The organism is Chromobacterium vaccinii (assembly GCF_001855275.1).
Classification (GTDB): Bacteria; Pseudomonadota; Gammaproteobacteria; order Burkholderiales; family Chromobacteriaceae; genus Chromobacterium; species Chromobacterium vaccinii.
On the sequence record NZ_CP017707.1, the window covers coordinates 2,127,454 to 2,242,796 of the forward strand.

General features: G+C 64.3%; 97 protein-coding genes and 2 rRNA genes (2 of these 99 only partly in view). 39 read left to right on the forward strand and 60 right to left on the reverse strand.

Annotation, left to right across the window (positions count from 1 at the left end):
• Window positions 1-1,001, reverse strand: the 5' portion of a protein-coding gene (queG, locus tag BKX93_RS09925) for a tRNA epoxyqueuosine(34) reductase QueG (RefSeq protein ID WP_326980815.1). Its footprint begins 37 nt before the window's first position; 1,001 of the gene's 1,038 nt are visible here — the first part of the coding sequence; it begins with the start codon at window positions 999-1,001; its stop codon lies off the left edge, out of view.
• A gap of 37 nt (window positions 1,002-1,038) precedes the next feature.
• On the opposite strand from queG, the gene tsaE reads away from it, so the two are divergent.
• Together tsaE and BKX93_RS09935 are read left to right on the forward strand one after the other, a co-directional pair.
• On the forward strand, window positions 1,039-1,533 hold the full coding sequence (gene tsaE / locus BKX93_RS09930) for a tRNA (adenosine(37)-N6)-threonylcarbamoyltransferase complex ATPase subunit type 1 TsaE (RefSeq protein WP_046155582.1): 495 nt from the start codon (window positions 1,039-1,041) through the stop codon (window positions 1,531-1,533).
• The gene (locus BKX93_RS09935; RefSeq protein WP_021479157.1) at window positions 1,491-2,732 is read left to right on the forward strand and encodes an N-acetylmuramoyl-L-alanine amidase; all 1,242 of its coding nucleotides are present in this window, start codon (window positions 1,491-1,493) and stop codon (window positions 2,730-2,732) included. The genes tsaE and BKX93_RS09935 overlap by 43 nt, the downstream gene beginning before the upstream one ends.
• Window positions 2,733-2,799: 67 nt before the next feature.
• On the opposite strand, the gene yacG is transcribed toward BKX93_RS09935, so the two are convergent.
• The 9 genes from yacG to BKX93_RS09980 all read right to left on the reverse strand — a co-directional run bounded on the left by yacG (window position 2,800) and on the right by BKX93_RS09980 (window position 11,175).
• Window positions 2,800-2,991: a DNA gyrase inhibitor YacG gene (gene yacG / locus BKX93_RS09940; protein ID WP_046168374.1), complete on the reverse strand. Its 192-nt coding sequence runs from the start codon at window positions 2,989-2,991 to the stop codon at window positions 2,800-2,802.
• A 5-nt stretch (window positions 2,992-2,996) separates the two neighbouring features.
• The gene (gene zapD, locus BKX93_RS09945; protein WP_031297029.1) at window positions 2,997-3,755 is read right to left on the reverse strand and encodes a cell division protein ZapD; all 759 of its coding nucleotides are present in this window, start codon (window positions 3,753-3,755) and stop codon (window positions 2,997-2,999) included.
• A 36-nt stretch (window positions 3,756-3,791) separates the two neighbouring features.
• Complete coding sequence (gene coaE, locus BKX93_RS09950) at window positions 3,792-4,406, reverse strand: dephospho-CoA kinase (RefSeq protein WP_046155583.1); 615 nt, start codon at window positions 4,404-4,406, stop codon at window positions 3,792-3,794.
• Window positions 4,391-5,311, reverse strand: coding sequence for a prepilin peptidase (locus BKX93_RS09955; RefSeq protein ID WP_046168368.1), 921 nt, complete (start codon window positions 5,309-5,311; stop codon window positions 4,391-4,393). The genes coaE and BKX93_RS09955 overlap by 16 nt, the downstream gene beginning before the upstream one ends.
• Window positions 5,311-6,534: a type II secretion system F family protein gene (locus BKX93_RS09960; protein WP_046168367.1), complete on the reverse strand. Its 1,224-nt coding sequence runs from the start codon at window positions 6,532-6,534 to the stop codon at window positions 5,311-5,313. Before BKX93_RS09960 ends, BKX93_RS09955 begins: the two co-directional genes overlap by 1 nt.
• A 37-nt stretch (window positions 6,535-6,571) precedes the next feature.
• Window positions 6,572-8,278 carry a type IV-A pilus assembly ATPase PilB gene (pilB, locus tag BKX93_RS09965; RefSeq protein WP_070979662.1) on the reverse strand — a complete coding sequence of 569 codons (1,707 nt, stop codon included), beginning with the start codon at window positions 8,276-8,278 and terminating at the stop codon, window positions 6,572-6,574.
• A gap of 168 nt (window positions 8,279-8,446) precedes the next feature.
• On the reverse strand, window positions 8,447-9,568 hold the full coding sequence (locus BKX93_RS09970; protein WP_046155587.1) for a porin: 1,122 nt from the start codon (window positions 9,566-9,568) through the stop codon (window positions 8,447-8,449).
• A gap of 398 nt (window positions 9,569-9,966) precedes the next feature.
• Entirely contained in the window at window positions 9,967-10,287 is a 321-nt protein-coding gene (locus BKX93_RS09975; RefSeq protein WP_070979663.1) for a ComEA family DNA-binding protein, read from the reverse strand.
• Between the two features lie 66 nt (window positions 10,288-10,353).
• Window positions 10,354-11,175 carry a cytochrome C assembly family protein gene (locus tag BKX93_RS09980; protein ID WP_046155588.1) on the reverse strand — a complete coding sequence of 274 codons (822 nt, stop codon included), beginning with the start codon at window positions 11,173-11,175 and terminating at the stop codon, window positions 10,354-10,356.
• A gap of 111 nt (window positions 11,176-11,286) precedes the next feature.
• Between BKX93_RS09980 and ffh the strand changes: the two genes are divergently transcribed.
• The 15 genes from ffh (at window position 11,287) to BKX93_RS10055 (ending at window position 33,885) form a co-directional block, all read left to right on the forward strand.
• Window positions 11,287-12,642 (forward strand): signal recognition particle protein, encoded by a 1,356-nt coding sequence (ffh, locus tag BKX93_RS09985; protein WP_046155589.1) that lies wholly within the window; start codon window positions 11,287-11,289, stop codon window positions 12,640-12,642.
• Between the two features lie 47 nt (window positions 12,643-12,689).
• On the forward strand, window positions 12,690-13,598 hold the full coding sequence (locus BKX93_RS09990; protein ID WP_070979665.1) for an ATP-grasp domain-containing protein: 909 nt from the start codon (window positions 12,690-12,692) through the stop codon (window positions 13,596-13,598).
• 59 nt (window positions 13,599-13,657) lie between these two features.
• Complete coding sequence (purB, locus tag BKX93_RS09995) at window positions 13,658-15,028, forward strand: adenylosuccinate lyase (protein ID WP_046155591.1); 1,371 nt, start codon at window positions 13,658-13,660, stop codon at window positions 15,026-15,028.
• Between the two features lie 268 nt (window positions 15,029-15,296).
• On the forward strand, window positions 15,297-17,462 hold the full coding sequence (locus tag BKX93_RS10000) for a hypothetical protein (protein WP_046168360.1): 2,166 nt from the start codon (window positions 15,297-15,299) through the stop codon (window positions 17,460-17,462).
• A gap of 377 nt (window positions 17,463-17,839) precedes the next feature.
• Window positions 17,840-21,022 (forward strand): efflux RND transporter permease subunit, encoded by a 3,183-nt coding sequence (locus BKX93_RS10005; protein WP_070979667.1) that lies wholly within the window; start codon window positions 17,840-17,842, stop codon window positions 21,020-21,022.
• A gap of 1 nt (window position 21,023) precedes the next feature.
• On the forward strand, window positions 21,024-22,184 hold the full coding sequence (locus tag BKX93_RS10010; RefSeq protein WP_046168358.1) for an efflux RND transporter periplasmic adaptor subunit: 1,161 nt from the start codon (window positions 21,024-21,026) through the stop codon (window positions 22,182-22,184).
• 4 nt (window positions 22,185-22,188) lie between these two features.
• Entirely contained in the window at window positions 22,189-23,610 is a 1,422-nt protein-coding gene (locus BKX93_RS10015; RefSeq protein WP_070979669.1) for an efflux transporter outer membrane subunit, read from the forward strand.
• A 288-nt stretch (window positions 23,611-23,898) separates the two neighbouring features.
• Window positions 23,899-26,955 carry a formate dehydrogenase-N subunit alpha gene (gene fdnG / locus BKX93_RS10020; RefSeq protein WP_082107299.1) on the forward strand — a complete coding sequence of 1,019 codons (3,057 nt, stop codon included), beginning with the start codon at window positions 23,899-23,901 and terminating at the stop codon, window positions 26,953-26,955.
• Between the two features lie 12 nt (window positions 26,956-26,967).
• Entirely contained in the window at window positions 26,968-27,855 is an 888-nt protein-coding gene (gene fdxH, locus BKX93_RS10025; RefSeq protein WP_046155596.1) for a formate dehydrogenase subunit beta, read from the forward strand.
• The gene (locus tag BKX93_RS10030; protein WP_070979670.1) at window positions 27,852-28,469 is read left to right on the forward strand and encodes a formate dehydrogenase subunit gamma; all 618 of its coding nucleotides are present in this window, start codon (window positions 27,852-27,854) and stop codon (window positions 28,467-28,469) included. Before fdxH ends, BKX93_RS10030 begins: the two co-directional genes overlap by 4 nt.
• 517 nt (window positions 28,470-28,986) lie before the next feature.
• Window positions 28,987-29,877 (forward strand): formate dehydrogenase accessory protein FdhE domain-containing protein, encoded by an 891-nt coding sequence (fdhE, locus tag BKX93_RS10035; RefSeq protein WP_070979672.1) that lies wholly within the window; start codon window positions 28,987-28,989, stop codon window positions 29,875-29,877.
• Between the two features lie 80 nt (window positions 29,878-29,957).
• A complete protein-coding gene (gene rstA / locus BKX93_RS10040) occupies window positions 29,958-30,671 on the forward strand; it encodes a two-component system response regulator RstA (RefSeq protein ID WP_046155599.1) in 714 nt (237 codons plus the stop codon).
• Window positions 30,672-30,677: 6 nt separating this feature from the next.
• Window positions 30,678-31,952: a two-component system sensor histidine kinase RstB gene (gene rstB / locus BKX93_RS10045; RefSeq protein WP_031295477.1), complete on the forward strand. Its 1,275-nt coding sequence runs from the start codon at window positions 30,678-30,680 to the stop codon at window positions 31,950-31,952.
• Between the two features lie 131 nt (window positions 31,953-32,083).
• Window positions 32,084-32,986, forward strand: coding sequence for a hypothetical protein (locus BKX93_RS10050; protein WP_070979674.1), 903 nt, complete (start codon window positions 32,084-32,086; stop codon window positions 32,984-32,986).
• Between the two features lie 89 nt (window positions 32,987-33,075).
• Entirely contained in the window at window positions 33,076-33,885 is an 810-nt protein-coding gene (locus tag BKX93_RS10055) for a trypsin-like serine peptidase (RefSeq protein ID WP_070979676.1), read from the forward strand.
• Window positions 33,886-33,939: 54 nt separating this feature from the next.
• Here BKX93_RS10055 and rph read toward each other — a convergent pair whose 3' ends face one another.
• Genes rph through BKX93_RS10070 form a run of 3 tightly spaced genes read right to left on the reverse strand, consistent with a single transcriptional unit; the run spans window position 33,940 to window position 36,558 of the window.
• Window positions 33,940-34,656, reverse strand: a complete 717-nt coding sequence (gene rph / locus BKX93_RS10060; RefSeq protein ID WP_046159134.1) for a ribonuclease PH — start codon at window positions 34,654-34,656, stop codon at window positions 33,940-33,942.
• 52 nt (window positions 34,657-34,708) lie between these two features.
• Window positions 34,709-35,587, reverse strand: a complete 879-nt coding sequence (locus BKX93_RS10065; protein WP_070979677.1) for a PP2C family protein-serine/threonine phosphatase — start codon at window positions 35,585-35,587, stop codon at window positions 34,709-34,711.
• Window positions 35,584-36,558, reverse strand: coding sequence for a serine/threonine protein kinase (locus BKX93_RS10070; protein ID WP_046168353.1), 975 nt, complete (start codon window positions 36,556-36,558; stop codon window positions 35,584-35,586). The genes BKX93_RS10065 and BKX93_RS10070 overlap by 4 nt, the downstream gene beginning before the upstream one ends.
• A 95-nt stretch (window positions 36,559-36,653) precedes the next feature.
• Between BKX93_RS10070 and BKX93_RS10075 the strand changes: the two genes are divergently transcribed.
• Window positions 36,654-37,520, forward strand: coding sequence for a YicC/YloC family endoribonuclease (locus tag BKX93_RS10075; RefSeq protein WP_070979679.1), 867 nt, complete (start codon window positions 36,654-36,656; stop codon window positions 37,518-37,520).
• A gap of 451 nt (window positions 37,521-37,971) precedes the next feature.
• On the opposite strand, the gene BKX93_RS10080 is transcribed toward BKX93_RS10075, so the two are convergent.
• Window positions 37,972-39,576 (reverse strand): B12-binding domain-containing radical SAM protein, encoded by a 1,605-nt coding sequence (locus tag BKX93_RS10080; RefSeq protein WP_052717637.1) that lies wholly within the window; start codon window positions 39,574-39,576, stop codon window positions 37,972-37,974.
• Window positions 39,577-40,310: 734 nt separating this feature from the next.
• On the opposite strand from BKX93_RS10080, the gene BKX93_RS10085 reads away from it, so the two are divergent.
• A complete protein-coding gene (locus BKX93_RS10085) occupies window positions 40,311-41,939 on the forward strand; it encodes a methyl-accepting chemotaxis protein (protein WP_046158391.1) in 1,629 nt (542 codons plus the stop codon).
• Window positions 41,940-42,006: 67 nt separating this feature from the next.
• Here BKX93_RS10085 and BKX93_RS10090 read toward each other — a convergent pair whose 3' ends face one another.
• The 3 genes from BKX93_RS10090 to BKX93_RS24635 form a co-directional block, all read right to left on the reverse strand.
• Window positions 42,007-42,456 (reverse strand): hypothetical protein, encoded by a 450-nt coding sequence (locus BKX93_RS10090; protein WP_145929292.1) that lies wholly within the window; start codon window positions 42,454-42,456, stop codon window positions 42,007-42,009.
• A gap of 144 nt (window positions 42,457-42,600) precedes the next feature.
• On the reverse strand, window positions 42,601-42,870 hold the full coding sequence (locus tag BKX93_RS10095) for a DUF3761 domain-containing protein (RefSeq protein ID WP_031295491.1): 270 nt from the start codon (window positions 42,868-42,870) through the stop codon (window positions 42,601-42,603).
• Window positions 42,871-43,104 (reverse strand): hypothetical protein, encoded by a 234-nt coding sequence (locus tag BKX93_RS24635; protein ID WP_145929293.1) that lies wholly within the window; start codon window positions 43,102-43,104, stop codon window positions 42,871-42,873.
• Between BKX93_RS24635 and BKX93_RS10100 the strand changes: the two genes are divergently transcribed.
• A complete protein-coding gene (locus BKX93_RS10100; RefSeq protein WP_021475323.1) occupies window positions 43,103-43,372 on the forward strand; it encodes an HU family DNA-binding protein in 270 nt (89 codons plus the stop codon). The genes BKX93_RS24635 and BKX93_RS10100 overlap by 2 nt on opposite strands.
• 67 nt (window positions 43,373-43,439) lie before the next feature.
• Here BKX93_RS10100 and BKX93_RS10105 read toward each other — a convergent pair whose 3' ends face one another.
• From BKX93_RS10105 to BKX93_RS10220, 24 genes are all read right to left on the reverse strand, one after another.
• Window positions 43,440-44,306 (reverse strand): NAD(P)-dependent oxidoreductase, encoded by an 867-nt coding sequence (locus BKX93_RS10105; RefSeq protein ID WP_070979680.1) that lies wholly within the window; start codon window positions 44,304-44,306, stop codon window positions 43,440-43,442.
• A 69-nt stretch (window positions 44,307-44,375) separates the two neighbouring features.
• Window positions 44,376-44,711 carry an EscU/YscU/HrcU family type III secretion system export apparatus switch protein gene (locus BKX93_RS10110; RefSeq protein ID WP_046168351.1) on the reverse strand — a complete coding sequence of 112 codons (336 nt, stop codon included), beginning with the start codon at window positions 44,709-44,711 and terminating at the stop codon, window positions 44,376-44,378.
• Complete coding sequence (gene fliK, locus BKX93_RS10115; protein WP_052717636.1) at window positions 44,695-45,759, reverse strand: flagellar hook-length control protein FliK; 1,065 nt, start codon at window positions 45,757-45,759, stop codon at window positions 44,695-44,697. Before fliK ends, BKX93_RS10110 begins: the two co-directional genes overlap by 17 nt.
• Window positions 45,756-46,109: a DUF2802 domain-containing protein gene (locus tag BKX93_RS10120; protein WP_046158387.1), complete on the reverse strand. Its 354-nt coding sequence runs from the start codon at window positions 46,107-46,109 to the stop codon at window positions 45,756-45,758. The genes fliK and BKX93_RS10120 overlap by 4 nt, the downstream gene beginning before the upstream one ends.
• A gap of 97 nt (window positions 46,110-46,206) precedes the next feature.
• On the reverse strand, window positions 46,207-46,542 hold the full coding sequence (locus BKX93_RS10125; RefSeq protein ID WP_046168350.1) for a flagellar protein FliT: 336 nt from the start codon (window positions 46,540-46,542) through the stop codon (window positions 46,207-46,209).
• 5 nt (window positions 46,543-46,547) lie between these two features.
• The gene (gene fliS / locus BKX93_RS10130) at window positions 46,548-46,967 is read right to left on the reverse strand and encodes a flagellar export chaperone FliS (protein WP_046158385.1); all 420 of its coding nucleotides are present in this window, start codon (window positions 46,965-46,967) and stop codon (window positions 46,548-46,550) included.
• A 73-nt stretch (window positions 46,968-47,040) separates the two neighbouring features.
• The gene (gene fliD, locus BKX93_RS10135; RefSeq protein ID WP_070979682.1) at window positions 47,041-48,411 is read right to left on the reverse strand and encodes a flagellar filament capping protein FliD; all 1,371 of its coding nucleotides are present in this window, start codon (window positions 48,409-48,411) and stop codon (window positions 47,041-47,043) included.
• A gap of 37 nt (window positions 48,412-48,448) precedes the next feature.
• Window positions 48,449-48,874, reverse strand: coding sequence for a flagellar protein FlaG (locus tag BKX93_RS10140; protein ID WP_031295495.1), 426 nt, complete (start codon window positions 48,872-48,874; stop codon window positions 48,449-48,451).
• A 75-nt stretch (window positions 48,875-48,949) separates the two neighbouring features.
• Window positions 48,950-49,798, reverse strand: a complete 849-nt coding sequence (locus BKX93_RS10145; RefSeq protein ID WP_046158383.1) for a flagellin N-terminal helical domain-containing protein — start codon at window positions 49,796-49,798, stop codon at window positions 48,950-48,952.
• A 198-nt stretch (window positions 49,799-49,996) separates the two neighbouring features.
• Complete coding sequence (locus BKX93_RS10150; protein WP_046158382.1) at window positions 49,997-50,845, reverse strand: flagellin N-terminal helical domain-containing protein; 849 nt, start codon at window positions 50,843-50,845, stop codon at window positions 49,997-49,999.
• A 184-nt stretch (window positions 50,846-51,029) separates the two neighbouring features.
• Window positions 51,030-54,884, reverse strand: coding sequence for a glycosyltransferase (locus BKX93_RS10155; protein ID WP_235429470.1), 3,855 nt, complete (start codon window positions 54,882-54,884; stop codon window positions 51,030-51,032).
• A 208-nt stretch (window positions 54,885-55,092) separates the two neighbouring features.
• On the reverse strand, window positions 55,093-56,847 hold the full coding sequence (locus BKX93_RS10160; protein ID WP_235429329.1) for a B12-binding domain-containing radical SAM protein: 1,755 nt from the start codon (window positions 56,845-56,847) through the stop codon (window positions 55,093-55,095).
• A gap of 190 nt (window positions 56,848-57,037) precedes the next feature.
• Complete coding sequence (locus BKX93_RS10165; protein WP_070979684.1) at window positions 57,038-60,595, reverse strand: glycosyltransferase; 3,558 nt, start codon at window positions 60,593-60,595, stop codon at window positions 57,038-57,040.
• A gap of 93 nt (window positions 60,596-60,688) precedes the next feature.
• Window positions 60,689-61,762 (reverse strand): NAD-dependent epimerase/dehydratase family protein, encoded by a 1,074-nt coding sequence (locus BKX93_RS10170; protein ID WP_070979686.1) that lies wholly within the window; start codon window positions 61,760-61,762, stop codon window positions 60,689-60,691.
• Window positions 61,763-61,771: 9 nt separating this feature from the next.
• The gene (locus BKX93_RS10175; protein WP_083340494.1) at window positions 61,772-62,569 is read right to left on the reverse strand and encodes a hypothetical protein; all 798 of its coding nucleotides are present in this window, start codon (window positions 62,567-62,569) and stop codon (window positions 61,772-61,774) included.
• Between the two features lie 41 nt (window positions 62,570-62,610).
• On the reverse strand, window positions 62,611-63,723 hold the full coding sequence (locus tag BKX93_RS10180; RefSeq protein ID WP_046158378.1) for a radical SAM/SPASM domain-containing protein: 1,113 nt from the start codon (window positions 63,721-63,723) through the stop codon (window positions 62,611-62,613).
• Window positions 63,724-63,817: 94 nt separating this feature from the next.
• Window positions 63,818-64,408, reverse strand: coding sequence for an NUDIX domain-containing protein (locus tag BKX93_RS10185; RefSeq protein WP_235429328.1), 591 nt, complete (start codon window positions 64,406-64,408; stop codon window positions 63,818-63,820).
• Window positions 64,409-64,446: 38 nt separating this feature from the next.
• Complete coding sequence (locus BKX93_RS10190; RefSeq protein WP_070979689.1) at window positions 64,447-65,598, reverse strand: class I SAM-dependent methyltransferase; 1,152 nt, start codon at window positions 65,596-65,598, stop codon at window positions 64,447-64,449.
• 3 nt (window positions 65,599-65,601) lie between these two features.
• On the reverse strand, window positions 65,602-67,431 hold the full coding sequence (locus BKX93_RS10195) for a thiamine pyrophosphate-binding protein (protein WP_070979691.1): 1,830 nt from the start codon (window positions 67,429-67,431) through the stop codon (window positions 65,602-65,604).
• Between the two features lie 2 nt (window positions 67,432-67,433).
• Complete coding sequence (locus tag BKX93_RS10200) at window positions 67,434-68,921, reverse strand: N-acetylneuraminate synthase family protein (protein WP_046158374.1); 1,488 nt, start codon at window positions 68,919-68,921, stop codon at window positions 67,434-67,436.
• A 13-nt stretch (window positions 68,922-68,934) separates the two neighbouring features.
• Complete coding sequence (gene rfbH, locus BKX93_RS10205; RefSeq protein ID WP_070979693.1) at window positions 68,935-70,248, reverse strand: lipopolysaccharide biosynthesis protein RfbH; 1,314 nt, start codon at window positions 70,246-70,248, stop codon at window positions 68,935-68,937.
• A gap of 16 nt (window positions 70,249-70,264) precedes the next feature.
• Window positions 70,265-71,323, reverse strand: a complete 1,059-nt coding sequence (gene rfbG / locus BKX93_RS10210; protein WP_070979695.1) for a CDP-glucose 4,6-dehydratase — start codon at window positions 71,321-71,323, stop codon at window positions 70,265-70,267.
• Window positions 71,308-72,078 carry a glucose-1-phosphate cytidylyltransferase gene (rfbF, locus tag BKX93_RS10215; RefSeq protein WP_070979697.1) on the reverse strand — a complete coding sequence of 257 codons (771 nt, stop codon included), beginning with the start codon at window positions 72,076-72,078 and terminating at the stop codon, window positions 71,308-71,310. The genes rfbG and rfbF overlap by 16 nt, the downstream gene beginning before the upstream one ends.
• A 307-nt stretch (window positions 72,079-72,385) precedes the next feature.
• Window positions 72,386-73,114, reverse strand: a complete 729-nt coding sequence (locus BKX93_RS10220; protein WP_046158370.1) for an S-methyl-5'-thioinosine phosphorylase — start codon at window positions 73,112-73,114, stop codon at window positions 72,386-72,388.
• Between the two features lie 383 nt (window positions 73,115-73,497).
• Here BKX93_RS10220 and hemP point away from each other — a divergent pair, with 383 nt between their 5' ends.
• Genes hemP through BKX93_RS10250 form a run of 6 tightly spaced genes read left to right on the forward strand, consistent with a single transcriptional unit; the run spans window position 73,498 to window position 79,437 of the window.
• Window positions 73,498-73,671: a hemin uptake protein HemP gene (gene hemP / locus BKX93_RS10225; RefSeq protein WP_046158369.1), complete on the forward strand. Its 174-nt coding sequence runs from the start codon at window positions 73,498-73,500 to the stop codon at window positions 73,669-73,671.
• Between the two features lie 58 nt (window positions 73,672-73,729).
• A complete protein-coding gene (locus tag BKX93_RS10230; RefSeq protein ID WP_070979699.1) occupies window positions 73,730-75,859 on the forward strand; it encodes a TonB-dependent hemoglobin/transferrin/lactoferrin family receptor in 2,130 nt (709 codons plus the stop codon).
• Window positions 75,860-75,908: 49 nt separating this feature from the next.
• On the forward strand, window positions 75,909-76,943 hold the full coding sequence (locus BKX93_RS10235; RefSeq protein ID WP_070979700.1) for a hemin-degrading factor: 1,035 nt from the start codon (window positions 75,909-75,911) through the stop codon (window positions 76,941-76,943).
• Window positions 76,933-77,724 (forward strand): heme/hemin ABC transporter substrate-binding protein, encoded by a 792-nt coding sequence (locus tag BKX93_RS10240; protein WP_070979702.1) that lies wholly within the window; start codon window positions 76,933-76,935, stop codon window positions 77,722-77,724. The genes BKX93_RS10235 and BKX93_RS10240 overlap by 11 nt, the downstream gene beginning before the upstream one ends.
• Complete coding sequence (locus BKX93_RS10245; RefSeq protein WP_070979704.1) at window positions 77,721-78,677, forward strand: FecCD family ABC transporter permease; 957 nt, start codon at window positions 77,721-77,723, stop codon at window positions 78,675-78,677. The genes BKX93_RS10240 and BKX93_RS10245 overlap by 4 nt, the downstream gene beginning before the upstream one ends.
• Complete coding sequence (locus BKX93_RS10250) at window positions 78,670-79,437, forward strand: ABC transporter ATP-binding protein (protein ID WP_046158835.1); 768 nt, start codon at window positions 78,670-78,672, stop codon at window positions 79,435-79,437. The genes BKX93_RS10245 and BKX93_RS10250 overlap by 8 nt, the downstream gene beginning before the upstream one ends.
• Before the next feature lie 58 nt (window positions 79,438-79,495).
• On the opposite strand, the gene BKX93_RS10255 is transcribed toward BKX93_RS10250, so the two are convergent.
• The 5 genes from BKX93_RS10255 to BKX93_RS10275 form a co-directional block, all read right to left on the reverse strand.
• Window positions 79,496-80,038 (reverse strand): hypoxanthine-guanine phosphoribosyltransferase, encoded by a 543-nt coding sequence (locus BKX93_RS10255; protein ID WP_046158834.1) that lies wholly within the window; start codon window positions 80,036-80,038, stop codon window positions 79,496-79,498.
• Window positions 80,039-80,097: 59 nt separating this feature from the next.
• Window positions 80,098-80,970 carry a UTP--glucose-1-phosphate uridylyltransferase GalU gene (gene galU / locus BKX93_RS10260; protein WP_046167908.1) on the reverse strand — a complete coding sequence of 291 codons (873 nt, stop codon included), beginning with the start codon at window positions 80,968-80,970 and terminating at the stop codon, window positions 80,098-80,100.
• 69 nt (window positions 80,971-81,039) lie between these two features.
• Window positions 81,040-82,473, reverse strand: coding sequence for a tetratricopeptide repeat protein (locus BKX93_RS10265; protein ID WP_046167909.1), 1,434 nt, complete (start codon window positions 82,471-82,473; stop codon window positions 81,040-81,042).
• An 11-nt stretch (window positions 82,474-82,484) separates the two neighbouring features.
• Window positions 82,485-84,896, reverse strand: coding sequence for an NAD-dependent DNA ligase LigA (gene ligA / locus BKX93_RS10270; RefSeq protein ID WP_070979705.1), 2,412 nt, complete (start codon window positions 84,894-84,896; stop codon window positions 82,485-82,487).
• 61 nt (window positions 84,897-84,957) lie between these two features.
• Window positions 84,958-86,151 carry a cell division protein ZipA C-terminal FtsZ-binding domain-containing protein gene (locus BKX93_RS10275; protein WP_046167911.1) on the reverse strand — a complete coding sequence of 398 codons (1,194 nt, stop codon included), beginning with the start codon at window positions 86,149-86,151 and terminating at the stop codon, window positions 84,958-84,960.
• A gap of 512 nt (window positions 86,152-86,663) precedes the next feature.
• On the opposite strand from BKX93_RS10275, the gene BKX93_RS10280 reads away from it, so the two are divergent.
• Window positions 86,664-87,131 carry a MarR family winged helix-turn-helix transcriptional regulator gene (locus BKX93_RS10280; RefSeq protein WP_021475181.1) on the forward strand — a complete coding sequence of 156 codons (468 nt, stop codon included), beginning with the start codon at window positions 86,664-86,666 and terminating at the stop codon, window positions 87,129-87,131.
• 21 nt (window positions 87,132-87,152) lie between these two features.
• On the opposite strand, the gene BKX93_RS25115 is transcribed toward BKX93_RS10280, so the two are convergent.
• The 3 genes from BKX93_RS25115 to smc form a co-directional block, all read right to left on the reverse strand.
• Window positions 87,153-87,923 (reverse strand): TonB family protein, encoded by a 771-nt coding sequence (locus BKX93_RS25115; protein WP_186009518.1) that lies wholly within the window; start codon window positions 87,921-87,923, stop codon window positions 87,153-87,155.
• Window positions 87,884-89,263 (reverse strand): MFS transporter, encoded by a 1,380-nt coding sequence (locus BKX93_RS10290; RefSeq protein WP_046158837.1) that lies wholly within the window; start codon window positions 89,261-89,263, stop codon window positions 87,884-87,886. The genes BKX93_RS25115 and BKX93_RS10290 overlap by 40 nt, the downstream gene beginning before the upstream one ends.
• 237 nt (window positions 89,264-89,500) lie before the next feature.
• Window positions 89,501-92,989 carry a chromosome segregation protein SMC gene (smc, locus tag BKX93_RS10295; protein WP_070979707.1) on the reverse strand — a complete coding sequence of 1,163 codons (3,489 nt, stop codon included), beginning with the start codon at window positions 92,987-92,989 and terminating at the stop codon, window positions 89,501-89,503.
• Window positions 92,990-93,116: 127 nt separating this feature from the next.
• Here smc and BKX93_RS10300 point away from each other — a divergent pair, with 127 nt between their 5' ends.
• The 4 genes from BKX93_RS10300 (at window position 93,117) to BKX93_RS10315 (ending at window position 95,150) form a co-directional block, all read left to right on the forward strand.
• Window positions 93,117-93,677 (forward strand): YqgE/AlgH family protein, encoded by a 561-nt coding sequence (locus BKX93_RS10300; RefSeq protein WP_021476103.1) that lies wholly within the window; start codon window positions 93,117-93,119, stop codon window positions 93,675-93,677.
• Window positions 93,661-94,101 (forward strand): Holliday junction resolvase RuvX, encoded by a 441-nt coding sequence (gene ruvX, locus BKX93_RS10305; RefSeq protein ID WP_031295998.1) that lies wholly within the window; start codon window positions 93,661-93,663, stop codon window positions 94,099-94,101. Before BKX93_RS10300 ends, ruvX begins: the two co-directional genes overlap by 17 nt.
• On the forward strand, window positions 94,101-94,559 hold the full coding sequence (locus BKX93_RS10310) for a DUF3592 domain-containing protein (RefSeq protein WP_046167913.1): 459 nt from the start codon (window positions 94,101-94,103) through the stop codon (window positions 94,557-94,559). The genes ruvX and BKX93_RS10310 overlap by 1 nt, the downstream gene beginning before the upstream one ends.
• A gap of 150 nt (window positions 94,560-94,709) precedes the next feature.
• Window positions 94,710-95,150, forward strand: coding sequence for a hypothetical protein (locus BKX93_RS10315; protein WP_070979708.1), 441 nt, complete (start codon window positions 94,710-94,712; stop codon window positions 95,148-95,150).
• Between the two features lie 53 nt (window positions 95,151-95,203).
• Here BKX93_RS10315 and ylqF read toward each other — a convergent pair whose 3' ends face one another.
• From ylqF to BKX93_RS10350, 7 genes are all read right to left on the reverse strand, one after another.
• The gene (ylqF, locus tag BKX93_RS10320; RefSeq protein WP_021476099.1) at window positions 95,204-96,145 is read right to left on the reverse strand and encodes a ribosome biogenesis GTPase YlqF; all 942 of its coding nucleotides are present in this window, start codon (window positions 96,143-96,145) and stop codon (window positions 95,204-95,206) included.
• Window positions 96,146-96,148: 3 nt separating this feature from the next.
• A complete protein-coding gene (locus BKX93_RS10325; protein ID WP_070979710.1) occupies window positions 96,149-96,361 on the reverse strand; it encodes a DUF3820 family protein in 213 nt (70 codons plus the stop codon).
• Window positions 96,362-96,563: 202 nt separating this feature from the next.
• Window positions 96,564-96,908 carry a DUF4870 family protein gene (locus BKX93_RS10330; RefSeq protein WP_046158823.1) on the reverse strand — a complete coding sequence of 115 codons (345 nt, stop codon included), beginning with the start codon at window positions 96,906-96,908 and terminating at the stop codon, window positions 96,564-96,566.
• Between the two features lie 14 nt (window positions 96,909-96,922).
• Complete coding sequence (locus tag BKX93_RS10335) at window positions 96,923-97,471, reverse strand: hypothetical protein (protein WP_070979712.1); 549 nt, start codon at window positions 97,469-97,471, stop codon at window positions 96,923-96,925.
• A 335-nt stretch (window positions 97,472-97,806) separates the two neighbouring features.
• Window positions 97,807-99,426, reverse strand: a complete 1,620-nt coding sequence (locus BKX93_RS10340) for an electron transfer flavoprotein-ubiquinone oxidoreductase (RefSeq protein ID WP_070981765.1) — start codon at window positions 99,424-99,426, stop codon at window positions 97,807-97,809.
• A 101-nt stretch (window positions 99,427-99,527) separates the two neighbouring features.
• Entirely contained in the window at window positions 99,528-100,718 is a 1,191-nt protein-coding gene (locus BKX93_RS10345) for a CaiB/BaiF CoA transferase family protein (RefSeq protein WP_046158856.1), read from the reverse strand.
• A gap of 217 nt (window positions 100,719-100,935) precedes the next feature.
• Window positions 100,936-102,123, reverse strand: coding sequence for an acyl-CoA dehydrogenase (locus BKX93_RS10350; RefSeq protein ID WP_046167914.1), 1,188 nt, complete (start codon window positions 102,121-102,123; stop codon window positions 100,936-100,938).
• 132 nt (window positions 102,124-102,255) lie between these two features.
• Between BKX93_RS10350 and BKX93_RS10355 the strand changes: the two genes are divergently transcribed.
• Window positions 102,256-103,026, forward strand: a complete 771-nt coding sequence (locus BKX93_RS10355) for an IclR family transcriptional regulator (protein WP_052717555.1) — start codon at window positions 102,256-102,258, stop codon at window positions 103,024-103,026.
• Between the two features lie 55 nt (window positions 103,027-103,081).
• Here BKX93_RS10355 and BKX93_RS10360 read toward each other — a convergent pair whose 3' ends face one another.
• On the reverse strand, window positions 103,082-103,516 hold the full coding sequence (locus BKX93_RS10360; RefSeq protein WP_046158859.1) for a CBS domain-containing protein: 435 nt from the start codon (window positions 103,514-103,516) through the stop codon (window positions 103,082-103,084).
• A 97-nt stretch (window positions 103,517-103,613) separates the two neighbouring features.
• Window positions 103,614-104,483: an acetylglutamate kinase gene (gene argB / locus BKX93_RS10365; protein WP_021474920.1), complete on the reverse strand. Its 870-nt coding sequence runs from the start codon at window positions 104,481-104,483 to the stop codon at window positions 103,614-103,616.
• Between the two features lie 176 nt (window positions 104,484-104,659).
• Between argB and BKX93_RS10370 the strand changes: the two genes are divergently transcribed.
• From BKX93_RS10370 to BKX93_RS10400, 7 genes are all read left to right on the forward strand, one after another.
• A complete protein-coding gene (locus tag BKX93_RS10370) occupies window positions 104,660-105,325 on the forward strand; it encodes a TetR/AcrR family transcriptional regulator (RefSeq protein ID WP_021474921.1) in 666 nt (221 codons plus the stop codon).
• The gene (locus BKX93_RS10375; protein ID WP_070979714.1) at window positions 105,322-106,389 is read left to right on the forward strand and encodes an efflux RND transporter periplasmic adaptor subunit; all 1,068 of its coding nucleotides are present in this window, start codon (window positions 105,322-105,324) and stop codon (window positions 106,387-106,389) included. The genes BKX93_RS10370 and BKX93_RS10375 overlap by 4 nt, the downstream gene beginning before the upstream one ends.
• Window positions 106,390-106,399: 10 nt before the next feature.
• Window positions 106,400-109,489, forward strand: a complete 3,090-nt coding sequence (locus BKX93_RS10380; RefSeq protein WP_070979715.1) for an efflux RND transporter permease subunit — start codon at window positions 106,400-106,402, stop codon at window positions 109,487-109,489.
• The gene (locus BKX93_RS10385; protein ID WP_070979717.1) at window positions 109,486-110,829 is read left to right on the forward strand and encodes a TolC family outer membrane protein; all 1,344 of its coding nucleotides are present in this window, start codon (window positions 109,486-109,488) and stop codon (window positions 110,827-110,829) included. The genes BKX93_RS10380 and BKX93_RS10385 overlap by 4 nt, the downstream gene beginning before the upstream one ends.
• 181 nt (window positions 110,830-111,010) lie before the next feature.
• A complete protein-coding gene (gabT, locus tag BKX93_RS10390) occupies window positions 111,011-112,276 on the forward strand; it encodes a 4-aminobutyrate--2-oxoglutarate transaminase (protein ID WP_046158863.1) in 1,266 nt (421 codons plus the stop codon).
• A 71-nt stretch (window positions 112,277-112,347) separates the two neighbouring features.
• Window positions 112,348-113,808 (forward strand): NADP-dependent succinate-semialdehyde dehydrogenase, encoded by a 1,461-nt coding sequence (gene gabD, locus BKX93_RS10395; RefSeq protein WP_083340496.1) that lies wholly within the window; start codon window positions 112,348-112,350, stop codon window positions 113,806-113,808.
• Between the two features lie 85 nt (window positions 113,809-113,893).
• On the forward strand, window positions 113,894-114,214 hold the full coding sequence (locus BKX93_RS10400) for a VOC family protein (RefSeq protein ID WP_046167919.1): 321 nt from the start codon (window positions 113,894-113,896) through the stop codon (window positions 114,212-114,214).
• Between the two features lie 95 nt (window positions 114,215-114,309).
• Here BKX93_RS10400 and rrf read toward each other — a convergent pair.
• Both rrf and BKX93_RS10410 read right to left on the reverse strand, forming a co-directional pair.
• A 5S ribosomal RNA gene (gene rrf, locus BKX93_RS10405) occupies window positions 114,310-114,424 on the reverse strand.
• Between the two features lie 123 nt (window positions 114,425-114,547).
• Window positions 114,548-115,343: ribosomal RNA gene (locus BKX93_RS10410) — 23S ribosomal RNA — on the reverse strand; it runs 2,095 nt beyond the window's last position.

Consider the following 115,343-nt stretch of genomic DNA (forward strand, 5'->3'; position numbering starts at 1 on the left):
ACCGGCTCGGCCACCAGCTCGTCGGGAAAGTCCAGCCGCCTGCGCAGCGCGGCCACCACTTCCGGCGTGGTCGGCGCGTTGCCCAGGCCCACCGCCAGATTGGACAGCCACTTGTGATAGCCGATGCGGTAGATCGGGCTGCCCGCCATCCGCTCGCGGAACTCGTCCTCGCTCCAGTCGAACAGTTCTACCAGACTGGCGCCATCCAGACCATGACGCACCGCAAAATCAGCTTCCGCTGTTAAAGCGCCGAAACGGTTCCATGGACAAAACAGCTGGCAATCGTCGCAGCCGTACACCCGGTTGCCGATCAAGGGCCGCAGCGGCTCCGGAATCGCCCCCTTCAATTCGATGGTCAGATAGGAAATGCAGCGGCGCGCGTCCACCGTGTAGGGTTCGATGATGGCGCCGGTGGGACAGACATCCAGACAGCGCGTGCAGCGGCCGCAATGGCCATCTTCGGCCTCGTCCGGCGGCAGCGGCAGGTCGGTCAATATCTCGCCCAGGAAAAACAGCGAGCCCTGGCGCTTGGTCAGCAGCAGCGTGTGCTTGCCGCGCCAGCCCAGGCCGGCCTGGGACGCCAGCGCCACCTCGGCCAGCGGCGCGCTGTCGGTGAACACCCGGTGGCCGAACGATCCGACCGCGCCCTCTATGCGCTCGGCCAGCTTCTGCAGCCGGTTGCGCAGCACCTTGTGATAGTCGCGCCCCAGCGCGTAACGCGACAGGTAGGCGCGCGACGGGTCGGCCAGCACCTGCTCGGCCGGCTCACCCCCCGGCCAGTAGTTCATCCGCAGCGAAATCACCGACAGCGTGCCGGGCACCAGTTCGGCCGGCCGCACGCGCATCGCGCCATGCCGGGCCATATAGTCCATCTCGCCGTGATGCCCGGCCGCCAGCCAGGCTTCCAGCCGTTGTTCCGCCTCCGGCGGCAGCGCCGCGCGCGTGACGCGGGCGTCGGCGAAACCGGCTTCGCGCGCCCAGGCTTTGATTTGGCGCGACAATTCGGGATAATCCGGTTTTTGAGGAGGATTCTCAGTCATGGCGATGGATGATACCAGCGTTCAAAGCGGCGGCCTGCCCGACGAGAGCGCGACCCTGGCGCTGGGCGCAGCCTTCGCCGCCGCCGCGGAACCCGGCCTGACCGTCCACCTGCTGGGCGATCTGGGCGCGGGCAAGACCACGTTCACCCGCGGCCTGCTGGCGGCGCTGGGCCACCGCGGCAAGGTGAAAAGTCCCACCTACACCCTGGTGGAAAGCTACGCCTTACCTGAATATAGTGTCCATCACTTCGACCTGTACCGCTTCGCCGATCCCGAGGAATGGAACGACGCCGGCTTCAGCGAATATTTCGGCCCGGACAGCCTATGCTTGGTGGAGTGGCCGGACAAGGCCCGCGGACTCGCGCCCGCGCCCGACATCGCGCTGGAACTTGCCGTCGACGGAGATGGTCGCACCTATCACTTTCAAGCCCTGAGCCAAACCGGACAGTCATGCCTGATTCGACTTTCGACCCAAAACGCCGCGCGCTGCTAGGCGCAGCGGCCGCCACCTTTCTGATCGCCGTCAGCCGAAAAGGCTGGGCGGCCGGCAGCCAGATCGTCGCCTTGCGCATCTGGCCGTCGTCCACGTACACCCGCATCACGCTGGAGTCCAGCGCCGCGATCCAATACAAGCAGTTCACGCTGGCCAATCCGAACCGGCTGGTGATCGATCTGCAAGGCGTGCAGCTGAACGGCGTGCTGAAGGACATCAGCGGCCAGATCGCCGCCGCGGATCCTTATATCCGCACCGCCCGCGCCGGCCAGTTCGACCCGGACACGGTGCGCCTGGTGCTGGACCTGAAGACCGACGTCAAACCGCAGGCCTTCGCGCTGGCGCCGGTGGCCGAATACCAGCACCGGCTGGTGGTGGACCTGTATCCGGCCAGCGGCCAGCAAGACGATCCGCTGCTCGCGCTGCTGCAGGACTACAACAAGGGCAAGATGGAGCAGCCCCCAGCCCAGATCAAGCCCAAGGCCAAGAACAGCGACCGCCCCATCGTGGTGATGCTGGATCCCGGCCATGGCGGCGAGGACCCGGGCGCCATCGGCCTGCAGGGCAATCGCGAGAAGGACGTGGTGCTGAAGATAGGCCACCAGTTGAAACAGCTGATCGACGCCGAGTCCAATATGCGCGCCTACATGACGCGCAGCGACGACGTGTTCATCCCGCTGGGCGTGCGCGTGGCCAAGGCGCGCAAGCTGAACGCCGACCTGTTCGTCTCCATCCACGCCGACGCCGCGCCCAACCGCGCCGCGCGCGGCTCCTCGGTGTTCGCGCTGTCCGAGAAAGGCGCCACCAGCGCCTTCGCCAAGGCGCTGGCGCAGACCGAGAACAATTCCGACCTGGTCGGCGGCGTCAAGATCGGCAGCAAGGACAAGTATCTGGCGCACACGCTGCTGGATCTGACCCAGACCGCCACCATCAACGACAGCCTGAAGCTGGGCAAGACCGTGCTGGGCCAGCTGGGCGGCTTGAACAAGCTGCACAAGAACGCGGTGGAGCAAGCCGGCTTCGCGGTGCTGAAAGCGCCGGACATCCCATCCATCCTGGTGGAAACCGCCTTCATCTCCAACCCGGAAGAAGAGCAGCGCCTGATCACCGCCGAGTTCCAGCAGCAGATGGCCAACGCCATCTTCAGCGGCGTCAAACGCTATTTCGCCTCCGGCGCCGCGCTGGCCGCGCGCGCCTGAACGGCCAGCCGCCAAAACAAAACCGCCGGGCAGCTTGGCCTGGCGGTTTTTCGTTTGCCTGCGCGCTTCAGTGCGTCGGCGGCGTTTCTCCGGGCGGAGAGTCCTCCTCCGCCGGCACCCGGTAGGTCTCGCTGGCCCACTGCCCCAGATCGATCAGGCGGCAGCGCTCGCTGCAGAACGGACGGTAACGGCTCTGCGGCTCCCAGCGGACTTCGGCTTTGCAGGTGGGACAGGCGACTATGCGTACGGATTCGGACATGATGCTCAAAACTTGCAATTGGTCAGTTGGAACTCCACATCCTGCTCGGTCTGGCGCGGCCGGGTCTCGCCGGTCACCGCGTTGACGAAGCGGATGTTGAGCGCGTACTTGTTGGCGGACAGCTCGGGCAGCAGTTCCAGATTATCGTCGTAGGCGACCTGGATCAACTGCACCACCTTGCCGCCGGACATCTGCTGGAACGCGCCCTTGCGGGCAACGTAATGATAGGTCTTGCCGCTGTCGCGCAGCAGGTGCAGCAGGATTTCGGCGGCGTCGGCGGTAGGCATCAGCGGCGCGGCCCAGCGGCGCAGATCCTGGCGCCGGACCTCGGCGGAGCGCTGCTGCCACAAATGGTAGGACGGCAAGTCGAACTGGCAGGTGCCGCCGGGAATGCCGGCGCGCTGCTTGATCGCCATCAGCCACTCGTTCTCGCGCAGGTTCTGCCCGAACTTGCCGGTCAGCGCCAGCAACTGCGACGACGCGCGTTCGATCTCCTCCAGCACGCCTTCCAGCGTTTCCTCCGCCACATTGGGATTGTCGCGCAAGGCCTCCAACATCTGCTTCTGCCGCTCCAGCTCCTGCAGCAGATCGGCCTTCAGGTCGGCGCGGGACGCCGTCTCCATCAGCTCGAACAGAACCTGCAGCGCGGCGTGATGATCATGCGGGTGATCCTTGCCGATAAAGTAGGCCAACCGCCCGTACAGATACTCCAGACGGAGCAGAATACGGGTGCGCTCGGTGACAGGAAATTCGAAACTGATCACGGCAGATCTGCCCTTCTCCACGGCTTGCAGCAAGCCTTATAACAATGCTTTGACAAGATTTGCCAGATAATAACTGTGTTTGGCATCAACTTGAAGCCTCAATTCTGCCAAGCCGCCGCTATTGTCGATGACATCGTCGGCGCGGCTCAGCCTCTGCTCGCGCGGCAGTTGCGCGGCCATGATCGCACGCACCGCCTCCGCGCTCAATCCGTTGCGCCGCATCACCCGTTCCACCTGGACCTCTTCGCGGCAATCCACCGCCAGCGTCCGCGCCAGCAAGGGCAGATAACGGTTGCTTTCAAACAGCAGCGGCACCACCAGCACCGCGTAATCCCCGGCAGCGGCCTCCAGCCGGCTCAAGCTTTCCGCGTGGATGGCCGGATGCAGGATGGCCTCCAGCCGATGCCGCTCCTCCGGATCCGCGAACACTCTCGCCCGCATCGCCGCGCGGTCCAGCGAACCATCGCCGGCCAGCGCCGACGGGCCGAACGCGCGCTCGATCGCCGCCATCGCGGCGCCGCCCGGCCCGGTCAACAGATGGGCGATGCTGTCGGTGTCCACCACCGGCACGCCCAATTCGGCGAAGCGATCCGCCGCCGCGCTCTTGCCGGAGCCTATGCCCCCGGTCAATCCCACTACCGGGATAGCCATGCCAAATATCCATTCATGATCTGCGGCCCCCACACCAGCGCGATCCAGCCTGCCGTCGCCAGATAGGGGCCAAAGGGAATCTGCTGCCCGCCCCGGACTTTGGAAGCCGCCATCAGCGCGACGCCGAACAACGCGCCCACCAGCGACGACAACAGGATGATCAGCGGCAACATGCTCCAGCCCAGCCACGCGCCCAGCGCCGCCAGCAACTTGAAATCGCCATAGCCGAAACCTTCTTTGCCGGTCAGCAGCCGGAATCCGTGGAACACCAGCCACAGCGACAGATAACCGAACACCGCGCCCCACACCGCGTCGCTCAGCGGCACCAGGCCTGTCTGCAGGTTGAACAGCAGGCCGCCCCACAGCAACGGCAAGGTCAGGCTATCCGGCAACAGCTTGGTGTCGAAGTCGATGAAGGCCAATGCCAGCAGACACGCCGTCAACGCCAAAGCGCCGGCCAGCGGCCAGCCCCAGCCCAGCTTCCAGGCCAAAAAGCCGAACAATGCGCCGCTCAGCAGCTCCACCAGCGGGTAGCGCCAGGCGATGCCAGCGTCGCATTCGCCGCAACGGCCGCGCAACAACAGAAAACTCAGCAGCGGCACATTGTGCCAAGGCCGCACTGGCGCATGGCAAGCCGGGCAATGCGAGGCGGGCCGCCACAAATTGTAGCCCTTCCCGTCGTCAAGCTCATTCCTGGCCTGCTGGGCGGCCAGCCGCAGCGCGGACGATGCGCCGTCTTCTGCAAGGTATTCGACGCTATCCGCCAAAAACTCCCGCTCCAGCATCTTGGGCAGGCGATGGATCACCACATTCAGAAAACTGCCCACCATCAAGCCCAACAGCAGCGCCGCGCCGGTCAACCAGGCAGGATGGGTGGCCAACAGCCATGTCATGTCGTCCAGCATCAACCCACCACCTGGCCCATCTTGAAAATCGGCATGTACATCGCGATCACCAACCCGCCTATCAATATACCCAGTATCACCATGATCGCCGGCTCCAGCAGACTGGACAACGCGGCCACCGCATTATCCACTTCTTCCTCGTAAAAGTCGGCCACCTTGTCCAGCATCTGGTCCAGCGAGCCCGACTCCTCGCCGATCGAGGTCATCTGCAGCACCATATTGGGAAACAGATCGGTGCGCTGCATCGAATAGCTGAGGCTGGAGCCGGTGCTGACGTCGGACTGGATGCGCCGCGTCGCCTCGGCGTAAACCTGGTTGCCCGCGGCGCCGCCGACCGAGTCCAGCGCCTCCACCAGCGGCACCCCGGCGGAGAACAGCGTCGACAACGTGCGCGCCCAGCGCGCGATGGTGGCCTTGCGTATGATGTCGCCGATCACCGGCAGCCGCAGCAGAATGCGGTCCATCTGCTCCTGCATCTTGGGCGTGCGCTTGAACGCGTAGAAAAAGGCGAAAATCGCGCCGAACAGGGTGCCGAAGATCAGCCACCAGAAATGGACGAATTGATCGGACAGCCAGATCACGAACAGCGTCGGCGCCGGCAGGTTGGCGCCGAAGCTGGAAAACAGGTCCTTGAACGCCGGGATCACGTAAATCATGATCACCGCGGTGATGATGAAGGCGGTGCCGACGATGGCCGAAGGATAGATCATCGCCGATTTGATCTTGGACTTGATGGCCATCACCTTTTCCTTGTAGGTGGCCAGTTTGTCCAGCAAGGTGTCCAGCACGCCGCCCGCCTCGCCGGCGGCGATGATGTTGCAGAACAGCTTGTCGAAATACAGCGGACGCTTGCGGAACGACTCCGCCAGCGACAGGCCGGTTTCGACATCCGCCCTCACTTCCAGCAGCATCCGCGTCACCGCCGGATTGCCGTGCCCTTTGGCCGCGATGTCGAAAGCCTGCAGCAGCGGCACGCCAGCCCGCATCATCGTCGACAACTGGCGGGTGAACAGCGTGATGTCCTTCTCGGTGATTCTCTTGCCGAAACCGCTGCGACGGCGACGGATCTTGGCGACATTGATGCCCTGCCGCCGCAGCTGGGTCTTGGCGACAGTCTCGGACTCGGCGCGCAGTTCGCCCCGTATCATCTTGCCGGACTTGTCCTTGCCTTCCCATTCCCAGATGTAGCCTGGATTCGCTTTCTTGGCCGCCGTGGTCGCCATCGCCCCATTTCCTCTAATTAACGCCGTGGGTCGCCGTTCAATCGTTGGTCACCGCCTCGACCTCGGCCAGCGAGGTCATGCCGGCAATCACCTTCAGCAGGCCGGCGCGGCGCAGATCGACCATGCCCTCCTCCCTGGCCAGATCGGAGATGTCCACCGCAGTGCCGTTCTTCATGATCAGCCGCATCATCGCATCGCTGATCGGCATCACTTCGAAAATCCCGACGCGCCCCCTGTAGCCGGTGTTCCGGCACTCCTCGCAGCCGACCGGCCCGTAGGGGTGCCAGCCGCCGGCCAAGTCCTCCTTCAAGAAACCTGCGCGCAGCAGCGCCTCCTCGGGAATCTCCACCGGCTGCTTGCAATGGCTGCATAGTTTGCGCGCCAAGCGCTGCGCCATGATCAGCAACACCGAACTGGCGATGTTGAACGGCGCCACGCCCATGTTCAGCATCCGCGTCAAGGTGGACGGCGCGTCGTTGGTATGCAGCGTCGAGAACACCATGTGGCCGGTCTGCGCGGCCTTGATCGCGATGTCGGCGGTCTCGAAATCGCGAATCTCGCCCACCATGATCACGTCAGGATCTTGCCGCAGAAAAGCCTTCAACGCCGAGGCGAAGGTCAACCCCGCCTTTTCGTTGACGTTGACCTGATTGATGCCGGGCAGGTTGATTTCCACCGGATCCTCCGCAGTGGAGATATTGGTGTCCGGCTTGTTCAAAATGTTCAGACAAGTGTAAAGCGATACGGTCTTGCCGCTGCCGGTAGGGCCGGTCACCAGGACCATGCCGTAGGGCCGGGCTATCGCCCTCAACAGATGCGCTTTTTGCTCCGGCTCGAAGCCCAGCTGCTCGATGTCCAGCGAGGCCGCCGACGAATCCAGGATACGCATCACGATTTTCTCGCCGAACAAGGTGGGCAAGGTACTGACGCGGAAATCTATCGCCCGGGTCTTGGAAATCACCAGCTTCAGCCGGCCATCCTGAGGCAGCCGCTTTTCCGAAATATCCAGCCGGGAAATCACCTTGATGCGGGAAGCGATCTTTTCCTTCAGCAGCAAGGGCGGCTGCGCCACCTCCTTCAATACGCCATCCACCCGGTAGCGGATGCGGTAGTACTTCTCGTATGGCTCGAAGTGGATGTCGGACGCGCCGAGGCCTATCGCATCCAGCAACATCTTGTGGATGAACTTGACCACTGGAGCATCGTCGACCTCGGTCTGCGGGCCGTTGTCCAGCTGCGCCTCGGGATCGGCGAATTCCAGATCGCCGAAATCCTCGCTTTCCAGCTCTTTCAGCGCCGAAGTCGAATTGTCCTGATATCGCCCGATCAGCTTGGACAGCTTGTCTTCTTCCACCACGACCACTTCTACCGTCAGGCCGGTCTTGAAAGTGATCGCATGGTAGGCGGAGGTCTGGGTGGGATCGGAAGTGCCGATGTAAAGCTTGTTGCCGCGCTTGAGCAGCGGCAGCAGCCGGCGGCTGGCGATCACCTCGTCGTCCACCAGCCCCTTGGGTAGTTGGTCGGTATCCAGCGAAGCCAGATCCAGCAGCGGATAGCCGAACACTCTGGATGAAAACATCGCGATGTCGCGCGCGGCCATCTTCTTGCTCTGGATCAGCTGCTCGACAAAGCTGAGATGGGAAGTTATCGCCTGTTTCGAAATGGCGTCCGCATCCTGCTGCAACAGCATATTGTGCTGGACCAGGGCCCTGCCCAGGCCGGAAATCCCTGCCGTAGCTTCCATAAGCGAAATCGATCCGGTTCGGACCTTGCGGTCGTGATCAGGTATAGGCTGTGACGCTATTATATGTGAATCGCACCGGCAAATCCCTGTCGATCAGGCTTTTCAAGCCTAGCGGACAAAAAAAGAGCTGCCGAAGCAGCTCTTTTTCGAAATGAAACGAATCTCGGCTTAGAAGCGGTGAATCAGACCCAGACCGAAGGAGCTTTCGTTATCCGTACCAGGATACTTCCACTTCACGTGGCCATAGGAGGTATACACATCGGTACGCTTCGACAACGCGTAATCCAGGCTCAGCACGAACTGGTCATAACCGGAATCGTTGATGGTGGAGCCGCCCAGAGTCGCGTTATAACCCTTGGCATAGGACAGATAAGGCGTGAACGCACCAAAGGTATAGCCCCCGGTCAATGCCAATTCTTTGGTCTTCAACTTCGAAGTATTGACTGCCAGCTGCGAGGCTGCAGCGCTATTACCCGCGGCAACAAGCCCAGCGACAGCAGCATTATTAGCCAAAGTCCCCAAAGTGCCATTATAGAACGAGCCAAAACCATAACCTTGGATTTGCTGGTAGCCAAACGCCAAATAAATATTATTGGCGTTATAACCCGCCTCCAGACGATGCCAGTCTTTGTTGCTACCCGCGACATTGGACGCATCGCCCCAACTAGCAAAGCTGTATTTGCCGAAGTAGCCCGCGTTTTCATAGCTGAGGCCGATGTTGACGAACTGCTGGTTGGCGCGCGACCCATCCAAGCCCGTTACCCGAGCCTCATCGAAGCCCCACAAAGCCATGTAGCTAAAGCCATACCAGTTCGGGCTGTCATAGCGAATAGCGTTGTTCACGCGGCCATCCAGACGAGTGAACATGCCGAGGCCGCCTACGCTTTGGGTGCTGTAATAGCCGGGATCGACTTGCTCCATATCCAGATTAGGGTAGTTGGACAGCTTGCCCAGACGAATCTGCCCCCATCCGTCACCAGCCAGACCTACGAAGGTATCGCGGGTGCCAAAGCCGGTCGAATTGGTGCCATCCACGCTGATGGCGCTTTCCACCTGCCAGATCGCCTTCAGGCCATTCCCCAGGTCCTCGCCGCCCTTGAAGCCCAGGCGCGAAGTCCAGTCGTTGACCTCGGAGCTGCCTTGCGGCTTGCCGTTGGCATCCTTGCTCAGAGTGGAACTATAGGTTTTGTTGTATTCGTAACCTCCACGGATCTGGCCGTAGAGGGTCACGTCGGCCATGGCCGCCGCAGGCAGGGCAGCCAACGCCAAAGCGATGAGCTTCTTGTTCATTGCAAATCCTTTCAAGTCAGTTGATTTTGTCCTGTGGGCTTCCCGGCGAAACCGTTTGCCTGGACATTTATGTGCCGACGGTATGTTCCGTCGATCGCTGTAGCCAATATAAGACTGGCGTTGCAAAAAAACAAAGACAGCCCCGTCATGACAGGTAAAAATCAGCAAAAAAACAACAGGACAGTGCTATCTACTTGTTTACAAAATACTTGTCACCGCCCGCACAGCGCCAAGAAGACGCGCAAAAACAACAAAACCGTCACATTGTTGCCAATTAGCAACAAAGAACTCCCCGCATCAATCAAATCGGCAAATTAAGAAAATCCGCGAAAATGAAAAACCGCCATCCAGAACGGCATGGCGGTTTAAATGCGGCGCCGGCTCTGGCCGGCAGGCGCTTACTTGGCGGCGGGCTTGGCAGCTACCGGCTTCGCGTTCGCGGCGGCGGGCTTAGCGGCCGGCGCGGCGCCGCCGACGGTGACTTCCTTGCGCAGGCTTTCCAGCGTCTTGTCCCCGATGCCAGAAACCTTCTTCAGATCGTCGACAGTCTTGAACGGGCCGTTTTTGGTCCGGTAATCGACAATGGCCTTGGCTTTGGCCGGGCCAATGCCCTTCAAGGCTTCCAGTTGTTGCGGCGTCGCGGTGTTCAGATTGACGGCGGCCCAGGCGAGATTGCACAGCAACAGCAAACCGGCAAAGACAGCGAACAGCTTCTTCATGGCAAGCTCCTAATGAAAGTGCAGTCGTGAAATGTATTGGTATGCGTCAGCGCGAGGCGAGCGGACTCACCCGCGCTGCAGGATCAATTCTAAGACCACCTTGCTGCCCACGTATGCCAGCATCAATGACAGGAAACCGGCCAGCGCCCAGCGTATCGCCACCTTGCCGCGCCAACCCTTGAGGCGGCGCCCCACCAGGAGGCCGGCGAAAATCAGCCACGAAATCACGCCGAACACCGTCTTGTGGGTCAGCGCGGCGGCCTGGCCGAACACTTCCTCGGAAAACAGCACGCCGGTCAGCAGCGTCAGCGTCAGCAGCAGGAAACCGACGGCGATCACCTGGAACATCATCTTTTCCAGCGTCAAAAGCGGCGGCAGCTGCTTGGCCAGCATCGACACCCGCCGGTGGTGCAGCGCACGCTCCAGGATCAGCATCAGCACCGCGATCAATGCGCCGATCGCGAACAGGCTGTAGGCCAGCATGGACACCAGGATGTGCAGCACGAAGGCGGGATTGGACAGGTCGCTGACCATGTGCCGGCCCGGGAAGGCGATGGCGAAGGCCAGCGCGGCCATGGCCAGCGGCATCATGAACAGCTGCAGGCCTTCAACCTTGTAGAAGAAGCTGCAGGTCCAGTAGATCAGCAGCATGATCCACACCACCACGCTCAGCGCGTGGCCCACGCCCAGCGACAGGCCGCCGCTGGTACTCAGCGGCGCCACGACGACGAAGGCCTGCACCAGCAGCAACAGCCCCAGCAGGCTGTGCTCCAGCCGCGGATTGCGCGGCCAGCGCGCCGCGCCTTTCCAGTTGGCCAGGTAATGCCAGGTGAAGGCCCCGTAGGACAGGATCAGGAGCAGGGACAGAACGAGCAGTAGGCTGGTCATATTAGGTATGTGATCAAATCCGGGCGCGGCCCGGGCGGCTCGTGGTAAAATCGATGGATTTGAAAGTCTACACCAAGCTGCCGTTCGTTGGCAGAGAGTAAGGACAGCACCATGCTAGACAACTTGACCAGCCGCCTGTCCGGCGTGATGAAAACCCTGCGCGGCAACGCGCGGCTGACCGAATCCAACATCCAGGACGCGATGCGCGAAGTGCGCATGGCGCTCTTGGAAGCCGACGTGGCGCTGCCCGTCATCAAGACCTTCATCGCCCAGGTGAAAGAGCGCGCGCTGGGCCAGGACGTGATGGGCAGCCTGACCCCGGGCCAAGCGCTGGTGGGCGTGGTGAACGAAGAGCTCGTCAAGCTGATGGGCGAGAAGAACGACGAGCTCGACCTGGCCGCCGTGCCGCCCGCCATCGTGTTGATGGCCGGCCTGCAGGGCGCCGGCAAGACCACCACCGTCGGCAAGCTGGCCAAAAGGCTGAAGGAAACCCAGAAGAAGAAGGTGCTGGTGGTGTCCGCCGACGTCTACCGTCCGGCCGCCATCGAGCAGCTGAAGCTGCTGGCCTCGCAAGTGGGCGTTGAATGGTTCCCGTCCGAGGCGTCGCAAAAGCCGGTCGACATCGCCCGCGCCGCGATCGACCACGCCCGCCGCCATTTCTTCGACGTGCTGCTGGTGGACACCGCCGGCCGCCTCGCCATCGACGAAGCGATGATGGAGGAGATCAAGGCGCTGCACGCCGCGATCAACCCGGTGGAAACGCTGTTCGTCGTCGACGCGATGCAGGGCCAGGACGCGGTCAACACCGCCAAGGCCTTCAACGAGGCGCTGCCGCTGACCGGCGTGGTGCTGACCAAGATGGACGGCGATTCGCGGGGCGGCGCGGCGCTGTCGGTGCGCCACGTCACCGGCAAGCCGATCAAGTTCATCGGCGTCGGCGAGAAGGTCTCCGGCATCGAGCCATTCCATCCTGACCGCATCGCCAGCCGCATCCTGGGCATGGGCGACGTGCTGTCCCTGATCGAGGAAGTCCAGAAGGGCATCGATCAGAAGGAAGCCGAAGCGATGGCCAAGAAGTTGAAGTCCGGCAAGGGCTTCGACCTCGAGGACTTCAAGGCCCAGATGCAGCAGATGAAGAAGATGGGCGGCATGGCCAACCTGCTGGAAAAAATGCCAGGCCAGCTGGGCGAGATGGCCAAGGGCGTCCAGGGTGCCGAGGCGGAGAAGTCGATGCGCCGCGTCGAGGGCATCATCAACTCGATGACCATGGAAGAGCGCCGCAAGCCGGAACTGCTCAAGGCCAGCCGCAAGCGCCGCATCGCCGCCGGCTCCGGCGTCACGGTGCAGGAGGTGAACCGCCTGCTGAACCAGTTCGAGCAGATGCAGAAGATGATGAAGCAGTTCTCGTCCAAGGGCGGGATGATGAAGATGATGCGAGGCATGAAGGGCATGATGCCCGGCATGTAAGCGGAAACAAACGGGCGCCAGTCGCCCGTTTCTTTTGAGATAAAGACATGTTGTTCGACGTCGCGGTGCTGACAGACAGCCGCCAGCTGGAACATAAGCCTGAGGACTGGTACAGCCGCCAGGTGCATCATGAGGATGGCTTGGTGCTGGACGCGCTGCGCGACGCCGGCCTGACAGTTTGCCGCCTCGCCTGGGACGACGCCGGTTTCGACTGGCGCCAGGCACGCTCGCTGCTGTTCCGCACCACTTGGGACTATTTCGAGCGCTTCGGCGAATTCTCGCCCTGGCTGTCGCGCGCGTCCCGGCAATGCCGGCTGTTCAACGCCGCCGAACTGATCCGCTGGAATCTGGACAAGCGCTACCTCGTCGAACTGCAAAATAAGGGCGTGGCCGTGGTGCCCACCCTCTACATTGAAAAAGGCGAGCGGCGCACCCTGGCGCAACTGGCCGACACCAGCGGCTGGAATGAGCTGATCCTCAAGCCGGCGGTGTCCGGCAATGCCCGCCACACCTACCGTTTCGACGCCGGCGACAGCCAGCGCCTGGAGTGCGCTTTCGGCGATTTGATCGAACGCGAAGCGATGCTGCTGCAGCCCTTCCAGCGCCAGGTGCTGGAACAAGGCGAGCTGTCGCTGATGGTGGTGGACGGCCGCTACAGCCACGCGATACGCAAGACGCCCAAGCCCGGCGACTTCCGCGTGCAGGACGACCACGGCGGCAGCGTGCACCCGCACCAGGCCAGCGCCGAGGAAATCGCCTTCGCCGAAGCCGCCGTGCGCGCGGCGCCGTTCGACGTGCTGTACGCGCGCGTCGATCTGGTCCGCGACGGACAAGGCCGCCTCGCCGTCATGGAGCTGGAAATGATAGAGCCCGAGCTGTTCTTCCGCTTCCGCCCCGAAGCGGCCGGCCTGTTGGCCGCCGGCCTCAGGCGCAGGCTGGCGGACAACGCGGCCTGAAACGAATCTGTACTAGCAACCCGCCGCAGTTTGGCAAACCACGTTTGGAAATACTCAGCATGAATCTGACTACGTTGACCGCCCTCTCCCCGCTGGATGGCCGCTACGCCGCCCAAGTGGAAGGCCTGCGCAACCTGTTCTCCGAATTCGGCTTGATGAAGTGCCGCGTCAAGGTGGAACTGGAATGGCTGAAGATGCTGGCCGCCGAGCCGGGCATCGAAGAGGTCAAGCCGTTCTCCGACGCCACCATCCGCGAGATCGACGACGTGATCGCCAACTTCAGCGTCGAGCACGGCGAAGAGGTGAAGGCGATCGAAGTCCGCACCAACCACGACGTCAAGGCTATCGAATACTGGCTGAAGGAGCGCCTGTCCGGCAATCCGGAAGTGATGGCCGCCAGCGAGTTCATCCACTTCGCCTGCACCTCCGAGGACATCAACAACCTCAGCCACGCGCTGATGCTGAAGACCGCGCGCAACACCGTGCTGCTGCCGATGCTGGACGAGGTGATCCACAAGCTGCAAAAGCTGTCGCATGAACTGGCCGACGTGCCGATGATGTGCCGCACCCACGGCCAGCCGGCCACGCCGTCGACGATGGGCAAGGAACTGGCCAACGCCGTCTACCGCCTGAAGCGCCAGCGCGAGCAGCTGGTGCACCAGGAAATCCTGGGCAAGATCAACGGCGCGGTCGGCAACTACAACGCCCACCTGGCCGCCTATCCGGACATCGACTGGGAAAGCCTGTGCGGCCGCTTCGTCACCGGCCTCGGCATCACCTTCAATCCGTACACCATCCAGATCGAGCCGCACGACTACATGGCCGAGCTGTACCAGGTGGCGATGCGCGTCAACACCATCCTGATCGACCTGAACCGCGACATCTGGGGCTACATCTCGCTTGGCTACTTCAAGCAGAAGGTGAAGAAGGACGAAGTGGGCAGCTCCACCATGCCGCACAAGGTCAACCCGATCGACTTCGAAAACTCCGAAGGCAATCTGGGCATGGCCAACGCCATCATGGGCCACCTGGCGGAGAAGCTGCCGATCTCCCGCTGGCAGCGCGACCTGACCGACTCCACCGTGCTGCGCAATATGGGCGTCGGCTTCGGCTACACCATCCTGGGTCTGAAGTCCTGCCTGAAGGGCCTGAACAAGCTGGAGATCAATCCGGCCCTGATCGCCTCCGAACTGGACGCCGCCTGGGAGCTGCTGGCCGAGCCGGTGCAAACCGTGATGCGCCGCTACGGCATCGCCAATCCGTACGAGCAGCTGAAAGAGCTGACCCGCGGCAAGGGCGGCATCACCCGCGAAACGCTGCACGCCTTCATCCGCAGCCTGGAGCTGCCGGACGCGGTCAAGGCCAGCCTGCTGGAGCTGACCCCGTCCAACTACCTGGGCAAGGCCGAGGAACTGGCGCGCCGCATCTGACCGCCATCCACGCCGCATCCCTCCGCGCCGCCCTCCCGGGCGGCGTTTTTCTTTCCGCCCCCCGTCAACGCCCCGCCATTGCGGCAAGTTAGCCGCACCTTGCCTTTCCCCCACCATCCATTACACAGAATTTAGTGGTCAAAATGCCAATTGGACCTGACAATGGAATGTGAATAACACCAAAACACCATAAGCACGCTGCTGACAGGAACGGCCGGCCGCTCCGGCCCGACCGCCCGTACCAAGGGTAACCTTGAAGAGAGAATGGATGATCATGCAATCTATGTACGACCAGTCCTCGAATCCCCCGACAACCCCCGACGAGCCGGCTCCCGCCACCCCGCAGGCAGCCACCACGCGCCAGTTGCTCAACCTCAACGAACGCGGCCAGAACGGGTTGTATCAATACTTCATCGAGCACGACACCAACCGCATCCTGCAGCATCTGGACACGCTGCGCGGCATGGCCTTCACCCGCGATGCCGAAGACGGCCAGATCGGCCCGCCGGAAAAGCCCTTCCCCTCGGTCTGCCTGATCGGCCTGGGCCGTTGCGGCTCCAATATCGCGCTGGACGTGGCCACCCTGGTGTACAACGCGCGCAAGTTCTACCTGAACGAGTTCAACCAGGACGACAAGAGCGCGCCCGAGCAGGAGCAACGGCCGCGGCGCTGGATACGCCGCAACCTGCTGTCGCAGCACAAGGAGGCCAAGCCGGCCTTCCTGATCGAGCCGATGGTGATGCTGGGCGACCTGGACAAGGACATCAAGGGCCGCATCCGCTTCTCCCGCCGCGGCGAGCAGGGAGACTTCATCAACAACTACAACAAGCTGAAGATCATGGACCTGGCCGAGGTCCACGCCGGCGGCGCCGGCAATGCGCCCATCCTGGGCCAGTACCTGGCCAAGATCATCCTCAACAAGGACACGCTGAGCTTCTCCGACCCGGACTGGACGCTGATCCACTCCTACCTGGTGGACTCCTGCGGCATCAAGGCCAACCAGTCGCGGCTGTATTTCTACATCTTCAGCGCGGGCGGCGGCACCGGCTCGGGCATGGCGTCCGAGTTCGGCCTGGCCCAGCAGTACGCCTACATGAGCAAGACCTTCGAAACCCGCAACGAGGGCAAGGGGGATCAGGGCGACGACTACGGCTTCGTGTTCGAGCCCATCTTCACCAGCGGCATCTGCATCCTGCCCAACATCTCCGGCCAGCACGCCGAGGGCTCGGAAGCGCTGCACATCAACGCCGGCCGGCTGCTGTGCAAATACCTGTCCGAGGAGTGGGACTTCTCCTACAACTTCGACAACGAAGAGGCCGGCGCCGAGAGCGTGATGCGCCGCATCCGGCCGTGGAACGCGATGATGCTGATCTCCAACGACATCATGCGCTACGCCGAGGAGAGCGAAGGCGGCAACATCGAGCATCTCGACGTCAACGCGATGGAGCGCCACGCCAACCAGTACATCTCGCAGCAAATCTTCAACATCCTGACCGCGCAGGCCGTCACCAGCGACTACGACGAGAACTACTTCCTGCGCGCCGGCATCGACATGGGCGAGACGATACGGCTGGACGCCAACGACCTGTTCATGAGCCTGGCCGGCCCGGTGGCGGTGGCTTACGCCGAATCGGTGGTGTCCGATCCGCTGGGCTCGGACGGCTTCGTCAACAAACTGGACATCGACGACCTGTTCTACCGTTCGATCGACCTGCCGCACTTCAACCAGCAGACCCAGGCGATAGAGGGCATCAGCCTGCTGCCGATCGAATCAGCCAACTATCGCGCGGCGCTGGCCGACTACAAGCAGTCCGGCTACTCGGCGGACAAGCTGAACCAGCTGTTCTTCTTCCAGAACTGCTCGTCGGTAGTGGCCATCCTGTCGCTGCCCAAAGGCTACAAGCTGTCCTACCTGGACCTGAACCGGCTGAAGCGCCACCTGAACGACCTGTTCCCCAGCACCACGCTGAAGCGCTACGCGCTGGTGATCGGCGCGTCCACCAACCTGTCGCTGACCACGCTGGTGGCCAAGAGCCCCTGCCTGAGCGACGACTTCCTGACGCTGATCGTCGCCTACATCAAGCGCTGCTTCGCCCACGGCAACCACCGCTTCGACGACAGCCTGGACAACGTGATCCTGGACCTGATCACCGCCGACACCTTCGACGAGACGGTGCTGGAGCGCTTGTTGAACGAGTACGAGAACCCGGCCAAGATCCTCGACACCAACTGGTTCGCGATCAAGCCGATGTACGAGAAGAAGTACCGCGAGCTGATCCGCGACAGCAAGAAATTCGTGTCGATCAACGACATCCGGCTGACCCGCGAGCACGTGCAGAAAGCGGTGTGCTACCTGCGCGAGATCTACCGCCACCGCATCGGCAAGACCCGGGTGGTTTCGCTCAACAGCTACGCGCGCAAGCACCACGCCTGAGCGCGCTTTCCCCCGTCTCCAACCCCGCCCCGCTCTGCGCGCGGCGGGGTTTCTACTGGCTAAAATAGTAAAGTAGATTATTTTTTTACTACCCGGCCGAAAAGTGTCAACGCCATGGCTGCTTGGCCAGTTAATCCTGCTTGAACGCGGCGAATATGCCAGCGCGCTGCGCGCGTCGGCCTCGCATCACTCATTAACAAAACCCGATCGCAACCAAGCACGATCCGCCCACAGAACGCCTTCAAGCTGGCATAAGCTGCAACAAGGCATGGCTCGGATCGCAACAACCGCGCCGCCGAGCCGCCCGGACCGGGACCTTCGCGCCGGAAATCCGCCGCCCGGGCGCGGCAATCTGAAGAGAGGACGCACCGTCCAATATGTGGATCGTCGAAACGGCCCTGAAACGGCCCTATACCTTCATCGTGATGGCCATCGTCATCCTGCTGGCCACCCCGCTGGCGATCATGCGCACGCCGGTCGACGTGCTGCCGGAAATCGACATCCCGGTGATCAGCGTGATCTGGGGCTACGGCGGCCTGGCGCCGCAGCAGATGGCCGACCGCATCACCCAGACCCATGAGCGGGTGCTGACCACCACCGTCAACGACATCGAGCATATTGAGTCGCAGTCGCTGGCCGGCATCGCCATCATCAAGATCTTCTTCCAGCCCAACGTCAACATCCAGACCGCCATCGCCCAAGTGGTGTCGGTGTCGCAAGCGGTGGTCAAGCAGATGCCGCCCGGCGCCACGCCGCCGCTGGTCATCAAATACACCGCCTCCAGCGTGCCGGTGATCCAGATAGGCATGGCCAGCAAATCGATGTCGGAACAGGACGTGTTCGACGCCGCCATCAACACGCTCAGGCCCCAGCTGGTGACGATACCCGGCATCGCCATTCCCTACCCCTACGGCGGCAAGGTGAGGCTGCTGTCGGTGGACCTGGACACCCGCGCCATCGCCGCCAAGGGCCTGACGCCGGCCGACGTGATCAACGCGGTCAACAGCCAGAACCTGGCGCTGCCGTCCGGCACCGCCAAGATCGGCGGCACCGAGTACAACGTCGAGCTGAACGGCTCGCCGGACACCATCGCCGGGCTGAACGACATCCCGGTGCGGTCGGCCAACGGCGCCACGGTCTTCCTGCGCGAAGTGGCGCACGTGCGCGACGGCTTCTCGCCGCAGACCAATATCGTCAAGCAGAACGGCCAGCGCGGCCTGATGATGTCCATCTACAAGAACGGCGGCGCGTCGACGCTGGACGTGGTCAACCATCTGAAGGACAAACTGCCCGGCCTGCTGCCGCTGCTGCCCAAGGACCTGCGCGTCAGCCTGCTGGCCGACCAGTCCATCTTCGTCAAGACGGCGGTGGAGGGCGTGATCCACGAAGCGCTGGTGGCCGCGGTGCTGACCGCGGTGATGCTGCTGCTGTTCCTCGGCAACTGGCGCACCACCTCCATCATCGCCGTCTCCATCCCGCTGTCGATCTTCTCGTCCATCGTCGCGCTGCACATGATAGGCGAAACCATCAATGTGATGACGCTGGGCGGCCTGGCGCTGGCGGTGGGGATCCTGGTGGACGACGCCACGGTGACCATCGAGAACATCGAGCGCCATCTGCACATGGGCTCGCCGCTGTACACCGCCATTCTGGACGGCGCCGGCGAGATCGCCATTCCAGCCTTCGTCTCCACGCTGTGCATCTGCATCGTATTCGTGCCGATGTTCTTCCTGGAAGGCGTGGCGCGCTACCTGTTCGTGCCGATGGCCGAGGCGGTGGTGTTCGCGATGCTGGCCTCCTACGTGCTGTCGCGGACGCTGGTGCCGACGCTGGCGCTGCTGCTGATGGGCCATCGCCACCACGACGGCCGCGTGTCGGCGTGGATACATCGCGTGCACCAGGGCTTCAACGCCCGCTTCGAACGGCTGCGCGAACTCTACGTGCACCTGCTCAGCCACCTGCTGACGCACCGCAAGGGCTTCATCTCGGTCTTTCTCGGCTTCTGCCTGGCCTCCTGCGGCTTGTATCTGCTGCTGGGCCGCGACCTGTTCCCCGAGGTGGACACCGGCCAGATCAAGCTGCACGTGCGCGCGCCCACCGGCACCCGGATCGAGGACACCGCCGTTCTGGCCGACCAGGTGGACGCCGAGATCCGCAAGGCGATCCCGCCGGGCGAGCTGGACTCCATCATCGACAACATCGGCCTGCCCTATAGCGGCATCAACCTGTCGTACAGCAACTCCGGCACCATCGGCACGCTGGATACCGACGTGCTGATCTCGCTGAAACCCGGCCACCAGCCGAGCGCCGACTACATCGCCGCGCTGCCGGCCAGGTTGGAGCGCCGCTTCCCCGGCGTGGAATTCTTCTTCCAGCCCGCCGACATCATCACCCAGATCCTGAATTTCGGCTCGCCGGCTGCCATCGACGTGCAGATTTTCGGCAAGAACTACGCCGACAACGCCGCTTTCGCCGGCCGCCTGCTCTCCCGGATCAAGGCGATTCCCGGCGCCGCCGACGTCCATGTGCACCAGCGGCTGGACGCGCCGGCAATCAAGCTGAACATGGACCGCGCCCGTTTGCAGGGCATGGGCATCGCGCCGTTCGACGTCGCACAGAACCTGCTGCTGCCGCTATCCGGCAGCCAGCAGACCCAGCCGGCGTTCTGGCTCAATCCGGCCAACAGCATCGTCTACAATCTGCAGGCGCAGGCGCCGCAGTACCGGATCGGCAGCATGGACCAACTGCTGCAGCTGCCGATCAACGCGCCGGGCAGCCGCGGCGCCGGCGAGCAGACGCTGGGCAATCTGGTGCAAACCAGCCCGGGCCGCGAAGCCGCCATCGTCACCCGCTACAACATCCTGCCGTCTATCGACATCTACGCCAGCGCGCGCGGCCGCGACCTGGGCTCGGTGGCCTCGGCCATCCAGAAGGTGATCAACGAGGAAGAGGCTCATCTGCCCAAAGGCAGCCATGTCGCGCTGCGCGGCCAGGTGGAGACGATGCGCTCGTCCTACATCGGCCTCGGCGTCGGCATTCTCGGCGCCATCGTGCTGGTCTACCTGCTGATCGTGGTGAATTTCCAGTCCTGGCTGGACCCCTTCATCATCATCAGCGCGCTGCCGGCGGCGCTGGCCGGCATCGCCTGGATGCTGATCGTCACCGGCACCGATCTGTCGGTGCCGGCGCTGACCGGCGCCATCATGACCATGGGCGTGGCCACCGCCAACAGCATCCTGGTGGTGTCGTTCGCTCGGCATCGGCTGCAGGACGGCCTGCCGCCGCTGTCGGCGGCGCTGGAGGCCGGCGCCACCCGGCTGCGGCCGGTGCTGATGACGGCGCTGGCGATGATCATCGGCATGATCCCGATGGCCATCGGCATCGGCGAAGGCTCGGAGCAGAACGCCCCGCTCGGCCGCGCCGTGATCGGCGGCCTTCTGTTCGCCACCCTATCCACCCTGCTGTTCGTACCGGTGGTGTTCGCCAGCTTCCACCGCTACCTGGCGCAACGCAAACAACACGCGGCCGATGCCCCCGCGGCTCCCGCACAGGACGCTTGAAATGACCGACCCACGCCATGACCGCCAGGGCCTGCCCGAACTCCACCTGCACCACACCCGCCGCGGCGCGGTGGTGCGCAAGGCGCGCGTCGCCGCCATCGTCGCCGTCGCGCTGCTGCTGATCGGCCTTGGCCGCACGCTGCTGGTCCGCCACGCCGACGCCGAGACGCTGGCCCGCGAAGCCGCCCGCCACGCGGTGCTCACCGTCAGCGTGGTCACGCCGCGCCAGGGGCACGGCGAAGCCATGCTGACACTGCCCGCCACGCTGCAAGGCATGGCCGAGGCGCAGATCTACGCCCGCACCAACGGCTACATCAAACGCTGGTACAAGGACATCGGCCAGCCAGTGAGGAAGGGCGAGCTGCTGGCCGAGCTGGACATCCCCGACATCGACAAGCAGGTGCAGGAAGCCCAAGCCAATTTCGGCCTGGCCAAAACCGCCTACCTGCGCTGGAAGGCGCTGCGCGCGCAGGACGCGGTGTCGCAGCAGGAATTCGACGAGAAGCAGGCCGCCTACCGGCAGACCGAGGCCGAGTTGAAGCGGCTGCGCGACCAGCAGGACTTCGCCCGCGTCGTCGCGCCGTTCGACGGCATCGTCACCCGCCGCAACATCGACACCGGCAGCCTGGTCAACGCCGGCAACGGCGGCAGCGCGCAGGCGCTGTTCGCCACCGCGCAGATCGACAAGCTGCATCTGTACGCCTACGTGCCGCAATCGCGCGCGGCCGCCATCCGCGTCGGCCAGACCGTGGACATCGTACGCCAGGAAGCGCCAGGCCAGCCGGTCAAAGGCAAGGTGGCGCGCACCGCCGGCGCCATCGACCCGGCCACCCGCACGCTGCAGGTGGAGGTGACGGTGGCCAACGCCGACCACGGCCTGATGCCCGGCCAGTATGTCGACGCCTCGTTCAAGCTGCCCGCCGGCGACAGCCTGACCCTGCCCACCAACACCCTACAGTTCGGCGCCAAGGGCAGCCGGGTGGCGCTGGCCGGCGCCGACGGCAAGGTCCATCTGCAAGCGGTGGCCGTCGGCACCGACTACGGCCACGAAGTGGAAATCCGCGCCGGCCTGAAGCCGAACGACCGAGTGATCGTCAATCCGCCGGATTCGATCAACGACGGCCAGCCGGTCAGCGTCGTGGCCCCGGCCAAGGGAGAGTAAGCCGATGCGCGCGCTCTCTCTGCTGATCGCCGCCGCCTTGAGCGGCTGCGCCGTCGGTCCCGACTACCAGCGCCCCGCCAGCGAATTGCCGGCGCAATGGAAAAGCGACGCCGGCTGGCTGCCGGCCGCGCCCGCCGATGCTCTGCCCAAGCGCGACTGGTGGCGGATATTCGGCGACGAGGACTTGAACCGGCTGGAGGCCGACGCCCTGGCCCGCAGCCCGACGCTGCAACTGGCGCTGGCCAAGCTGGACCAGGCCCAGGCGCAAAGCCGCGTCCACGGCGCCGCCGCGTTGCCCGCCGTCAGCCTGGGCGCGGCGGCCTCGCGCAGCCGCGTCTCAGCCGATCGGCCCCAGTCCGCCTACGGCGCCGGCAACAGCGGCACGGTGCAGAGCGATCTGAAACCCATGCTCAGCGTCAGCTACGAGATCGACTGGCTGGGCCGGGTGCGGCGCGACATCGAAAGCGCGCGCGCCGGCGCCGAGCAGGCTGCCGCCGACCGCGCCAACGTCGAGCTGCTGCTGACCGCCCAGTTGGCCAGCGCCTACCTGCAGCTGCGCCAAGAGGACGAGGAAATCCGGCTGCTGGACGGCATCCTGGACGCTCAGCAGCGCGTGCTGGAGCTGACCCGCATCCGCCACCGGGCGGGCCTGGCCTCCGCCGGCGACGAAGCGCAGCAGGCGGCTTCCGTGGCCGCCAACCGGGCCCAGCGCGAATTGCTGCTCAACCAGCGCCGCGCCGGCGAGGACCTGCTGGCCACGCTCAGCGGCGTACCGGCCGCCTCGTTCCGGCTCGCTCCCGGACAACTGCCCGCCGCCTTGCCCGCTTTGCCGGCCGGCGCGCCCAGCGATCTCTTGCAGCGACGTCCCGACATCGCTTCCGCCGAGCGGGCGATGGCCGCCGCCAATGCCCAGATCGGCGTCGCCAAGACAGCCTACTTCCCGCAGCTGACGCTGGCGCCGGCCTATATCGGCAACGAATCGACCAGCCTCGCCAATCTGTTCTCCACGCCGGCGCTGATCTGGGGCATCGGCCTGCAGGCGACGCAAACCTTGTTCGACAACGGCAAGACCCGCGCCGGCGTCGACTACGCCGAGGCCGGCTACCGCGCCGCGCTGGCCAGTTATCGCCAGACCGTGCTGCAGGCGGTGCAGGAGGCGCAGGACGCGCTGAACGCCTTGCACGGACTGGACGCCGCGCGCCGCCAGCAGGACGAGGCGGCGCGCAACCAGGACAAGGCTTACGCCGTCAGCCAGCTGCGCTACCGCGAAGGCCTGGACAGCGCGCTGGCGCTGGCGGCCTCTCGCCAGAGTCAGTTGGCGGCGCAACGGACGCTGGCGCAGCTGCGCGGCGGCCAGCTGACAGCCAGCGTCGGCCTGCTCAAGGCGCTGGGCGGAGGCTGGCTTGCCGATTCGCCCGATAAATAGTTCTAATCAATAAACTGCAAATAGCAATAAAACTGCTACAAATAACAGGACGGGCCGGCGGGGGATCGCCCCGCCGCCTGCCGGTTTGCCGCAGCGGTTTGGTTCCATTCGCGCCGTTCATCGCGCAGCCTCCCCGCCCTGGGTTCCGGCTTGCCCCGCAAAAGCCATGTCAATAAGGTGGTCATTACCCCTTCATCGGAGTAGCATAAAAGAATAAAGATTCATAAATAAAATCCATTTGGTTTATCCGTTCGCCTCCGGTAGCGCGGGTACTCTGGAGGAAAGACGATGCAAGTCACTCGACGCCAGCTGTTCAAGCTGACCGCCGCGCAGCTGGGCGCATCCAGCCTGGTCGCCATGGGCTTCGCGCCACAGTTGGCCTTGGCCGAAGTGAGGCAGTTCAAGCTGATGGGCGCGCGCGAAACCCGCAACACCTGTACCTACTGCTCCGTCGGCTGCGGCCTGATCCTGTACGGACTGGGCGACGGCGCCAAGAACACGCACGGCGAGATCTACCATATCGAGGGCGATCCGGACCATCCGGTCAGCCGCGGCTCGCTCTGTCCCAAGGGCGCCGGCCTGCTCGATTTCATCCACAGCCCCAAGCGGCTGAAATACCCCGAAGTGCGCGAGGCCGGCAGCGGCGAGTGGAAGCGCGTCAGCTGGGACGAGGCGATTTCCCGCATCGCCCGGCTGATGAAGGACGACCGCGACGCGCATATCGCAGAAAAAAACGCCGCCGGCGTGCCGATCAACCGCTGGCTGTCCACCGCGATGCTGACCGCGTCGGCCGGCTCCAACGAAACCGGCATCATCTCGCAGAAATTCATCCGCAGCCTGGGCATCGTCGCCACCGACGCCCAGGCCCGCGTCTGCCACGGTCCGACAGTGTCGGCGCTGGCCTCCACCTTCGGCCGCGGCGCGATGACCAACAGCTGGGTGGACATCAAGAACGCCGACTTCATCCTGGTGATGGGCGGCAACGCCGCCGAGGCCCACCCAGTGGGCTTCAAATGGGCGATCGAGGCGAAAAAGACCCGCGGCACGCGGCTGATCGTGGTCGATCCGCGCTACAACCGCACCGCCTCGGTGTCCGACCTGTATCTCCCCATCCGCGTCGGCTCCGACATCGCCTTCCTGGGCGGCGTGATCAACTGGCTGATCAAGAACGACAAGATCCACTGGGACTACGTCAAGGCCTACACCAACGCCGCGCTGATCGTCCGCGACGACTACCGCTTCGACGAAGGCCTGTTCTCCGGCTACGACGCCGCCAAGGGCAAGTACGACAAGAGCAGCTGGAACTATGAGCTGGGCGACGACGGCTACGCCAAGACCGACCCCACGCTGCAACACCCGCGCTGCGTCTGGCAGTTGTTGAAGCAGCATTACGCGCGCTACACGCCGGAAGTGGTCAACAACATCTGCGGCACGCCGGTGGACGGCTTTTTGCAGGTGTGCAAGGAACTGGGCGAGACCGCCCGCCCCGACAAGGCCGGCACCATCCTGTACGCGCTGGGCTGGACCCAGCACACCACCGGCTCGCAGAACATCCGCACCATGGCGATGATCCAGCTCTTGCTCGGCAATATCGGCATGCCCGGCGGCGGCGTCAACGCGCTGCGCGGCCACTCCAACATCCAGGGCCTGTCCGACCTGGGCCTCTTGTCCACCAGCCTGCCCGGCTACCTGACGCTGCCGAGCGAAGCCGACCATCCCGACCTGGCCACCTATCTCGCCAAGACCACGCCCAAGACCCTGCAGGCGAACCAGTTCAACTACTGGAGCAACACGCCCAAGTTCTTCGTCAGCCTGATGAAATGGATGTGGGGCGACAACGCGAGCAAGGACAACGACTGGGGCTACGACTGGCTGCCCAAGTGGGACAAGATGTACGACGTGCTGCACATGGCCGAGCTGATGTACCAGGGCAAGATGAACGGCTTCATCGTGCAGGGCTTCAACCCGCTGGCCAGCTTCCCTGACGCCGCCAAGGTGACCGAGGCCTTCTCCAAGCTCAAGTACATGGTGATCATCGACCCGATCGCCACCGAGACCTCCACCTTCTGGCAAAACCACGGCGAGGCGCACGACGTCGACCCGGCCAAGATCCAGACCACGGTGTTCCGGCTGCCGTCCACCTGTTTCGCCGAAGAGGACGGCTCCATCGTCAACTCCGCGCGCTGGCTGCAATGGCACTGGAAAGGCGCCCAGCCGCCGGGCGAAGCCAGAGGCGACAACGAGATCATCGGCGAATTGTTCGTCGCCATCCGCGACCTCTACCGCAAGGAAGGCGGCAAGCTGGCCGAACCGATCCTGAAAGTGAACTGGAACTACCGCGACCCGAAGGCTCCGACGCCGAGCGAGCTGGCGATGGAGATGAACGGCAAGGCGCTGGCCGACCTGCCGGACCCGGCCGACCCCAGCAAGACCTTGGTGAAGAAGGGCGAGCAGATTCCCGGCTTCGCCGTGCTGCAGGACGACGGCCGCACCGCCTGCGCCTGTTGGATCTTCTCCGGCTGCTGGCCTCAGGCCGGCAACCAGATGGCGCGCCGCGACAATACCGACACCGGCCTCGGCAACACGCCGGGCTGGTCGTGGTCGTGGCCGGCCAACCGCCGCATCCTGTACAACCGCGCCTCCTGCGATCCGTCCGGCAAGCCGTGGGACCCCGCGCGCAAGCTGATCAGCTGGAACGGCGACAAATGGGTGGGCGGCGACGTGCCGGACTTCAAGGCCGACGCCGCGCCGGATTCCGGCATGATGCCCTTCATCATGAACCCCGAGGGCGTGGGCCGGCTGTTCTGCGCCGACAAGCTGGTGGACGGCCCCTTCCCCGAGCACTACGAGCCGATGGAAAGCCCGATCGGCACCAATCCGCTGCACCCCAAGGTGGTGTCCAGCCCGGCGGTGCGGCTGTTCGACAGCGACAAGCAGCGGCTGGGCACGCATAAAGACTTCCCCTACGTCGGGACCACTTACCGGCTGACCGAGCACTTCCAGTTCTGGACCAAGTCGGTGCTGTTGAGCGCCATCGCCCAGCCCGAGCAGTTCGTCGAGATCGGCGAAGCCTTGGCCCGCGAAAAAGGCATCGCCCAGGGCGATATGGTCAAGGTCAGCTCCAACCGCGGCTTCGTCAAGGCCAAGGCGGTGGTCACCAAGCGGCTGATGGCGCTGAAGGTCAACGGCCAGACCGTGCACCAGATCGGCATCCCGCTGCACTGGGGCTGGGAAGGCGTGGCGCGGCCGGGCTACCTGACCAACTCGCTGCCGCCCGCGGTCGGCGACTGCAACACCCAGACGCCCGAGTACAAGGCCTTCCTGGTCAAACTGGAAAAACTGTAAGGAGCCGCCGCCATGCCACTGCAATCATTGGATATCAAGCGCCGCTCCGCCAGCCCGACCGAAAGCCCCAAGGTCCGCCAGACGCTGGAAGTGGCCAAGCTGATCGACACCTCCACCTGCATCGGCTGCAAGGCCTGCCAGGTGGCCTGTTCCGAATGGAACGACATCCGCGAGGAAGTCGGCCACAACATCGGCGTCTATGACAATCCCACCGACCTGTCCGCCAAGGCCTGGACGGTGATGCGCTTCGCCGAGGAGGAAAGCAACGGCAAGCTGGAATGGCTGATCCGCAAGGACGGCTGCATGCACTGCGCCGACCCGGGCTGTCTGAAAGCCTGTCCATCGCCGGGCGCCATCGTGCAATACAGCAACGGCATCGTCGATTTCCACCAGGAAAACTGCATAGGCTGCGGCTACTGCATCGCCGGCTGTCCGTTCGACATCCCACGCATCAGCAAGGAAGACAACAAGGCCTACAAGTGCACGCTGTGCTCCGACCGCGTCGCCGTCGGCCTGGAGCCTGCCTGCGTCAAGACCTGTCCCACCGGCGCCATCCAGTTCGGCTCCAAGGAAGACATGAAGGAAGTGGCGGCGGAACGGGTGGCCGACCTGCAACGGCGCGGTTATCAGCATGCCGGCCTGTACGACCCGCAAGGCGTCGGCGGCACCCACGTGATGTACGTGCTGCACCACGCCGACAAGCCCGAGCAGTATTCCGGCCTGCCGAACAACCCCGAGATCAGCCCCACCGTGCAGTTGTGGAAGGGCTTGCTCAAGCCGCTGGCGACGATAGGCATCGCCGCCGCCGGCCTGTTCGGCTTCCTGCACTACATCAGCGTCGGCCCCAATCGCGCCGACGGCGAAGACGAAAGCGAAACGCGCGAGGAGGACAAGCGATGAAGGAAAAACTGCTGCAACGCTACAGCGTCGCCGAGCGGATCAACCACTGGATCGTCGCCATCTGCTTCGTGCTGCTGGCGCTGTCCGGCCTGGCGCTGTTCTACCCGGCCTTCTTCTGGCTGACCGGCGTGTTCGGCACGCCGCAGCTTACGCGCATGGTGCACCCCTTCGTCGGCGTGCTGATGTTCGTCGGCTTTTTCGTCCAGTTTTTCCGCTACTGGCGGCGCAACCTGATCAACAGCCAGGACATCAAGTGGATGTTGGCGGTGAAGGACGTGCTGCGCGGCCATGAGACGGTGGAGGTAGGCAAGTACAACGGCGGCCAGAAGGCGATGTTCTGGATCATGACCCTGTGCGTGGCCGCCATGCTGGTCACCGGCCTGATCGCCTGGCGCCAGTACTTTTCCGGCTATTTCCCCATCCCGGTGATCCGCCTCGCCCTGCTGCTGCATGCCTGGGCCGCCACCCTTCTGATCGCCAGCATCATCGTCCACGTCTACGCCGCGCTGTGGGTGAAGGGCACGATACGGGCGATGGTGGAGGGGGTGGTCACCCATGCCTGGGCCAAGAAGCACCATCCGGGCTGGTATAAGGAAATGACGGGGAAGAAGTAGTGCCTCTATCCCCAGCTTTCGAAGCTTAATGGAAAGACACCGGCTCACGCCCTTCAAAGTCCCTTTCCCCTTGCGGAGAAGGGGTCGGGGATAGATGCATAGCATGTTGGAACTGGATGGCTTTGTGTCCGCTGCGCGGACGATATGTAGATGCCGGTTCCGCCCGGCAGACGGGCCAGGGGCTGAGCGGCCAGCCCCATCGCTGAGCGAATCGAAGATTCGCACGCAGAGGCGATCCCAGGCCGCCCCTGCAGCCCGCGAAACCCCGACAAAAAAACGGCTGGCAAGGAGCCGCCGGAACTACATGCGTGCGAAGCTTCGATTCGCTCAGCAGTACGCGCTACCGTCGCGCCGCGTCGAACAACCGGCGTCTTAAAACCTTGCCAGCCATTTCTTTGTCGGCGCGAGCTGAAAGGGAAATCGGGTCTCACTGTTGCCGTCTTTTCTGCCCACATACACAACCCCCTGCAGCCTACATTTTAATGAACATAGTCAAAATCAAACCTAGACCTCAACCATGACACCCACCCAACCCATCCTCCCCGCCGAGCAGATCCGCGCCGGCGACGCCCCGCTGATGAGCCTGGCCGTGCTGCGGCCGCCGACCGACATCTTCGCCCGCCGCGCCGCGCGGCTGCTGCAACTGGCCGACGGCCACGCGATGGCCGATTTTCTGCGGCTGTGCGCCGCCATCGGCCAGCAGCAGCAAGCGTTGCACGACGCGTCCCGGCTTGATCCGCGCGCCGCGCTGGAGAAACTGGCCCAGGCGCTGGAGCCGCAGCTTCCGGCCCCGGTTCAGGCCGCGTTGGTGCCCTTGCTGGCGCTGGACGCCGCCGCGCTCAGCCGGCTGGCCGAGCGTCTGATCAATGGCGACTATCCGGCCGATGGCCCCTTGTTCGCCGCGCTGCCGCTGCTGGGCGCCGCGTTGCAGGCTCAGGCCACCCGCAGCATACGGCAGCGGCCGCTGCCTGAGCCGCAAAGCCAGGAGACGCGCTGCCCGTGCTGCGGCGGCCTGCCGCTGGCCTCGCTGCTGCTGCGCGGCGACAGCGGCCACGCCCAGCGCTACGTGATGTGCTCGATGTGCAGCCACGCCTGGCCGGTGGGCCGGGTGCGCTGCCTGGCCTGCGGCAACAGCCGGGATCTGCATTACTACTCGCTGGCGGCGCAGGGCCATGTCCCCGCCCCACCCGACCATCAGCAGCCCCACCAGGAACGCGGCGCGCGCGAAGTGGAAGCCTGCGGCGAATGCCATGGCGCGCTCAAGCAGATTTCCCTGCCGCTGGACGCCGGCGCGGAGGCCGGCGCCGACGACCTGGCCAGCCTGGCGCTGGACCTGCTGGCCGGCGAGGCCGGTTTCGCGCGCATCGGCTTCAATCCGCTGTTTCTGCCCGGCCGGGAGCCCGCCTGAGCGGCTGTCCGCACTTGAGCCGCGGCCCCCGGCGCGAGATACTTGCCGGCAAACCGCCAATCAACCGCATGGATACCCGCATGACCCATCGCATCGTATTCGTCGAAGACGACGCCGACCTCGCCGAACTGATCAGCGATTTCCTGTCCCGCCACGAAATGGAAGTGGTGATCGAACCGCGCGGCGACGCCGCGCTGGACACCATCGCCCGCGAAGCGCCGGACATGGTGCTGCTGGACATCATGCTGCCGGGCAAGGACGGCCTGTCGATCTGCCGCGAGCTGCGGCCCAAGTTCGACGGCCCCATCATCATGCTGACCTCGCTGGACAGCGACATGAACCAGATCCTGGGCCTGGAGCTGGGCGCCAACGACTACATCCTGAAAACCACGCCGCCATCGGTGCTGGTGGCCCGGCTGCGCGCGCAACTGCGCAATCTGCGCCCGGCCCAGCCCGCCGAGGCGCAGCCGGCCAAGGGCTCGCGCAAGGCGGTGTTCGGCCAGCTGTCGATCGATCCGGTCAGCCGCGACGTGGTGCTGGCCGGCGAAAAGATCCCGCTGTCCACCTCCGACTTCGACCTGCTGTGGCTCCTGGCCAGCCACGCCGGCGAAACCCTGAACCGCGACCTGCTGCTGAAGGAAATGCGCGGCGTCGATTACGACGGCCTGGACCGCAGCATAGACGTCGCCATCTCGCGGCTGCGCAAGAAGCTGGGCGACAACCCCAGCGAGCCGTTCCGCATCAAGACCGTGCGCAACCGCGGTTACCTGTTCTCGCTGTCCGGCTGGGAGTAAGCGCGAATGCGCCGCCTTTTCGTCCAGTTCTACCTGCTGCTGATGGCCTGCTTCCTGGTCGCGGTGGTGATGGTCGGCGTGGTGTACAAGCAGGCGGTCGACGACGTCGGCGAACGTTATCTGGCTGACCTGCTGCGCACCACGCTGTCGCTGATCGAGGCCGACCTGCGCGGCGTGCCGGAAGACCGCTGGAGCGAGACCCTGGCCAACGCCGACTACGGCTTCACCTTCCGCGTGAAGGTGGAGAAGATGAGCAACTACATCCTCGATGAAGAATCGAGAGAGGCGCTCGACCGCGGCGAAATCGTGATGCTGGAGGACAAATACCTGTTCCTGCAGAAGCTGCAGGACAGCAACTACCTGCTGGTGGCCGGCCCGCTGCGCTACCTGTTCTTCCTGCACCGGCTCAAGTGGTTCGACTACGCGCTGCTGGGTCTCTTGGGCCTGTCGCTGGCGATTCCGGTGTTCCTGTGGATGCGTCCCCACTGGCGCGACCTGGTGGCGCTGGAGCGCACCGCCGGCCTGCTGGCCAACGGCGACCTGTCCGCCCGCGTCGACCTGCCGCCGCATTCGGGCGTCCACCATCTCGGCGTCGCCTTCAATCACATGGCCGACAATATCGGCGCGCTGATCAACAGCAAGAAGACGCTGACCAACGCTGTCGCCCATGAGCTGCGCACGCCGTTGGCGCGGCTGCGCTACCGGCTGGCGCTGCTGGAGGGCGATGAAGAAGCGCCGGAGCGGCAAGCCATCGAGCGCGACCTCACCGCCATCGACAAGCTGGTGGAGGAACTGTTGTTCCACGCCCGGCTGGACCGCCCCGAGGCGCCGCTGACGCTGAGCAGCTTCAACGCGCTGCCCTGGGCGCGCGACCGCATCGCCGGCCAGGCCGCGCTGGCACAGGAAATCCACTGGATAGAACCGGCCGGCGAAGAGCTCACCATCACCGCCGACGAACACCTGATCACCCGCGCGCTGGACAACTTGCTGTCCAACGCCCGCCGCCACGCCAACGCCGTCGTCGCCACCCACATCCTGGTCGACAAGCAGCAATGCTGCATCATCGTCGACGATGACGGCCCCGGCATCCCGGAGGAAGACCGCGAGCGGGTGTTCGACCCTTTCATCCGCCTGGATGAAAGCCGCGGCCGCAAGACCGGCGGCCATGGCTTGGGGCTGGCCATCGTCGCCGGCATCGCCCGCGCCCACCGGGGCAGCATCAAGGTGGAAAGTTCGCCGATGGGCGGCGCGCGCTTTTTGCTTCGCTGGCCGACAGCCTAATGTACATTTTGTAACATTGAGATACATGCCTGCCCTAGACGCTACATCTTGCCACCGATAGCATTCGCCCTGAATTAGGACTTCTTCGGGTCCGTTTCAACCCAATCGAAAGAAACTTAGGAGTTTCGTAAATGAAAAAGCTGGCTCTGCTCGCCCTGACCGCTGCTTTCAGCCTGGTGTCCGCTAACGGCTTCGCCGCTGAAAAGGCCGCCGCTTCCGCTCCGGCAATCCACAAGGCCAAGAAGGCCGAAAAGAAAAAAGTAGCTTCCGCTCAAAAGGCTCAAGCCGCCAAGGCTGACGCTTCCGCTCCGAAGGCCAAGAAGGCCAAGAAGCACGTAGCCAAGAAGGACGCTTCCGCTCAGAAGGCTCAAGCCGCCAAGGCCGACGCTTCCGCTCCGAAGGCCAAGAAGGCCCACAAGCACGCTGCTAAGAAGCACGCTGCCAAGAAAGAAGCTTCCGCTGCTCAAAAAGCCCAAGCCGCCAAGGCCGACGCTTCCGCTCCGAAAGCCAAGAAGGCCAAGAAGCACGTAGCCAAGAAAGAAGCCTCCGCTCAGAAAGCCCAAGCCGCTAAGGCCGACGCTTCCGCTCCGAAGGCCAAGAAGGCTCACAAGCACCACGCTAAGAAGCACGCTGCCAAGAAAGAAGCTTCCGCTGCTCAAAAAGCCCAAGCCGCCAAGGCCGACGCTTCCGCTCCGAAGGCCAAGAAGGCCAAGAAGCACGTAGCCAAGAAAGAAGCTTCCGCTCAGAAAGCCCAAGCCGCCAAGGCCGACGCTTCCGCTCCGAAAGCCAAGAAGGCTCACAAGCACCACGCTAAGAAGCACGCTGCCAAGAAAGAAGCTTCCGCTGCTCAGAAAGCCCAAGCCGCTAAGGCCGACGCTTCCGCTCCGGCTAAGAAGGCTGCCCACAAGCACGCCAAGAAGCACGTAGCCAAGAAAGAAGCTTCCGCCGCTCAAAAGGCTCAAGCTGCTAAGAAAGAAGCTTCCGCTCCGGCCAAGAAAGCCGGTAAGAAGAAGGCCGCTTCCGCTGCCAAGTAATTCCAGTGCCGACGCCGGCTGATCACTCAGCGGCATAGCATTGCACGGGGCGCTTCGGCGCCCCGTTTCCATTTCCAGGTGCCACCACGATGAAGCTGCCGCGTATCGCCCTCTGCCTCGCCCTGATCCCCGCCCTCGCACAATCCGCTCCGCTCAGCAAAGAGCATAAGATCCTGTTCTTCGGCAAGGACGACCGCGTGCTGGAAAAGCCCGAACGCGCGCCCTGGCGCAGCGTGGGCCAGCTGGAAACCCGTTCCCGCACCATCTGCACCGGCACCCTGGTCGCCCCGGACGTGGTGTTGACCGCCGGCCACTGCTTCGTCGACGAGAAGGGCCGTTTCGACCCCGCCACCAGCTTCACCGTCGGCCTGTGGGGCGACGAATACACGGCGCTGAGCCGCATCAAGGAAGTGCAGGTGGACAAAGCCTTCCTCAAAGGCCTGATCCGCAAACGCGACGGCCTATACATCCCGCCGCGCATCGCGCCTCGCGACTTCGCCTTCGTGCGGCTGGCCACGCCGCTGGGAAACAGCCAGGGCACGGTGCCGGTGTTTTCCGGCGACGCCCAGGCATTGAAAACGCTGCTGGCCAGACAGAACTGGACCATCACCCAGGGCGGCTACCCGGTGGACGACCAGCGCCATCTGCGCGCCCACCATGGCTGCAAGGCTACCACGCTGCGCGGCGACGGCCGCCTCACCCATCGCTGCGACACGCTGGAAGGCAATAGCGGCTCGCCGATCTTCGTCATCGACGCCAAGGGCCAGGCCACCATCGTCGCGGTGCAAAGCTCGGCGCCGCCGGCCGCCCGCCGCAAGCTGGAAGACAATATGAGCGTGTCCGCGCCGGTGTTCCAGCAGGCGCTGCAGGCCTTCATCGCCAAATCGGCCAAAAAATGAAAAAGCCGCCCAAAGGCGGCTTCTCTCCATCCAGCGGATGTCAGTCAGCTAGTTTCAGGCTTTCAATGCCCGCCGCTGATGCTCCAGCAATTCGGTAATGCCGTTGCGCGCCAGCGCCAGCATCGCCGCCATCTCCTCCTCGCTGAACGGCTCGCCCTCGGCTGTGCCCTGCACTTCGACGAAGCGGCCGCTGCCGGTCATCACCACGTTCATGTCGGTTTCGCAGTCCGAGTCTTCCAGATAGTCCAGATCCAGCACTGGCAGGCCCTTGTACACGCCCACCGACACCGCCGCCACCTGATCGCGCAGCGGGTTGGCGCTCAGCTTGCCGGCGTCGATCAACCCCTGGATCGCGTCGGCCAGCGCGACATAGGCGCCGGTGATGCTGGCGGTGCGGGTGCCGCCATCGGCCTGGATCACGTCGCAGTCAATGACGATCTGGCGCTCGCCCAGCTTGGCCAGATCCGTCACCGCGCGCAGCGAGCGGCCGATCAGGCGCTGGATCTCCTGGGTGCGGCCGGATTGCTTGCCGGCGGCGGACTCTCGGCGCATCCGGCTGCCGGTGGAGCGCGGCAGCATGCCGTACTCGGCGGTCACCCAGCCCTGTCCCTTGCCCTTGAGAAAAGACGGCACCGTTTCCTCGACGCTGGCGGTGCAGATCACCTTGGTATCGCCGAACTCCACCAGCACCGAACCTTCGGCATGCTTGGTGTAGGAGCGGGTCAGACGCACGACGCGCATCGCGTCGGCACTACGTTCGGAAGGTCGCATGATGGCCTTTGGAGGAAGAAATATCGGTGGCGATTATAACAGCCGCGCGCGCTCAGCTGTCCTTGCCCACCTGGCTGGCCAGTATTTCCTGGTGCATGGTCGCCAGATTGGATTCCACGATCAGCCTGTCCGCCTTCTGCGGCGGCGTCTTTTCCGTGTCCAAAACGTCGTCGCGCTCGCCCAGCGCCAAGTCGTCCTCCAGCAGCGTCACCGCCACCGCCGACAAATTGTCGCCGCCATTGCCCGCGCGCCGCTCGGCCACATTGATCAACGCCGGCATCACCTGGTTGACGCTGCGGCCGGCGAACACCTTTTCCAGCTCCGCATCCTGCACCTGCGACCACAAGCCGTCGGTACAAAGCATGATGGAACAGCCGGGTCCGATATCCTGCCGCTCGCCGATGTCGATGTCCGGCTCGCTCGACGCGCCCAGGCAGTTGTAGATCTTGTTGCGCTCGGGATGGGTTTTGGCGGCCTCCTCGGTCAGCAGGCCCTGATCGATCAGCCGCTGCACTTGGGAATGGTCGCGCGAGCGCAGGCGCAGACCGCCGCCGTCCAGCAGATACAGCCGGGAATCGCCGACATGGCACCAATACAGATAGCCATGCTGCAAAATGGCCACCACCACCGTGGTGCTGGGCACGTCGGGCAGCCGGTGGTCGGTCGCGTATTCCAGAATCACCTGGTGCACCGAGCTGATGGCGTTCACCAGGAAACGGTTGGGATGGCTGAGCGTCGGCGCCGCCTGCTGGTAGAACAACTCGCACAGCAGATCCACCGTGATCTGCGCGGCGACTTCGCCGCGCATGTGTCCGCCCATGCCGTCGGCCATCACCAACATCACCGTATCCTGAGTATGCGCAATGGCCAACCGGTCCTGATTGTAGCTGCGCCCCCCCACCCGGCTTTCCTGAAAGATAGAAAGCTTCATTCCTGTCCCTCTTTATGCCGGCCGCCGGCCAGGCCTTTTATCCAACCCACCAGACGATTGCCCTCTCCCGCTGACAGGCGCTCCGGTTGGCTGTACTCCGTCTGCTGCAGTATCTTCTGAATCTCCAGCACCGATGCCGGCCGCAGGTTCGGCTCCAGGGTCAGGCAACGGTCGCACAAGGTGGTCAGTTCGCGTGAATACTGGCAACGGAAAGCCTGGCTGGCCGGCACCAGCAAATCCTGTTCTCGCCGCTCTCTGGCGGCCTGCGGCGTCTCGCCTCCCATGCAGACGTACAGGCAGGCGCCTATCCCGTAAATATCGGTCCATGGCCCCAGCGGCTGGTCTTTCTCGTACTGCTCCGGCGCAGCAAAGCCCGGCGTGTACATCGCGGCGAAGTGCTTGTCCTTGCGCGACAGCGTCTGCCGCGAGGCGCCGAAATCCAGCAGCAAGGGCACGCCGCTGCGCCGCAGGTAGATATTGGCCGGCTTGATGTCCAGATGCAGCAGCCGCTGGCTATGCACCTCGCGCAATCCTGACAACAGCGCGGCGAACCACTTGCGGATCAGCCTCTCCTCCATCCGCCCGCCAACCAGCTCCAGCTCCCGCCCGAGCGAGCGGCCGTCGGCATACTCCATCACCATGTAGACCGTCTGGTTCGCCCGGAAGAAGTTGCTCACCCTCACCACCGCCGGGTGGGATATGCCCGATAGCACCCGGCCCTCCTCAAAAAAGCATTTCAGCCCCAAGTTGAAGGCGTCGCGATCCAGTTCGTGCGGCACCGTTATCGCGCAATCCTGCTTGCGCTCCGCCAGATTGCGGGGCAGATATTCCTTGATGGCAAACTTGCGATCGTCATCATCCAAGGCCAGGTAAACAACGCTGAAGCCACCCACCGACAGTTGGCGCACAATCGTGTACTCGGCGAGCCGATAGCCTGCCGGAAGCGGAGTCTGCTTGCTGGATTGAGTCATCGAATGGCAGTTGTTATAGTGTCCACTGGCCCTGAATTGAGCTTAGCAAAGCAATTCGGGCCCAGCATTCGAAAATACCGATACAGGAGCTCCGCATGATATTGAGCATGACTGGCTTTGCCGCCGCCACCCGGGAATTCCCTGGCGGGATGTTGAGCCTGGAAATCCGCGCCGTCAATCACCGCTACCTGGACATCCAGATGCGCCTGCCGGAGGAACTGCGGATCATCGAACCGCAGCTGCGCGAGCAGATTGCCGCCCGCGTCACCCGCGGCAAGCTGGAGTGCCGCGTCGGCCTCAATCAGGTGGACAGCGCCGCGCCGACGCTGGAATTGAACCAGGCCTTCCTGAGCCGCCTGCTGGAAGTCTCGCGCGAGGTGCAAAAGCAGAACAGCGAAAGCAAAGGCCTGTCGGTCGGCGAACTGATGCGCTGGCCTGGCGTGCTGAAAAGCAACGAACTGGCGCCGGAGGTGCTGCACCAGCTGTGCCTGGATGCGCTGCAGACCGCGCTGGCAGACTTCAACGCCTCGCGCGGCCGCGAGGGCGAGAAGCTGAAGGCGGTGCTGATCGAGCGCATCGAGGCGATGGACGCCATCGTCGCCGCCATCAAGCCCAAGCTGCCGCAAATCCTGGAGAACTACATGGCCAAGCTGTCCGGCCGCCTGCAGGAAGCACTGGGCAGCGTGGATGAAGACAGGCTGAAACAGGAATTCGCGCTGTTCGCGCAAAAGATAGACGTGGACGAGGAGCTGTCGCGCCTGACCACCCATCTTTCCGAAGTGCGCCGCATCCTCAAGTCTGGCGGCCAGTCCGGCAAGCGGCTGGATTTCCTGATGCAGGAACTGAACCGCGAGGCCAACACGCTAGGCTCCAAGTCGGTGTCCACCGACACTACCCAGGCCTCGGTAGAGCTGAAGGTGCTGATAGAGCAGATGCGCGAGCAGATTCAAAACATCGAGTAAGCTCTCACGCCGTATCATGGCGTGTCAGCAAAACCACAGAAGCCCCGCAAACCGGGGCTTTATTCATTGCAAATCGTGTCATGGAGTGTCAACAAAGCGCACGCTTGCCGTGTACCCAAGGATGTGCCCAGAGTACTTTTCACAGGCTCGTTTGGGTACACCCGCTCTATTCGCTGTTCAGATTTTTGACATTCCAGCAGCGATGCGGGCTTGAGGCGTCCACTCAGTATTCGAGGTGGAACATGAGCAAGCAGATCAAGGCCTGGATCAAAGCCTGGTAGCGATTTGAGCGCCATTGCCATGGCAGTGGTCTTTGGCTGCGTTTTCGCAACGCCGCTTCCCCCTCCCTGCCATCGCCATGAGCTCATGACTCACATCGGGGACCCAAAATGCCAAGAGCCGCCCTCTCTCCAGAAAGGACGGCTCATGGCGCCCGCCTATATATCCTGCGCTAGCCTGTTTTCAACTCGGCCTCAGTCCAATCCCGGAACGCCAAGGCATGATCCTGAAAATATTTACTCCAGAAGGGCGTCGCTTGCACCATGTCCTCCAACCGGGTCCATAGTTCCTCATCAACCGGCCCAACGCCCATCAATCTCTTGCACTCAATGATTTTATACATCGCCAGAGCATGGTCATTACGCAACAACAAGACATTCTCGAATGTCTCCAATGCGCGCTCATAGTTTCCGTATTTGATATCGGAGTTTCGCAGAAAATTCATTTCCAAATTGATGTCATAAGCGATGGACTCAATTTGCGCAGGAGTAAAGTCCTTAGTTTCGACTACGCATCGCTTATAGCCCGCCATGCGTATATCGCCTTTTATCTGCCCATTTTTGACCGCATTTATGTACATCTCGCTGCCCGCCAATGGCGTCGCAACGTTGATCCGATACCAGTTCGCATCCAGAGAGCGCAGGAATTCCCGGGTATCGTTGATGTCATTCAATGTTTCGCCAGGCATGCCGATGATGATGTTGCAATCGGTGTAGATTCCCAAATCCCGGCAGTCCTCGACCACCCGGTTTGTGATCGACAGCTTCAGCGGCTTTCTCATTACCTCCTTCAGCACTCTTGCGCTGCCGGACTCGACTGCGAGCGTCAACTGCCTGACGCCGGTACGATGCAACTCCTCCAACATGGGCCTATCAAGCGCATACAATGCAAGCGCATTCGGGAAGAAACAGGTCAAATTCAGCTTTTGCGCGATTTTCAAAACGCTGGCGGCCCACTCTTTGTCCCAAAGAAACATATCATCTTCGATAACCAGCGTATTGGGAGCATACTTTTCACATAGATCGAATAACTCGCGCTCTATCCTCTCTATCGTGAAGCTTCGCATTTTCCGTCCATGCACCGTATGCGCGGCGCAGAATGTGCAATGAAATGGACAGCCTCTGCTCCCCATGTACGTAATATAATTTGTTCTATCACCAATGGAAGTGTATGCCTTGATGGTTGGATTAAGGTGGTAATCCTTCAGATCAATGCAGTCATAATCCAAATCGGGAATCTCATCCAGATTAGAAATAAAGTTATGCTGATACATCGCACCCTGCTTCAGATTCTCTTTTGTGATCCATTGAGCAGAGCCATTGCAATAATCAGCCTTGTTTTCCGCCGCCATCAGTTCTGTAATAGGCAGCTCGCCTTCGCCAAAGCAGAGCGCATCAAACGCATCCGGACTATCGGAGAAAAGCTCTCGATACATGGTTGTCGGCAAGTTACCGCCGCATATTCTGAATGCGTCCGGGAAAATATTTTTAGCGACTGCAGCCAATGCCAAAAGGTTGTCATAGCCGGTAATGAAAAGCGATGAAAACCCTATCAAATCCGGCTCGAATCCAGACTGTTTTATAGACAGAAAAACCTCTTCAAACCAGTCATGGAACGAGGTTGCCTCCGGGCTATCCCATGTTTTATGTATTTCCGTATTGAAATCTACAACCTGAACCTCGGCATTGCATCTATCTTTCAACCAGGCGCTGATGGTCAAGACACCGAGAGGAACATCGGTGATCAGAACACCATATTTCCGTCCATTCTTGTGCATCCAGTATTTGCTGTTTGCGGACGGATTGACAAACGCCTCGAAGGTGATGTTAGGCGGGATAATCAATAAACACTTGGAAGACATTACTGACCTCGCTAACTTGCAATGAGAGGATTACATCGATATTAGGCATCGACATTGTCGCCAACGCCCCTCATATGTCACATTTATTGCCCTATTACAACATCACCATGATTGGGCAGATATTACGCCCAATCTCCGCAAAAGTACGAGCCGGTTCAACAGTGGCCAAGAGGCCCCAACTGCGCAACCGAGAACGAGCCCCACACGCGCCATGGCGAAGGACGCTCACGCATTCTTGCAACGCTTCCTAAAGGATATCGGCGGCAAGCCGGCAATCTCAAGCCGCTCCTACCACACGACAGCAAGGTCTTGCCCTTGGACGATCACTCGCGGCATCCAAAACCAAAGCCGGGCAGCCTCTTGCAGGCCTGGCGCGCCTTACGCCACGCTCGAGCATGCCCAGCGCATCCATAAACGAAGAGAGATCGCACGCCGGCACGCCGTTTCCACAGCCAAACAAGCCGTCATGGATTCTTCGTTCTAGACCAAACGCTCTCCGCCCCCAGTCCAGGCTGGCTCCCCGCAGGCAACGCCCCGGTCTTGCCACCGGAGCCACAGATGCCGGAAACCGGTTGTCCTGCCATTCAGCACCTAATATGAAAATGGCTTTTCACATCCTAATGTAGATGAATAAACCATGGAGAAGGACAATGCTTTATCAACTGACAGTCCGGCAGAAGCTCTTCATCGGCTTTGGTTCAGTGCTGATGATGCTGTTGGCCGTGGTGATCGTGGCGATGTTCAAAATGGATGGCATTCAGCAGAAATCGCGAGACATCATTGAGAATCGCTATCCCAAAGTGATGCTGATCGACCGCATCACGATCACCACCTTGGATATCGGCCGCGGCGTGCGCAACGCCATCATCACTACCGAACCGCAAACGATAGAGTCGGAGATCGCCCAGGTGGAAAGCCTGCGCGCGAAAAATACGGAAAACCTGAGCAGTCTGGACAAGGTCGTGGTGACTCCGCGGGGCCATGAGCTGATGGAGAAAGTAAAGCAGGCGCGCGCCGTGCTGGGCCAGCAATACGCGCCTTTGTATCAATTGGCCCGCTCGAATAAAAACGGCGAAGCCTATGTTTTCCTGAAACAGCATTTCGCCCCGGCCAACAATGCCTTCATGGCAGCGTTGCGAGAGCTGGCTCAATACCAGGAAGAAAGAATGCAGAAAGCGGTTCAGGACGGCCAGGACAGCTATGCCCAGGCCCGCAACCTGATGACTGCGGTGGCGTTGCTGTCGCTGACGCTGGGCGCGATGGCAGCATGGTTCATCTCCCGCCAGATCACCACGCCGCTGCACCGATCGGCGCAACTGGTGCATCAGATCAAACAGGGGGACCTGTCCGGCGCCGACGAGCCGCTGCCGGCCGCGCGCGACGAGGCGATCACCATCGCCCGCGACATCCAGGACATGCGCAAGGGACTGCGAGAAGTCGTGTCCAACATCCAGCAAAACGCGCACAACGTGTCCAACGCCGCCCGCGAATTGGCCAGCATGTCGGAAGAAGTGGCCGGCGGCGCGCAGCGCCAGTCCGAAGCCACCACTTCGGCGGCCGCGACCATCGAGCAATTGACGGTCAGCATCAACCACGTCGCCGACAACGCCGACCAGGCATCCGGCCAGGCGCGCGCCGCCGGGGAGCTGGCTAGCCGCGGCGGCCACAATGTGCAAGCCTCCGTCGGCCAGATCGGCACCGTGACGCAGTCTGTCTCCAGCACCTCGGTGCAGATGCGGTCGCTGACTGATGAAGTGCAGCGCATCGGCAATATCGTCACCGTGATCCGCGACGTGGCCGACCAGACCAATCTATTGGCCCTGAACGCGGCGATCGAAGCCGCCCGCGCCGGAGAAATGGGCCGCGGCTTCGCCGTGGTGGCGGACGAGGTTCGGAAGCTTGCAGAGCGCACCACCAGTTCGGCTCAGGAAATCACCCAGATGATAGGAGCGATCCAGCAGAACGCCCACCGGGTAGTGGACAGCATGGCGGGCAGCCTGACCAGCGTGGAGGCAGTCTCGGGCAGCGCCAATGAGGCGAGCAGCTCGATGCAGGAAATCGAGAGCAGCACCCAATCCATCGTCGGCACCATCGCCAGCATCACCTCCAGCCTGGCGGAGCAACGGGCGGCCAGTTTGACGCTGGCGCAGAACATGGAGCAGGTGTCTCAGATGGCGGAACAGAACAGCGCGACGGTGGAGGAGCTGGCCACTACCTCGAGCGAGCTCAATTCCCTGTCGCAGAATCTGCAGCATGTCACCGCCCGCTTCAAATTGTGAGCGCAGGTCCGGCAGGCGATAAAACGGCGGCGGGTCTCTAGCCCCGCCTAGCGAATTGACCGCTCGGTCAGCGCGCCGCTAGTTGCGCCCGCGCCTGGCTTCGCGCCTGACGAGCAGCCGCGTCGGCATCCACTCCCGGCTTCAACGCATGAATGGCCTGGCCCAATGAATCACCGGACATCATCTTGCCTTTGAGTTCGCCGAAGGGAATGCCTAGATTGCTGCTGACGTGGACCGCCGCCACGAAGCTGCCCAGATTGCGGAAGCCGGCGGCGGCTTGCTGCACATCGGTGCCCGGCGGCAACTTCGCGGCCAAGCTGGCGGACAGCCGGGAATCACTGGCCAGCTTGTCCGGGACGCGCTTGCTTGAGGCCGCATCCGTCGCCCCCATTCCCGCGTGGGCCGCGCCATTGCCCTCGCCCTGCCCATGGCCACCGCCATGCCCGCCAGGCGCAGACCACGCAGCCGGTCCCGCCAGCGCGAGCGCCACGCACAATAAGCAACTGATCGATCTCATCGATCTCATCGATCTCATCGATCTCATCGCTCACTCCTCCATCCCGCGTCCGGATCGGTGAACTACTTTGATATGGGATATCCCAGAAAATTCCTTACCAGACAAAGACTCGAACAACCGCCATTTCAATACCGCACCCCGCCATCAGCGATACCATTCCGCCACGCCTCGATGGCCGGAACAGGTGCCTCGATGGTGGGTGCTGAAGCTGTAGCTGCCATCTCGGCAGCGGGCGGTGGCGTTGGCCGGCTTGCTTTTGGCGTGGATGGGTTTATGCACCCGCACGCCATCATGATTGACGTAGCTGTCTTCGGTCACCAGATTGCTGGACCCCGCCACTCGCTTGGCCATGGCTGGCTGCCAGGATAAGGCCAATACTGTCGCCAACACGGCGATTCTCGCTGCTGCCAACATTCACGCTCCTTGAGATTCCATGCCGCAAACACGGCATTCAAAACTTAACCAAACTATCTCGAACATGATAATCCATGGAAAATCAGATAGAAACGCTCCTTTTCTTGCGGCGGCCATGCCACGGCCAAGGATATGGGATGGACATTTACAAGCCGGCCCTTCTTTTTTACCTTTATTCGCAGCGTAAAATCGCAGAAAATGAGGTTTTACTCCTATTGAAAGATTCATCGCCATGACCAAAGCCGAACTGATTGCCCTTCTCTCCGACAAGTCCGGCCTGACCAAAGCCGATGTGCTGCGCGTTCTGGGCGCTTTCGACGAAGTGCTGCTGGACACCCTGGCCAGCAACGGCGAGATCAGCATCGTGGCCGGCAAGTTCAAGGTAAAGGAAACCTCCGCCCGCACCGGCCGCAACCCGAAGACCGGCGAAACCATCCAGATCGCCGCCAAGCGCAAGGTTTCCTTCGTCGCCAGCAAACAGCTGAAAGACCGCATCGCCTGATGCGAGCATGACCCGGATATGAAAAGGGCCGCGATATCGCGGCCCTTTTTGCGTGCAAGCGTGAAAGTCAGTTCTCCTGCCAGATCAATCTGGCGATGGCCGAGGAGTCCAGCTCGCCGTCGCCCTGCGCCACCAACTGGTCTATCAGCTGCATCGTGCGCTCCGCCGCCGGCAGGCTGATGCCCTGCTCGCGGGCGGTATCGATCACGATATGCATATCCTTGGCGTGCAGCTTGGCCTTGAAGCCCGGCGCGTAGTTGTCGTCTATCATCCGCTGGCCATGGACATCCAGCACCCTGCTCTGGGCGAAACCGCCCATCAACGCGGCCCGCACCGGGCCGGGATCCACGTCGCAGGCCTTCGCCAGCTTGACGATCTCGGCGACCGCGGCCACGCCGACCGCCACCGCGATTTGATTGCAAGCCTTCGCCACCTGACCGGCGCCGCTGGCGCCGATGTGGGTGATGGTCTGGCCCATCGCCTGCAGCGCCGGACGCGCTTTTTCAAGCGCCTCGGCCTTGCCTCCAACCATGATGGTCAGCGTGCCGTTGACCGCGCCGACCTCACCGCCGGACACCGGGCAATCCAAGAAATCGATACCCTGTTTCTCAAGCGCGGCGGCGATGCGGCGCGCGCCATTGGGCGCGATGGTGCTCATGTCGACGCATACCAGGCCTGGCCGGGCGCCATTCGCCGCGCCCTGCTCTCCCAGCAGCACCGCCTCGACATCGGCGGTGTCCGAGACATTGGTCACCAGCACGTCCACCTGGCCAGCCAATTCGGCCGGACTGGCCGCCCAGGCTGCGCCGGCCGCCAACACGTCGTCCGCGCTCTGCCGCTTGCGCGCCCACACGCTGACGTCAAAACCCGCCTTCAACAGATTGAGGACGCAGGGACGCCCCATGATGCCCAGACCGATATAACCAATGCGCATTCCGCTCTCCGATAGAAAAACAGCGATCGGACGAGGATAGGGGATTGTCGATGACGGCGCCAGAGGCGCTCAGGGATTGCCGGCAGGTTCGCGGCGTCCGGCCGACCAGTCTTCGAACGCCGTGTCCTTGCCCCCGGCCTGGCGTTCCAGGTAATAGATGAAAGCCAGGATTTCGGCGACGGCGCGGTACAGCTCGGGAGGAATATGCTTGTCCAGGTCGACTTGCATCAACAGCGACACCAGTTCAGGCGAATCGTGGACGAACACGCCGGCATCCTGCGCGCAATCGATGATGCGCTGGGCCATCTGGCCATAACCCTTGGCCACCACCCGCGGCGAATGCTGGCCCTCCCGATAGGACAGGGCGACCGCCGAGCGGCGCTTGTCGTCATTCTGCTGATTCATGCTGCTTCACTACCAGGCTGGCCAGATTCAGACCCGCGGCGGCCATGCCGCTCTGCAAACGGGCCGCGTTGCGCTGTATCATCTGTCCGGTTTCCCCTTCATCGGCGCTGAACATCACTTGCACCGACTGTCCCACCATCCTCAACCGGACACCCATGCCGCCCAAAGATGGCAATTCCAGCGACAGGCTAGTGTTCCACACTGGAATCTCCTCCTCCCCGCTGCCTTGCCTCTCGTTCTCGGCCTTTTCCTGCTCGATCTGCAGCTGCATCGGCTGCCCCGGCCAAGCCAGGCCCTGAAACTGCATCGTTCGGTTCTCCAGGCCATCCAGCTGGCGTTGCACCAAGCTGCCCAGCTCCTGCATCTGCGGCTTGAGCTGGCTGCTTTTCTGGTCATCGTCCAAAATATGCAAAGGCACGCTCAGCTTGGCCTGCGGCTCAAGCTTCAGATGCTCCAACGGGTGCTGGCCGTTGCTGAAGTCCTTCAAATGAGATTCGTAAAACAGGCCGCTCTGCTTGACGTCCTGCTGCAGCTGCTTGGCCACCTGCGCCGGCGCCTGCTGGGCAACATCCAGTTGCAAGGGCTTGCCGGCAGCCCGAGCGGAAGAGCCTGCAGCATCCGGAGTCGCCGACTCGGAAGACGTAAGCAACGCGGTCAGGTAACGGGATGCCTGGCTGAGCTTGACTGCGACCGAGCCATCCTGCGGCGCGGCGGCGGCGCCATCCTTGCCGCTGTCCAGCAAAGCGAAGGTCAGCGACGGCTGCAGCGACACCACCTTCAGATTGAGGGTATCGCCGGAAGGATTGGCCCCTTGCGGGAGGCTGAGCGTGAACAGCGCGTTCTTGATCAGCACAGCCAACTGATTATTGCCCAGCTGATCCGCTACCTTGGCGGTCAGCAGTTCACCCACCATAAGCGACGGCAGCTTGGACGGCTGGCTGAGAGCCTCCAGCAGCCGGGAGCCGTCTATCGAGGTTCTCAGCGGATTGGCGGTCGGCGCCGAACCCTGCGTATTGACGGGAAGATTGGTGGGCAGCGATGGAATCATGAAGTCGGGCTATTACGGTAAAGGGATACGATCAACTCCGCCTCGCTGCGGGAAATACCGCAACGCGACGCCACTTCGGAAGCGGTCAGCCCTTGCCGGATCATCTCGATCGCCTGATTGTACGGACTCAATCCCGGATCGCTGTGATTGCGGTTCTCCGCTCTCGACTGCAGGCGGGAAACATCGCGCTGCAAAGCGCTGATCTGCTGCTGCAATTGATCCAGATACAGAGAAGTGACGCTGTCGCGCTTGCTTTCCAGTCTCTGCAGCCGGCTGTACAAATAGGCGACCACCGCCGCCAACGCGAGCCACAATAAGACCATCAGGTAAGGAAAGAAGGCGCCGGACATGGAGATTGCCCCTAGGGTGAGATCCACACTGACTTAAGTGTATGGCGAAATGCGGCGCAACCCAAGCCAAAACCCGGCGCTTGAATGCTGCCCGCGCTCATCCCTTGTACTGGCGGCGAAGCTTGGAACTCTGGCTGAGCGTGCGCAGCTCGCTCTTGACCTGGCCAGCCCAGTTGGCCAGCTGGCGCTGGGTTTCTTCACGCACGATGAGAACCCTGCGCAAGGTCTCGCGCTGCTCTTCGCTCAGACTGCTACGCGCTTCCTCCGACTCCAGCTGCTTCAGCAATTGCTGCACGCCGGACTCGCTCCGCCCGTGCAGCTCCGTGAACCGCGGATGATCGCGCTTGGACACCGCCTCCAGCATCTGCCTGCTCAAAGGCTCCAGCTCGTCGATCAAAGCCGGCAGGCCGCGCTTTGCCCTGGGTCCCGCCATCGCCGTCACTCCCCGCTCTGGCCGGCCGCCTGCTGTTGCGCCGCGCCGCTCCGGTCCACTTGCTGCCAAGCCGGAAGAATGGTTTCCAGCAAGCCTTTCACCTCCGCCAGAATTTCTTTGTCATTCTTAAGGCTGGCCTTGGCCAGCCTGAGTTTCATATACAGGTACAGATCATTCAGATTGGATGCGGCATCGGAAGCCTGATCCAATTCCAACGCGACGCGCAGGCCCTCCAGAATATCAACCGTCTTGCTGATCATCCGGGCCTTTTCCTCAAAACGACCGCCATCAATCGCCACGGCCGCCGAAGCCAGGGCCTTGATCGCACCCTCGTACAGCATCACAACGATTCCGACCGGACTCGCCCCATACACGGCAGTCTTCAAGGCGTCGTTGGCGTACGCCTGATTGAACTGCTTAAGCATCCGAGAATTCAGCATGGGTCACCTTCAAATATTGCGGGCGGACGATCCGCAAAGACGTCCGCCCATTTTCAACTTATCTGCTGGAAATCATATTGAACAGGCTGTTGGAGCCCGACTGCATTTGCGTCAAAGTCTTGTTCAAATTCGTGTACTGCTGCAGCAACTGCGATTGCTTGGTATCCAGGCGCGCCTGCAAAGAACTCTGCAACTGGGTTTCTGTGCTGACCTTCGACCTGATGGTCGATTTGCTGGTTTCAATCACGCCGCTCGGTCCGAGCATGCTGTTGATTTCGTTATTGAAACGTTGGGCGAAACCGGTATTCGCACTGTTGCCGAACAGATTGGTCACCGCCTGCTTGTCTTTCTGCAGCGCATCGTTGAAGGCCGTCTGATCCAATTTCAGCGTGCCATCCTTCTGCAAGGAAATGCCGACCTGAGCCAAGAAAGCGTAGGATTTTACCGGGTCCACACCCGCCACCGGCGTACTCAATACCTGCTGCAGCCGGCTCTGTATATCCAGCACCGACGCGCTACCTTTCAACACGCCGCCGCGGGCGGCCTTCACGTCGCCAACCACCTGATTGTAAGCGTCGACGAAAGACTGCAGGTTCTTGCCCACCCCCGCGCTGTCCGGCGACATCGAAACCGTGAACTCGCCGGCCTTGTACAAATCGATGTCGACCCCAGGCACTGCGCTGGACACCTTGTTGCTGCCCGCCGTGATCGCGACGCCATTCACCGTCAGCTTGGCATTGCCCGCATTGCGGGATTCAGTCCCTGCGGCAGCGCTCTGCGACAACCCCGCCAGCGTGGAGCCCGTCGTGGAGTTCGAGTCGCTGCTGCCGGTGCCTGAGACGATCTTGAACTCGTTGTCGGTGCCGGATGACGCGGAATTCAACACCAGCTTGTATTCGCCATTGTTCTGGACGACCGTGGCGTTGACACCGATGCCGGCCGCATTGATCTTGTCGTTGATCGTCTGCAGAGAAACCGCGTCGCCCGGATTGTCGCGCAATTTGACGGTCTGGGTCTTGCCGTTGATCTGAAACGAAATCGTGTCCGGCGCGCCGCTGACAGCCGCTTTGGGATCTTTGATCGAGGCGCCGCCCGACTGGTCGAACACCAGTTGCCGGCTGCTGGCCAGATTGTCGACCTTGATCTGATAGGTGCCGGGGCTGCCGCCGCTGGTCGCGGTCACGGCACCCATCGAAGCATCGCTGACCGACGCCTTGAATACCTGCAGGAAACGACCGGAAGACAAGCTGGACAAAGCCGTCTGCAATGCAGACAGGGAGGAGCTTAGCTTGCCTACCGTACTGAGCTGGGTATTGTATTGGTCGGCCCGCTTCTGACTCGCGTTCAGAGGCTGCCGCTCGATCATCATCAACTGGCTGACGATGCCCTGTACATCCAATGCGCCCACGGAACTGGTAATGGCTGTCATGTTATCCCCATGTTATCGCCGCATCGGGACAAATAGATCAGGCTTTGTCCTTCAGCAATAGGCCCTTGAAGTCGCCGATCGCCTTGGCGATGCGCAACGCCTCTTCGGACGGAATCTGACGAATGACCTTGTTGTTCTCCTTGTCGACCACCTTCACCACCGTGGATCCGGTGTCTTTGTCGACGGAAAACTGCAAGGAACTGCTGTAAAGCGCCGCCGTGTTGTTGAGCTGGCTGACGGAATCCTGCAACTGCTTGCTCAACGATTGCTGCTTCTGCTGCGAGTCCGCAGTGGACTGCTGCTGCTGGCTCTGCCCAGCCGCGGCAACAGCTTGCGTCGTATCGGCCAGAACGGGCTGGCTCTGGTCATTGGATGATGCCTGGTTCAACTCTACCAACTGCTGACGGGGTACCGGAGCGGCCGTCGTCGGCGCGGCTGGCGATAATATGGAAGGGATTTGCATGATTACGCTCCTCATGGCCACAGCTCCGGTTGCCCAACCGGAGCTGTGACTGGCTTTACCATCAGTGTACTACTGTTATTGCAGCAGCGTCAGAGCTGCCTGGGGCAGAGTATTCGCTTGTTTCAGGATAGACGCGCCAGCCTGTTGCAGAATCTGGTTCTTAGTCAGGTTAGCCGTTTCCGAAGCAAAGTCCACATCCACGATCCGGCTATTGGCCGCAGTCAGGTTTTGCACGTAGTTCTGCAGGTTGGCCACCACCGCGTCAAACCGGTTTTGCACCGAACCCCAGGTGGAACGCACCGTCGAAATTTCCGCGATGTCCGAATCCAGCGACGACAGAATGGCCGAGGCGCCCGACTGCGTGGTGATGTTGATCGTGCCGGTGGCCGTCAGCGCCGAGCTGTAGCTGCACAGCACGCCCGCGGAGGTCATATCCTGCGACGAAATCGAAACCTGGTTGCTGCTGGCACCGGACGAGCCCACTTGGAAAGTCAGCACCGCGCTACCGGACAACAGCTGGGTGCCGTTGAACTGGGTGGTTTGCACGATACGCGAGATTTCCTGGGTCAGCTGGTCCACTTCGTTTTGCAGCTGCGAACGGTTGGTGTTGCTCACCGAGGCGTTGGAGGACTGCACCGCGATTTCGCGGATACGCTGCAGGTTGTTGGCGATCTGGCCCAGCGCGCCTTCAGCGGTCTGACCTACGGAAATACCGTCGTTGGCGTTGCTGATCGCTTGGTTGTTGCCGCGGATGGCCGAGGTCAGCGTCTGCGAAATCGCCAGACCGGCGGCGTCGTCCTTGGCGCTGTTGACGCGCAGGCCGGAAGACAGACGTTGCAGCGACTTGGTCAGCGACATCTGCGAGTTGTTCAAATTCAGCTGCGCCTGCAGCGAGGATACATTGGTGTTGACGGTAATAGCCATGGTGACTCTCCTGGTGCTTTGTGTGGGCAAAACAGCTTGCTTACACAACTTATCGACCGAGGAGGTCTGAACTTTATGGCCAGCATGTGAATTTTCACATCAACACCATCAACTCCTTCATCCTCATCGCCAGGCTTCCAGTCCACCCATCCACCGCAGCCTGACGAACAGGCTGCGGCCAGGCACCTTCAAACGCGCTTACTGCAGCAGCGTCAGGGCGGCCTGAGGCAGGGAGTTGGCCTGCTTCAGAATCGAGCTGCCCGCCTGTTGCAGAATCTGGTTCTTGGTCAGGTTGGCCGTTTCCGAGGCGAAGTCCACATCCATGATTCGGCTATTGGCCGCAGTCAGGTTTTGCACGTAGTTCTGCAGGTTGGCCACGACCGCGTCAAACCGGTTCTGCACCGAACCCCAGGTGGAACGCACCGTTGAAATTTCCGCGATGTCCGAATCCAGCGACGACAGAATGGCTGAGGCGCCCGACTGAGTGGTGATGTTGATCGTGCCGGTGGCCGTCAGCGCCGAGCTGTAGCTGCACAGCACGCCAGCGGAGGTCATATCCTGCGACGAAACCGATACCTGGTTGCTGCTGGCGCCGGACGAACCCACCTGGAAAGTCAACACCGCGCTGCCGGACAACAGCTGAGTGCCGTTGAACTGGGTGGTCTGCACGATACGCGAGATTTCCTGGGTCAGCTGGTCCACTTCGTTTTGCAGCTGCGAACGGTTGGTGTTGCTCACCGAGGCGTTGGAGGACTGCACCGCGATTTCGCGGATACGCTGCAGGTTGTTGGCGATCTGGCCCAGCGCGCCTTCAGCGGTCTGACCTACGGAAATACCGTCGTTGGCATTGCTGATCGCCTGGTTGTTGCCGCGAATGGCCGAAGTCAGCGTCTGCGAAATCGCCAGACCGGCGGCGTCGTCCTTGGCGCTGTTGACGCGCAGGCCGGAAGACAAGCGGGCCAGCGATTTGGACAACGACGCCTGAGAGCCGTTCAGGTTCAGCTGGGCCTGCAGCGATGAAATATTGGTATTGACGGTAATTGCCATTTTCGTTCCCCTTATCAGCCCAGCGGGCTACCAAAATAATTGCCTGTTGCCAACTTGATCGGCCCCGGCGGGGAAACGTTGATGAAAATGGCAAAATTACCAAAAATGCAGACTATCTCCTTTGGAAAGAAAAACCCCGGGTGCATACCCGGGGCTTAACGTCATCCGGTGACTCGGCTAGCGCTCAACCATGCAGCACGCGGAACCATTCCTCGTAATGGTCCTCCAGCCAGTAGTCTTTATCGAACCAGGCCTTCAGCGCATCGCCCTCCTTCGCCAGCGCGTCCAGATCATGCACCCGCGCGCGGATGGCCTCGATCCAGACGTCTGCCCGATTGGGCAGGCGGCATACCGGCGCGTCATTGGTCTGATACGGATAAATGTCGGTGCACACCACCGGCCAACCCAGCACGCCGTACTCCAGCAGCCGGAGATTGCTCTTCGCCTCGTTGAAAGGGTTGAGCTCCAGTGGCGCCACCGCCAGATCCAGGTTCAGGCTGGCCACTTTCGCGGCATAATCGGCGAAGGGCACCGCATGGTGCATCTCGGCCACATAGGGACGGAACTGCGGCAGGCACATGCCCATGAACACCCAGTCCACTTCCTTGTAAGTGGCGAGGATCACCTCGTGGATCAGCTCCAGATCGCCGCGGTGCTGGCCAGCGCCCACCCAACCGACTCTGGGCTTCTTGCCGGCGCGGCGCTCGGACTTCAGGTCGCCCCACACGCTTCTGCGCAGCCGGTTCGGCGCGATGACCACCTCGCCCACCATGTTCTGGATGAAATCGGCCAGAGGCTGGGTGGAGACCACCGCAGCGTCGCACAACTTCAACACCCGGCGAAGGCGTTGCTTCGCGTCGGGGTAGTGGCGGGACCAGTGGTCGTACAGGCTGCTTTTCTCCGGCACGCCGCCCACTAGGTCGTCCAGGCCGAACACGATGCGCAGATCCGGAATGTACTTGCGGTAGGCATCCATCGTCTCATAGAGATAATCGCTGATGCCGGTATGCAGCAACACCGTATTCGGCGCCTGGCGGGCCAGTTCCACCACGGTGGGAATGCCGGCGGACGGCTGGTGGATCTCGCCGTCCAGTTTGCCTTTTTCCTGCAGCACCGACAGCGGCTGGCTCAAACGGTATTCGCCGCTGCCACCCGGCACCGGCACGCCCAGCACCCGCTTGCGGCCCGGCAGCTTCGCGTCCCAGGCGACGATGCGGTCAGATTCGATCAAGCCGCGTTTGTTGCGCAGCGACAGGTGGCGGTTGAAGCCGGGATCGTTCGCCAGCACCGGCAGCCAGCGCGCCAGCATCACCTCCATCTCCTCTCGCTCGCGCACCGCCGCCTTCAATGCGGGGCGCGGATCGGTGGTGACGCGGCCTATGCTCTTGGCGTGGTGGTGGTACAGCACCACGAACGGGTTGTAGACGTTGCGAAGGCCGGCCGCCTGGACCTTCAGGCAGAAATCGACATCGTTGAAGCAGACCTGCAGCTTCTCCTCGTCCATTCCGCCCACGAGCTCGTAGATCTGTTTCTCCACCAGCAGGCAGGCTGCGGTGACGGCGGAATAGTTCTGCATGGTCAGGCTGCGGTTCAGGTAGCCCGGGAACAGGTAATCCATGTCTTCGAAGATGTGGTCGGCCACCGAATACATCCCGCCGGGCATGCCCAGCACGATGCCGGCATGCTGCACGCGGCCGATCTCCGGATACAACAGGCGCGCGCCCACCGCGCCGACGCCCGGCTGCTGCGCGGTCGCCAGCAAGCGCTCCAACCAATGCGGAAACACCACTTCGGTGTCATTGTTCAGCAGCAGCAGGTATTCGCCGCGCGCCTCGCGCGCGCCGAGATTGCACTGGGCGGAGAAGTTGAACGGCGCATCATAGGCCAGGATGCGGATCCGGCCCGGATGGCTGGCCTGGATTCGCTCGTAGAACTCGAAGGTTTCCTGGTCTTCCGAGCCGTTGTCGACGATCAGCACTTCGAAATTCTGGTACGCCGTGGTGCCGAACAAGCCGGCCAGGCAGGGCTCCAGGCATTCCAGCTTGTCCTTGCTCGGAATGATCACCGACACCAGCGGCGAGGCCAGCAACTGGTACTGGTAATAGAAGGTGCCCGGCACCAGCCCCTCATCCACCGACGCCGGCAGACCGCAACGATTGATATGGCTCTCAAGCGCCACCCGTCGGGAGGCGTTGCCCAGGCGGTCGCTCTTGGGGTCCACCCAGGGCAGGGATACCAGCACGTCGTCGACATGGCCGATCGCGCCGCGGTCCCAGCGCTCGTACACGCGCAGCAGCGCATCGTAGCAATGCGCGCGCGGGTAGGCTTGCATGCCGCCGAGCTTGGCCAGCGTTTCCCGGTTGAACGCCACCGCGTAGCTGGTGTAGTCCATGGAACGCAGGTAATCGGGCGAGAAGTCCGGCAGGAAAGCCGGACGGAAGCGCCTGCCCATCGGCGAGACCACGTCATGATCGCAATAAATGGCGCCGTATTCCGGATGGACGTGAATTTCCTCTCCCAGACGCGCGAGCGCGTTGGGCTGCAAGCGCGCGCCCGCGGGCAATAGCATGACCCAGTCGGACGGCACATCGGCGATCACGCTGTTGATGACATCCGCCACCTGCTGGTCGTTCTCCAGGCTATCTAGCTGCAGCCAGGCGAGCTGGGGATTGCTGCTGAAAATCGGGTCGGGTTCCGGCGTGTCGGAAATCACGATCAGCCGCCAGTTCCGGTACAGCACGTCCTCCATCGCGGAAAACGTTTCCGACAGCCGCGCCAGGCGGTTGCCAGGCGCCAGAACGATCAGGTTGAACATCGGCACCTGCTTCCAGGCCAGCATCATGCGCTCGGCAAGCTGCTCCGCGTGCACTTCCCGCAGTTGGCGGCGCTTCACCAAGCGCCGGTAGGCCTTCGAGCCGTCGATGTCGTTTTCGCCCAGATCGTATTGGATGATATGGCCGAACTGGGCCGGCATCTGGACTTTGAGGCCATCCGGCAGCAATTCGGCGTACCGGGCCAGCAGATCGCCGACCCGCTGTTCCAGCAAGCGCTTGTCCAGCACATGGCGGCGGGCGGCCTCCGCCTGACGGACGCGCAACTCCGGATCGTCGATCAGCTTGCTGACCCCGGTCACCCATCCGTCTTCGGTATTCTCCGCCACCACCGCCAGGCCGCTGTCCTTCAGATCCGCATATGGCGGGACCTCGGACACGACCGCCGCCGCGCCGACCACCGCGTACTCCAGCCACTTGATGTCGGATTTGAAGTCGTTGAACTCGCTGCGCACCAGCGGGGCGATGCCGATATCGATCTTGAGCTTGGCCAGCTCCGCCAGGTATTCGTTGTAAGTGACGAATTCCGCCACCTTGCGCACATCCTTGATGCCGACGAAGTCCGGGGGCACATCGCCCCAGAACACGAATTTCACCTGGCCGGCGTACTCGTGATAAATCCGCTTCAACGCGGCGGACACCATTTCCACGTCCTTGCCGTGGGTGCTGGTGCCCGCGAAGCCGATGGTGATCTGGCCGCTGTGCGGCATAGGCTCCACCAGGCGTTCCGACGCCAGGCAATTCTGGAAGACGAAAATCTTGTCGTTGTAGGGCTTCACCTTCTCGACCAGCGCCTCGGTCGACACGGTCACCAGCGAACACTTGGGCAACAGCCATTCGATGCCGTCGAACGCCGGCTGGCACAAGTTGTACATCACGTGCTGCTCGGGCGTGTCCAGCAGCCAGTCGTCCGTTTCGTAGACCAAGGGTTTGCCGGACTCGACGATCATCTCCAGCACCGGCCTGAATTCCGGGTAGGGAAACAGCCGCTGGACGACGAACATGTCCATCGAGTCCACAAAATCCTGATCATCCTTGAATGGATAATCACCCTCGAAGCTGTACTCAACTTGATTGCGGAAAAGATAGGCATCCAGCACCGGCGACATCAGGCGGAGCGGATCGCCCAGCCGCAGCTTGAAGCAGGCTGCGTCCTGCAGGTCTCGGGTCAGAACGCCAATGCGCGGCTTGCGGGGTTGTTGTTCCACGTTATTTTCCTGTGATTTCATGGCTGAGGCTCGCTAGGAAATGAATGAATCCGGCCACTCCAAACAGCATAACAGATCGCGGCCGGACCGCGCCGTCAGCCACCGGGGGCGGCCATCCCTCCTTGCGGGCCATAAGGCAAAACATGGAGCGAAACCGCTCATTTCCAGCAGTTTCGCTCCATGGGTCCGGTCAGCAGACCGGGTTGGCTCAAGCGGAAGCCGCGATGATCTGGGCGTCGTCGGCATCCGCCATGGCCGGAGAGACCAGGACTTCCGCCAACAGGCCGTAATGCTCCGTCGACCAGTCGGCCGGATTGACGCCCTCCAGGCCGAAGATCCATGCCCAGCGTCCCCAGAACGGCGTCTGGATCGATTCCAGATAACTGGCATAGTGAAGCTCGGCCTCCCCTGCCCGCCCCCACTCGCGGTAGCACTTCGCCAGGTAATAATGGGCGAACGCATGGTCGCTCTTCAGACGCAGCACGTTCTTCAGCCCGCGCTCCGCCCAGGCGTAGTTGCCGCAGCGGATGTCGTAGTTATGGACAAAATTGAGATCCAGATTCATGAAGTACTGGTATTCCTGGATGAACTCGGCGCTGAAGTCTTCGGTATTGATGACCGCCGTCCGGTAGTCGGAGCCCAGATCGTTGATCTTGATGTAGCCCTTCTCCTTGGAGATGTCGTGGATCTCGCTGCCGACGATGGGGCTGGCGCAGGCGATGTTGAACCAGTTGGAGGCGATCTCGCGCAGATTGCGTCGCGCCTCCTCCAGATCTTCCTTGGTCTCGCCCGGCATGCCGATCAGGATATTGGTGTTGGTGTAGATGCCGAGGTCGCGGCAGTCCCTGGCCACCCTCTCGGAAATCTTCATCTTCAAGGGCTTTCTCATCTGCTTCTTCAGCACCTTCTCGCTGCCGCTTTCCACCGGCAGCACCAGGTGGCGGACGCCGGCGTCCCAGAAGGCCTCCAGCATCGGACGGTCCAGCGCGTACAGCGTCAGGCCGTTCTGGTACACCGATTGCAGCTTCAGCGATTTCACGATCTCCAGGATCTTGTACACCCGGTCCGAATCGGCCATCAGGTGGTCGTCCTGGAAGATGACCGTCGCCGCGTCGTACTTCTCCACCAGGCGGGTGAAGTCCTCCTGCACGCGCGCCAGCGAGTGGTAGCGCATCGAGCGGCCATGGGTGCGGTGCGAGGCGCAGAAGGTGCAAAGGAAGGGGCAGCCGCGCGAGGTCATCACGTGAAAGCCGCGGGTCTTGTCCAGATTGTGGTAGGACGCCACCACCTGATTGATCTCGTGCTTGTCGATATCGCACAGGTCGTAATCGAAGAACGGGATTTCATCCAGATCGTCGATGAAGTCGTGCTTGGGCGCGAACAGCGCCTCGCCCATCACCTTGCCCCGGGTGATCCAGGCATCCGAGTTGGCCAGGAAGCCGCGCGGATCGTCCGACTCCAGCAAATGCAACATCGGCTTCTCGCCCTCGCCGAAGCAGAGGCCGTCGAAGAAAGTGCAGCCCATGTCGCGGTAGATCTGCTCGTAACTGTTGGTGGGGATGTTGCCGCCGCCGACCACGATGCTGTCCGGCCAGACCTCCTTCGCCACCCTGCCGCAATCCATGAAATTGGGAAAAGACGGGCTGAACAGCGAGGAGATGCCGACGAAATCGGGCTGGAAATCCTTGATCTGCTGGAAGAAGTGCCGGCACAAGGCCTCGAAACAATCGAAGGGCACCGCATCGAGCGCGTTCACCTCGGCGTTGAAATCGATAAGCTTCACGTCCAGCGACAGGAATTTCTTCAAGTACGCGGAGATGGACAGCGGTCCCAAGGGCAAATCGGTGCGGGGAATGTTGTAAACCTTCCCATCTCCTTTGGCCAGCTGCACATTGTAGTACTCGGGTTTGGTAAACGAGTCCCAGGAAATGTGCATGGGCACGACAAACAGCAGTTTCTTCATCCCACCCTCCCCGATCAACGGTCTGATCCTGGCGCCCTGCGCCGGACTCGCCATTCATCTGCAACGCTAACGATTTCACGAAAACCGGCTGCGGGCCCCTATCGCTCGGGCCCCGCCTCATCTATCCAAACGATCGCACCGCCATCCACCTGCCCGCGCTGAGCGGGATGGAACGATGCCGCATAACGCTTTATCGGCCGATGGCCTGCTGCCATGAGGACAAATATCGACCCAGCAGGCCATTTTCCCGCACCCAGGCCCGCAATTCGTCTCCCGCCCTGGCCGATGCCTCCGGATCGCCCGACCATTCGCGCAGCGCGCGGCCCCAGCACGCGGTGTCATTCTCCACCTTTGCCGCCGGCGCCGGCGTGCGGCCCCATTCACCCACCGCGCTGCAGACCACCGGTATGCCGAGCGCGCCGTACTCGAGCAGACGCAAGGGGCTGGCCACCTCATTGACCAGCACGGCGGTCTTGGGCAGCACCGCCAAGTCCAGGCTCAGGCTAGCCAGCTTGGCCGGATAATCGTCGCCGGACAGATCAAACGGATGGTGTTCCGCCAGGCAAGACTTGAGCACATCGGGGCAGTCGCCCAATACGACCCAGTCGATCTCCCCGGCCGTCGCCAGGATGAGGCCGCTGAGCAGCAGCAGATCCGCGGCTTCGCCATGGGTTCCGGTCCAGCCGACCCTGGGCTTCTTGCCGATGCGGCGCAACGACTGCAGATTCTCCCAACGCGCCTCGTCCAACCCATCCGGCACCAGACGCACGTCCTGGGCGAAGCTGCCGACCATCTCGCGCAACGACTCGGTGGGTACGATGATCCTGTCTACCTCTCCCGCCAGGGCCCGCAAATGGGCCAAGCCATAGCGGACCGTCATGTCTGGCCCGCAATCCAGGCCATCCAGCGCCAGAATCGACAGCATGCCGGGCCGGCTCCGCCTCTGCCGGCGCTGCCACGCCAGGAAAGCCGGATCGAAGCGCACGGTCTGCAACAGCACATCCGGCGCCAGCCTCTCCATCTCCCCTGGACCCGGCATGCGCTGCGCGGCGGGAAACCTCGTCGCCAGGCACTGGTTGTCTTCCTCCAGACGCCCCAACGGCGCGCAGAGACGCCTCGCGCCGGCCTGCGACTCTCCCGGCAGCGCCAACACTCGCGTCCGCTCATGGAAATCGGTATCCCACTCCGGGGAAAACACGTTATCAAGCTGGAAGGCCTGCCCGCCTGTCAGGGCCAGGTGGCGATTATGAGAAGAATCCTGCGCCAGCCAGCCTTGCCAGCGCTGGGAAATGGCATCCGCGTCGCAGACGGCGGTCGCCGCCGGCGCGTCGATATCCGCCTGCCGGCCCGCGGAAACGAAAGGCGTCCACACCAGCCACTTGCCCGCCGCCCGGACTTTGAGCCCCAGATCGACGGCCGCGTTGAAAACATCCGGCAGCGAGGCGTCGATGCCGCCGATCTGCTGGTAGAACGACCGGCCCATCATCAAGCAATCCAGCAGCAGGCCGCCCGGGTTGTGCTCCACCGCCTGCCGGTTCAGATGGCCCGCGCCAGACTCGGCGGCGCCATCGAACACCGTGGCCGCGCCTTCCTCCGCCCCCAGCAACAGCGGTCCGCGCCAGATTTCCGCGCCGTTTGGCCGCAACAGCCGCGGCGCGACCGCGCCGACTTCGGGCCGCGCCGCCAGGCCGAGCAGCGCGGCGATCGCGCCCGGTTGCGCGATCTCCACCCGGCTGTCCACGAACAGCAGGTAATCGCCGCTCGCCGCCTCCGCGCCCAACTGGTAGCGCGCGGCCAGGCTCAGCGACGGATCGCAGGGCAGCAGCTTGGCGGAATCCGGCAGATCCGCCTCCGGGGCCACGGCGAGTATCTCGCATGGGAAACCATTCAGGCCTGCCAGCAACGCCTCGACGCAAGGGGCAAGATGGAAACCGCCGCCGGCATCCGCCGCCACGATGGACAGCTTGGCCCTCTCCGGCGCCGCGTAGCGGATGCGGCGGGTGCCGGGAACCGCGCCCGGCTGGATGCCGGCGTCGAGCCCCTGGCGCGACAGGTGGGCCGCCAGCGCGCGCTCCAGCGCAGCCGTCTCGGCGGGCTCGGACGCCGCCGGCAAATGCAGCAGCATGTCTGAGATGTGGCCGATGACCGCCGCGCCATAACGATCATGCACCCGCAGCAGGGCATCGTAGCCGTCCGCGCCGGGAGCCTCGGCGAAAGCGCCGACATCCTGCAGCGCTTCGCTCCGGAGCCAGACGCCAGGACCGACATAGTCGAAGCCGCGCAGCAGATCCAGATTGAAATCCGGCTTGAACGCCGGCTGGCTGCGCTTGCCGTCGGCAGCGATGACATCGCTGTCGCTGTAGATGGCCTGCCACTCCGGATACAAGGCGGCGTGGTCGCCAAGCGACAGCAGGGCCTGCGGCTCCAGCTCCGCCCCTACCGGCAGGATGCCTATCCAGTCGCTCGGCAGCGCGCCCAGCACCGCCGCGTACGCCTGGGTCAGCTGGTTGGCGTCGCGCACATTGTCTATGCGCAGCCAGCCCAGAACGTCGGAATACTGGAACACCGCGCTGGGCTCGTCGAAATCGGCGACGAAAATCAGCTGCCAATGCTTGTACAGCTGCTGCTTCAGCGCATTGATCGATTTGATCGCGTCCGGCCAGCGGTCGGACGTCACCGGCATCAGAATGATGAAGTGCGGCTGGCCGCCCCAGCTGTGGACCATCCGCTCCGCGTGCAGTTGGGCGGCGGCAGGCTTCAACGCATGCCTGGCGATCCAGGCATCGTAGCTCGCCTCTTCCGCGCTCGGCGCCGCGGCCGCCTGGAACGAAGGACACACCACTTCGTTCATCGCGCTTTGCGGCAGTTTCTGCGATCTGTCGATGAAGATTTCAAGCTGATTCAGCAGGTCGAGCTGGTATTGGTGATAGACCTGCTGGTATTCCAGAGTCTTGGCGTGCGCAGCGGCAATGGCTTCCGGCGTATCCTCGAAGGTCACCCCCGGCAAGGCCAGGCCCAGGGCCACCCCGGCGCGCTCCTCCGGCTTCTTGGAATACACCGTCTCTTTGATCACCACCGGGCAACCGCACAGCAGCGCCTCGGAAATGATCGCGGAGTTGGCGAAGGTGTACACCACCTTGCCCTGCCTCAGCAGCGCCGCCAGCTCCTCATGGCTTTGCGGCCAGTCGTAGGTGATGACGGTGGAGTCCTTGAACAGCTCGGGGAATTCCCGCTCCGCATGCTTGTAGCGGCCGGGATAAACCAGCGTCAGGTGCCGATCGGCATCGTGATGGTTGTCGTCGTTATTGAAGATGCCGGTATCGATGGAGGGGATGAAAACGTAGGACGGATCGGAGTACTTGGCAAAATCGACATAGTCCTGATGCCAGAAAACCAGCATGTCCGACGACGGATAATCCTTGGGGCCGCCCAGCAGGCCGGGATGGTTGAGGATGTAGCGCACCACCGCGCTGGCGTTGAGCGGGTTGCCGTGCACCACCTCGGGATAGACCACGATGGGAGACAGTTTGGTCGTCTTGTGGCGCTCGACGATGTCCGGGGTCAGGTAGGGCGTCCTGAGCTTGGGATTGGTCTCCGGCGAAAAGACATACGCCTCCTCGCCCAGCTTGTTCAAGTAATGGCACAGCAGGTGCATGGCGCGGACGCCGTTGGAAGTCCGCGTATAGCCTGGCGCGCAGATGTAATAAGGCCGGTGCTTCTCGTTGTAGAATTTTTTCTCGATCTGCATATTTTCTTGCTTTCGTGTATTCCTTGCGCCGAGCCCCGCCGCGGCCGCCTGGCTCCAGAACGCTAGCCGGAAAACGCAGCCAGACTTGCGGGGTCATGCTTGTAGAAACGCATCCGCCGAAAATCGGATGGCGTCGTCCAGCGATGTCCATGCCTCAAGGCCCAATTCCGTCCGCGCCCGGCCGATGTCCGGCACATAGAGGCTGCGCACCGGGTTGCCGACGCTGGCGTCCGGGCGGCCGAGGATCCGCACCTCGATGCCCGGATTCAGACGGTCGCGCACCAGATGCGCCAACTCCGCGATGGTGACGATGCGATCCGATCCAACGTTGAAGACCGCTGCCTCCCCCTTGCGCTGCAGCAACATCATCAGCCATGCCGCCAGATCGCCCATATACAGGTAGGAACGCGCCGGAGAGCCGTCCCCATTGATGATGATAGGCTCTCCCCGCAACGCGCACCGGATGAAATTGCCGATCGCATAATGGATGTCCAGCGGCATGAAGGGGCCGACGAAAGCAAAACAGCGGGCGACGCTCAATTGCCAGCCATGGCGCCGCGCGTAGGCGGCGCACAGGAACTCCGCCGCGCGCTTGGCCTGGCCCAGCGCGGTGTCCGGGTCCATCGTGTCTGGCGCGACCGGATCGTCCTCCCGCAGCGGCAGGCCGCGCGGCGACGGGCCGTAAGCGGCGCCGGAGCTGGTGAACAGGAAATGCCCGACACCGGCCTCCGCCGCGAAATCCAGCACGCGCCGGGTGCCGGCCACCAGGGTGTCGAACTTGTTCAATGGGCTTTCGCCATTAAAGGTTTCATGAGCGGAAGTGGTGGCCGCGTGAATAACGTGGGTGAAACGTTGCGCGGGAAACGCGAAATCGCGCACGTCGCCGACATGGAAGCGGATGGCCGGGTTAGCGGCCAAATGCGGCGCCTGCCGCGCGAACGCGTCCGGATCGCGGCTGAGCGCCAGCACGCGGATATCGGTCTTCAGCCGGGCATTGGCGTGGACGATGGCCTCCAGCAGCCAGCGGCCGAACCAACCGGTGCCGCCGCTGACGAACAGCGACGCGCCGCGCAGGTTTTCCCACACCTCGGGCTTGCGCGCGAGGATGGCGTCCAGATCGTCGTTCAGCGTGCGACGCGGCCGGGCGGCCTGGCTGACGGCTGCCATCCGGCCCGCCTACTCGGCCAGGACCACCAGGCCGCCGGCCCAGTACTCGGCCGCCATGTTCTGGTGAACGCGGCGGTTGAAGGTGAGGTCGTAGCCGTAAGCCTCGAAATGATAGCCGATGCCCTCTTTCTCGCTGTCCAGCCCCGCCAGCCACAACAGCGGCGGATAGCCATCCTTGCGCAGCAGCAGGTCGGGCGAGCCGATGAAGGCGGCCGCGGTGTCGTAGCCGCCCGCCAGCAGGAAATCCCCGGGCAGGCTGGCCATCTGTTCGATCGCCGCCGGAATCGAATACTCCAGCAGGCAGGGGAAGTAGACACCCACCACCGGACCGTTCGCCATCGCGTCGATCAAGCTCTGATGGCGCGAGCCTTCGGCCGGGATCAGTTTGCCGGCCAAGCCGGCCTTGTAATGGTTGGAGAAGCTGTATTCCGGCAGCGCCTGGGCGTACGCCCGCTCCACCCCCGGCAGATAGCGGCTCTCCAGCGCCGCGCCGATGTCGTCGTGGCTGGCGGCCGGCAGCAGGAAGGGCATGTACGGGCCGTTGAGGATGCCGCGGGTGGCCTCGTCAGCGGCCAAGCGGGCCAGGATGGCGCGCGCGCGGCGCTCGAACTCGGCCGCGTCCAAGCCGGCGTCGCCCAACTGGCCGACGATGCGCTGATGGATGGCGGCGTAGTCCAGCGCCGGCTGGGCCGGCAGGAAATAACGCCTGGTCTGGCGATGGCAGGCGGCCTGGGTCGCCTCATGCGGCAGGCAGCGGCCGTGGGCGTCGAAACGCTGCGCGGTTTGGATCATGTCTGGTGCGTTCATCGGGTAAAGCCTTTACCGTGGTTCTGTGGGTCGTGCCGGCGTCAGTCGTGCAGCGAGTCTTCGTCGGAGAAGCCCTGTCCCCACGGCAGCGGCAGGAACTTGGCGCCCGCGGTCTTTTCCGTGTGGATCTTGATGAACTTGGGGTCTTCGCCGATCAGGCAGTCGGGGCGGTGCGGCCCCAGCCACGGGTTGCGCATGCCGCGCGCCAGCACTTCCTTCAGCGGCGTTTCGCGCAGATTGCCGATGGAGAAATCGATGTACGGGCACGGCGTCACTTCCATGGTCGAGGTAACGGTGATGATGCCCTTGACCGTGATGCAGCCCTTGTGAGAACCGTAGGAAGGCGTCATGTGAGTGAAGACGTTGTACTCCTTCTCCATCTGCCGCAGGATGTCGGCGTCTTCCTTGTCGATAACGAACTCCGGATGCTCGGTGCAGGAACCGGTCGGTTTGGCGTAGGACACGTACAGGCCGAAACCGCGCTGGGTCGCGTATTCGCACATCTGGCGGAATTCCTTGCTCTTGGCCCGGCCCTTGACCAGCACGGTCGACAGGATCAGGTTCAGGCCGGCGTCCAGACAGGCGTCCACCGCGCGGATCACCCGCTTGTACGAGCCGGGCTTGTTGCGGAAGTTGTCATGGTCCTTCTCGACGAAGCTGTCCAGCGACAGCTGGATCTTTTCCACGCCGATCGACTTGAGATGCTTGGCGCGGTCCAGATCGAGGAACCAGCCGTTGCTGTCGACGATCACATAATGCTTGTCCGGATCGATGGCGGCGACGACATCGTCCAGATCCTTCATCACCAGCGGCTCGCCGCCGGTGATCACGAAGCGGGCAAGGCCCAGCTCGTCCGCCTGGCGCGACAGATTGCGGATGTCCTCGAATTCCATCTTGCTGCGGGTATCCACCACCTTGATCACATTCTTCAGGTGGCGGTCCATATAGTATTCGGCCGAGCAATGCGTGCACTTGAAATTGCACAGATAGCTCTTCTCCAGCCGGATGATGGGGCTGATCTCCCCGCGCTCTTCCATTTCAGCGATGCGCGCCAGCTTGGCGGCGATGTACGGCTTGCGCTGCGCGAGATCATTGCGTTTCGTCTGCTCTGCCTGGCTCAAAGCCAAGTTCGCGGTTTCCAGGGGAGCATTCATGTGGGTATCTCCAGATCTTTCCATCCTCGCCATCCGCGCAGGCGCCGGCAAGGCTTTTCAAGTATTTCGAGTGTATCAGAGAGGCTATGCCAGATTAGCGTGCCGCCCGGTTTTCTGTATGAGCATTTCTTATATGATTTTCGGCCTGCCCGAGCGAAACTTGAGCCGAGGGGAGCGGGCTGCCCCCCTGCTCGCCATCGATGAAGGCCCGGTAAATCTCATGCACCCGGATCAGATTGTCCGGACAGCGCCGGTGCCAGGCCCAGTCTCCATCCCGGGGGGACGCCGGGTCGAACCGCCTCGCCTCGTCCGGCGGCGTCCGCAGCCGGCATTCGTGCAACAGCGAAATGAAATGCCCGCGGACGTCGCGGCTGTGATTGACGATCTCGTGCTGGCACAACGGACGCGGGTCGAAGGCTGCCTCGACGCCGAGCTCTTTGGCCGCCACCGCGGCGATGCGCTCGGCCGAGCTCTCCTTGAAACGGATAATCCCGCCGGGAATGTGCCAGCCCGGTCCGTAGAAGCGGTCGTGCCGCCAGGTAAGCAGCGTGCGTCCCTGATCGTCGCGGATCAGCAGGTCGACGTTGACCATCGGCGTCAAGCTGCTGACGAACAGGAATACCTCTTCCGGCAGGCCATCCCGCGCCGATCCCACCGCCTCGCGCAGGGTTTCGATCGCCTGCAAGACGGCCTCCGGCGAAACCGATGGTCGATGCGGCATGGCTACGCCTCCGGAGCAAGGGTTCGCAGCACGTCGCCGTCCAGCATGGCGATGGCGACGCGCGCGCCGTGGCGGGCGCGGATCTGCCTCACCACTTCCGCACTATAGCTGGCCGCCAGCACGATCACCGCGTCCACCTCGCCGTCGTTTAGCCTCTCCGGCGGCACGATGGGCAGATGGGTGGCGGGCGTGTAGCGGCCCTGCTTGAACGGCGCGGAATCCAGCACATAGCGGATGCGGCCGGCGATGCCCATCAGGCTGATCAGCGCCAACGACTGGTGACCCGCGCCCCAGATCGCCACCCGGCCGGATTCGAAGCGGCCGAGGAAGTCGTCGAACGACGCGCGCAGCGCCGTTTCACAGGCGATCAGCCCGGACAGATTCTGCGGGCGGCGCTTTCTGACCGTGGCCGACAACACGTAGTCGTGCCAGGCGGCTCTGCAATCCAGCACTTCGAAGCCGTTGGCCTCCAGCAACCGGACCAACGTGCGCTCGGTGAAGTAGAACAGGTGGTCCGGGATGAACTCGGCGAACAGGCCCTTCTCGAGGATCATGTCGAAGTTGGGCACTTCCACCATGCCAACGGCGCCGTCGGCCAGATTGGCGGCGATGCCTTGCAGCGTCAGCTGCGCGGTCGGGATGTGCTCAAGGAAGTTCAGGATCATGAAGCCGTCGAACGGGCCGGCCGCCAGCCTCGTGTCCGGGCCGTCGACAAAGCCCCGCTCCGCCCGCAAGCCGGCCTGATGGCAAGCCGCCACCGACTCGGGCAGATGCTCGACGCCATAGGCGTCGGCGCCGGCCTCGGCCAGCAGCGACAGATACTCGCCGCGGCCGCAGCCGACTTCCAGCACCTTGCGCCCCGCCAGGCCGTGGTCTCTCAGCCAGCCGCCGAACTGCTTCAGGCGGAAATCGCGCATCTCCGGCGAGATGCCGGCGGCGCGGATCACGTCGCGCCAGTAAGGCACCGGCTCGGCGTCCAGCTGGACCAGGCCGCAGCCGCCGCATTGGCGCAAAGCCAGCGTCACGCCGCGGTCGGCGGACAGCTGTTCGGCGGTCGGCAGGCCCTGGGCCGCGGCCGGCATGCCATGCTGGACCAGCAAGGGCTCGGCAAACAGCGGCTGCGCGCAGATGCGGCAATGGTCGACGGCGGCCATCGCTCAAACGCCTCGCTTGGCGGCTTCCGACGCCGGCAACAGCGGAATCAGCATTTCCGCGCGCAACTGCTCCAGCGGCAGCAGCGGCGACATGTCCTCCAGCGGCATCGACAACATCGAGCCGTCCGGCTGCGGCAAGGCGGCCGCCTTGGGCTGCAGCGTTTCGTTCTCGTTCAGCCGCACGTCGCACAGTATCGGGCCCGGATGCGCCATCACCTTGGCCAATCCTTCCGCCAACTCCTCGACGCGGGCTATGCGCAGCGCCGGCAGGCCGTAGGCCTCGGCCAGCGCCAGCGCGTCCGGAATCAGCACGCCGGCTTCCGGCCCGGTGCCGACGTAGCGGCTGTCGAAATAATTGCGCTGGGTGTTGCGGATGGAGGCGTAGCCGTTGTTGTTCATGATGAACAGGCGGATGGGCAGTTGCAGCGCCTTCAGCGTGGCCAGCTCCTGCAGGTTCAGCTGCAGGCTGCCGTCGCTCTCGACCGCGATCATCGGCTGGGAACCGTTGCCGAGGCAGGCGCCTATCGCCGCCGGCAGGCCGTAGCCCATCGAACCGAGACCCGAAGTCAGGAACACGCGCTGGCCCAGCTTGTTGCGGAACACGGTGTAGAACACCTCGACCGCGAGGCCGGAGCTGCCGGTGGAGATCAGCGTGTTCTCCGGCGCGGCGTCGGACAGCGCGTCGACAAAATGGTAGTGGCTGATCTGGCCGCTCTTCGGGAACGGCGCGCCGTCCTGCACCGGGTAGCGGCGCTTCCAGTCGGCGCAGCGGTCCAGCCACGGCTGCCAGCGGGCCTTGGGCAGGCGCTCGCCATCAGCCAGCAAGCCCTCCAGACAGGCTTTGGCGTCCATCGCCAGCGGCAGGTCGATTTCCATCTCCAGCTTGGCGATCTCGGCGGCGTCGACGTCCACCACCACCTTGCGCGCGGCGCGGGCGAAGCCCTTGGGGTTGTAGGCGGTGAGGATGTTGTCGAGACGGCTGCCGATGGCGATCAAGAGGTCGCAGTTCTGCACCGCGAAGTTGCCGGGCCGCAGCGCCACCACGCCGGGGCGGCCGGCGCACAGCGGGCTGTCCCACGGCACCAGGTCCATCGCGTTCCAGGTGGTGGCCACCGGCACTTGCAGCTTCTCGCTCAACTGGCGCAGCGCGTCGGCTCCGCCGGCGATGCGCACGCCGTGGCCGGCCAGGATCAGCGGCCGCTCGGCCTGTTTCAGCAGATCGGCGATGGCCGCGACATAGTCTTGCTTGACCGGCGCGGCCTCCGCCTCCGGCTGCCAGCCGGGCAGGCTGGAAGGATCGATGGGCGCGGCCTGCACGTCCAGCGGTATGTCCAGCCACACCGGGCCGGGACGGCCGCTGTGCGCCAGATGCAGCGCCTGCTCCAAATGCTGGCGGATGGCTTGCGGATCGGTGACGGTGACCGCGTACTTGGTCACCGGGCGCGCCATGGACACCACGTCCACTTCCTGCACGCCCTTCTGGCGCAGGCCGCTGCCTTGCAGCAAGTCGGCGCGCTTCACCTGGCCGGAGATCACCAACAGCGGCAGCGATTCGATCCAGGCGCCGGCCACCGGCGTCAGAATGTTGGTGGCGCCGGGGCCGGTGGTCACCATCGCCACGCCGGTGCGCTCGGCCAGCCGGCCGTAGGCCTCGGCGGCGATGCCGCAGGCCTGCTCATGGTGGCAGTGCACCGCGCGGATGTCGGGCTGCTGCGCCAGCGCGTCGTTCAGGTGCATCGCGCCGCCGCCAGGCAGCAGGAACACGTGGCGCACGCCGCGCGCGGCCAGGAAATCCATCACGTAGTCCGCCAGGCGGACGAGTTTTGCGGTCATGCTTACATCCAGTAGGTCAGGCGGGTCTTGCGGTCCTTGTTGGCGCTGACCCGCTCGTCGGTATAGTAGGAATCGTCGACATAATGGGTGGACGAGATCTCCTCGAACACCACGCCATTGCGGCTATGGAAGCGGTGGCGCACGCCGCGCTGCACGGTGATGACGTCGCCGGCCTGCGCCTGGCGCTCCTCGTCGTCCAGCCAGATGGTCATCTCGCCGTACAGCACGATGAAGGTTTCTTCCTTCTTGTGGTGGTACTGCTCCGGATGGGTCTGGCCCGGCAGCATCACGATCAGCTTCTTGCAGTACTCGCGGTTGACCACGGTCACCATGGTCAGGCCGTATTCGTGGAAATGCTCCATGCCGTAATGGTGGGAGATTTCCAGTTCGGAACGGCCCGGCACCACGATCTTGCCGCGCTTGAACAATGCCTTCACCGCCTCCACCGCCTTCTGCACCTTGTCGCGCAGGTTCACCGGCTCCATATCGGCGGCCATGATGGGCGCGTCGGCGGCGATCGGCGTCTTGGCGGTGTAGCGGACATATTTTGACCACTCGTTGGCGGTCAGCTGCCCTTCCACCGGCGGGAAGGCGAAGGTGACGTTGTCGGCGCTCAGCGCCTCGCCGGCGGCCACCGGGCGGGTGGCGAACACGCCGCGGCGCAGCGAGCGCAGGCTGGCTTGCTCGGTTTCCGACACCGCGTCGTCCTCGCCATCGCCCAGCATCGCCAGCGCGCGCGCGGCGGCGGCCAGCCAGCGGCGGACCTGTTCCGGATTGGCGGAGTAATTGTTGATGCCATACTGGTCGGTGGGCAGGCCCACGTGTTTCTCAAACACCGTCGCGCCCTGGGCGACCGCCAGCATGATGGGCTCCATCAAGTCTGGGTCTTCGTGGGTGGAGTAGCCGATGCGCACGCCGGCGTACTGCTGGCGCAGCGCTTTGATCCGCGACAGGTGCAAATGGTCGTCCGGCGTCGGGTACTCGGCCACGCAGTGCATGATGGTCAGGTCTTTGCCGCGATGCAGCATGAAGCTGACCACCTTGTCGATGTCCTCGCGCCGCGCGCCGGCGGTAGACGCCACCACCGGCTTGTCGCTGCGGGCGATGCGCTCCAACAGCGGCCAGTCGGTGAACGAGCAGCTGGCGATCTTGATGATCTCGATGCCGTGTTCTTCGATCAGATCGACCGACTCCTCGTCGAACGGGGTGCAGATCGCCTTGAAGCCGTTGGCCTTCATCTCGGCCACCAGCTTCTGCATCTGCTCCGGCTGCAGCCGGGTCTCCTCGAAGCGCTTGACGTATTTGACGTCGTCGCGGCCCTTGAAGCTGGAGTGGATGAAGGTGTCCAGATTGCGATACTGCAGCTTGAAGCCGAAGTCGAAATCGAAGCCCTGGCAGGACTCGCGGATGGCGCGGATCAGCGCGACGCCGTGCTCGACGTTGCCCATGTGGTTGTTGGCCATCTCGAAGATGAATAGCGGCTTGCTCATGATGGGCCTCTCCCTAGTCGAAGTTGGCGCCGAGGAAGGTTTCCAGCTTCTCGACGGTGAAATCCAGCATTTCCCGGCTCAGGCCCGGATAGAGGCCGATCCAGAAGGTGTCGTTCATGATGCGGTCGGTCACCGGCAGCGGCGTCGCGCAGCGGTAGTTCCGGCCTTGCATATAAGGTTGCCGGGTCAGATTGCCGGCGAACAGCAAGCGGGTGCCGATCCGATGCTGATCCAGGTAGTGCAGCAGATCGACGCGGCTGACCTGGGCCTCCGGCTTCAGCGTCAGCGGGAAGCCGAACCAGGACGGGTCGGAGCCCGGCGTCGCCTCCGGCAGCACCAGGAATTCGGCGCAGCTTTGCAGCCTCTCGCTCAGATAAGCGAAGTTCTGCTTGCGCGCGGCGATGAAGCCCTCCAGCCGATCCAGCTGGGCCAGGCCGCAGGCCGCCTGCATGTCGCTGATCTTCAGGTTGTAGCCCATGTGGGAATAGGTGTACTTGTGGTCATAGCCACAGGGCAATTGACCTAATTGCCATTCAAAGCGCTTGCCGCAGGTATTGTCCTTGCCTGGCGCGCAATAGCAGTCGCGGCCCCAGTCGCGCACCGACTCCATGATCAGCCGCAGCTGCGGATCGCGGGTGAACACCGCGCCGCCCTCGCCCATGGTGATGTGGTGGGCCGGGTAGAAGCTCAGCGTGCCGATGTCGCCGAAAGTGCCGACCTTTTGGCCGTTGAAAGTGGAGCCCAGCGCGTCGCAGCAGTCCTCCACCAGCCACAGGCCGTGCTTGCGGGCGAAGGCGGCCACCTTGTCCAGGTCGAACGGATTGCCCAGCGTGTGGGCGATCATGATGGCCTTGGTGCGCGGCGACAGCGCGGCTTCCAGCAGATCGGCGTCGATGTTGTAGGTCGGCAGTTGAACGTCGACGAACACCGGCACCGCGCCGTTCTGGATGATGGGGTTGACCGTGGTGGGGAAGCCCGCGGCCACGGTGATCACCTCGTCGCCCGGCTTGATCGCGCGCTCGCCAAGCCTAGACGAGGTCAGCGCAGTGAAAGCCACCAGATTGGCCGACGAGCCGGAATTGACGGTCAACACGTGCGGCAGGCCTATGAATTCGCCCAGCCGGGTTTCGAAAGATGCGTTGAAGCGGCCGGTGGTCAGCCAGGCGTCCAGCGCGGCGTCCACCATGTTCGCCACCTCCGCGGCGCCGACCACCTTGCCGGACGGCGGCACCGCGGTCTGGCCGGGGATGAACTCGGCCTGGGCCAGGCGCGCTTCGGCGTATTGACGCACCAGGGCGAGGATGGCCTCTCGGCTTGTGTCAGTCATGTCTTGCTCTCTTTGCTCAGCCGCGCGTATAGGCTGAGATCTGCTCTAAGGTAAAGGCCCGCATGTCTTCGCCGCGCAGCCAGGCGCGGTGCCAGTCCAGCGTGGCCGACAGCGCCGCCTCCAAATCCCAGCGAGGCGTCCAGCCCAGTTGCTGGCGCGACTTGGCGCTGTCCAGCCGCAGGGTCTGCGCTTCATGGGGATGATCACCGCCGTCGCGGTGCCAGCCGGCGGAGCCGCCCCATTGCCGCGCCAGCGTGTCGGCGATCCAGGAGACCGGGCGGTTGCTGTCGTCGGCCGGGCCGAAATTCCAGGCCGACGCGGCATCGCCCTGCCCCGCTGCCAGCCGCTCGGCCAGCCTCAGGTAGCCGGCCAGCGACTCCAGCACATGCTGCCAGGGGCGGATGGCGCCGGGGCTGCGGATGGCTAGGGAGCGGCCCTCGGCGAAGGCTTGCAACAAGTCGGGCACCAGCCGGTTGGCCGACCAGTCGCCGCCGCCTATCACATTGCCGGCGCGCGCGGTGGCGATGGGGGCGCAGCCCGGGTAGGAGCGCCGGTAGGCGGCGCACACCAGCTCGGCGCAGGCCTTGCTGCTGCTGTAGGGATCGTGGCCGCCCAGCGCGTCGCTCTCGCGGTAGGCCCACGGCCACTCATGATTTTCGTAACATTTGTCGGTGGTGACCGCCACCACCGCTTCGACGCCCGGACAATGGCGCACCGCGTCCAGCAGGTTGGCGGTGCCCATCACATTGGTCGAGAAGGTGCCCAGCGGGTCGGCGTAGCTGTGCCGCACCAGGGGTTGGGCGGCGAGGTGGAACACGATGGACGGGCGACAGGAACGAACGGCGTCGGCCAATGCCGCCGCGTCGCGGATGTCGGCCAGCGTCGTCGCGGTCCGGCCGCCGACGGCGGCGGCATCGAACAGCGACGGCGAGCGCTCCGGCGCCAAAGAATATCCGTGCACTTCTGCGCCCATGGAGGCCAGCCACAGGCTGAGCCAGCCGCCCTTGAAGCCGGTGTGGCCGGTCAAAAAGACCTTGCGTCCGCGCCAGAAGGCCGGGTTCACCACAGCTTCCACGGCGCCTCCTCGCTCTGCCACAGCTCCTCTAGCAAGGTCTTGTCGCGCAGCGTGTCCATCGGCTGCCAGAAACCGCTGTGTTCATACGCGGCCAGCTGGCCGCGGCTCGCCAGCGTCTCCAGCGGCTCCGACTCCCACACGCAGTCGTCGCTGTCTATCAGATCCAGCACCGATGGCTTCAGCACGAAGAAGCCGCCGTTGATCATGCCGCCGTCTCCGCGCGGCTTTTCCTTGAAAAACTCCACCCGCTCGTCGCGGATCTCCAGCGCGCCGAAACGGCCGGGCGGATGCACCGCGGTGACGGTGGCTTCCACGCCCTGGCTGCGGTGGTACTCGACGGCTGCGGTGATGTCGATGTCGCTGACCCCGTCGCCGTAGGTGAAGCAGAAGTCCTGCTCGTTCTCCAGGTGCCTGCGCACCCGCCCCAGCCGGCCGCCGGTCTGCGTGCTTTCGCCGGTGTCGACCAGGGTCACCCGCCACGGCTCGGCGTGGCGCTCGTGCACGAACATCTGGTTGTTGCTCAGATCCAGCGTGACGTCGGAAGTGTGGAGGAAATAGTTGGCGAAGTATTCCTTGATCACATATCCCTTGTAGCCCAGACAAATGATGAAATCATTGATGCCGTGGGCGGAGTAGATTTTCAGGATATGCCAGATGATGGGCTTGCCGCCGATCTCGATCATGGGTTTGGGGCGAAGATGGGACTCCTCGCTAATGCGCGTACCAAGACCACCGGCCAAAATCACGGCTTTCATACATCTCTCTCTTGTTGCGCCCGGCGTATATTAAATGGATTTGATAATCCATTCCAATGTAAATCAGGCTTTCGCAAGGCTGGATCGGCTTTCTGGAGGGCATTCCGCCTGCGGCTTCCAGTCAGTTTATGCCAGATCGCGCGCCGGAGCCGGCAAGCGGCACCGAGAGCGCGTCCATTGCGGCTTTTATCGGCGCGAACGGCGAAGCACTTGAGCCGGAGATGGAAGCGGCTCGCAGAAAGGCGAGCGCTCCGCTCCGGACAGGACTCCGCCGGTCGACTGGATGAAGGGTCCGCGCCGCGGGAAATCAGCTGCCGAAACAGGCCTGCAAGATATCCATCATATCCTGCACGCTCTTGGCCGCCACGGCCGGGTCGAACTCCACCCTGCGCTGATGTCCCTTGCCGGCGGCCCAGTTGCTGACCAGGCACAAGTGGGCGTAAGGCAGCTCCAGCTCGCGCGCCAGCGCCGCCTCCGGCATGCCGGTCATGCCGACGATGTCCGCGCCGTCCCGTTCCAGCTTGAGGATTTCCGCCGCGCTCTCCAACCGCGGCCCCTGGGTGCAGGCATACACGCCGTCGTGCACGCCGCTGATGCCGGAACGCTGAATCGCCTCGCGCAGCCGGCGGCGCAGATCGGCGTCATAGGGATTGGTGAATTCGGCGTGCACCACCGGCCGCTCCGGCCCTTCGAAGAAGGTGTGCTTACGCCCCCAGCTGTAATCGATGATGTCGTGGGGCACCACCAGGCGCCCCGGCGCCATGTCCGGACGAATGCCGCCCACCGTGCCGATGGCGATCACGCCTTTGATGCCCTGGTTGTGCAGCGCCCAGAGATTGGCGCGATAATTGATGTCGTGCGGCGCCAGCGAATGGCCGTAGCCGTGGCGGGCGATGAAAACCACATTCTGACCGGACAATTTACCGAAGGTCAGCGCGCAGGAAGGATCGCCGTACGGTGTGCGCACTACCTGGCGATGCGTGACGTCCAGTACCGGCAGCTGGGCCAACCCGCTGCCGCCGATGATAGCCAACATATTCGTTCCCCTTGTTTTCCCGCGCGGGCATCGACCGGATCGCTCCAGGTCTAGAGACGGTCTCACCCGCTTTCTTTCACTTGCCGTCTGCTTGATTATGTCTGAATCCCGCCATTTCAGGATAGTGCGCGGTGCGCGCTCAGCCGGGCTTTCATCGCCATCGCCGACAGACCGATGAAAGACGATGCCGCCGCCTAAGCGCATGCCCCCATTTCAAGCGCGGGCGGAATCGCCGCCACGGAATCCCTGCATCTGGCGCGAATGGTTTCGGCGCGCGCCGCCCATAATCCATGCCAATCGGCATTTTAAACGGCAAATCCAACCCATAAAGGATACATAAATCACGCCTTGCCGATAATAATGATAATAGTTATCATTAGCAAATGAACACATATCCTCCTCAGACCATCCCGGTGAAAGCGGCTCCTCCCGCATCACCGCCGTTGCTGCACAGCCGCCAGCTGTTCGGCGACGGCCGCGAAGTGCTGATCGAGCATCAGGGCGAGATCTACCGCCTGCAGCTCACCCGCAACGGCAAACTGATACTGATCAAATAAACAACCGCAAGCCAGCCGACAGCCAGCCAGCGGAAACAACAACGACACTGGAGTTTCCATGGCCCTGTTCCGAGCCACACCGCTGGTATTGAGCCTGGCTGCCGCCTGGCCCGCTTTCGCCGACACCGCGCCGACGATGGAGACCGTTCAGGTCACCGCCCACCGCAGCGAGAAGCCGCTGGCGGAAACCGCGCCCAACGCCACCGTGGTGTCGCGCCACAAGCTGGACGACCGCCTGATCCGCGACATCGCCGACGTGGCGAAATACGAACCGGGCGTCGACGTGGCGACGGATCCCAGCCGCCGCGGCAACGCCGGCTGGACCATACGCGGCATCGACGGCAACCGCATCCTGATGCTGATCGACGGCGTGCGCCTGCCAGAGGGTTACAGCGGCCGGCCAGGCATATACGAATCGGGACGCGACGCCGTCGAACTGGAAACCCTGCGCGCGATCGACATCGTCAAAGGCCCGACCTCCAGCCTGTACGGCTCGGACGCCATTGGCGGCGTCATCGGCTACCGCACCCTGACGGCAGACGATTTTGTCCCGGAAGAGAAAGGCGTGGGAGGCAGCATCAAAACCTTCGGCGCGTCCGCAGACCACAGCTGGGGCGCGGCAGGCGCCGTCGCCGCCAAGTCGGAACGCGGCGACCTGTTGCTGCACTACACCCGCCGCAACGGCCATGAAACGGAAAACCAGGGCCAAAACGCCATTCAGGGCCCCGGCCGGACCGAACCCAATCCCAAAGACTGGCACAGCGACAATTTCCTCGCCAAATTCGGCGCCAACGCCAGTGCGAGCAACCGGCTGGAATTCACGCTGGAACAATACCAGCGCTCCGCCGATGCCGATCTATTGAACCAGATCACCGCGCGCGCGCCTTACAGCCAGGCCCAGGACCACACCAAGCGCACCCGCGGAACCGTCGCCTGGAAAGCCAAGCAACTGGGGCCGCTGGATGAGCTGACGCTCAAGGTTTATGGACAACGTCTGGAAAACAGCGATAAGGACATCAGCGGCGTAGCCAACGGCAGCCGCACCCTCAACGACTACAGCTTCGAGCAGAAAACCGTGGGTCTGAGCCTGGACGCGGTGCAGAACTTCCAGGCTCTGAACGCGCAACATCAGTTGCTGTGGGGCGTCGACCTCAGCAGCAGCGACACCTCGCGCCCGCGCAGCAAATACGCGATCACGGCGAACAACGCGTCCTCGCTGATGCCGGGCTATCCGAGCAAGCTGTTCCCGGACAGCAAATCCGACCGCCTGGGCCTGTTTGTCAGCGACGATATCAAGTTCGCCAACGGCATCGTGGTTTCGCCGTCCTTGCGCTGGGACCGCTACAAGATGCGCCCGGAGATGGACGCCGCCTACCTGCTTAACAATCCCAATCCGCAAACCGTGCCGTCGTTCAGCGACCAGGCGTTCTCGCCCAAGCTCGGCATCAGCCTGCCGTTGACCGACAACTACACCGCCTTCGCCCAGCTCAGCTCCGGTTTCCGCGCGCCGCCGTTCGACCAGGCCAATATGGTCTTCGTCAATCGCGGCATGGGCTATGGCTACCAAGTGATAGCCAACCCGAACCTGAAATCGGAAACCAGCCGCGGCATCGAACTTGGTTTGAAAGGCAAGTGGAACAGCTTCGACTTTGCCGCGACCACGTTCTACAACCGCTATCGCGACTTCATCTCCCTGGTCACCCTGCCCCCCGCCAACGGCCTGATGACCAGCCAATACCAGAACATCGGCCGGACCGACATCAAGGGGGTGGAAGGCAGGATCAACTGGCGCTTCGCCCCGGGCTGGAGCACCAGCGCCTCGCTGGCCTACGCCCATGGCCGCAACCTGCAGGACAACACCCATCTGCGCGAAGTGGCGCCGCTGACTGCGGTTTGGGGAGCGCGCTATGACTCCGACCGCTTCGGCGGCGAAGCGCTGCTGCGGACGGCTGCCGCCAAAAAGACGGACCAGCCGGGCCAATTCGGCGCGCCGGGCTACGGTACCCTGGACCTGACCGCCTACTGGAAGCCGGCGAAACAGACCGTCATCCGCGCCGGCGTCTTCAACCTGTTCGACAAGAAGCACTGGAAAGACGCCGACGTGCGGAATGTGTCCAGTAGCGACCCGATTGATCTGTACACCCAGCCCGGCCGCAACTTCAGCGCCAGCGTCGAATACCAATTCTGATCCACCCCGCGGGCGGCCGCGCCGCCTGCCGCACCCACAGGAGAACACCATGAGCCAGCTATGGGACCGCTACCAAGCCCTCAAAGCCAGCCAGCCCAAGCTGCGCGCCCGCGACGCCGCCGTCGCGCTGGGCGTCAGCGAGTGCGAGCTGGTGGCCGCCGATCCGGCCGCCACCCCGCTGCAGCCGGAATGGCAGGCCATCCTCGCCGCCCTGGCCCCGCTGGGCCGGGTGATGGCGCTGACGCGCAACCACGCCTGCGTCCACGAGACCAAGGGCGATTACGCCAACGTCGAGTTCAAAGGCAAGGTCGGCCTCGCCATCAACCCGGTGATCGACCTGCGCATCTTCCTGTTCCACTGGCGCCACGGCTTCGCGGTGCGCAGCGAGACGCCCCGCGGCGTACAGCGCAGCCTGCAGTTCTTCGACCGCCACGGCGAGGCGGTGCACAAGGTGTACCTGACCGCCGACAGCGACGTCGCCGCCTACGAAGAGCTGGCGGCGCGCTTCGCCGCGCCCGCCGCCGCGCTGGAATTGGAGCCGGCCGCCGCGCCAGCCGCCGAGCAATCCGACGACGCCATCGACCGCGACGCTTTTCAGGCCGAATGGCACAGCCTCAGCGACGTGCACGCCTTCCACCCCTTTCTGCGCCGCTGGCAGGTATCGCGCCGCCAGGGCTTCCGTCTGGCGCCGCCGGGACAGGCCTGGCGCGTGCGCGAAGACGCGGTAGAGCAGCTGCTGCGCCGCGCCGCCGCCATCGAGGCGCCGATCATGGTGTTCGCCGGCAACGGCGGCATGATCCAGATCCACACCGGCCCGGTGCGCAACGTCCAGGTGGTCGGCGACTGGCTGAACGTGCTCGACCCCAACTTCAACCTGCACTTGCGCACCGACCTGATCGCCGAAGCCTGGGTCACCCGCAAGCCGGGCGACAACGGCGTGGTCAGTTCCCTCGAGCTGTTCGACGAGCGGGGCGAGTCGCTGGCCACCTTCTTCGGCGAGCGCAAGCCGGGCCGCCCGGAGCGCGCCGAATGGGTGAAGCTGCTGGGAGAACTGCCGCCGCTGGAGAAAGCCGATGTCGCGTAAGCCCCTGCTGGCCGGCGTGCTGCTGGCGGCGCTGCCGCTGATCGCCTCCGCCGCCGAGCGGCTGGTGGTGGTGACGCCCGACATCGCCGAAATCGTCGTCGCGCTGGGCGCGGCCGGCGAGGTGGTGGGCCGCGACCGCGGCAGCAAGGAAGCCGAACTGGCCCACGCCCAGGTGGTGGGGTTCTCGCGCGCGCTGAACGCCGAGGCCATCGCCAAGCTCAAACCCACCCTGGTGCTGGGCAGCGCCGCCGCCCAGCCGCCTACGCTGTGGCCGCAGTTGAAGAAGCTGAAGCTGCGCGCCGAGGAAGTCAGCGCCCGCGAGGACGGCCGCGACTTCGCCGAGGCCATCCGCAAGGTGGGCGCGCTGCTGGGCCGCGACGCCGCCGCCGCCAAGCTGGCGTCGGACTGGCAGCGCGGCATGCAGCCGCGCGCCGGCCGCGCCCTGCGTTACCTGGTCAGTTACGACGGCAGCCTGGTCGCCGGCAGCGAGACCGCGTCCGACACGCTGATCCGCGCCGCCGGCGGCGTCAACGCCGCGGCCGGGCTGAACGGCTTCAAACCGCTGGCGCGCGACGCCTGGCTGGCGCTGAAGCCGGACGTGATCATTCTGGGCAGCCACACCGCCGCCGCTTACGGCGGCAAGGAAGCCTTCGCCAAACGCCCCGAGATCGCCGCCACGCCGGCCGGCAAGCAGGGACGCATCTATCTGCTGCCGCCGCAGCAAGGCATGCTGATCGGCCTGGGCAGCCCGGAGGTGGTCGAACGGATGGTGAAGATGTGAGCGGGGCCCGACTGCTGTGGCCCGGCCTGGCCGTCGCCAGCGTGGCGCTGCCATTGCTGGCGCTGTCCAGTTCCGCCGGCCAGATGTCGTGGCCGAATCTGGGCGACCCGCTGGTCGCCGAGCTGCGCCTGCCGCGCGTGATCGCCGCGCTGGGCGTCGGCGCGGCGCTGTCCGCCAGCGGCGCCGCGCTGCAAGCGCTGTTCCGCAACCCGCTGGCCGACCCCGGCCTGATCGGCACCTCGGGCGGCGCCGCGCTGGCGGTGATCGCGGTGCTGGCATTGGGCCTGTCCGGCCTGTCGCTGCCGCTGGCGGCCTTCGGCGGCGGCCTCGCCGCCACCTGGCTGATCCTGGCGCTGGCGCGGCTGGCCAAGGGCGGCCTGGCCGGCCTTCTGCTGATGGGGCTGGTGGTGGGCGCCTTCTGCGGCGCCGTCTCCAGCCTGATCCTGTTTCTATCCGACGACCTGACGCTGCGGGCGGCCAGCAGCTGGCTGGCCGGCAATCTGGGCGCGTCGCTGCCTGGAAGCCAATGGGCGTGCCTGCTCGCGGCCGGTCTCGGCGTCGCGCTGCTGTGCGCGATAGGCCGCGATCTGGATTGCCTGCTGCTGGGCGAGGAAACCGCGCGCTCGCTGGGCATCGATACCCGCCGCACCCGCCGGCTCGCCGCCGTCGGCGCGGCGCTGGCCACCGGCGGCGCGGTGGCGCTGTCCGGCGTGATCGGCTTCGTCGGCATGATGATCCCCAACGCGCTGTCTCTGCTGATCGGCGGCTGCCGCCGCAAGCTGATCCTGACGTCGGCCTGGGCCGGCGCGCTGTTCCTGCTGGCGGTGGACACCCTGGCGCGCAATATCGCCTGGCCGCTGGACCTGCCGGTGGGCCTGATGGCCGCCTTCGCCGGCCCGCCCTTCTTCATCTGGCTTTTCCGCCGCCAACAAGGGAGTCCCCGCGATGCCTGACACCCACACCCTGAAAGCGCGCGAGCTCGGCTACGACATAGCCGGCCGCGCGCTGCTGCGCGACATCCGCCTGGATCTCCCGGCCGGACAGGTCAGCGCGCTGCTCGGCCCCAACGGCGCCGGCAAGACCACGCTGCTGCGCCTGCTGGCCGGACTGGCCATACCCAGCCATGGCGCGGTGCGCCTGGCCGGCCAGTGCGTGTGCCGGATGGACGCGCTGCAGCGCGCCCGGCGCATCGCCTGGGTGCCGCAGCATCTGCCGGCCGACATTCCGCTGACGGTGGCCGAATTCGCCGCGCTGGGGCGCATGCCCTATCTGGGCGCGTTCACCCGTCCCTCTCCCCAGGACCGCGCCGCGGTGGCCGAGGCGCTGGCCATCGTGGAAATGGACGGCTACGCGTCCAAGCGGCTGGACGCGTTGTCCGGCGGCGAGCGGCAGCGGGTGGCCATCGCCCGCGCGCTGGCGCAGCAGGCGCCGGTGATCCTGCTGGACGAGCCGACCAACCACCTGGACCTGCGCCACCAGCACAAGCTGCAGCTGCTGCTGCGCGAGCTGGCGGCCCGGGGCAAAACCGTCGTCCAGGTGCTGCACGATCTGCAACTGGCGGCCGAATACGCCGATCGGGCGGCGCTGCTGGATGGCGGCCGCTTGGTCGCGGAAGGTTCGCCGCGCGCGGTGCTGACCCCGGAACGCCTGCTGGAGGTGTATCGCTGGCCGGTGCGGCTCAGCCACCCCGCCCCGGATAAGCAGGCCGCCTGAAAAACAAAAGCCGCCTCCCGGATGCCGGTGGCGGCTTCTTTCTCGACGGCCAGCCGTCTTACTTCAACGCGTAGATCGCCGGCAGATTGCGCCAGGCGCCGCGCACGTCCATGCCGTAGCCGAATACGTAGCGGTCCGGCACGTCCAGGCCGACGAAGTCCGCCTGCATCGGTTTTTCCTTGCTGATCAGCTTGTTGGCGAACACGCCGCTGTAGAAAGCCTTGGCCCCCATGGCCATGACCTTGTCGCGGATCGCGGCCATGGTATGGCCTTCGTCCAGGATGTCGTCCAGCACCAGCACCACGCGGTCGCGCACGTCTTCCTTCGGCGCTTGCTTCCACACCAGCTCGCCGCCATGGGTCTTGTCGCCGTAGCGGGAAACGTGGACATAGTCGAAGTCCAGCGGGAATTCCAGTCGCGGCAGCAACTGGCCGGTGAACACCACGGCTCCGCCCATCACGGACAGCACCAGCGGGTATTCCTCGCCCAGTTTTTCGGTGATCTCCACCGCCATGCGGTCGACGGCGGCGCTGACTTCCTCCGCGCTGAACAGCACGTCGGCGCTGTTGATCAGGCCGCGGGCTTCGGCAATATTAGGCATGATGACTCCTTGAACAGAACAAGCTGCGCCGCCGGAAAGCGGCGCGAATGAAAAAACCGTCAGCCGAGCTTCAACTCGCGCAGGAAGGCGGCGAATTCGCCGGCCACTTCGTTGTGTTTCAGGCCATAGCTGACCGTGGCCTTCAGATATCCGAGCTTGGAGCCGCAATCGTAGCGGGTGCCCTGGAACGGCAGCGCTAGCACCGGCTCGCTCTTCATCAGCGCGGCGATGCCGTCGGTCAGTTGGATCTCGCCGCCGGCACCGGCGGCGGTGTTGACCAGCTTGTCGAAAATGCGCGGGGTCAGGATGTAGCGGCCGACGACGGCCAGATTGGACGGCGCTTCTTCCGGACGCGGCTTCTCGACGATGTGCTCCACGCTCTGGTGGCCCTGCGCGTTTTGCGCCACTTTTACGATGCCGTAGGAGCCGGTCTCTTCCGGCGCCACCGTCTCCACCCCCAGGATGGACGAGTGCGTCTCATCGAACAGACGCACCATCTGCTCCATCGCGCCCGGCGCGCCTTCGATCAGGTCGTCGGCCAGGATGACGGCGAACGGCTCGTCGCCCACCACCGGCCGCGCGCACAGCACGGCATGGCCCAGACCCAGGGCCTCGGTCTGGCGGATGTAGATGCAGCTGACCGATGGCGGGATGATTTCCTGCACCAGTTGCAGCAGCTTCTGCTTGTTCTTGTACTCGAGCTCGGTTTCCAGCTCGTAGGCCTTGTCGAAATGATCCTCGATCGAGCGCTTGTTGCGGCCGGTGATGAAGATCAGCTCGGTCATGCCGGCGGCGATCGCCTCCTCCACCGCGTACTGGATCAGCGGCTTGTCGACAACGGGCAGCATTTCCTTGGGGCTGGCCTTGGTGGCCGGCAGAAAACGGGTGCCCAGACCCGCGACCGGGAATACCGCCTTGGTGATTTTCTTCATATCCACTCCGAAATCAATGTCGATCAGGCTCGATAACAGCGCCGCATTCTAGCCCGACTTCGCTCAAGGTCAAAATGTCTGTTGCCCCGCCAGCGCCTGCGCCACGTCCCGCAGCACCGGCTCCCAGGCGCCAGGCGACGGCTGCCGCCACAATTTCACCGATGGATACCACGGCGCGGTTTCCGCGTCCGCGAGGAAAAACGGCGCGCTCTCGGCCCGCAGCAGCGCCCACACAGGCCGGCCCATCGCGCCGGCCAGATGCAGGATGGCGGTATCGACGCAGACCACCAGATCCATCTGCGCCGCCAGCGCGGCGGTATCGGCGAAATCGCCTATCGCCGGCTGCGCCACCAGCCCGCGCAACGGCTCCGGCAACTCTCCCGGCTGCAAGGCGAAAAAGTCTATCCCCTGTACGCGGCAAATTTCGGCGAACTGCTCCGGCGGCACCGATTTGTGCTGGCGCCAGGCATCGGCGATGCCCACGCCCCAGCGGCCGCTCTCCCATACCACCCCCACCTTCAGGCGCCCGGCGTCCGGCAGCGGCGGCGCATCCACGGCCACAGTACGCAGGTACGGCTCCACAGGCAGATTATCCAGCGTCGCGCCGAGCATGCCCGGCAGCGACATCAGCGGCAGCTGGCAGTCATGATCCGGCGCGGCGTCCGGCGGCAACAATTCAACGCCGTCGAATTGGGCAAACAGGCGGTGGAAGGTTTCCGGGCACGCCAGCAGCAGCCTGGCGTCCGGATGCTCGACGCGGAGGCGCGGCAGGAAGCGCGCCATCTGCAGGCTGTCGCCCAGGCCTTGCTCGGCCCACAGCAGCAGCGCGCGATCGCCCAGCGGCCCGCCGTCCCAGAGACTGCCGGCATGGCGCGGCTTGAGGATGCTGCGCCAACGCGCCTCGTACAGCGGCCAGGCCTCCGCATAACGGCCGGCCAGCAACAGCGCGATGGACAGGCTGAACTGCAGGTTGGCGTCGTTCGGCGCCAGCCCCAGCCCGCCCTGCAGCACGGCGATGGCGTCGTCCAGCAGCAGCGCGCTGGTGCAGACGTTGCCCAGGTTGTTGCAGCGGGCCGGCGTCAAGCCGTCCAGTTCGATCGCCTTCAAAAAGCAGGCGATGGCGTCCTGGTAGCGCAATTGATGCTGGCGCACCACGCCCAGATTGCTCCAGGCGTCCACATGGCCGGGCTCAGCCGCCAGCGCTTCTTCCAGCAGCTTGCCGGCCAGCTCCAGTTCGCCCAGCTCCTTCAGCAATACCGCCAGATTGCTCTTGATGTTGGCCGAGGCCGGATTCAGCGCCGCCGCGGCCATGTAATCGTCCAGCGCGCGCGAGCTGTCTCCGGCCTGCAGACGGGCGCTCGCCCGGTTGGCCAGCGCCTGCCAATCGCGCGGATTGACGAGCAGGCAGCGATCGAACGCCGCGATCGCGCCTTGCCAGTCCCCGGCCGCCACCCGGCGGTTGCCTTCGTCGAAATCCGCCGTCACCACTGTCTTCAACGCCATGAGGATCTCCGTCAACTTGCCGCCAGCAGCGCCTGCAGGCCGGCTTCGTCCAGTATTTCGACGCCCAGTTCCTGCGCCTTGGCGAGCTTGCTGCCCGCCTCCTCGCCGGCCACCACGTAATGCGTCTTCTTGGACACGCTGCCGGACACCTTGCCGCCGGCCGCCTCGATCATGGCCTTGGCCTGGTCGCGGCTCAGCGTGGGCAGCGTGCCGGTCAGCACCAGCGTCTTGCCGTCCAGCGGCAGCGCCGCCAGCTCGGCGGCCGCCGGCAGGCTGGACACGATCTCGTCCCGCAGGCCGGCCAGACGGCCCAGCGCCGCGCGGCGGTCCGGCTCGTCCAGCCAGTCGGCCAGCGCGTTGACGACTTCGGCGGGCAGTTCCAGCTCCAGCAGCGCGCGGCGCTCGCTCTGGGCCAGCCACGCCAGGCTGCGCTGCGCGGCCAGTTGCTGGCTGCGCACCTCGGTCAGCCGGGGGATGGCCAGCCCCGCCAGCAGCGACGCATCGTCCAGCCGCTCGCGCAGCTTGGGCGACGGCGCATGCTCGTCGGCCGGCCTCACTTCGGCCAGCAAGGCGTCCAGCGCCTTTTCATTGTTGTCCTCGGCGAAAAAGTCGGCCAGCGAATCGGCCACCACGCCGCCGATGTCCGGCAGCGCGGCGAACAGCGCCGCAGGGCAACGGCGGATCAGCGCCATGGCGCCCAGCCAGTCGGCCAGCGTCTTGGCGGTGGATTCGCCGACATGGCGGATGCCCAGCGCGAACAGGAGCCTGGCCAGCGGCGGCGCCCGGCTAGCGTCTATCGCCTCGATCAGGTTTTCCGCCCACTTGCTGGCCACCTTGCCGGCCTTGACCGTTTCCGGCGTCGCGCCCTCATCCTCGTCGGCGCGGCGCTTCATCTCCAGCAGGTCTTCCAGCTTCAGCCGGTACAGGTCGGCCACGCTCTTGACGTAGCCGTACTCGACCAGCTTGTCGATGTAGCGCTCGCCCAGGCCGTCGATGTCCATCATCCGCCGGCCCGCGAAGTGCTGGATCGCCTGGCTGCGCTGGGCGCGGCAGGACAGCCCGCCCGAGCAGCGGGCGATCGCCTCGCCCTCCTCGCGCACCACGTGGCTGCCGCACACCGGACAGGCGGCCGGCAAGCGGTAGGCCGGGTATCGCGGCTCCTCGCCGGCGCTGAACAGATCGCCGCCCGCCGCCGGCTGCATCGGCCGCTGCGCCAGCACCACCGACACCACCTCGGGAATCACGTCGCCGGCGCGGCGCACGATCACGGTATCGCCGACGCGCACATCCTTGCGCCGCACCTCGTCCTCGTTGTGCAAGGTGGCGTTGGTGACGGTGACGCCGCCGACGAAGACCGGCTTGAGCCGCGCCACCGGCGTGATGGCGCCGGTGCGGCCCACCTGTTCCTCTATCGCCTCGACCACCGTCAGCGCTTCCTCGGCCGGGAATTTATGGGCGATGGCCCAGCGCGGCGCGCGCGACACGAAGCCCAGCGCGTCCTGCTGGCCGCGCCGGTTCACCTTGTACACCACGCCGTCGATCTCGAACGGCAGGGCGGCGCGCCGGGCCTGCACGCCCTCGTAAAAGCCGGACAAGCCCGCCACGCCGCGCACCACCGGCCGCAGGCTTTCCTCCACCACCGGGAAGCCCAGCATCTTCAGCCATGCCATCTCGCCGGCATGAGTGGCCGGCCAATCGGCGCCCTCTACCCGGGCGATGGAATACGCGAAGAACGACAGCCGGCGCTGCGCGGTGATGCGCGAATCGAGCTGGCGAAGGCTGCCGGCGGCGGCATTGCGCGGATTGGCGAAGGTCTTGTCGCCGCGTTCGATCTGGTCGGCGTTCAGGCGCTCGAAGTCGCGCTTCAGCATCAGCACCTCCCCGCGCACCTCCAGCAGCGCCGGCGGATTCGGGCGGTCCAGCCTCAGCGGAATGGCGCGTATGGTGCGCACGTTTTCGGTCACCTGCTCGCCGGCCACGCCGTCGCCGCGGGTGGCGGCGCGAGCCAGGACGCCATGCTCATACACCAGCGAAATGGCCAGACCGTCGAACTTGGGCTCGGTGGCGTACTCCACCTCGGCCAGATCCAAGCCCTTGCGCACCCGCTCATCGAACTGGATCAGCTCGGCGTGGCGCTCGGCCGGATCGGCCAGCTGCATGTCGGAAAAGGCGTTGGACAAGGACAGCATCGGCACCGCGTGCACGACGCTGTCGAACTCGGCCAGCGGCGCGCCGCCGACGCGGCGGGTCGGGGAGTCGGGGACGGCCAGTTCGGGGCTCGCCTCCTCCAGCGCCTGCAGTTCGCGGAACAGGCGGTCGTATTCGGCGTCGGGCACCGTCGGCGCGTCCAGCACGTAGTATTCGTGGCCGTAGCGGTTCAGCAGCTCGCGCAGCTCGGCTGCGCGCAGTTCGTTTGCGGTCATCGGAAACTCTCGAACGGCAAAAGGGCCGGCAAGGCCGGCCCTGTCATCATAAATTTATCGCTCAGGCGAACAGGCGCAAGGCAGCCACGCTGCCCGGCGCGATGCCGCGGTCGTCCATGCTGCCGTAGATATGCAGCAGCTGGTCGCGGATGCGGGTCAGACCGGTTTCGCTCAGCACGCGGCGGTTGTCGTCCACCAGCTGCGCGTCGAACTCCTGCGCCAGCTGCCGCGCGAAGTACACGGCGCGGTCGAACACGTCGACGCCGCCGGCCACGCGCGGCACGTCGAACAGCAGCGTCAGCGCCGGGAAGGACTTGTCCAGCAGCGTATGGAAGGTGAACGGCATCTGGTCCGCCGCCACCAGCGAATATAGAGTGTTGCCGGAGTCGGCCAGATAATGAAAGGCGCCGTCCGGCTCCAGCTGCAGGCCGGCGGCCTCGACGAAGCTGCGCAGCCGCGCGCCCTCGATCGACGACTTGGGCACGATGTTGATGCCGATCAGCACGTCGACATCGGCGCAGAAACGGTCCAGCTCCCGCGCGGCCACCAGCTTCTGCTGGCGCTGCGGGAAGCTGACCGCGGCGTCGTGGTCTTCAGCGAAGCGCGACACTTGCTGGCAGAAAGCGGCCAGTTCCTGTTCGGTCACCGCGCCGGAGCGGTCCACCATCTGCATGCTGATGTTGATCTGCTTGTAGCGGGTGCCGGGCAGCGCCTCGGCCACCTTCCACAAACCGCGCTCGGTGCGGCCGATCAGTTGGGTGCGCTTGCCGACATTGAAGCGCGGCATCGCCGCCAGCTCGTGCGGCTCGTGGAACACCACCTCGGCGATGAAGTCGAGCGAGGGGTCCTGCATCGCCACCACCAGCGCCTGGTGGTCGGCGGAGTCCATCGCCAGCTCGGCCTCGTCCTCTTCGTCTATCACCGGCACATCCAGCTGCTGCGCGGCCGGCTCCTGCCGCGTAGGAAGCGCCTGCTCGCGGACGAAGGGCGTCTGCTCGGGCAGCTGCGGCTCGAACATCGGCTCGTCATCCTCCGGCTCCAGCTCCGCGTCCACCAGCACCGGCTCCATCCGGTCCGCGCGAACGCCGTCGCGGACATTATTCTTGGGGACGCCGAGCAATACGTCGTCATGGGCGCGCGCGAACGCCTGCTGCGTCCGCTTGCGGAAACGCCATTCCTGGAACACGTTGAAACCGACAACCAAGGCGATCACGCCGCCGCCCAATATCAATACACCAATCTGCAATTCGCTCATTAGCCAGTCCGCATTAAGGCGAATAATCGAAGCCGCCTATTCTCAAAACCATCAAGAGCCGTTCACGCCCCGACGCCGCGCCTTCTTGGATCCGCGCCACGCGCCCCGGTCGCCGGCCGCTTTTGCGGCAATGCTCTTCAGGCAGCTTCCCGCTATTGTCCTGTTCCCGCCCGGCCGCCGTTTCCCCGAGGCCGGCCCGCTCTTCGCGGGCATTTCACGCTCATTATAACGAAAGCCCGCCCCGGCGCACCATTTGGCAATGCTTTAAGGCTTGACAAAAACCGATCCCAGACTGGCGTCATGCCGGATTCCGGTCTCTCCCCGGCCCCCGTCGTCCCAACGGTCCCATTTACTGTCAGTCAGGACAGGCCGATCTAGAAAATTTTGTCAGGATGAACATGACATTTCAGACAGGCGAATTTATCCAAAGCGCGTGTCAGAATTGTAGGTGACTCTGTCATAGGGCCTTCTTCTGTACCACTTTCTGCTAGAACAGCACGGGGACTCTTTCGATGAAAAAATCCGATCAAGCCAGTTTCCTGCCTGTCGTGCGCGAACTGTCGCGCACCTATCAGGCCTTTGAACAGTTCGCCAGCTACAATATCCGCCGGCTGGGACTGACACCACCTCAATTCGATGTCGTCACCACGCTGGGCAACAGCCAGGGGATGAACTGCAAGGAGCTGTCCGATCACACGCTGATCACCAAGGGCACGCTGACCGGCGTGCTGGACCGCCTGGAAGACAAGGGCATCGTCACCCGCAGCATGCAGCCCAACGACCGCCGCAGCGTCTTCGTCGCTTTGACTCCTTACGGACAGCAATTGTTCAATGACGCCTTCCCGGCGCATCTGGACTATATGCACAACGCCTTCCAGCAATTCGGCGAGCAGGACCTCTCCGGATTCTGCAGCGAGCTGGGACGCCTGCGCGCCAGCTTCAGCCAAGCGCTGGAACAGCAGGAAAATACGCCGGCCTGAGCCGCCTCGCCGGCAGGGCCGCTAGCGCCCTTCCCCCTCGAAGCGCACCGGCACAGTCAGATCCGACTCCACCGGTTTGCCGTTGCGCTTCGCGGGAACGAAACGCCAGCGCGAAACCGCGTCCACCGCGGCTTGATCCAAGCGTCGGTAGCCGCTGCCGCGCGCCACAGACACCTCCAGCGCGCGCCCATCCGCGCCGACTCTGACGCTTAGCGTCGCAACGCCCTCCTCTCCCAACTGGCGCGAACGTTCCGGATAAACCGGCTTGGGATTCCGCAAATACGACGGCGCGTACAAGGCTTCGCTGTCTCCCGCGGGCAGGGCTTGGCTTTTCCCCGAACCATCGATTTTGCCGGCACCGATCCCGCCGCCGGAGACCGCGGCGTCGCCAGTGCCTGGAACCGCCTTTTCCACAGGCTGCCGCTCTGGCGCTTCCGATCCAATCACTTCCCGCAATGTCGGCGCCTTGCTCCGCGCGTCTGGCGCGACATGCCCGCTGGGCCGTAGCCGCTCCCCTGCTTGGACCGGACGATCCGGCCTCGCCGCGCCATCGTCCACCCTCACCCTTCTCCCTTCGCCTGCCGCACCGCTCCGCGCCGATGGGCTGGCCGGTTGCAACTCAAGCGCCAGCGCCGACGCGCGCGCCGGTGGAGGGACGGATCCGCCGTCCAGCGCCAGCCAAGCAACCAAGGCCGACAAATGGATGAACGCGGACAGCAGCAGCGCCCGGCACAGTCGCTTGTCTTCCCCGCTCAGCAACGCATCGCCGCCCCCGAGCGGCTGTACTGCCACCACGCCACCACGCAGCACAGCAGATAGAACAGGAAGAACATCGCGAACGCCGGCAGAAAGCTGCCGAACCAGCTCAAGGCCGAGCCGAAGGCCTTGGGAATCACGAAGCCGCCGAACGCCGCCATCACCGAGCTGACGTTCATCGCCGACGCCCCGCGCCGGCCTCCGCGCGCATAGGCTTGCCGCAGGCTCTCGCCGCCGCGCTGCGCGTCGCGGCCGGCCTGGATCAGGAAAACCTTGGGCGCCAGCTGGTAGGAAGAGCCGTTGCCGACTCCGGCGGCGAAGAAGATCAGCTGGAACATCGCCAGAAACAGCCAGAACGAACCGCCGCTGGCCGCCGACGGCAGGCTCAGATAAACGCCGACAGTGCCCAGCGCCATCAGCAGATTGCTGGCCACCGTGGCGATGCCCCCGCCGATGCGGTCTCCCATCCAGCCGCCCAGCGGCCGCGACAACGCGCAAACCATCGGTCCGACGAACAGATAGGGACTGGCGTCCACCTGGGGAAACATCGCGCGGGCGAGCAAGGGAAAGGCGGCGGAGAAGCCAAGGAAGGTGCCGTAGCTGCCCATGTACAGCAAGCAGATATACCAGGTGTGGGCGTCGCGCATAGCGTCCAGTTGGTCGCGCGGCGTGATTCTCAGCTTGGGCAGATCATGCGCATACAGCAGGCAGGCCAACGCGACCAACACCACCAGCGGCAGCCAGATGTAGGCGGCATTCTGCAGCCAGACGAAATGCACCTCCCCGCCCCGTCCCCACACCTGCGGCTCGCCGGCCCTCGCGCCGAACAACGGATACAGGATGCACAAGGGAATCAGCAACTGCGCGACCGACACGCCCAGATTGCCGAGGCCGGCGTTGAGGCCCATCGCCAGTCCCTTCTCCGACTTGGGAAAGAAAAAGCTGGTATTGGACAGATGCGAGGCGCTGGCGCCGCCACCGATGCCGCACAGGCCGGCCACCAGCAGCAATTGCCAGAACGGCGAGGAAATGTCCTGCACCACCCGGCCGACGCCCCAGGCCGGCAACAGCAGCAGCAAGGTGGACAAGCCCAGCCATAGCCCGCCGCCCACCCAGCTCCAGATCCACGAGTAGATCAGCCGCATCAGCGCGCCGACCAGCGGCGGAATCGACACCAGCAGGAACTGCTGCTGGCCGGAAATCAGGAAGCCCACCGCCGGCAGATTGACCACCACCATGCTCCACATCATCCAGATGTTGAAGTTCAGATGCAGCGAGAAGATGGACAGCCACAGATTGCGCCGGGCGATGCCGCGGCCGCGGCTCAGCCAGAAAATGACGTTCTCCGGCTCCCAACGTTTGATGCTTACGGTCATGAACGGATTCCATGGTGACGAAACGGCGCGGCCGAACAGTTTCGATCCGTCCGACAAGCCGGCGGCGCAGTATGCCATCCGCCGTTCCGGCCCGGCCTTGCGCCGCGTCAATACCGGCCAATGCGCCTGTCCACGATCGGTTCAGGGCTTTTGAGCCGGGCTTGCGAGAAACCGGCCTTGCCTGCGATGCGGCGCATCCCCAGCGGGAAAGCCGCGCGCAGGTCGCCGAAAGCAAGCCTAGGCGGTCTCGCGCATCTTCAGCGCCTCGACGATGTCCACCGCGACGATGCGGCTGACGCCCTGCTCCTGCATCGTCACCCCCACCAGTTGCTCGGCCATCTCCATCGTCAGCCGGTTATGGGAAATATAGAGGAACTGGGTGCGCTCGGACATTTGCTTGACCAGATCGCAGAAGCGGCTGGTATTGGCGTCGTCCAGCGGCGCGTCCACCTCGTCCAGCAGGCAGAACGGCGCCGGGTTCAGGGAAAACAGCGAGAACACCAGGCTCATCGCGGTCAGCGCCTTCTCGCCGCCGGACAGCAGATGGATGGTGCTGTTCTTCTTGCCCGGCGGCTGGGCGATGATCTGCACTCCGGCGTCCAGCAGATCCTCGCCGGTCAGCACCAGCTCAGCGCGGCCGCCGCCGAACAGCGTCGGGAAAAACTCGCGCATCTTGGCGTTGACCGCGTCGTAGGTGGCCTGCAGCATCTCGCGGGTTTCGCCGTCTATCTTGGCGATCGCCTCCTCCAGCGTCGCCATCGCCTGGTTCAGGTCATCGGACTGGGTCTGCAAGTATTCGCCGCGCTTCTTCGCCTCTTCCAGCTCCTGCAGCGCCGCCAGGTTGACCGCGCCCAGGCCTTCCAGCGCGCGCGCCAGCCGAGCGATTTCCGCCGCCAGCGCGTTCGGCTTCACGCCTTCGTTCAGATCGGCCAGCAAGGCGGTTTCGTCGGCCTCGGCCTGGGCCAGCTCCTCGGCGAAACGTTCCATCGCCAGCCTGGCTTCCTGATGCTTGAGCAGCCAGTCGGAGCGCGCCTCGCGCAGCGCCGGCAGCGCGGCGTTGGCCTCGTGCTGGCGCTGGCTGATTTCGCGCATCCGCTCGGTCAGCTGGTTGAGCCGGTCGCGCGCGGCGGACAGCTCGCCCTCGCGCGCCTCGCGCTCGGCCAGCGCCTGCTGCAGCGCCTCCTCCGGCACCGCCTCGTCCACCGTCTCGGACTCGACCGCCAGCGTCTCCAGCCGCTCCTGCAGTTGCTCGTCGCGGCCGGCCAGCTCGCGGCCGCGGCGGGACAACTCGGCCACCTTCTGCTCGGCGCTGTGCAAGGCCAGCTTGATCTCGTGCAGCACGCGCTCGGCGTCGCGCGCCTTGTTGCGCGTCAGCTCCAGCCGGGTTTCCGCGTTCAGCCGCTCCAGCCTCGCTTCTTCCAGTTGCAGCGCCAGCTCTTCCAGCGTCAGCGCCGCCTCTTCGCCCATCAGCTCGGCCTCGGCGATGCCCTCCTCGGCATGGCGCCGGTCCTCGGCGATGCGGCCACGCTCGGCCTCGATCGCCGACAACCGCGCCGCGCCCTGTCGCGCCGCCTGATCGAGCTTGACATGCTCCAGCGTGGCGGCGTTCAACTCCGCCTCCAGCCGGGTCAGCGAACCCTTCTGGCCGCGCACCGCCTCGGCCAGCATATTGCCCATGCTCTGCAGGCTGTCGCGCTTCTTCTGCATGGCTTCGATTTCCGGCTGCAAGGCGTCGGCGCGAGCCGAGGCCTCGTCCAATTGCCGCTTGCGGGCCATCAGGCCGTCGCCGCTGGCCTCGGCGTGGTAACGCACGCTGGCGGCGTCGACGCGATGCCCCTCCGGCGTCAGCCAGCACTCGCCGGCGGCCAGTTCGCCGCGGCGCGCCAGCGCGTCATCCAAGGTATCGGCCAGATACACGCCGGACAGCCAGTCGGCCAAGGCCGCGTCGAACGGCGCTTGCGCCTTCACCTCGGCCAGCAGCGCCGGCCAGCCGCGCGCGGGCAGTCCGGCCGCAGCGGCGCGCCGGCCATCCACCAGCGCCAGCGCCGCAGGCGGCTGCGCATTCGGCAGGCTCGCCGCGCGGGCAGACAGGCGCTCGCCCAGCACAGCCTCCAGCGCCTGCTGCCAACGCGCGTCCACCTGCAGCGATTGCCATAGCTGCGGCGCGTCGGCCAGGCCATGCTTGTCCAGCCAGCCGGCCAATTGCTCGTCCGCCGCCTCGCGCTGCAGCAGCGCCGCCAGCGCGGCGGCTTCAGCCTCGGCGCGCGCCAGTTCGGTGCGCTTGGCGGCCAGCTGCTGGTCCAGCTTCTCGCGTTCAGAGGCCAGGTCCGCCTGCTTGGCCTCGTCGGCCGCCAGCCGCGCGCGCACTGCGTCCAACGCGGCCTTGGCCTTGCCGACCTCCTGTTGCGCCGCCTCCAGCGCATGGTGCTCGGGCAGATTCAGATCGGACAGCTCGCGCGTCAACGCGGCGTCGCGGCCGTCCAATTGCTGCATGCCGCGCTGCCAATGCTCGATCTTTTGCCGCGACAGGTCGCGCTCGCGGGTCAGGTTGGCTTGCTGCGCGACCAGCTGCGACTGCCGCTGGTCCAGCTGGCGGAACGCCGCCTCGGCGGTCGGCAGCTCGTCGGCACCGTCCTCCAGCGCCATCTGCGCCTCTTCCTGCCGCAGTTGCGCCTCCTCCAGCCTGGGCAGCCAGTCGTCCAGCTCGGCCTCCACCTGCTGGCGGTTGTCAGCCAGTTGCTGGCGCTCGCCGCGGGTGGACAGGAGGTCCCGCTCCAGCCGCTGCCGGCTTTGCTCGCGGTGGCGCTGCGCCTCTTCCAGCCGCGCCAGCTGGGCGTTGGCCTCGAATAGCCGCTGCTGCGCCTCGTGCACCGCGTCGCTGGCGGCGAAGTGCTGCTCGCGCACCGTTTCCTGCTCGGTCTCCAGATGGGTGACCGCCGCTTCGAAGGCGGCCTCTTCGGTCTCGATCCGCGCCAGCTCGCCGCGGGCGTGCGCCTCGTTGCGGGCGGCCTCCTCGCGCCGAGCCAGCGCCAGCAGGTTTTGCTTGTGGGTCAGCGCGCCGCGCATGTCGTGGTATTGCGAGGCCACCTCGGCTTGTTCCGACAACCGCTCCACCTGGCGCTCCAGCTCCTGCCGCAGGTCGGCGATGCGCTCCAGGTTGGCGCGGGTGTCGCCCAGGCGGTTTTCGGTCTCGCGGCGGCGCTCCTTGTACTTGGACACGCCGGCGGCCTCTTCCAGATAGGCGCGCAGCTCTTCCGGCCGCGCCTCGATGATGCGCGAGATCATGCCCTGCTCGATCACCGCGTAGCCGCGCGCGCCGACGCCGGTGCCGAGGAACAGGTCGGTGATGTCGCGCCGCCGCACCTGCTGGTTGTTGATGTAATAGCTGGATTCGCCTTGCCGCGTCAGCACCCGCTTGATCGCCACCTCGGCGTACTGGCCCCAGGGGCCGGTGAGCTGGCCGTCGCCGTTGTCGAACACCAGCTCCACCGAGGCGCGCGACACCGGCTTGCGACTGGACGAGCCGTTGAAGATCACGTCCTGCATCGATTCGCCGCGCAGTTGCTTGGCCGACGACTCGCCCAACACCCAGCGCACGGCGTCGATCACGTTCGACTTGCCGCAGCCGTTGGGGCCGATCACCGCCACCAGTTGGCCCGGCACCGCGATGCTGGTGGGATCGACGAACGACTTGAAGCCGGCGAGCTTGATATGGGTCAGGCGCAAAACATCCTCGCTGCGAGATTAGGGCGAATTGTTCATTTTATCAGGCCGCCGCCGGCGACGCTCGCGCCGGCGAAAACGACAAAATGCCGCTAGCCAGCCGGCATGGCAGTTGTGCCATAATGGCCGTATGGAATCCTTATCGCTGTCCCATCACTTCCTGATCGCCATGCCCGGCATGGGCGACCCGCTGTTCGCCAAGTCGCTGGTCTATCTGTGCGAGCACGGCGAGCACGGCGCCATGGGCCTGATCATCAACAAACCGTCCGGCATCGCCATGGCCCAGCTGTTTGATCAGATCGACCTGCCGCTGGACGACGAAGACACCCGCACCGGCCTGGTCTACTTCGGCGGCCCGGTGCAGCCGGACCGCGGCTTCGTGCTGCATCAGCCGGCCGACAACTGGCAGTCCAGCCTGATGGTCACCGACGACATCGCGCTGACCACGTCCAAGGACGTGCTGGTGGCGGTGTCCGAGGGCAAGAAGCCGGAAAAGCTGCTGATCTCGCTCGGCTACGCGGGCTGGTCGGCCGGGCAGTTGGAAAAGGAAATCGCCGACAACGGCTGGCTGACGGTGCCAGCCGAGCCGTCCATCGTATTCGACCTGCCCTACGAAGAACGCTACGACGCCGCGATGGCGCTGCTGGGCTTCGACCCCTCCCTGCTGTCGTCGGATGTCGGCCATGCCTGAAGGTTGCGCATTGGCTTTCGATTTCGGCGAGCGCCGCATCGGCGTCGCCGTCGGCGATACGATTCTCGGCATTCCCCATCCCCTGGCCACGATAGACACCGCCGTCACCGACGAGCGCTTCGCCGCCATCGCCAAGCTGATAGAAGAGTGGCAGCCCAGGCAACTGGTGGTTGGCCTGCCCATGCACCCGGACGGCGAAGAGCATCAGTTGTCCGCGCTGTCGCGCCGTTTCGCCAACCGGCTGAAGGGCCGTTTCGGCCTGCCGGTGTGGCTGGTGGACGAGCGTTACACCTCGGTCATCGCCGAACAGCTGCTGGAAGAAGCCGGCGTCAAGAAAGGCCGCAAGCAAAAGCCGGCGCTGGACCAGGTGGCCGCCCAGGCCATCCTCGCCGGCTGGTTCGAGCAGCCCGGCACCGCCGTCTGATGCCGCTAAAACTCGTCTCCTTGCTGTTGATCGCCATCGGCATCGCCGGCTTCTGCTGGCTATGGCGCCAAGCGCAGCTGGCCAACGCGGCGCAGGACTGGCCGATCGCGGCCGGCGCGGTCGAGCGCAGCGAAGTGGAATGGCGGCAGCGCCGCGGCGGCGATCACAGCGACCAGCGCGAATACCGCGCCGACGTCGTCTACCGCTATCAAGTAAACGGCCAGACCTATCGCGCCGGCAACATCCGCATTCCCGACGCCGGCTTCGGCGGCAGCCCGACGCTGGCGCAGGACACCGCCAATCGCTACCCCGTCGGCGCCGCGGTCCAGGTGCGCTACAACCCGGCCACCCCTCGGCAGGCCTGCCTGGAAGCCGGCGCGCACTGGAGCGTGCGGGCCGGCCAGCTGCTGACGCTGCTGTTCGCCGCCGCCGGCATCGCCCTGCTGATCCGGGGCTGAATCCCTTCCTCAGCCTGGTCTCCTCCGCCCTCATTCCTGCTGAAAGTTTCCTGCAAGCCTTTGTTTTGTTAGAAGCTATTAAGCGCCATTGAGTCCCGGGAACAAACTGCCGATACTGACAGCGAAGGCAGATTCACCGGAGGCCCCGCCATGAGCATCAGTCAAACCGCGCAGATTTCCCTGGCCAGCGCCGCGCTGCTCAACGGCGGCGCCGTGCCGTCTCCCGTGGTGCAAAACGGCAATGCCACGCCCGCGCTCGCCAGCGAAGCGGCCCAGCTGTCCCAGGACTCCAGCGCCATCGTGCTGCTGGGCGGCGGCGGCAGCGACGTCTCCACCTACGACGCCGCCGGCCTGCTCAACGGCTTCGCCACCGCCGGCACGCTGCAAGGCAGCCTGCTGAGTCCAAGCGGCGGGGAGTCGGCGCAGGACAGCACCGATCAGCAGATCGTGTCGCAAACGCTGGGCGCCGCCGACAGCGCCGGCTCCAGCCTGAACGGCAACTGGGCGACGATCCTGCAGAGCAATCCGGCGCTGGCCGGCGAAGCGGTGGCCGACAGCACCAACGGCAGCATCGTCGACACCATCGCCTGACCCATCGCGCCGCCAATAAAAAAAGCCCGGATGCTCCTCCGGGCTTTTCAACATCAGCGGCTGCCTTGCTTGCGGCCTTCTTTCTCTTTCAGCTTCTCTTCCCGCAAAATGGCCCGCTCGGCGGCGAGAACCTTGGCGCGCTTCTCCCACTCCAGCCATTCCGCCGGCCGCTCCAGCGTGATGCGGCCGGTCTGGCCGTCGCGGAAATCAGTCAGCACGATCTCGGCCGCCTTCTGCATATTGATGCGGCCGCCGGACAGCACCGCGCCGCGGCGCTTGCCGATCAGCTCCAGCGCCTGCCAGTCCTGCATGCCGTCCAGCGCCTCGACATCGAACTTGTAGCGGGCGGCCAGTTCGGCGCGGTAATGGAGCAGCAGGTATTTCAGCAGTTCCAGCGCCACCTCCTCCTCGTCCATGGCGTTGCGGCCCACCGCGCCGCTGGCGGCCAGATTGTAGCCGCCCTCTTCCACTTCGATCTTCGGCCATAGCATGCCGGGGGTGTCGTACAGCTCGAAATCGTCGGCCAGGATGATGCGCTGCTCGTTCTTGGTGACGCCCGGCATATTGCCGGTCTTGGCGATCTTGCGGCTGGACATGCTGTTGATCAGCGTGGACTTGCCGACGTTGGGAATGCCGCAGATCAGCACCCGCAGCGGCTTCTCCAAGCCGCTGCGGTTAGGCGCCAGCGCGCGGCAGGCGGCGATCAGCCGCTGCGCCGGCGCGCGCTCGCCGGCGTCCATCCCCAGCGCCTCGGTCTGCTTCTTGGCGCGGTACCAGGCCAGCCACTGCTCGGTGATGGCCGGGTCGGCCAGATCCTGCTTGTTCAGTATCATCAGCCTGGGCTTGCCCTTGGCCATGCGCGCCAGCATCGGGTTGGCGCTGGACGCCGGCAGGCGGGCATCCAGCAGCTCGATGACGACGTCTATATCCTTCAGGCGCTCGGTGACATCCTTGCGCGCCTTGTTCATATGGCCGGGGAACCATTGGATTGCCATTGTTCAACGCTTTCTAATCGGGTCCAGCAGAAAAGTCAGACCATTGTGGTCCAGTTCGTGCATCAGTTGCAGCAGGCGGCCGATCTCGCCCGGCGGGAAACCCTCGCGGGCGAACCAATTCAGGTAGTTACCCGGCAGATCGCAGATCAGCATGCCCTTGTGCTTGCCGAAGGGCATCGCGCGGGAGGTCAGGGAGAGCAGGTCTTCGGCTTGCATGATGGCAGGTATAGATGAGGTTGGGCATTGTGCCAAAGACGGCGGCTTGCTGCCAGGCTTGACCCGGGACAAGCAGCCGCCGGGTTTCACTGCACCGCCGTCGCCGGCGGTTTAGCATGGCGTCACAGCAATCCGCGCCGATCATCGGCCGCTTTTCCCGGTTCGCGCAGAGCCGTTTGCGGGCGCTTCGGCGCCCGCCTTTTCATTTCGCCGGCATGACCTTGCGGTCGTTGAAGTACAAGAATCCCTTCACCACGCGGTAGATGTACCACACCCACACCGCGAACAGCACCACACCGCCCACCAGCATCCACAGCGTGGCGAAACCGACGACATAGCCCAGCAAAGCCAGCCAGAAGGTGCGGATCTGCCATTCGAAATGGCTTTCATACAGCGTGCCGCGCACGTCGTCGCGCTTCACGTAGTTGATGATGACGCCGACCAGCGCGGTGACGCCGACCAGCAGGCTGACCGCCTGCAGGATGTACACCGCCAGCGTCAGATTGTTCAGCTTGCGTTCGTTCTCGTCGTGAAGCTCCAGCTCCATGGGCATGCTCCTGTTCATTGTCCAGACAGTTCGGCAAAACGCGCCGCCAATCGTTCGCGGCAGCGCCGGCTGGCCTCGGCCACCCCGCCCCGCGGCAACGGATGCGCGCGCCAGCCGCGCAGCGCGCCAGGCTCGCGGCCCGCCGGCAACAGCACCGGCAGCACCGGCAGCGCCGGCGAAAACGCCACGCCCCGCGCCTTGGCCAACCCGCTCGCGCGGCGGTTGGCCTCGTCCAGCAGCGCCAGCTCGTCCAGCGCCAGCTCCACCTGCTGCCACTCCAGCAGCAGAATGCGCGCCGCCAGCCAGTCGGCGGGCTCGGCGACGCGGTCCGGCGTCCGCCCTTGCGGCCAGCCTCGCGCCAGCGCCAGGCGCAACGCCAGCTCGCGGATTTCCGGCAGCAGCGCTTCGGACAGGCAGCCGCCGGCCGGCAGCCGCGGCGGCGGTCCGGGACGATAAGCCAGCGCCTCGCCGTCGGTCGCCAGGGCGACCGGATACAGCGGCAGGTCTGCCTGGGGCAGGCTGCGGCTGGTGGCGAGTGAAAGGGCGTCGCTGACTTCGTTCATGGCACTGTCTCCTGGATAAAAGCTTGCCGCCGCTCCGGAGACCATTTGCTGTTTGAGACTGAAATGACAAATGCCGCCGGTATTCGGCGGCATGGTCGGTAATCTGCTCGACGGCTTCGCGTATCTCGCTGCCGAGCCTATCCCTGGCGCCGCCGGGAGGGGCGGTACCAATAATAGGCGTGGGCGAAAAACACGGTTTTTTCTAGCATGCCGTCCATGCTGCCAACGATGGCCGCCGCCGTCAAGCCGTTGTTTCGCAAGACTTGGCGGCGATCAAAACAAAAAGCCGGATTTCCCGACGGAAAACCCGGCCCCTGGCGGCATGAAACGCCCGATCACATATTCGGGTAATTCGGCCCGCCGCCGCCCTCCGGCGTCACCCAGTTGATGTTCTGGGTCGGGTCCTTGATGTCGCAGGTCTTGCAGTGCACGCAGTTTTGCGCGTTGATCTGCAGCCGCGGCGCGCCTTCGTCCTGGCCGACGATCTCGTACACGCCGGCCGGGCAGTAGCGTTGCTCGGGGGCGTCGTACTTGGCCAGGTTGACCGCGATCGGCACCGCCGCGTCCTTCAGCGTCAGGTGCGCCGGCTGGTCCTCGCTGTGATTGACGTTGGAAATGAACACCGACGACAGCCGGTCGAAGGTCAGCACGCCGTCCGGCTTGGGATAGGCGATCGGGCTGAATTCGTAGGCCGGGCGCAGCGCCTCGTTGTCGGCGTGCTTGTGATGCAGCGTCCACGGCGCGCGACCGCGGAACAGAAAGGTGTCGATGGCCGAGTAGATCATCGCCGGCCACAGGCCCCAGCGGAACGACGGGCGGATATTGCGCACCTTGTGCAGCTCGTCGCGGACCCAGCTCTGCTGGAACTTGGCCGAATAGGCCTTGGCCTCGCCGCCCTGCGCCTGCGCGTCGTCGCCCAGCAGCTCGAACACCGCCTCCGCCGCCAGCATCGCCGACTTCATCGCGGTGTGGGTGCCCTTGATCTTGGGCACGTTGAGGAAGCCTGCGGTGTCGCCGACCAGCACGCCGCCGGGGAAGGTCAGCTTGGGCAGGCTCTGCAGGCCGCCCTCGGTCAAAGCGCGCGCGCCGTAGGATACGCGGCGGCCGCCCTCGAACGTGCTCTTGATCGCCGGATGGGTCTTGAAGCGCTGGAATTCCTCGAACGGGGACAGATAGGGATTCTGGTAATCCAGGCCGACCACGAAGCCGACCGCCACCAGATTGTCTTCCAGGTGGTAGAGGAAGGAGCCGCCGTAGGTGGCGGTGTCCATCGGCCAGCCGACGGTGTGGGTGATGTGGCCGGGCTGGTGGTTTTCCGGCTTCACTTCCCACAATTCCTTGATGCCGATGCCGAAAGTCTGCGGGTCGGCGCCGTCGGTCAGGCGGAAGCGCGACAGCAGCCCCTTGGTCAGCGAGCCCCTACAGCCTTCGGCGAAGATGGTCTGCTTCGCCCACAGCTCCATGCCCGGCTCGCCCTCCTGGTCGCCGTTCTTGCCGGTGCCGACATTGCCGGTGGCCACGCCCTTGACCGAGCCGTCCGCATGGTACAGCACCTCGGCGGCGGCGAAGCCCGGGTAGATCTCCACGCCCAGGTTCTCGGCCTGCTGGCCCAGCCAGCGGCAGAAGTTGCCCAGGCTGACGATGTAGTTGCCCTTGTTGTGCATCTGCGGCGGGGTGGGCAGCTGGATGGACTCGGTCTCGGTCAGGTAGAGGAAGCGGTCCGACAGCGCCGGCGTGTTCAGCGGCGCGTCCAGCTCCTTCCAGTTGGGCAGCAGTTCGGCCAGCGCGCCGGTTTCGATCACCGCGCCGGACAGGATGTGGGCGCCGATCTCGGAACCCTTCTCCAGCAGACAGACGCTGATGTCGCGGCCCTGCTCGGCCGCCAGTTGTTTCAGACGGATCGCCGCGGACAGGCCGGAAGGGCCGCCGCCGACGATCACCACGTCGTATTCCATGTATTCGCGTTGCACCGTTTCTCCTTTGCGCCCGCTGGACGGGTTTGATTTTCCGGACATCATGCTATGAAGATGTCACCTCGTCAAAATCAAACAAGCGTTTAAACGGTGCCATTGTTGCGCAATGCGACAATGTCCGAATCCACATAACCCAGCGCGCGCAAGATCTGCTCAGTATGTTCTCCCAGAGCGGGAGGGGCTAGATTGTACTCGACCGGCGTGCCGGAAAGTTTGATCGGACACCCTACCAGCGGCACTTGCTGTCCGGCGGCGTCGCGCATTTCCAGCTGCATCTCCCGCGCCTGCGCCTGCGGGTCGGCGAATGCCTCGGCCACATTGTTGATCGGGCCGCAGGGCACGCCGGCCTTGTCCAGCGCCGACAGCCAGTAGTCGCGGCCATGGTGGCGGAAAGCCTGGGCCAGCAGCGGCACCAGCTGCACTCGGTGGGCGACCCGCTGCGGATTGGTAGCGTAGCGCGGATCGCGCGCCCATTGCGCCTGGCCGACCAGCCGGCACACTTCGGCGAACTGCTTGTCGTTGCCGCAAGCCAGGATGAAATGGCCGTCGGAGGCGGCGAACACCTGGTAGGGCACGATATTGGCGTGGGCGTTGCCCAGCCGAGGCGGCACATTATGCCCGACCAGCCAGTTGGAGGCGACATTGGCCAGCATCGCCAGCGAGCAATCGAACAAGGCCATGTCGATATGCTGGCCGGCGCCGCTGCGCTCGCGGGCGATCAGCGCCGCCTGCACCGCGTTGGCGGCGTACAGGCCGGTGAACAGGTCCGACACCGCCACGCCCACCTTGTGCGGCTCGCCGTCGGCCGGGCCGGTGATGCTCATCAGGCCGGACATGCCCTGCACGATGTAGTCGTAGCCGGCCAGGCTGGCGTAGGGGCCGGTCTGGCCGAAACCGGTGATCGAGCAGTACACCAGCTTGGGATTGACGGCCTTCAGGCTGTCGTAATCCAGCCGGTACTTCTTCAGCCCGCCCACCTTGTAGTTCTCCAGCACCACGTCGGCGTCGGCCACCAACTTGCGCACGATGTCCTGGCCGGCGGGCTGGGAGATGTCCACCGTCAGCGAGCGCTTGCCGCGGTTGGTGCACAGGAAATAGGCCGCCTTGCCGTCCGGCAGGCTGGGCGGCGCCCATTGCCGGGTGTCGTCGCCGCAGCCCGGCTTCTCTATCTTGATCACTTCCGCGCCCAGATCGGCCAGCAGCTGGCTCGCCCACGGCCCCGCCAGCACCCGGCTCAGATCCACCACCTTGATACCCGACAACGCTCCTGCCATCGCGCTTCCCTCCCCCGCTCGGATGTCGATGATGCCGCCCGCTCGCGGCGCTCGCCGCCGCACGGCGCTTTTAGTGTAGCAATCGCTGATATTCCAGACACCGTCCCTTATCCGGCGCGCAATGCGTTCCGGCAAAAAAAGTGGCCCGGCGAAGCCGGGCCAACAAAGGACAGACAGGAATCAACGGCGCGGCCGGCCCTCCGGCCGCGCCGGCTTATCAGGCAAATGCCTGAATACCGGTCTGGGCTCGGCCCAGAATCAGGGCATGCACGTCATGCGTGCCCTCGTAAGTGTTGACCGCCTCCAGATTCATCACATGGCGGATCACGTGGAATTCGTCGCTGATGCCGTTGCCGCCGTGCATGTCGCGGGCGACACGGGCGATGTCCAGCGCCTTGCCGCAGTTGTTGCGCTTGATCAGCGAGATCATTTCCGGCGCGGCGCGGCCTTCGTCCATCAGCCTGCCCACCTGCAGCGCCGCCTGCAGGCCCAGCGCGATCTCGGTCTGCATATTCGCCAATTTCAGCTGGATCAGCTGGTTGGCGGCCAGCGGCCGGCCGAACTGCCGGCGGTCCAGCGTGTACTGGCGGGCGGCGTGCCAGCAGAACTCCGCTGCGCCCATCGCGCCCCAGGCGATGCCGTAGCGCGCCTTGTTCAGGCAGCCGAACGGTCCCTTCAGCCCTTTGACGCCCGGCAGCAGCTGCTCGTCCGCCACCAGCACGTCGTCCATCACGATTTCGCCGGTGATCGACGCGCGCAGGGAAAACTTGCCATGGATGGCCGGAGCGGACAGGCCCTTCATGCCCTTCTCCAGGATGAAGCCGCGGATCTCGTCGTCGTCATCCTTGGCCCAGACCACGAACACGTCGGCGGCCGGGCTGTTGGTGATCCACATCTTGCTGCCGGACAGCAGATAGCCGCCGTCCACCTTGCGGGCGCGGGCCTTCATGCTGGCGGGGTCGGAGCCGGAGTCCGGCTCGGTCAGGCCGAAACAGCCCAGCCATTCGCCGCTGGCGAGCTTGGGCAGATACTTGTCCTTCTGCGCGTCGGAGCCGTAGGCCCAGATCGGGTGCATCACCAAGGACGACTGCACGCTCATCGCCGAGCGGTAGCCGGAATCCACCCGCTCCACCTCGCGCGCCACCAGGCCGTAAGCGACATGCGACAGGCCGGCGCAGCCGTAGCCTTCTATCGTGCAGCCGAGGAAGCCCAGCTCGCCCATCTCGTTGATGATTTCGCGGTCGAAGCGCTCTTCGCGGTTGGCGGTCAGCACCCGCGGCAGCAGCCGCTGCTGGCAATACTCGTGCGCGCTCTGCCGCACCAGCCGCTCCTCGTCGGTCAACTGGTCCTGCAACAGCAAGGGATCTTCCCAAGCGAACGAGGCGCGCTGCGTGGATGCTGCCATCTGCTTTCTCCCACTTAGTTCCGCATTGCGGAATTAGATTTCACCATGCAGAATAGACTAAACACTCTGCCGCGCGCTTGTAAAGCGATTTACCTGTCATGCGGCAAATTCTTTGCCGCAATGGGGAACAGGATGCAACAAGAAGAAGACCGCCAATTCGTCACCGCGCTGGCGCGCGGCCTGGAGGTGCTGGCGGCGTTCCGCCCCGGCGAGGGCGCGCTGTCCAACCAGGAACTGGCGCGCCGCACCGGACTGCCCAAGTCCACCGTGTCGAGGCTGAGCTACACCCTGACCCGGCTGGGCTATCTGCAACAGGAAGGGGAAAGCGGCCAATACAAGCTGGGACTGGCGCTGCTGGCGCTGGGATCGGCGGCGCTGGCCGGCTACGACGCGCGCGCGGCGGCCGCGCCGCTGATGCGCGAGTTCGCGCTCGCCAACAATGTGTCGGTCAGTCTGGCGCTGCGCGACGGCAGCGACATGGTGTACCTGGAAACCTGCCGCAGCCAGGCCCGGGTGTCGGTGCAGCTGTCCACCGGCTCGCGGGTGCCGCTGGCCACCACCGCGATCGGCCGCGCCTACTTCGCCGGCTTGCCGCCGCAGGAGCGCGAGGCGCTGCTGCCGCTCCTGGCCGAGCGCTACCGCGGCGACTGGCCGGCGCTGCGCTCGCGGCTGCTGCAGGCCTGCGCCGACTACGGCGTCCACGGCTACACCGCGTCCTTCGGCGAGTACGAGCCCGACGTGATGGCGGTGGGCATCCATCTGCCGGCGCTGCTGCCCGGCCAGCCGGCGATGGCGCTCAACGCCAGCGGCCCGGCCTTCGCCTTCGACGAGCCAGCCATGCGCGAGCGCGTGGCGCCGGCCTTGCGCGCGCTGCGCCAGCGCATCGCGCCGATGCCCGGCTGAGCCAACGACAATGGCCCACGTCTTGGCGGGCCGTCTACAGGATTACTCGGTGGAATCAGGCGGACTGGATGTAATGGACCAGGTGGTTGATCACCTGCTCCTGCTCTTCTATCGTCGCCCGCACCAGATCGCCGATGGACAGGATGCCGAGCACGGTCTGATCCTCCATCACCGGCAGATGGCGGATGCGCTTCTCCGTCATCAGCCCCCGGCACTCGTCCAGCGTCTGCTGCGGCGTCACGTACACCACGCGGCTGGTCATGATGTCGCGAACCTTGGTCCCGGCCGAGGTCCGCCCCTGCAGCACGATGCGGCGGGCATAGTCGCGCTCGGAAAAGATGCCGACGATATCGCCGGACTCCATCACCAGCACCGCGCCGATGTCGTTTTCCGCCATCACCTGTAGCGCCTGGAACACGGTGCTGTCCGGCGTCACGTATACCAAGGCCCGGTTGGGCTTGCTGTCCAGAAATTGCTTCACGGTCTGCATGCTGCCTCCCCTTGTGAGCCGCCGCGGCTACGCTCGCGGCATGCCGTTACTATAGCCCACCGCCGCCGCCGGCTCCACGTCTCCCGGACAGCCGGCCTCAGGCGCGGATCATGGTGCCGACGCCGGCCGCGGTCAGGATTTCCAGCAGCAGCGCGTGCTTGACGCGGCCGTCGATGATATGGACCGCCTGCACGCCGTTCTTGGCGGCGTCCAGCGCCGAGCTGATCTTGGGCAGCATGCCGCCGGAGATGGTGCCGTCGGCGAACAGTTCGTCGATGCGCTGCGCGGTCAGGCCGGTCAGCAACTGGCCCTGCTTGTCCAGCACGCCCGGGGTATTGGTCATCAGCACCAGCTTTTCCGCCTTCAGCGTCTCGGCCAGCTTGCCGGCCACCAGGTCGGCGTTGATGTTGTAGGCTTCGCCGTCGACGCCGACGCCGATGGGCGCCACCACCGGGATGAAATCCTGGCTATCCAGCAGCGACACCAGCGACGGATCGATGGACTCGATCTCGCCGACCTGGCCGATGTCCACCGCCTCGTCGCCGTCGGTCTTCAGGAACAGCTTGCGGGCGCGGATGAAGTGGCCGTCCTTGCCGGTCAGGCCCACCGCCTTGCCGCCGTGCTTGTTGATCAGCGACACGATCTCCTTGTTCACCAGGCCGCCCAACACCATTTCCACCACTTCCATGGTCTCGGCGTCGGTGACGCGCATGCCCTGGACGAACTCGCCCTGCTTGCCGACCCGCGCCAGCAAGTCGTTGATCTGCGGGCCGCCGCCGTGCACCACCACCGGATTCATCCCCACCAGCTTCAGCAGCACCACGTCCTTGGCGAAGCCTTCCTTCAGCGCTTCGTCGGTCATCGCGTTGCCGCCGTACTTGATCACGATGGTCTTGCCGGCGAACTGGCGGATGTAAGGCAGGGCCTCGGCCAGGATGTTCGCCTTTTCGGCTGCGTCTGTTGCCACTTCATTTCTCCTTGCTAGCGGATCGCTTTCGCCCCTTAACGGCTGGCCGGCGAATTCGGATTACGGTGTTGCATTTTAATCACGCCAATTGCTGAACTGTGATTTATTAATTGCCCGTCCCTGACCAAAAGGCCTACAGTGCCGGCATTACTGAACAAGCATTCAGAAAGACCGCGATGGGAGAAACCGGCTCCAGCCGCTGGCAGCGCAAGAAGGACGCCAGGCCCAGCGAGATCCTGGACGCAGCGCTGACGCTGTTCGTCGAAAAAGGCTATCTCGCCACCAAGATGGAAGACATCGCCCGCGCCGCCGGCGTCACCAAGGGCACGCCGTATCTGTACTTCCAGAACAAGGAAGAGATCTTCAAGGCGGTGGTGCGCGAAACCATCGTCGCCCGCGTCCACGCGATGAGCGCGCAGCTGGCCCAGCTGCACGGCATCGGCAGCAGCGAGCTGCTGTTCCTGGCGCTGGAGGACTGGTGGACCCACATCGGCTCTACCCGCGCCGCCGGCCTGTGCAAGCTGATGGCGGCCGAAGCCACCAATTTCCCGGATCTGACCCGCTTCTATTACGACGAAGCCATCCTGCCGGCGCGCCAGCTGCTGGGCCACATCATCCAGCGCGGCATGGACAGCGGCGAGTTCCGCCCCGTCCACCTCGACTACGCGATCGACGCGCTGACCGCGCCGATGATGATGACCATGATCCTCAGCCACTCCTTCGCCCTGGTGCCCGGCTGTTGCGACACCCTCAAGGACAATCCGCTCGAATTCCTCAAGACCTCGCTGCGGCTGACGCTGCAAGGCATGCACCAGCCCGCGCCCCAGGACGCCCGCACATGAAATCCATCCTCTCCCTCGCCCTGCCGCTCATCGCCGCGCTGGGCCTGTCCGCCTGCAAGGACCAGGCCGCCGCGCCGGAAGACATCCGTCCGGTGCGCTACATGACAGCCGGAGGCAACGCTGAAATCGGCGGCGACAGCTACGCCGGCGAAATCCGCGCCCGCCACGAGACCCAGCTCGCCTTCCGCGTGGCCGGAAAGGTGGTCGCCAAGCTGGTCAACAGCGGCGAACGCGTGAAGAAGGGCCAGCCGCTGGCGCGGCTGGACCCCAGCGACTACCAGCTGGACCTGGCGGCCAAGCAGGCGCAGCTGGCGGCTGCCGAATCCGATCTCGCCCAGCAGCAGCTGAACCTGAAGCGCTACCGCGAGCTGCTGGCCAAGCAGTTCATCAGCCAAGCTCAAGTCGACTCGCAGCAAAACGGCGTCAACGCCGCCCAGGCCAAGGTCAGCCAGGCGCGCGCCGCGCTGTCCGCCAGCCGCAACCAGACCGGCTACGCGACGCTGACGGCCGACGCCGACGGCGTGGTCAGCCAGATGCAGGCCGAGCCCGGCCTGGTGGTGGCCGCCGGCCAGCCGGTGGCCCGGCTGTCGCAGGACGGCTCGCGCGAAATCGCCATCCAGGTGCCGGAAAACGCGCTGGAGGCGGTGCGCCGGGCCGGCGCATTCCGCGTGACGCTGTGGAAGGGCGGCGCGCCGCTGGAGGGCAAGCTGCGCGAGCTGGCCGCCGACGCCGATCCGGCCACCCGCACCTATCCGGCGCGGATCGCTCTGGCCGGCGACAGCCGCGCGCTGCAACTGGGCATGACCGCCACCGCGACCCTGCCCACCCGCGCCAGCGGCGAGCTCAAGCTGCCGTTGACCGCGCTGCTGGACCTGCAGGGCAAGCAATACGTGTGGACGATAGACGGCCAGAGCCTGCGCGTCAGCCGCAAGCCGGTGACGGTGGCGTCGATAGACGATAGCGGCGCCGTCATCGCCTCCGGCGTCCGTCCGGGCGACAAGGTGGCTACCGCCGGCGTGCACCTGCTGCGCGAAGGCCAGCGCGTCAAGCTGCTGGAACAATGAGGGCGCGCCGATGAAGAAACTCAATCTGTCCGAATGGGCGCTGGGCCATCAGGCGCTGGTGCGCTACCTGATGATCATGCTGATGCTGGCCGGCGGCTGGGCCTATACCCAGCTGGGCCAGAAGGAGGATCCGGAATTCACCTTCAAGGCGATGCTGGTGCAGGCCAACTGGCCCGGCGCCAGCACGCTGGAAATGGAACAGCAGGTCACAGACAAGCTGGAGGAAAAACTGCAGGAGATGGGCGAGATCGACTACGTGCAGAGCTACACCAAGCCGGGCGAAAGCCTGATGGTGGTGTCGCTGCGCGAGGACGTGCCGCCCAAGAACGTGCCGCAGCTGTGGTACCAGGTGCGCAAGAAGCTGGGCGACATCGCCTACACGCTGCCATCCGGCGCGCAGGGCCCGTTCTTCAACGACGAGTTCGGCGACACCTTCGGCAACATCTACGCCTTCAGCGGCGACGGCTTCAGCTACGAGGAGCTGCGCCAGTACGCGGAAGCGGCCAAGAAAGAACTGCTGCGCGCGCCGGACGTGGCCAAGGTGCAGATGCTGGGCAAGCAGGAGCAGCGCATCTACGTCGACCTGTCCAGCGCCAAGCTGGCCAGCCTGGGACTCGACAGCCGCGCCATCTGGCAGGCGCTGCAGCAGCAGAACGCGATGACGCCGGCCGGCACCTTCGAAACCGCCAGCGACCGCATCTGGGTGCGCCCCACCGGCAAGTACGATTCGGTGGCGGCCGTGGCCGCGACGCCGGTCAGCGTCGGCGGCCGCACCTTCAAGCTGGGCGACATCGCCGCGGTCTCGCGCGGCTACATCGACCCGCCGGCCACCAGCGTGCGCTTCAACGGCAAGCCGGTGCTGGCGCTGGCCATCAGCATGAAGAGCGGCGGCGACGTGCTGAAGCTGGGCGCCAACCTGGACCAGGCCATCGCCCGCATCAAGGGCAAGCTGCCGCTGGGGGTGGAGATCCACGCGGTGTCCGACCAGCCCAAGGTGGTGCACGACGCGGTGGGCGAGTTCATGCGCTCGCTGGTGGAAGCGGTGGTGATCGTGCTCGCCGTCAGCTTCTTCAGCCTGGGCCTGCGCACCGGCGTGGTGGTGGCGCTGTCCATCCCGCTGGTGCTGGCGATGACCTTCCTCGCCATGTACTTCTTCAACATCGACCTGCAGCGCATCTCGCTGGGCTCGCTGATCATCGCGCTGGGCTTGCTGGTGGACGACGCCATCATCGCGGTAGAGATGATGGCGCTGAAGCTGGAACAGGGCTGGAACAAGTTCCAGGCCGCCACCTACGCCTATACCAGCACCGCCTTCCCGATGCTGACCGGCACGCTGATCACCGCCGCCACCTTCCTGCCGGTGGGCCTGGCCAAGTCGATGGCCGGCGAGTACGTGTTCAGCCTGTTCGCCGTGGTGGGCATCGCGCTGGTGCTGTCGTGGATCGTCGCCGTGGTGTTCACGCCCTATCTGGGCTACAAGCTGCTGCCCTCCCACGCGCATCACGGCGAGCAGCGCGACGTCTACCAGAAGCCGTTCTACCGCCGCTTCCGCGCGCTGGTGGCCTGGTGCCTGGACTACCGCAAGACCGTGATCGCCTTCACCCTGGGCGCCTTCATTCTGTCGCTGCTGGCGTTCAAGCTGTTCGTCGCCCAGCAGTTCTTCCCCTCGTCCAACCGGCCGGAGCTGATGGTGGACATGTGGCTGCCGCGCGGCGCCAGCTACCACGCCACGCTGGAACAGGTGGAAAAGATGGAGAAGCTGGCCCGCGCCGACGCCAACGTGGTCAGCGTCACCAGCTATGTCGGCAGCGGCAGCCCGCGCTTCTACCTGCCGCTGGACCAGCAGCAGCAGCACGTCAACTACGCGCAGCTGATGGTGATGACCCGCGACGAGCACGTGCGCGAGGAGGTGAAGAAGCGGCTGGAAAAGATCTTCGACAACGACTTCCCGCTGGTGCGCGGCCGCGTCACCCGGCTGGAGAACGGCCCGCCGGTCGGCTACCCAGTGCAGTTCCGCGTGATGGGCCCGGAGCACGGCCAGGTGCGCAAGATCGCCGACCAGGTGGAGGCGCTGGTGCGCAAGCAGCCGTCGACGCTGCATGTCAACCAGAACTGGGGCGAGCAGGTCAAGGCGCTGCGGATAGACATCGACCAGGACAAGGCCAGCGCGCTGGGCTTGAGCTCGCAACAGCTGTCGCAGCAGCTGCAGATGCTGATCTCCGGCTCAAGCGTCAGCGCCTTCCGCGAGGGCGACCAGAGCATCGCCATCGTCGCCCGCCTCAATCCGGGCGAGCAGAAGAACGTCGCCGGCCTGGGCAATCTGATGGTGCAGACCGGCAGCGGCCGCTTCGTGCCGGTGTCGCAGATCGGCCACGTCCGCTACGAGCCGGAGGAAGGCATCATCTGGCGCCGCAACCGCCTGCCGGCGATCACCGTCAGCGCCGACGTGATGGACGGCGTGCAGGGCGCGGACGTGTCCGGCCAGCTCTGGCCGCAGATGCAGGCGCTGGAGCGCACGCTGCCTCTGGGATACCACATCGAGGTAGGCGGCACGCTGGAGTCCAGCGGCAAGTCGCAAAAGGCGATCGCCGCGGTCGCGCCCTTGATGATTGTTGTAGTTCTGACACTCCTGATGCTGCAGTTGCAGAGCTTCCAGCGCACGCTGATGGTGGTGCTCACCGCGCCGCTCGGCATGATAGGCGTCACCCTGACGCTGATCTTGTTCCGCGCGCCTTTCGGCTTCGTCGCGATGCTGGGCGTGATCGCGCTGTCGGGCATGATCATGCGCAACTCGGTGATTCTGGTGGACCAGATCGAACACGACATCCGCGAGGGCATAGACCGCTTCGAGGCCATCGTCGGTTCCACCGTGCGCCGCTTTAGGCCCATAATGCTGACGGCATTGGCCGCCATTCTGGCAATGATTCCATTGACCCGCAGCACGTTCTGGGGTCCGATGGCGGTCGCCATCATGGGAGGGCTGCTGGTCGCCACCGTGCTGACCCTGCTGTTCCTGCCGGCGCTGTACGCCCAATGGTTCCGCGTCGGACGAAATGAACAGCGGCTCTCCGCCCAACCGCAAGAACAAGAGCACAAATGAAGAATCACCGCCTCCCCCTCATCGCCGCCCTGCTGATGTTAGGCGCCGCGCTGCCCGCCCAGGCCTTCGACCTGGTCGGCGCTTGGCAAGCGGCCCGCGACTACAACGCCGACTTCGCCGCCGCCCGCGCCCAGCGCGACGCCGGCCAGGAAAAGGCGGTGCAGGGCCGCAGCCAATTGCTGCCGCAGGCCAGCCTCAGCGGCAACTACAACTACAACAATCCGCTGCAGCCCAAGACGACGCAAGACGCCAATGGCCGGCCGATTTCCGACATGCATTACGAAAACCACGGCTATAGCGTCAATATGCAGCAGCCGCTGTTCGATGTAGGCAAGTACACCGGCTACCAGAAGGGCAAGATCGGCACCGAACTGGCCGACACCACCTTCGACGCCGCCGAGCAGCAGCTGATCCTGGATATCGCCCAGGCCTATTTCGACGTGCTGCGCGCCCAGGACACCCTGGCCGCCACCCGCGCCAGCAAGAAGACCTACCAGAACCTGCTGGAGCAGGCCAAGACCGCGTTCGAGGTCGGCACCGCCACCATCACCGACACCCACGAGGCGCAAGCCGGCTACGACGGCGCGGTGGCGCAGGAGATCAGCGACGCCAACAATCTGGAGCTGGCGCAGAACAATCTGAAACGCCTGACCGGCCTGGAGCCGGCCGGCATCCAGACAGTGCGCGACCAACTGCCGCTGGTGCCGCCCAAACCCGCCGGCCTGGACGCCTGGGTGGACATGGCGCAGCGCAACAGCCTGAAGATCAAGGGCGCCGAGCAGAACCTGCAGCTGGCCGAACAAACCATCACCGAGAAGCGCGGCAACCACCTGCCCACGGTCAACCTCACCGCCGGCTACAGCGACAACATCAGCAACCAGCCCGGCACCCTGCCCAGCGCGCAGCATACCCGCGGCAGCCAGGTCGGCGTCACCGTCACCCTGCCCTTGTTCGCCGGCGGCGGCATCAACTCCCAGGTGCGGGAGGCCGTGGCCCTGCGCGACGCCGCCCGCGACCAGCTGGAGTCCACCCGCCGCCAGGTGAAAGAAGATGTGCGCAAGGCCTTCCTCGGCGTGACCAACGGCGCAGCCCTGGTGCGCGCGCAGCAACAGTTGCTGGTCTCGGCCAAGAGCAAGGTGGAATCCACCCGCCTGGGCAAGGAAGTGGGCATCCGCACCAGCATCGACCTGCTGCAGGCCGAGCAGGCCTACTACACCGCGCTGACCACGCTGGCCAACGCCAAATACAGCTATCTGACCGCGCGCCTGGCGCTGGCCCAATCCGCCGGCCAGCTGCAGCCGGACACGCTGGGCGAGGTCAACCAGTTGATCGTGCGCTGAGCCCAAAGCCATCTCGCCGAAACGCCTGTGCCGCTTCCGCCACAGGCGTTTAATTTTTTAATGCATCTGTAGCTTTTTGCTAAACACCCTCATAGAATGATCCGCTGACGCGCCGTCTATCCCGGCGCCATATCGACCCGCCGCGGCGGCGCCACGATCGCCCGGCCCCGAGGAGATTTCCATGAGCCAGCAGCAACTGATGCAACGCAAATCCGACGCCACCCCGCGCGGCGTCGGCGTGATGTGCAGTTTCTTCGCCGAACGCGCCAAAAACGCGGAAGTGTGGGATACCGAGGGCCGGCGCTACATCGACTTCGCCGGCGGCATCGGCGTGCTCAACACCGGCCACCTGCACCCGAAAGTGGAAGCCGCGGTGGCGGAGCAACTGTCCCGCTTCAGCCACACCTGCTACCAGGTGGTGCCCTATGAGTCCTACATCAGCCTGGCGGAAAAGCTCAATAAGCTGACCCCGGGCAGCCACGCCAAGAAAACCGCCCTGTTCACCACCGGCGCCGAAGCGGTGGAAAACGCGGTGAAGATCGCCCGCGCCGCCACCGGCCGCCCCGGCGTGATCGCCTTCGGCGGCGCCTTCCACGGCCGCACGCTGATGGGCATGGCGCTGACCGGCAAAGTGGCGCCGTACAAGCTGGGCTTCGGCCCCTTCCCCTCCGACGTCTACCACGCGCCGTACCCGAACGCGCTGCACGGCGTATCGGTGCAGGATTCGCTGGCCGGCCTGGAAAAACTGTTCAAGTTCGACATCGACCCGGCGCGCGTCGCCGCCATCATCTATGAGCCAGTACAAGGCGAAGGCGGCTTCTACGCCGCGCCGGCCGAATGGGTGAAGGCGCTGCGCGAGTTGTGCGATCGCCACGGCATCCTGCTGATCGCCGACGAGGTGCAGTCCGGCTTCGCCCGCACCGGCAAGCTGCTGGCCAGCGAGCATTTCGACGCTGTGCCGGACCTGATCACCATGGCCAAGTCGCTGGCCGGAGGCTTCCCGCTGTCCGCCGTCACCGGCCGCGCCGAAGTGATGGACGCGCCGGCCCCGGGCGGCCTGGGCGGCACCTATGCCGGCAACCCGCTGGCGCTGGCCGCCGCCCATGCGGTGCTGGACGTGATCGACAGCGAAAAGCTGAACGAGCGCGCCCAGCGCCTGGGCGACGCGCTGAAGGAAAAACTGAACGGCCTCAAGTCCGCGGTGCCGCAGATCGCCGAAGTACGCGGCCTGGGCGCGATGATCGCCGTCGAATTCAACCAGCCCGGCAGCCACAACCCGGATCCGGATTTCGCCAAAAAAGTGCAGCAGCACGCGCTGGCCAACGGCCTGATCCTGCTGACCTGCGGCATCTACGCCAACGTGGTGCGCTTCCTGTTCCCGCTGACCATCGAAGACGACATCTTCGCCGAGGCGCTGGGCAAGCTGGAGGCGGCGCTGAAGGCCTGATCCACCCTCTACCCCATGCGAGCGGTCCCGCCTGACGGCGCGTCCGCTCGCTTGCTCAAGGAATACCCGATATGTTGAATCTGCAAGATCCCAAGCTGCTGCGCCAGCAATGCTATCTGGACGGCCAATGGCTGGATGCCGACAACGGCCAGTCCATCGCCGTGCAAAACCCGGCCACCGGCGAAACCGTTGGCCAGGTGCCGAAGATGGGCGCAGCCGAAGCCGAGCGCGCGGTCGCCGCAGCCGCCCGCGCCTTCCCGGCCTGGAAGGCCAAGAGCGCCAAGGAGCGCGCCGCCATCCTGCGCCGCTGGTTCGACCTGATCATCGCCCACCAGCAGGACCTGGCGGTAATCCTCACCTCCGAACAAGGCAAGCCGCTGGCCGAGGCCAAGGGCGAGATCGCCTACGGCGCCAGCTACATCGAGTGGTACGCCGAGGAAGCCAAACGCGTCTACGGCGACATCGTGCCCGGTCCGGCCGGCGACCGCCGCGTGCTGGTGACCAAGGAGCCGATCGGCGTCACCGCCGCCATCACGCCGTGGAACTTCCCCAGCGCGATGATCACCCGCAAGGCCGCGCCGGCGCTTGCGGCCGGCTGCACCATGGTGGTCCGCCCGGCTAGCCAAACCCCGCTGTCGGCGCTGGCGCTGGCCGAACTGGCCGAGCGCGCCGGCATTCCGCCGGGGGTGTTCTCGGTGATTACCGGCGGCTCCAGCGAAATCGGCGCGGTGCTGACCGGCAGCGACGCGGTGAAGAAGTTCTCGTTCACCGGCTCCACCGAAGTCGGCCGCAAGCTGATCGCCCAATGCGCGGGCACGGTGAAAAAGGTGTCGATGGAACTGGGCGGCAACGCGCCCTTCATCGTGTTCGATGACGCCGACCTGGACGCGGCGGTGGAGGGCGCGCTGATCTCCAAATACCGCAATGCCGGCCAGACCTGCGTCTGCGCCAACCGCATCTATGTGCAAGACGGCGTCTACGACGCCTTCGCCGACAAGTTCGCCGCCGCGGTGGCCACGCTGAAGGTAGGAAACGGCCTGGAGGCCGGTGTCAGCCAGGGACCGCTGATCGACCAGAATGCCGTCGCCAAGGTGGAAGAGCACATCGCCGACGCGCTGGCAAAGGGCGGCCGACTGATCGCCGGCGGCAAGCGTCATGCGCTAGGCCACAGCTTCTTCGAACCGACGCTGATCGCCGACGTCACCCGCGACATGAAGGTCGCCCGCGAGGAGACCTTCGGCCCGCTGGCCCCGCTGTTCCGCTTCAAGACCGAGGAAGAAGCGATCCGCCTGGCCAACGACACCGAGTTCGGCCTGGCCAGCTACTTCTATGCCCGCGACGTCGGCCGCATCTTCCGCGTCGCCGAAGGCCTGGAATACGGCATGGTGGCGGTCAACAGCGGCCTGTTGTCCAACGAGGCTGCCCCCTTCGGCGGCGTCAAGCAATCCGGCCTGGGCCGCGAAGGCTCCAAGTACGGCATTGAAGATTATCTGGAGATCAAATACGTGCTGCTGGGCGGTCTGGATCGCTGAAGCTCGGCATCGATCAACAGAATTCTTTCCCCTCCCCGCTGTCAAAACAGCGGGGATTTTTTACGCCCGCCTACGAGGACAGAGAGTGAAATACAACCATATCGGCATACCGACCAGCGGACGTTTCGGCAATGAAATCGATCTGCCGCACTTGCGGATGACGGTCAGCGACCATCAGGACAACGCCTTCGGCATTCAATGGCAGCGCTACTGGCAGGATGCGCCCTATCCGGAGCTGGTCAAACGGGTGCCGCACATCGCCTTCGAGGTCGAAGATCTGGCGCAAGCCCTGGAAGGGCACAAGCTGCTGATCGCCCCCACCAGCCCCAATCCAGGCCTCACTGTCGCCTTCATCGAGGTCAACGGCGCCCCGGTCGAGCTGATGCAGTACCACAAAAACAGCTAAGCCCCGCCGGGGACCGGTCGGGGCTGATGGAGGGCGGCGTTTCACCGGCACAAAGCACAAAGCCCAGCTCGTGTGAGCTGGGCTTCGTATGGGGCGTCTGGCGGTGTCCTACTTTCACATGGCGAATGCCACACTATCATCGGCGCTAAGGCGTTTCACGGTCCTGTTCGGGATGGGAAGGCGTGGGACCACCTCGCTAAGGCCACCAGACATAAACTGGCACAAACTGGAAGAAGCCTGGGCTGGTATTCAACCAACCCGCATATATTCGGTATTTGATGTACTTCGCACATCCACTCTCGTCGCCTAGCCTTGCTAAGCTACTCAAATGATAGGATCAAGCCTCACGAGCAATTAGTATCGGTTAGCTTCACGCCTCACAGCGCTTCCACACCCGACCTATCAACGTCCTGGTCTCGAACGACTCTTCAGGGAGGTCAAGCCTCCAGGGAAGTCTCATCTTCAGGCAAGTTTCCCGCTTAGATGCTTTCAGCGGTTATCTCTTCCGAACTTAGCTACCCGGCTATGCCACTGGCGTGACAACCGGTACACCAGAGGTTCGTCCACTCCGGTCCTCTCGTACTAGGAGCAGCCCCCGTCAAACTTCCAACGCCCACTGCAGATAGGGACCAAACTGTCTCACGACGTTTTGAACCCAGCTCACGTACCACTTTAAATGGCGAACAGCCATACCCTTGGGACCGGCTACAGCCCCAGGATGTGATGAGCCGACATCGAGGTGCCAAACACCGCCGTCGATGTGAACTCTTGGGCGGTATCAGCCTGTTATCCCCGGAGTACCTTTTATCCGTTGAGCGATGGCCCTTCCATTCAGAACCACCGGATCACTATGTCCTGCTTTCGCACCTGCTCGACTTGTCGGTCTCGCAGTTAAGCTACCTTTTGCCATTGCACTATCAGCACGATTTCCGACCGTACCTAGGTAACCTTCGAACTCCTCCGTTACACTTTGGGAGGAGACCGCCCCAGTCAAACTGCCTACCATGCACTGTCCCCAATCCGGATCACGGACCAAGGTTAGAACCTCAAACACACCAGGGTGGTATTTCAAGGACGGCTCCACTGAAACTAGCGTCTCAGCTTCAAAGCCTCCCACCTATCCTACACA

Bases quoted from the DNA above. Each gene is read 5' to 3' on its own strand.
- tsaE (WP_046155582.1), top strand. From the start codon at position 1,039: ATGGCGATGGATGATACCAGCGTTCAAAGCGGCGGCCTGCCCGACGAG.
- BKX93_RS09935 (WP_021479157.1), top strand. From the start codon at position 1,491: ATGCCTGATTCGACTTTCGACCCAAAACGCCGCGCGCTGCTAGGCGCA.
- yacG (WP_046168374.1), bottom strand. From the start codon at position 2,991: ATGTCCGAATCCGTACGCATAGTCGCCTGTCCCACCTGCAAAGCCGAA.
- coaE (WP_046155583.1), bottom strand. From the start codon at position 4,406: ATGGCTATCCCGGTAGTGGGATTGACCGGGGGCATAGGCTCCGGCAAG.
- BKX93_RS09955 (WP_046168368.1), bottom strand. From the start codon at position 5,311: ATGCTGGACGACATGACATGGCTGTTGGCCACCCATCCTGCCTGGTTG.
- BKX93_RS09960 (WP_046168367.1), bottom strand. From the start codon at position 6,534: ATGGCGACCACGGCGGCCAAGAAAGCGAATCCAGGCTACATCTGGGAA.
- pilB (WP_070979662.1), bottom strand. From the start codon at position 8,278: ATGGAAGCTACGGCAGGGATTTCCGGCCTGGGCAGGGCCCTGGTCCAG.
- BKX93_RS09970 (WP_046155587.1), bottom strand. From the start codon at position 9,568: ATGAACAAGAAGCTCATCGCTTTGGCGTTGGCTGCCCTGCCTGCGGCG.
- BKX93_RS09975 (WP_070979663.1), bottom strand. From the start codon at position 10,287: ATGAAGAAGCTGTTCGCTGTCTTTGCCGGTTTGCTGTTGCTGTGCAAT.
- BKX93_RS09980 (WP_046155588.1), bottom strand. From the start codon at position 11,175: ATGACCAGCCTACTGCTCGTTCTGTCCCTGCTCCTGATCCTGTCCTAC.
- ffh (WP_046155589.1), top strand. From the start codon at position 11,287: ATGCTAGACAACTTGACCAGCCGCCTGTCCGGCGTGATGAAAACCCTG.
- BKX93_RS09990 (WP_070979665.1), top strand. From the start codon at position 12,690: ATGTTGTTCGACGTCGCGGTGCTGACAGACAGCCGCCAGCTGGAACAT.
- purB (WP_046155591.1), top strand. From the start codon at position 13,658: ATGAATCTGACTACGTTGACCGCCCTCTCCCCGCTGGATGGCCGCTAC.
- BKX93_RS10000 (WP_046168360.1), top strand. From the start codon at position 15,297: ATGATCATGCAATCTATGTACGACCAGTCCTCGAATCCCCCGACAACC.
- BKX93_RS10005 (WP_070979667.1), top strand. From the start codon at position 17,840: ATGTGGATCGTCGAAACGGCCCTGAAACGGCCCTATACCTTCATCGTG.
- BKX93_RS10010 (WP_046168358.1), top strand. From the start codon at position 21,024: ATGACCGACCCACGCCATGACCGCCAGGGCCTGCCCGAACTCCACCTG.
- BKX93_RS10015 (WP_070979669.1), top strand. From the start codon at position 22,189: ATGCGCGCGCTCTCTCTGCTGATCGCCGCCGCCTTGAGCGGCTGCGCC.
- fdnG (WP_082107299.1), top strand. From the start codon at position 23,899: ATGCAAGTCACTCGACGCCAGCTGTTCAAGCTGACCGCCGCGCAGCTG.
- fdxH (WP_046155596.1), top strand. From the start codon at position 26,968: ATGCCACTGCAATCATTGGATATCAAGCGCCGCTCCGCCAGCCCGACC.
- BKX93_RS10030 (WP_070979670.1), top strand. From the start codon at position 27,852: ATGAAGGAAAAACTGCTGCAACGCTACAGCGTCGCCGAGCGGATCAAC.
- fdhE (WP_070979672.1), top strand. From the start codon at position 28,987: ATGACACCCACCCAACCCATCCTCCCCGCCGAGCAGATCCGCGCCGGC.
- rstA (WP_046155599.1), top strand. From the start codon at position 29,958: ATGACCCATCGCATCGTATTCGTCGAAGACGACGCCGACCTCGCCGAA.
- rstB (WP_031295477.1), top strand. From the start codon at position 30,678: ATGCGCCGCCTTTTCGTCCAGTTCTACCTGCTGCTGATGGCCTGCTTC.
- BKX93_RS10050 (WP_070979674.1), top strand. From the start codon at position 32,084: ATGAAAAAGCTGGCTCTGCTCGCCCTGACCGCTGCTTTCAGCCTGGTG.
- BKX93_RS10055 (WP_070979676.1), top strand. From the start codon at position 33,076: ATGAAGCTGCCGCGTATCGCCCTCTGCCTCGCCCTGATCCCCGCCCTC.
- rph (WP_046159134.1), bottom strand. From the start codon at position 34,656: ATGCGACCTTCCGAACGTAGTGCCGACGCGATGCGCGTCGTGCGTCTG.
- BKX93_RS10065 (WP_070979677.1), bottom strand. From the start codon at position 35,587: ATGAAGCTTTCTATCTTTCAGGAAAGCCGGGTGGGGGGGCGCAGCTAC.
- BKX93_RS10070 (WP_046168353.1), bottom strand. From the start codon at position 36,558: ATGACTCAATCCAGCAAGCAGACTCCGCTTCCGGCAGGCTATCGGCTC.
- BKX93_RS10075 (WP_070979679.1), top strand. From the start codon at position 36,654: ATGATATTGAGCATGACTGGCTTTGCCGCCGCCACCCGGGAATTCCCT.
- BKX93_RS10080 (WP_052717637.1), bottom strand. From the start codon at position 39,576: ATGCACAAGAATGGACGGAAATATGGTGTTCTGATCACCGATGTTCCT.
- BKX93_RS10085 (WP_046158391.1), top strand. From the start codon at position 40,311: ATGCTTTATCAACTGACAGTCCGGCAGAAGCTCTTCATCGGCTTTGGT.
- BKX93_RS10090 (WP_145929292.1), bottom strand. From the start codon at position 42,456: ATGAGATCGATCAGTTGCTTATTGTGCGTGGCGCTCGCGCTGGCGGGA.
- BKX93_RS10095 (WP_031295491.1), bottom strand. From the start codon at position 42,870: ATGTTGGCAGCAGCGAGAATCGCCGTGTTGGCGACAGTATTGGCCTTA.
- BKX93_RS10100 (WP_021475323.1), top strand. From the start codon at position 43,103: ATGACCAAAGCCGAACTGATTGCCCTTCTCTCCGACAAGTCCGGCCTG.
- BKX93_RS24635 (WP_145929293.1), bottom strand. From the start codon at position 43,104: ATGGCGATGAATCTTTCAATAGGAGTAAAACCTCATTTTCTGCGATTT.
- BKX93_RS10105 (WP_070979680.1), bottom strand. From the start codon at position 44,306: ATGCGCATTGGTTATATCGGTCTGGGCATCATGGGGCGTCCCTGCGTC.
- BKX93_RS10110 (WP_046168351.1), bottom strand. From the start codon at position 44,711: ATGAATCAGCAGAATGACGACAAGCGCCGCTCGGCGGTCGCCCTGTCC.
- fliK (WP_052717636.1), bottom strand. From the start codon at position 45,759: ATGATTCCATCGCTGCCCACCAATCTTCCCGTCAATACGCAGGGTTCG.
- BKX93_RS10120 (WP_046158387.1), bottom strand. From the start codon at position 46,109: ATGTCCGGCGCCTTCTTTCCTTACCTGATGGTCTTATTGTGGCTCGCG.
- BKX93_RS10125 (WP_046168350.1), bottom strand. From the start codon at position 46,542: ATGGCGGGACCCAGGGCAAAGCGCGGCCTGCCGGCTTTGATCGACGAG.
- fliS (WP_046158385.1), bottom strand. From the start codon at position 46,967: ATGCTTAAGCAGTTCAATCAGGCGTACGCCAACGACGCCTTGAAGACT.
- fliD (WP_070979682.1), bottom strand. From the start codon at position 48,411: ATGACAGCCATTACCAGTTCCGTGGGCGCATTGGATGTACAGGGCATC.
- BKX93_RS10140 (WP_031295495.1), bottom strand. From the start codon at position 48,874: ATGCAAATCCCTTCCATATTATCGCCAGCCGCGCCGACGACGGCCGCT.
- BKX93_RS10145 (WP_046158383.1), bottom strand. From the start codon at position 49,798: ATGGCTATTACCGTCAACACCAATGTATCCTCGCTGCAGGCGCAGCTG.
- BKX93_RS10150 (WP_046158382.1), bottom strand. From the start codon at position 50,845: ATGGCAATTACCGTCAATACCAATATTTCATCGCTGCAGGCCCAGCTG.
- BKX93_RS10160 (WP_235429329.1), bottom strand. From the start codon at position 56,847: ATGAAGAAACTGCTGTTTGTCGTGCCCATGCACATTTCCTGGGACTCG.
- BKX93_RS10165 (WP_070979684.1), bottom strand. From the start codon at position 60,595: ATGCAGATCGAGAAAAAATTCTACAACGAGAAGCACCGGCCTTATTAC.
- BKX93_RS10170 (WP_070979686.1), bottom strand. From the start codon at position 61,762: ATGGCAGCCGTCAGCCAGGCCGCCCGGCCGCGTCGCACGCTGAACGAC.
- BKX93_RS10175 (WP_083340494.1), bottom strand. From the start codon at position 62,569: ATGAACGCACCAGACATGATCCAAACCGCGCAGCGTTTCGACGCCCAC.
- BKX93_RS10180 (WP_046158378.1), bottom strand. From the start codon at position 63,723: ATGAATGCTCCCCTGGAAACCGCGAACTTGGCTTTGAGCCAGGCAGAG.
- BKX93_RS10190 (WP_070979689.1), bottom strand. From the start codon at position 65,598: ATGGCCGCCGTCGACCATTGCCGCATCTGCGCGCAGCCGCTGTTTGCC.
- BKX93_RS10195 (WP_070979691.1), bottom strand. From the start codon at position 67,431: ATGACCGCAAAACTCGTCCGCCTGGCGGACTACGTGATGGATTTCCTG.
- BKX93_RS10200 (WP_046158374.1), bottom strand. From the start codon at position 68,921: ATGAGCAAGCCGCTATTCATCTTCGAGATGGCCAACAACCACATGGGC.
- rfbH (WP_070979693.1), bottom strand. From the start codon at position 70,248: ATGACTGACACAAGCCGAGAGGCCATCCTCGCCCTGGTGCGTCAATAC.
- rfbF (WP_070979697.1), bottom strand. From the start codon at position 72,078: ATGAAAGCCGTGATTTTGGCCGGTGGTCTTGGTACGCGCATTAGCGAG.
- BKX93_RS10220 (WP_046158370.1), bottom strand. From the start codon at position 73,114: ATGTTGGCTATCATCGGCGGCAGCGGGTTGGCCCAGCTGCCGGTACTG.
- hemP (WP_046158369.1), top strand. From the start codon at position 73,498: ATGAACACATATCCTCCTCAGACCATCCCGGTGAAAGCGGCTCCTCCC.
- BKX93_RS10230 (WP_070979699.1), top strand. From the start codon at position 73,730: ATGGCCCTGTTCCGAGCCACACCGCTGGTATTGAGCCTGGCTGCCGCC.
- BKX93_RS10235 (WP_070979700.1), top strand. From the start codon at position 75,909: ATGAGCCAGCTATGGGACCGCTACCAAGCCCTCAAAGCCAGCCAGCCC.
- BKX93_RS10240 (WP_070979702.1), top strand. From the start codon at position 76,933: ATGTCGCGTAAGCCCCTGCTGGCCGGCGTGCTGCTGGCGGCGCTGCCG.
- BKX93_RS10250 (WP_046158835.1), top strand. From the start codon at position 78,670: ATGCCTGACACCCACACCCTGAAAGCGCGCGAGCTCGGCTACGACATA.
- BKX93_RS10255 (WP_046158834.1), bottom strand. From the start codon at position 80,038: ATGCCTAATATTGCCGAAGCCCGCGGCCTGATCAACAGCGCCGACGTG.
- galU (WP_046167908.1), bottom strand. From the start codon at position 80,970: ATGAAGAAAATCACCAAGGCGGTATTCCCGGTCGCGGGTCTGGGCACC.
- BKX93_RS10265 (WP_046167909.1), bottom strand. From the start codon at position 82,473: ATGGCGTTGAAGACAGTGGTGACGGCGGATTTCGACGAAGGCAACCGC.
- ligA (WP_070979705.1), bottom strand. From the start codon at position 84,896: ATGACCGCAAACGAACTGCGCGCAGCCGAGCTGCGCGAGCTGCTGAAC.
- BKX93_RS10275 (WP_046167911.1), bottom strand. From the start codon at position 86,151: ATGAGCGAATTGCAGATTGGTGTATTGATATTGGGCGGCGGCGTGATC.
- BKX93_RS10280 (WP_021475181.1), top strand. From the start codon at position 86,664: ATGAAAAAATCCGATCAAGCCAGTTTCCTGCCTGTCGTGCGCGAACTG.
- BKX93_RS10290 (WP_046158837.1), bottom strand. From the start codon at position 89,263: ATGACCGTAAGCATCAAACGTTGGGAGCCGGAGAACGTCATTTTCTGG.
- BKX93_RS10300 (WP_021476103.1), top strand. From the start codon at position 93,117: ATGGAATCCTTATCGCTGTCCCATCACTTCCTGATCGCCATGCCCGGC.
- ruvX (WP_031295998.1), top strand. From the start codon at position 93,661: ATGTCGGCCATGCCTGAAGGTTGCGCATTGGCTTTCGATTTCGGCGAG.
- BKX93_RS10310 (WP_046167913.1), top strand. From the start codon at position 94,101: ATGCCGCTAAAACTCGTCTCCTTGCTGTTGATCGCCATCGGCATCGCC.
- BKX93_RS10315 (WP_070979708.1), top strand. From the start codon at position 94,710: ATGAGCATCAGTCAAACCGCGCAGATTTCCCTGGCCAGCGCCGCGCTG.
- ylqF (WP_021476099.1), bottom strand. From the start codon at position 96,145: ATGGCAATCCAATGGTTCCCCGGCCATATGAACAAGGCGCGCAAGGAT.
- BKX93_RS10325 (WP_070979710.1), bottom strand. From the start codon at position 96,361: ATGCAAGCCGAAGACCTGCTCTCCCTGACCTCCCGCGCGATGCCCTTC.
- BKX93_RS10330 (WP_046158823.1), bottom strand. From the start codon at position 96,908: ATGGAGCTGGAGCTTCACGACGAGAACGAACGCAAGCTGAACAATCTG.
- BKX93_RS10335 (WP_070979712.1), bottom strand. From the start codon at position 97,471: ATGAACGAAGTCAGCGACGCCCTTTCACTCGCCACCAGCCGCAGCCTG.
- BKX93_RS10340 (WP_070981765.1), bottom strand. From the start codon at position 99,426: ATGGAATACGACGTGGTGATCGTCGGCGGCGGCCCTTCCGGCCTGTCC.
- BKX93_RS10345 (WP_046158856.1), bottom strand. From the start codon at position 100,718: ATGGCAGGAGCGTTGTCGGGTATCAAGGTGGTGGATCTGAGCCGGGTG.
- BKX93_RS10350 (WP_046167914.1), bottom strand. From the start codon at position 102,123: ATGGCAGCATCCACGCAGCGCGCCTCGTTCGCTTGGGAAGATCCCTTG.
- BKX93_RS10355 (WP_052717555.1), top strand. From the start codon at position 102,256: ATGCAACAAGAAGAAGACCGCCAATTCGTCACCGCGCTGGCGCGCGGC.
- BKX93_RS10360 (WP_046158859.1), bottom strand. From the start codon at position 103,516: ATGCAGACCGTGAAGCAATTTCTGGACAGCAAGCCCAACCGGGCCTTG.
- BKX93_RS10370 (WP_021474921.1), top strand. From the start codon at position 104,660: ATGGGAGAAACCGGCTCCAGCCGCTGGCAGCGCAAGAAGGACGCCAGG.
- BKX93_RS10375 (WP_070979714.1), top strand. From the start codon at position 105,322: ATGAAATCCATCCTCTCCCTCGCCCTGCCGCTCATCGCCGCGCTGGGC.
- BKX93_RS10380 (WP_070979715.1), top strand. From the start codon at position 106,400: ATGAAGAAACTCAATCTGTCCGAATGGGCGCTGGGCCATCAGGCGCTG.
- BKX93_RS10385 (WP_070979717.1), top strand. From the start codon at position 109,486: ATGAAGAATCACCGCCTCCCCCTCATCGCCGCCCTGCTGATGTTAGGC.
- gabT (WP_046158863.1), top strand. From the start codon at position 111,011: ATGAGCCAGCAGCAACTGATGCAACGCAAATCCGACGCCACCCCGCGC.
- gabD (WP_083340496.1), top strand. From the start codon at position 112,348: ATGTTGAATCTGCAAGATCCCAAGCTGCTGCGCCAGCAATGCTATCTG.